This window comes from Amycolatopsis sp. NPDC104587 (genome assembly GCF_055583645.1).
Genome location: NZ_JBVJNO010000001.1, coordinates 31,883 through 112,818 on the forward strand (window position 1 = coordinate 31,883; position 80,936 = coordinate 112,818).

An 80,936-nucleotide genomic window follows, 5' to 3' on the forward strand; every position below is an offset into this window, starting at 1 on the left:
CGCCCCCCCTCGCGACCGTCGCACACCGCCCCGCCCCCCCCCCCCCCCCCCTCCCCTTCCGCGCCGCCCCCCCCCCCCCCCCCCCCCCCCCCCCCCACGACGGGTGGGGCTCAGCCGGCGAGCTTGACGCCGATGTCGCGCAGGCCCTCGAGGTCGTGCACGTCACCGGCCAGTGCGGGCACCCGGGCCAGCGCCACCTCGGGGTGGGCCCGGGTGAACCGCGCGAGCAGGCGTTCCTCGCGCGCGGCCAGGTCGACGCGGTCCGCGTGCAGCCGCAGCACGGCCTCGGCCAGGGGCGCGCCCTGCAGGGAGTCCGCCGCCGTGCGTGCTTCGGACCCCGAAAGAGAAGCCAGCACCGGGTGCGTCCGGTTCGCGATCAGCCCGGCCAGCGGCATCGACTCCGCCGAGAGCCGCTCGACGAAGTAGGACGCCTCGCGCAGCGCGTCCGGCTCCGGCGCGGCCACGACGAGGAACGACGTCCCGGACGAGCGCAGCAGCTCCGCCGTCTTGCGCGCACGCTCGCGGAAACCGCCGAACATGCTGTCGAAGGCCTGCATGAACGCCGACGCGTCGGTCAGCAGCTGGCCGCCGATGATCGTCGACACGGCCTTGGCGAACATCGAGAACCCGGCGTTGACGACCTTGCGCAGGCCCCAGCCGCCGGCCTTCGCCGGGCCCGTCAGCAGACGGATCATCCGACCGTCCAACGCGGACGAAAGCCGGGTCGGCGCGTCAAGGAAGTCCAAAGCGGACCGGCTCGGCGGGGTGTCGACGATGATCAGGTCCCAGTCGCCGGTGGCCGCGAGCTGGCCCAGCTTCTCCATCGCCATGTACTCCTGCGTGCCGGAGAACGACGTGGAAATGGTCTGGTAGAAGGGGTTCTGCAGCAGCTGCTCGGCGCGTTCCGGGCCGGCGTGCACGCGCACCATGTCGTCGAACGTGCGGCGCATGTCGAGCATCATCGCCCACAGCTCGCCCTTGGGCTCGAACCCTTCGACCTGCACCTGCTTCGGGTGGTTGCCGAGCTCGCGCAGCCCGAGCGCCTGCGCCAGGCGCCGCGCGGGGTCGATGGTGAGCACGACGGTCTGGCGGCCGCGCTCGGCCGCGCGCAACGCGAGCGCCGCCGCGGTGGTCGTCTTGCCGACGCCGCCGGAGCCGCAGCAGACGATCACGCGGCTCTTCTCGTCGTCGAGCAGCGCGTCGATGTCGACGGTGGTCACAACCGCACCCCCTGGTCGGTCAGGGCCTCGGCCAGCTCGTAGAGGGCCGCGACGTCCACGCCGTCGGTGAGGTCCGGCAGCTCGAGCGTCGGCAGGTCGGCCTCGGCCAGCTGCTCGCGCGCCCGCTGCTCGGCGGCGACCCGCACGGCGTGCTCGACGGTCTCCTCGACCAGCGCTTCCAGTGTTTCGTCCGGCAGCTTCAGGCCGGCCGACGCCAGCCCGGTGCGGACGCGGGAAGCGTCGACGCGCCCGTCCGCGGCAGCGGTCACCGACCGGGCGGGCAGCCGCGGCGGCCGGACCCGGTTGACGAGCACCGCGCCGGGGCGCAGGTCGGCGCCGTCCAGCTCGGCGACGGCTTCGACGGTCTCGCGGACCGGCATCTCCTCGAGCAGCGTCGCGAGGTGGATCACGGTCTCGCCGGAGTGCAGCAGCCGCACCACGCCCTCGGCCTGGCCGCGGATCGGGCCGGTCTTCGCGAGGTCGGTCAGGGCCTTGGTGACGTCGAGGAACTTGACGACCCGGCCGGTCGGCGGCGAGTCGACGACGACGGCGTCGTAGGTGTGCCGCCCGTCGGACTCGGTCCGGCCGACGCACTCCTTGACCTTCCCGGTGAGCAGGACGTCCCGCAGGCCCGGTGCGAGCGTGGTTGCGAACTCGATCGCGCCCATCCGCCGCAGCGTCCGGCCGGCGAAGCCCAGGTTGTAGAACATCTCGAAGTACTCGAGCAGCGCGGCTTCGACGTCGATGTGCAGCGCGCGCAGCTCGCCCCCGCCGGGGACGGAGGCGATGCGCTGCTCGGCGTAGGGCAGCGGCTCGGTGTCGAAGAGCTGGGCGATGCCCTGGCGGCCCTCGACCTCGATGAGCAGGACGCGCCGGCCTTCGCGGGCGAGCGCGAGCCCGAGCGCCGCGGCGAGCGTCGTCTTGCCGGTCCCGCCCTTGCCGGTGACGAAGTGCAGCCGGGCGCGGGCAAGCTCGTCGGTCCAGCCGGCATGGGAAGTGGTCACTTCCTCACCCTAAACCGGTGTTCAGCTGGCCAGCAGCATGACGCTGACCGCAGTGGCCACCGCCGCGACGAGCACCCAGGTGACGATCCCGGGCAGCACGGTGAGCGCGAGCACACCGAGGACGACCAGCAGGGTGAACGTGATCACGCCGCCGAGGACGACCTGGCCGGAGCTCTGCGTCCGGTCGCGCACCTTCGCCATCACGACGAGCACCAGCGGCAGCCCGGCCGAGGCCAGGAGCGCCGTCGCGATCACGCGCCACGTTTCCACGCACCCACGCTAGCGGGGAGCCGGTGACAAACGCCCCAATGTGGCCTTGGTTGCGTTGAACGCACCGAAGGCCGCCTTGGGTGCGTTGAACGCACCGAAGGCCACATTGGGGCGCTCGGGTCCGGCGTGAGATGAACCACACTCCGGCGCGTCGCGGGGGCCCGATCCGGCGGCCGTCCCCGGCGCTCTTGCCCGCTTGGTTACGCTCCCGGTTCATGAGCGCCACCAAGTGGGAGTACTCGACGGTCCCTCTGCTGATCCACGCGACGAAGCAGATCCTCGACCAGTGGGGCGAGGACGGCTGGGAGCTGGTCACCGTCCTGCCGAACCCGACGGGCGAGCAGCACGTCGCGTACCTCAAGCGTCCGAAGGGCTGATCCGCGTGAGCTGGAGCGAACGGCTGAAGGAGCTCGGCATCGAGCTGCCCGGCGTGGCGGCCCCGCTGGCCGCGTACGTGCCCGCCGTGCAGAGCGGCAAGCACGTGTACACCTCCGGCCAGCTGCCCTTCGTCGACGGCGTGCTCGCCGCGACCGGCAAGGTCGGCGCGGAGATCAGCCCCGAAGAGGCGAAGGGCCACGCCCGCACCTCGGCGCTCAACGCGCTCGCGGCCGTGCACGCTCTGGTCGGCATTGACAACGTCACGCGGATCGTCAAGGTTGTCGGCTTCGTGGCTTCCGCGGACGGCTTCACCGGCCAGCCCGCGGTCGTCAACGGCGCGTCCGAGCTGCTCGGCGAGGTCTTCGGCGACGCGGGTGTCCACGCCCGCTCGGCCGTCGGCGTCGCGGAGCTGCCCATCGGGTCGCCGGTGGAGGTCGAACTGATCGTGGAGGTGCAGTGATGGATCCGGACATCGAGCAGTCCACCCACGAGCTGCTGCTCCGGCTGGCCGGGCGGCTGCCCGACCAGCTGCTGTGGCGGTTCCGGGACTGGCTCGGCGAGGGTGCGATGGGCACGCTCGCCCGGACCCTGCCGAGGTCTTTGCTTAAGCACAGGATCGACCTCGACCAAACGGAGTACCGCCTGCTCGTGGCCGGTCTCATCCCGCACGGCGCCGACTGGCACCAGGTCAGTTCGACGCTGGGGGTAGACGACGTCACCGAGAACAGGTACACATTCACGTCGAGTGCGCCCGAATGGGTTAACTCGGTCGACTCCGTGTCCGTGTTGATCCACGCAACGTTGCGCGGACGCCCGGACGTGGGGGAAGTGCGGCAGAGCTGGCGACACGTCGGTGTTGTCGGTCAGGGAACGGCCAAGCGCGTCCTGCTGATCACCGCGCTGACGGGGTTGCCGAGGTTGACCGGCGAACTGCAGCGGGTGCTGCGGGTGCTGGGTGACGAAGAGCCCAGCGTCGAGGTCATCCCGCCGCGTTTCGACCTGCCGGGATACCACCGGGCCGCGCTGGCCGACTCAGAGCTGGTCTGCGTGGGCGCGGTCGCCGGAAACCGGCTAGTAGCCGCTTAACGCTCGCTCCGCCAGCGAGCTGGGAGGGAGCAAGGCAATGGTGGAGGTCCACGACGGCCCGCCCATGGACGGGTTCTCGGTGCCCCTGCGCCTGCACAACCTGTTGCTGGCCTTGGCGGGCCGGATCGACGACAGCGCGCTCACCGAAGCGCGTGAGCTGATCGCCCGCGCGCACATCGACGAGGCGGTCGAGCTGACCACCGGCACGCTCATCGCGGGCCGGATCCCGGTCAGCTCCGCCGAACAGCGCGAGCTCGCGCTGGTGCTCGAGATGAGCCGGTCGGACGCGACGCTGGCGAACGACCTGCTGGTCGACGAGGCCGAGCAGGTCAGCACGCACCGGTTCAGCGGCGAGAACTCCCCGGAGTTCGGCATCGCCGAGGCGCTCGACCGCACCCTGCAGGTGCTGCCGGACGTCCGCTCGGTGCACGCGGTGTGGCGCAACACCCCGGCCGGCAGCGTGCCGGGCGCGCTCCCGCAGCGCGTGGTGCTCGTCGAGCTGGGGCCGGAGGGCAACCCGCCCGCCGTCGCCTTCCGCGTCGACACCGCCCTGCGCCGCGCCGGGATCCACTCGGTCGTCGAGGTCAGCGGTCCCGGGGTCGCGCACTCCGAGTACCACCAGGCGGCTTCGGCCGCTTCTTCGCCGGCCTGGGTGACCGGAGCCACGACGTCGGCTTCGTCGCCGTACCGGCCGGAGCCGGCCAAGGTCTCGGCCCCGGTGACGCCGGAACCGGTCGCGGAGTCGGGCAGCAGGCACAGCATGCGGTCCAGCGCGACCACGACGGCGCCGGCCGAGCCGGTCGCCCCGGTGGTGCCGATCGTGTCGCCGCCGTCCGCGCCCGAGCCGCCCCGCCAGTCGCGGTCGGAACGGGCCGAGACACGCGCGGAGCGCACCGCCGACCTCACCCCGGCCGAAGTCGCGCAGCTGCGGCAGGCGCTGGCCGAGGACCCGGAGAAGGGCCGCGAGATCGCCGCGGGCAAGCCGTCGATGCACGAGGTCGTCGAGCTGCCCGCGCTGGACCTGGACGACCCGAGCCTGAGCGAGCGCGACCGGGCCCTGCTGCGTGAGCTGCACGCGGAGCTGGCCGAGCGCGAGCGGGCCGAGGCGGCGAAGATGCGGCTCAACGGCGCGTCCCGCTCCGGCGGTGACCAGCGCGGCTGGACCGCCCCCTGAGGTTTGCGGCACAAAGCCGCACTTTCACGTGAAAGTGCGGCTTTTGCTGTGTCCGGGAGGCCACAACTGCGCGACGGAACGTCGGGGTCCGGAGGTATGTTGCCCGGGTGGAGCAGCCAACGGAGTTCGTCTTCGACATCCCCGTCGGCGCGGGGGTAGCGACCCGCGCCAACGCCGACGGCCCGCCGGCCGTCCCCAAGGACGCGGCCACCGTGATCCTGGTCCGGGACGGCGCCGACGGTGTCGAGATCTTCCTGCAGCACCGGGTCAAGGGCATGCCGTTCGCGGGCGGGATGACCGTCTTCCCGGGCGGCGGGGTCGACAAGCGCGACGCCGACGCGTCGGTCGCGTGGGCCGGCCCGGAGCCGTCGTGGTGGGCGTCCCGGTTCAGCTGTGACGACGCGCTCGCGCGGGCGCTCACGTGCGCGGCGGTGCGCGAGACGTTCGAGGAGTCCGGCGTGCTGCTCGCCGGCAGCGCGGACGCCGTGCTGACCGACGTCACGCCGTACACGGCCGCGCGCCAGGCGCTGGAGACGCGGGAGGTGTCGCTGGCCGGCTTCCTCGCCGACGCCGGGCTGACGCTGCGCGCGGACCTCCTGCGCCCGTGGGCGCACTGGATCACCCCCGAGGCCGAGCCGCGCCGCTACGACACCCGCTTCTACGTCGCGAAGCTGCCGGAAGGCCAGCAAGCCGACGGCGCGACGTCGGAGGCGTCCAGCTCCGGCTGGCAGCGTCCCGAAGACGCGATCGCGGACGCGCGCGAGGGCCGCCGGATGCTGATGCCGCCGACTTGGCTGACGCTGAGCGAGCTGGCCGAGTTCGCCACGGCCGACGACGTCCTGAACGCGCAGCGCGAGATCGTCCGGATCGCGCCGACGCTGATCCGCGAGAACGACCACGTCCGAGTCGTGCTGGAGCCCCGATGAACGCCCCTGCGTACGGCGTGCTGCGCCCGGTGTCCGGGACGGCGTCGGTGCTGCTGGAGAACAACCCGTCGTCGATGACGCTCGAAGGCACCAACAGCTGGGTGCTGCGGGCGACGCCGGACACCCCGGCCGTCGTGGTCGACCCGGGCTACCGCGACCTCGAGCACCTCGAGCTGCTGGCCGCCGTCGGCGCGGTCGAACTGGTGCTGCTCACGCACTTCCACCCCGACCACGCCGAGGGCGCGCCGTGGTTCGCCGAGCGGGTCGGCGCGCCGGTGCGGGCCTTCGACCCGGCGCTCTGCATCGACGCGAAGTCCTTTGTGGACGGCGACGTCATCTCGGCCGGCGGGCTCTCGATCCGCGTGCTGCACACCCCAGGGCACACCGACGACTCCGTGTCGCTGGTGCTCGACGGCCAGGTGCTCACCGGCGACACCATCCTCGGCCGCGGCACCACGGTGCTGCACGACCTCGGTGACTACCTGCGCTCGCTGCGCAAGCTGATCGAGCTGCCCGCGGGCACCCTCGGCCTGCCCGGCCACGGTCCGGAGCTGCCCGATCTGCCCGCTACCGCCCGCGAGTACCTCGCCCACCGGGAACAGCGGCTCGACCAGGTGCGTTCGGCCTTGGGGAAGCTCGGTGCGGACGCCACGCCGCGCCAGGTCGTCGAAGTCGTGTACGCCGACGTCGACCGGGCGCTGTGGGCGCCCGCCGAACTGAGCGTGCAGGCGCAGCTGGACTACTTGCGGTCGGAGGACCAGGGATGAGCAACGTCGAGGTCGAGTTCTACTGGCGGCCGGGGTGCGGCTTCTGCGCCGCGCTGGACCGGCCGATGTCCAAGAGCGGCTTCACCATCCGAAAGATCAACATCTGGGAGGAGCCGGACGCCGCCGCGCGCGTGCGCGAGGTCGCGAACGGCAACGAGACCGTGCCGACGGTGATCGTCGGGTCGACCGCCCTGGTCAACCCGACGTTCGCCGAGGTCGAGGCGGCGGTCAAGGCCGCGTCGGCCTGATCGCCTCCCACGTCGGGCTGGGCCGCTTTCCGTGCAGGAAGGCGGCCCAGACTGCGCGGAGCCCAGTTTCCGCTTCGAGGCCGTTCGGCGCGCCTTCGAGCATCGGCGCGTCCCAGACGTCGTGGGTGCCGAAGAGGAACGGCAGGTCGATGCAGTGGCACGCCCCGAAGGGGTTGCCCGGCGCCTGCCAGTCGAAGCGGTAGACGAAGGCGTCGAGCTTCCCGGCCAGCCGATCGCTGGTGAAGAAGGCGTTCGCGGCGTCGACCGTTTCCTGCGGCGCTTCGGGTGCGAACGCACGCAGCTCGTCCTTCGTGTGGCTGATCAGCGCCGGGCCCTTCGGTGCGGCTTCGACGAGGTCCCGCGCGACGAGGTCGTCGTCCGCGACGAGCTGGAACGGCGGCACGATCGAGCCGGGCACGGCGGTCTTGGCCGCGACGGCCAGCTGGGCTTCGAGCAGCCTTTCGACGCTCGCCGTGCGAAGGTCTTCGCCGAGTTCTTCATTAAGTAGCAACGCATTCTGATTGGCATCATCCCAAGTGGACGGTGGCATGCCGACCGGCGTGCTCTGCAGGGCGATCCGCTTGACGAGTCCCCGAGCGCGCGGCGCCGACCACAGGGTGAGCGTCGACTGCGCCCCCGCCGACTGCCCGCCGAGGGTGACGTCGGCCGGGTCGCCGCCGAACGCGCCGATGTTGTCGCGGACCCATTCGAGCGCGGCGAGCTGGTCGGCGATGCCGAGGTTGGGCGGAACCCCGTCCAGGGCGAGGAAACCGAGGGCGCCGAGCCGGTAGTTGAGCGTCACGACCACGACGTCGGCCTCGCGGGCCAGGCGCGTGCCGGTGTACCAGACCTGGCCGCCCGAGCCGCTGGAGAACCCGCCGCCGTGGATCCACACCAGCACCGGGCGGCTCCCGGTGGCCGACGGCGTGAAGACGTTGAGCGACAGGCAGTCCTCGCTCTGCGGCAGCGGCATCGGCCCGAGGGCGTGCTCGAGCCGTGACGGCGGCTGCGGCGCGGCGGGTCCGGCTTCCAGCGCGTCACGGACGCCGGTCCACGGCTTCGGCGGCTGGGGTGGTTCGAAGCGTTCCGCTGTGGCGTAGGGGATTCCCCAGAACGCACCTTCGGCGCCGCGAACCCGGCCGGCGGTGGTTTCGACGATCATCATGCCTCCTCGAAGTACACGGCGGCGCCTTCGACGTCCTCGGCGCGGACGAAGAACCCGGTCCCGCGGGTGGTCGTCGGGACGTGCTCCTCGACCAGCTTCCGCGCTTCGGCCAGATCCGCAACCACGACTCCGTGGGCGGCGAAGTACGGCAGCTCGCGCGGCTGCTCGCCGGGGAAGGAGCGGTCGAGGTCGCTCACGCCGACGATGTCGACAAGTCGCTGCCCGGCGGTGATCACGGCGTAGCGCTGCTGGTAGTCGCCGACTTCGTCGTCCGGCACCACTAGGACGATCCCGGCGACGCCGCGGGCGCCGTTGGGGTGGTCGAGGTACCGCGGCTGGTGGACGTACTCGGGCGTCAGGTGCTCGGCGGTGTGGAGGATGCCTTCCGGGGTCCGGTCGCGTCTGATGTGGACACTGCGGAAGCGTGCGGTGCGCGTGCCTTCGGGGAGTTCGACGTCGCGCTGCAGCTTCAGCACGCCCGAGCTCGAGAGGCCGGCTTCGCGTAGCCGGCGTTCGGCCTCTTCGGAATCGTCGACGCCGAAGGAGCAGCCGTGGAGGCCGGCACCGCGGGCGTCGAGGATCGGCAGGACGTGCCACGGGTCGCCGGCGGCTTCGTCGACGATGCCGATGAGCTCGAGGAAGGACTCGCCGAAGTAGGCGCACCGGTTGGCCGTGCAGCTCGGCACCGGTTCGGTGTTGTCGGTGGCGGCGGCGAAGTGCCGGGACGGCGGGCTGAGCGTGAAGCCGAGTTGTTCGTAGCGCCGCCAGGCCTGGTCGTAGCCGCGGGTCAGGAAGACCGTGTGGTCGATGTTCATGGCCTTCAGCGTGGGCCGAGCCGGCCTTTTCTTCCGCTCATCGATCACTTGTGCCCGGAATCCGACACGTTTTACGTTGTCCTGGTGGAATCCGGCCTGCTCGACGACCTGGACCGCCGCCTGGCGCACGCGCTGCAGCTGGACGGCCGGGCGTCGTTCAGCACGATCGCGTCGGTGCTGGGCGTCTCCGACCAGACGGTGGCGCGGCGCTACCGGAAGCTGCGCTCGGCCGGCGTGCTGCGGGTGGTCGGCGTCCCGGAAGCGGCGCCGCTGGGGCAGGTGCACTGGCTGGTGCGGCTCCGGTGCGTCCCGGACGCGGCGGCGGCGATCGCGGCGGCGCTCGCCCGGCGGTCCGACACCCAGTGGGTGAGCCTGATGTCCGGCGGCACCGAGATCGTGTGTTTCGTCCGGGCGCCGCTGCGCGAGCAGACCGACGGCCTGCTGCTCGGCCGGCTGCCCCGGACGCCGCGAGTGGTGTCGATGACGGCGTACCGGCTGCTGCGCCGGTTCGCGGGTGGCCCGGCGGGGTGGTCGGGCCGGTCGAGTGCGTTGTCGGCGGAGCAGGTCGCGCTGCTTCGCCGTCCGGCTCCGGAGGGTTCTTACCGGTCCGAGCCGGGGGACCCGGAGTTGCTGGCGGCTTTGGCGCACGATGGCCGTGTCGACATGTCGGCTTTAGCGGTGGTGTCGGGCCGGTCGGAGTCGACGGTCCGCCGTCGCCTGGAGGCACTGCGGTCGTCGGGCGCGCTGTACTTCGACGTCGAGGTGGACGCGGCCCTGCTCGGCTTTCCCCTGACCGCGACCCTGTGGCTGACGGTGGCGCCCTCGGCGCTGGAGTCCGCGGGCCGGGCGCTGGCGTCGCACCCGCAGGTGGCTTTTGCGGCCGCGACCACGGGCCCGGCGAACCTGGTGGCGAACGTCGGCTGTCGCGACGACGCGGCGCTGTACGCGTACCTGGCCGACGACCTGGGTGGCCTGCCCGGCGTCCGGCAGGTGGAGACGGCGCCGATGATCCGCACGTTGAAGCGCTTCGGGACCGTGACGCCGGTGTAGCGGGATCGGGTGCGCGGGCGACTCACTGCCTGTGGACGACGAGCGCGCGATCGACTTCATCCTCAACGGCGAACAGCACCACTTGAGCCGCGCCGAGGTGCTGAGCGCGGCGGCGAGGGGCGGCCCCGAGCCGATCCGCAAGCACTGGGTCTCCGTCGGCGACCGCCAGTGGCCGCCGAGGCAGCTCTTCGAACGCGCGCTCGGGGTGTCGCGGACGGAGTTCATCTCGCACACCGCGATCCGCCAGCTGCGCCGGCTCGGGTTCCCGACCAGCCCGCTGCCGCAGGAGCCGGACGTCCGCATGGAACAGCGCCTGGAGGGAGCGCAGCTCGGGAATGTCGGCAGCGTGAACTGCGGCATGACCGACGACCTGCTTCAGTCCGCGCTGCTGGTGCGGCAGCACACCGGCCGGATCAACGACCTCATCCACGCGGCGACGATCGTCCGGGCACTGCCGAAGATCCTCGAACCGGGCGAGCGCATCGTCCGCCGGCCGTCGCTGGCCTCGGGGAACGACCCGGACCGCCCGTTCGACCTCGAGACCGACCGCCGCGTGGCCGAGTTCAAAACGGCCCGGTGGAAGGGCGCCGAAACCATGCGCAAACGCTTGCTCGTCGCCGACCTGGTGGGTCTGGTCCTCGATCGCCGGGAGCTGCGAGCCGAGCTGTACGTGTTCGGCCGCCTGCCCCTCGAGTTCCTGCGGACCAGCACGTCGACGGTCGAGTGGATGCTCGGCCGCTCCGCACCGAACCTCCGCGACGCCTACCAACAGCGCTTCGGAAGTGCGGCGCTGACCGTGCGCGAGTTCACCGCCGGCCCGGCTTCGGACGTCCGCCTCCGGGACCTCACCGAGATCATCGGCTGAGCATCGGCATCAGGTAGTAGGTCAGCTCCACCTCCCCGGCCTCGGCCGCCCGCAGGACGCACGCGCGCATCCCCGGCTGGATCGACAACGTCACGCGCTCGCCGTCGAAGGCCTGCAGGGCGTCGAGCAGGTACTTCGCCTGGAAGGACGGTGACGTCCGGCCGCCCTCGACGTCCGCCTTCAGCGTCTCCTCCGCCTCGCCCGTGTCCTGGCGCGCGCTCGCCAGGCGGACCTGGGTGTCGCCGACTTCGAGGGTCAGCACCCGGCGGTCCTCGGCGTACACCCCGACGCGGCGGACCGCCGCCGCCAGGGCGTCCGCGTCCAGGGAGACCGTCGTGTCGACCGCGCCCGAGGGGATCGAGTCCTCGGACAGGAAACCGGCGTCGAGCACGGCGGTGCCGACCAGCCCGCCCGGCCAGCTCAAGCCGAACCGCCCGGGGCCCAGGTGCAGCCCGACGACCCCGGTGGCCTGGCGCGCGGCCTCCGTGAGCAGCGCGGCGGGCACCAGGACGTCCAGCTCGCTCGGGCTCCGCAGCGGCAGCCGGGCGACCGCCATCCGGTACCGGTCGGAGGCGGTGAGGGTCAGCCTGCCGGCGTCCGCCTGCAGCCGGACGCCGGTGAACAGCGGGAGCGGGTCGTCCTTCGCGGCGGTGCCCGCGACGATCCGCAGCGCCGAGGCGAAGGCGGATCCGTCCACTTCGGACACAAGCGGCGGTTCTCGCTGCGGGAGGTCGTCCTCGGTGGTGAGGAGGGGCAACGCGAACCGGGCGTTGTCGAGCCGCAGCGCCAGACGGCTGCCTTCGACGACCAGGCGCACGTGGTCGGTGTCGAGCATCTTCAGCGTCTCGGCCAGCGGCGCCGCGGGGACGACGACCGAGCCGTCGGTGTGCGTGGCGGCCGGGCAGTCGAACCGGACGGCGAGATCCGGATCGGTCCCGGCCACGGTCAGCCCGGCCGCGTCCGCCCGCACCCGCAGCCCGGCGCGGGCGGGCAACAGGCGCGAGGCAGCCGAGACGGCCGCCGAGAGGCGGTGGGCAGGCGCGGTGACGTCCATGCCCCGAAGCTAGCGGCGGGCACCGACAAAAACCGCGCACAGTGCCGCTGACCTGCACAAATGCGGTTTGGGGGAACGGTTGATCGGCGCTGGGAGTGGATCCGGGGCAGACCGCAGCGGCCTACCGGCCCGCGCCGACCAACGCGGCTTCGTCGACCGCAGCACCCTGATCCACCGGCCGCACCGTCCCGCGCAGCGCCCACACCACACCGGCCAGCACCAGCCCGGCCAGGCTCGCGCCCAGGAACGCCGCCGCCGGACCCGCGTGCTCGACGACGTACCCGCTCACCGACTGGCCGATCGCCAGCCCGAACGTCACCGCCGTCAGGACCCAGCCGAACGCCTCCGCGGCCGTCCCCTTCGGGGCGACCAGCTCGATCGCCGCCGAATGGGTCGTCGACTGCGGGGTGATCAACGCGCCCGCCAGCAGCATCATCACCGCGAGACCCCAGAGCGACGACGGCCACGCGAGCAGGGCCACCAATGCGCCGAACGCGCCCAGCAGCACCGGCAGGCGCAGGCCCAGCCGGCGCGGCCACGGCCGCAGGCTGTACGCCACGCCGAACGCCACCGAGCTCAGCGACCACGCCGACAGCAGCAGCCCGCCGACCGACGCGTGCCCGGCTTCCGTCGCCGACGCCGGGACCGCGACCTCGACGAACCCGATCACCACACCGAACCCGAGCGCGGCCAGCGCCAGCGTCCGCATGCCCGGGCTCGCCAGCGCGCCCAGCATCGACGCCCGCGAGCCGGCCGCCGGACCCCAGGCCCGGACCGCCGGGCTCAGCGCGAACAGCACCGCGCCGGTGAACTGCAGGGCCACGCCCAGCACCAGGCCGGTGCCCGCCCACGGCGCCATGACCAGCAGGCCGGCCAGGCCGGGCCCCAGGATGAAGAACACCTCCATGCTGATCGCCTCGTACGAGAACGCCGCGTTGCGCGGGCCGCCCGGGGGCAGCAGGCGGGTCCACAGCGCCCGCGACGCCGAGCCGACCATCGGTTCCGATAGGCCGGTGAGCGCGCCGAGCGTGACCAGCACGGCCGTCGGCGCGTGCGACTCGATCGCCGTCACCAGCGCGGTCATCGACAGCGCCAGGGTGACCGCGACGACGAGCAGTGGCCGCGTCGGGCCGAAGCGGTCGATCAGCCGGCCCTGGATCACCGCGCCGACCGACACCCCGACGAGTGAACCGGCCGAGACGAGCCCGGCGGCGGCGAAGGAACCGGTCTCGCGCTGGACGTAGAGCAGCGCCGAGATGCCGATCATGGCGATCGGCAGCCGGGCGAGCACGGACGCGACAGCGGGCCGCCGGGCCGCGCGGGTCGTCAGCGCGCTGCGGTAGTCGGCCAGGGAGGTACGACCTTCGGAGTGGGACACGCGGACAAGTATGCCGCAGAGTGGTACGCAAGTACCAGTTATTTGACGGTCAGGTGCGTCACCGGCAAACTGGAAGTGGATCACGCGAGGTCTCGATCAGGTAACACTCGCGATATTCTCCGTGAACCCGTGCAACAAAACGGCCCCCACGGCGTCCTTGAGAGTGAATGGCCTTGAATTCGTGGGTATGGGCCGTGATGGTTGAACAACAGCACAGAACCCAGCTCCCTCCGGCATATGGGTCGGGGCCTGGTCCGGAGGGCGGGGAGCGCGGATCGTCGGGGGATGGCCCGCGCGACAAACGAAGAGCCGGTGCGCCACGTCGGGGGTGGCGCCCGGCTCTTTGTTTTGGGTGCACACCAAGTAAGGCCCCTCGCCCGGACGGGTGGGGGGCCTTACTTGATGAAAGAACTCAGCGAGCCCGGCGGGCGAGCCGCTCCGGGTCCAGGATCAGCACGCTCTTGCCTTCGAGCCGCAGCCAGCCACGGTGCGCGAAGTCGGCGAGCGCCTTGTTGACGGTCTCGCGCGAGGCGCCGACGTACTGGGCGATCTCTTCCTGCGTCAGGTCGTGCGTGACCCGCAGCAGGCCCGCCTCCTGGCTGCCGAACCGCTGCGCGAGCTGCAGCAGCGCCCGCGCCACGCGGCCCGGGACGTCGGTGAAGATCAGCTCCGCGACCATGTTGTTCGTCCGGCGCAGGCGGCGCGCGACCACGCGCAGCAGCTGCTCGGCGATCTCCGGGCGGGTCGAGATCCACTGCCGCAGGGCCGGGCGGTCCATGGTGACCGCGCGGACCTCGGTGACCGTGGTCGCGCTCGACGTCCGGGGGCCGGGGTCGAAGATGGACAGCTCGCCGAACATGTCGGACGGGCCGAAGATGCCCAGCAGGTTCTCGCGGCCGTCCGGGGACTTGCGGCCGATCTTCACCTTGCCGGACTGGATGATGTACAGCTTGTCGCCGGGCTCACCCTCGTTGAAGATGACATGGCCGCGGGGGAACTCCACGGATTCCAAGGTCTGGGCCAGCGCCTCCGCCGCTGCCGGCTCCACACCCTGGAAAATGCCCGCACGGGCCAGGGTTTCGTCCACCTCGGGTGCCTCCTCGTCGAGAAACGATCACGCTCGGCGTCGGTCGCAGAGCGTGACGCCAATCACTTGCGCGTCAGTCTAGGGCGTACGACCGAGATCGCCTGCCGGACGCGCGCGACCGCCAGATGATCTCGTTCGAACGTGGAGCCTAACTCCGCACGCGACGCGCGCGTAGCCTGGCTGCCCGTCCGCCCAGCCTACGCAGCCGGAACAGCTCCAGCGCGCGGCCGATGCCGTGCCCGTAGAGCGCCCTGACCTCGTTGGGCTGCGCCTGCTCGAGGAACTCTTCGACCTCGTTCTCCTGCACCGCGACGTGCTTGAGCCGGCTTTCGACGCGCTCCATGAACAGCGCGAAGAACATGATCACCAAGGGGACCAGGATGACGAACCAGACGGTCATGACCGGACCCCGAAACACTCGATGAAAAGCATCTTCTCCAGATCCTCGCTCATGGCGGCCGTGAACTGCGCCGAGTCCGCTCTGGCGTGTCGTGACGTCCACCGGTGCACTGACCGGCTCGTCCGACGGCGCCCGTAGGCTATCGGGGTGCCACCTGCCACCACGAACGCCCCCCAAGAGGGCGCTGGTGAAAGCCGGTTAGCTCTGGTGAGACGCGCCAGGCGGATGAAGCGTTGCCTCGACGACGTGTATCCCGACGCCCACTGCGAGCTCGACTTCACCACGCCACTGGAACTGCTGGTCGCGGTCGTGCTGTCCGCGCAGACCACCGACGTGCGGGTGAACCTCGTCACGCCGGCGCTGTTCCAGCGCTACAGGACCGCCGCCGACTACGCGGGCGCCGACCGCACCGAGCTGGAGGAGTACCTCCGGAGCACAGGCTTCTACCGGGCCAAGGCGAACTCCGTGATGGGGCTCGGCGCGGCGCTGGTCGAACGATTCGGCGGCGAGGTGCCCGCGAAGCTGACCGACCTCGTCACGCTGCCCGGCGTCGGCCGCAAGACCGCCAACGTCGTGCTCGGGAACGCCTTCGACGTCCCGGGCATCACCGTCGACACCCACTTCGGCCGGCTGGTCCGGCGCTGGGGCTGGACGGCGGAGGACGACCCGGTCAAGGTCGAGCACGCGGTCGGCGAGCTGATCCCCCGCAAGGAGTGGACGATGCTCTCCCACCGGGTGATCTTTCACGGCCGCCGCGTCTGCCACGCCAAGAAGCCCGCCTGCGGCGCCTGCCCGCTGGCGCGGGACTGCCCGTCGTACGGCACCGGCCCGACCGGGTTCGAGGAAGCCGCGAAACTGGTCAAGGGTGTCGAAAAGGACCACATCCTGGCGCTGGCGGCGCCCCGGTGACAACCGTCACCAAATGGGCGCTGGCCGCCGCCGTGGTGGCGGTGGCGCTGATCGTCGCGCTGCTGCCCCGCGGGGGTGACGACTCCGCCGCGAAACCGGCGGCCGACCTCGCTCCCGCGCGGTCGGCGGCGGCGCTCCAGCCGTGCCCGGCGCCCGGGCCCGCCCAGCCGGTGAAGCAGCTCGACGGCGTCAAGGCGGACTGCCTGGGCGACGGCGCGAGCGTCGACGTCGGGCGTGCGCTGGCCGGGGCTCCGGTGCTGGTCAACGTGTGGGCGTCGTGGTGTCAGCCGTGCCGGACCGAGCTGCCCGTGCTCCAGGACTACGCGAAGCAGCCCGGCGCGGTGCGCGTGCTCGGCGTCCAGGTGCAGAGCCCGGCGGAGGACGGGTTGAACCTCCTGGCGAAGCTGGGCGTGCACCTACCGTCGGTGTTCGACGGGGACGGGCCGGCCGGGCCGGTCCGCGCGGCTCTGAAGGTGCCGCCGCGGCTTCCGGTGTCCTACCTGGTCACCGCGGCCGGCGAGGTGCGGTTCATCGCGAACCCGCCGACGTTCGGGAACACTGACCAGGTGCGCGCGGCAGTCGAGGGGGCATCGTGATCGGACCACTGGTCGAGCCGGAGTCGGTGCCCGAGTGGCTCCGGCCGCTCGTGAAGGTGAGCGCCGAAGTCGATTCGAAGACGTTCACGCGGTTCAGCCCGCCCGAAGACGCCTACCCGCGCCCGGCGGCCGTGCTCATCCTCTTCGGCGAACGCGAAGCCGACGGCGAGCCTGACGTCCTCCTGCAACGCCGCGCCGACACGCTGGGCTCGCACGCCGGCCAGGTCGCCTTCCCCGGCGGCGGCGCCGAGGACGGTGACGGCGGGCCCGTCGGCACCGCGCTGCGCGAGGCCGAGGAAGAAACCGGGGTCGTCCCGGCCGGCGTCCGCCCGGTCGCGGTGCTGCCCGAGCTGTTCGTCCCGGTGTCCGGGTTCGCCGTGACGCCGGTGCTGGCGCACTGGGCGGAGCCGTCGCCGGTGCACGCGGTCGACCCGGCCGAGACGGCGTCCGTCGCGCGCGTCGCCCTCGCCGACCTGGTCGACCCGGCGAACCGGTTCATGATCCAGAAGGCCGGGATGCCGTGGAAGGGGCCGGCCTTCGAGGTCGGCGGCCTGTTCGTCTGGGGGTTCACCGCCGGGTTGCTGTCCGTCCTCCTCGGCCTGGGAGGCTGGGAGCGCGAATGGGACTCCGGCGACGTCCGGGATCTCGACGAGGCGCTGGCGGCGTTCCAGGCGCGATTGCAAGGCGGGGAGTGACGAAGTGAACTGGGTCGATGTGCTGGTGCTGCTGCTGGCCGTGCTGGCGGCGGTGTCCGGCGCATACCAGGGCGTGATCGTCGCGCTGCCGTCGCTGGTCGGCGTGGTGCTCGGCGCCATCGCCGGGATCAAGCTCGCGCCGGTGGTCGTCTCGTTCTTCGACGACCCGGTGTGGAAGGTCGCCTTCGCGGTCGCGACCGTGGTGTTCCTGGTCGCGTTCGGCGAGGCGATCGGCGTCTACGTCGGCCGCAAGCTGCGGCAGAAGATCAAGCCGGACAAGCTCTCCGGCATCGACAAGACCCTCGGCGCGATCGTGCAGGCCGTGGTCGTCTTCGTGGTCGCGTGGCTGATCGCGACCCCGCTGACCACCGTGTCCGGCCTGCCCGGGCTGGCCAAGGCGATCAACAACTCGGTGGTGCTCGGCAAGGTCAACGACACCATGCCGGAGGCCGCCCAGGGGTTCCCGAGCCAGCTGCGCAAGCTGCTCGACGCGTCCGGCTTCCCGTCCATCATGGACCCGTTCGAGAAGGCCCCGACGGCGGATACGTCCCCGCCCGACCCGGCCCTGCAGACCAGCGCGACCGTCCAGCAGCTGCACGGCAGCGTGGTCAAGATCCGCGGCAGCGCCAGCTCGTGCTCCCGCTCGCTGGAGGGCAGCGGGTTCGTGATCGCGCCGCAGCGGGTGATGACGAACGCGCACGTCGTGGCGGGCACCGACACCGTCGGCATCGAGACGACGCAGGGTGACTACCCGGCGCGCGTCGTCTACTTCGACCCCGAGGTCGACATCGCCGTGCTCGCAGTGCCGCGGCTGCGGGCCCCGGCGCTGCAGTTCGCGGCCGAAACGGCCCGGGCGAGCGACAGCGCCATCGTGCTCGGCTACCCGCTCGACGGCCCCTACCGCGCGACGCCGGCCCGCGTGCGCGGCCGGATCAACCTGCGCGGCCCGGACATCTACGAGGCGAACACCGTGCAGCGGGACGTCTTCACGGTCCGAGCGGAGATCCGCAGCGGCAACTCGGGCGGCCCGATGGTGACCCCGGACGGCCAGGTCATCGGCGTCGTCTTCGGGGCGGCGGTCGAGGACCCCGAAACCGGGTTCACGCTGACGGCCGAGCAGGTGCGGGCCGAGGTCGACGCGGCGCCGTCGCAGACGACGAACGTCTCCACCGGTTCCTGCGCCGCCTAACGCCCGTACCGCAGCGCGAGGCCGTCCAGCAGGGCCCGCATCCCGGACTCGAAGACGTCGTCGAGGACGAGGTCGTACCCGGTCTCGCCCAGCTCGGTCAGCATCTTCGCGAAGACCGGGTGGCCGTCGACCATGGTGACCATCGCCGGCGCCTGGTGGTCCATCCACTGCTCCTCGGAGAGCCCGGATGCGGCCTGCGCGTGCTGCTCGCGCTCGAGGTGGATCGCCAGGCCCTGGATCTGGCTGAAGAACAGGACGTGCAGGTCGCACAGCGTCGCCGCGTCGACGTCGAACTCGGACAGCGCGGCGAGCGCCCACTCGGCGTGCGTCGCGAGGCCGCGCAGCGGCAGCGGCCGCGTGAGCGGCGCGAGCTGGGCCAGCCACGGGTGCCGCCGGTAGAGCGACCAGAGCGTCCGGCCGCCGAGCGTCAGCCGTTCGCGCCAGCCGCCGGACGGAATCGCGGGGTAGCCGCGCTCGCCGTACGCCGCGTCGGCCATCAGCAGCACGAGCTGGTCCTTGCCTCTCACGTACCGGTACGGCGCCATGGCCGCGACGCCGAGCCGGGCGGCGACCGCGCGCATCGACAGCGTGGCCAGGCCTTCCGCGTCGGCGATGTCGATCGCCGTGCGGACGATCCGGTCGCGCGTCAGCCCCCGGTGACCGCCCCCGCGGCGGTCCCGCTCGGCGACCACCGTGCCGGACCGCGGCTCCGCGCGCACCACGCCTTCCTGGCCGAGCAGGGCCAACGCCTTGGCCGCGGTCGCCGGCGCGACGCCGTGGTCGGCCGCGAGCCGCCGGGTCGAGGGCACCCGCGCGCCCGGCGGGAGCTCTCCGCGCGTGATGCGGCCACGCAGGTCGTCGGCGATGGCGGTGTACTTCACTGCGTCTCCTGACCTAGTACAGCTGGTTATCTGTGCTAGTACAGATCTGGCCTTCGAGCTGCGTTAACTCCAGTGTGGCGCAGGCAAGCGTACGACTCTGGAGGATAGATGCGAAACGTGCTGATCTCGGGGGCCGGCGTCGCCGGCCTGACCACGGCCTGGTTCCTGGCGCGCCAGGGCTTCGCCGTGACGGTCGTGGAGCGCGCGCCCGGTCCGCGGCGCGGCGGCCAGGCGATCGACGTGCGCGGGGTCGCGCTCGACGTCGTCGGCCGGATGGGCCTCGGCGACCGGCTGCGCGCCCGGCGGACGCGGATGCGCGGGATGTCCGTGGTGGACGGCGACGGCCAGGAGCTGTTCCGCTCGGAGGAGTTCACCCACAGCAGCGGGCGCCTCGACAGCGACGACTTCGAGGTGCTCCGCGACGACGTCGTCGACATCCTGCGCGAGGCGACCGACGTCGAGTACGTCTTCGGCGACTCGATCACGGCGTTGACCGAGGAGCCGCACGGCGTGCGCGTCGAGTTCGAGCACGCCGGCTTCCGGACGTTCGACCTACCCGGTGCGGGACAACACCGAGCTGCGCGTGACCCTCGGTTTCGGGTCGGACCCGCTGCCCCGGCTGGACGTCGAGAGCCAGAAACGGCTCGTCACCGAGCGGCTGGGGGGCGTCGGCTGGGAGGTGCCGAAGCTGCTGGAGGCGATGGCCGGAGCGGACGTCTTCTACTTCGACGCCATGGCGCAGATCCACCTGGACCGCTGGTCGGCGGGCCGGGTCGCGCTGGTCGGCGACGCTGGCTACTGCGCGTCGGCGCTGTCCGGCCAGGGCACGAGCCTCGCGCTGGTCGGCGCGTACGTCCTCGCACAGGAGCTGGGCCGCGCGGAGCACGAAGAAGCCTTCGCGGCTTACGAGCGTCGGATGCGGCCGTTCGTCGCGCTCAACCAGGCGCTGGCGACGGAAAACCCGACCGGTGGCCCGGCGGAGGAGTCCGTGGCGCAGGCGAAGAACGCCATCACGCTCGGCTGAGGAAGTCCGCCAGGGCCGTCGACGTGCGGTCCGGGACCTCGAGGTGGGGGAAGTGCCCGACGCCCGGCCAGACTTCCGGCTCGGCGTGCGGGCCCGCCCAGCGGACCGACGACGTCGCCGTCTCGGGCAGGATGCAGGTGTCGTCGGCGCCGTGCAGCTGCAGGGTCGGCGCCGTGATCCGGGTGGCGACGGCGTCGGTGAAGCGGCGGCCCTCCCCGCGGAACTGGGCGCGGAACGCCCAGCGGTAGTACTCGAGGGCGCTGTGCGCGACCCCGGGCACGAGCATCGCCTGCCGGAAGGCCCCGACGCTCTCGGAGAAATCCGAAGTGGACTGCCACTCGCGGCCGGCCCAGCCGGCGAAGAGGTCCTCGACGGCCTGGGCGTCGTTCTTCACCAGCCACTTCTCCGGCGCCATCGGCACCTGGAAGCGGAAGAGGTGCCCGGCCGCGCGGCCCTGGCCACCCCACGGGCGGGCCGCGCCGGACCGCAGGGCGAGCGGGTGGGCCGCGCCGATCGCCGTCACCGACGAGACGAGCCGCGGGTGCAGCGAGGCGACGGTCCAGGCGAGCATGCCGCCCCACGCGTGCCCGACGAGGTGTGCGCGGCGCGCGCCGAGGGACTTGACCAGCCCGCCGACGTCGCCGGCGAGCGTCCACGCGTCGTAACCGCGGGGCGGCTTGTCCGAGTCGCCGTACCCGCGCAGGTCGACGGCGACCGCGCGGAACCCGGCGTCGGCCAGGGCCCGCAGCTGGTGGCGCCAGGTCCACCAGAACTCGGCGAAGCCGTGCAGCAGCACCACGACCGGGCCGTCCCCGAGCTCGGCGACGTGCAGCCGGATGCCGTTCGCGGACACGTCGCGGTGCGCCCACGGGCCGTCGAGCCGGACGGTCGACGGATCGGGGGACGCGGGCAACGAACTCAGTCGCGCGTGGTGGTCAAGTCGGCGTCGGGCGCCTTCTGCGGCTTGAGCGCGGCGGCGGTCTCCTTGACGCTGGCGATGGTCCGCTCCGGCGCCTTGAACTTCTTCACCTTGCGGTAGCCCAGGAACCCGGCCGCGCCCGCGACCAGCAGCATCAGGACGAACACGATCCCGAAGGCGATCCAGCGGTAGCGCAGCCACTGGGCCAGCCCCTCGGCCGCGAAGAAGAACAGGAAGAAGGTGCTGTACAGGAAGACCGTCAGCGCGATCAGGAAGTAGACGGCGCCCTTGAGGCCCTTCTTCACCTCGCCGACCAGCTCGGACTTCGCGAGCTCCATCTCGGCCCTGACCAGGGTCGAGATGTGCTGGGTCGCGTCGCCGACGAGCCTGCCGATCGACTGGTCGCCGGGGATGTCGGAGTCGGAGGACAGCGGGAGGTAAGGCACGGCCCCCACGCCGTCGGGGCCGATGCGTTCGTGCTTGGGGCTGCTCACCGGGTCATCGTGCCATGACGCCCTGGAGCGGGCGCGGCGGAGTCCGCGAGTGTCGGCGATCAATCTGCCCGGGCGTGCACCCGGCTGCGCCGCACGAGCAGCGCGGCCGCGAGCAGGGAGGCGATCCCGGACGCGATCAGCACCGCGGCCTTGGCCAGTTCGCCCGCCTCGACCGGCAGCGCCAGGTCGGCGATCAGCAGGCTGACGGTGAACCCGACCCCGCCGAGCACGGACAGCGCGCCCAGGTCGCGCCAGCCCATCCCGTGCGGCTTTTCGGCGAGCTTGAGGCGCACCGCGAGCAGGCTCGCGCCGAGGATCCCGACGACCTTGCCGACCAGCAGCCCGGCGAGCACCGCGAGCGGCAACGCCGTCGTGAACACTTCGCCGAGCGCGTCACCGCTGACCGAGATCCCGGCCGCGAACAGCGCGAAGACCGGCACGGCCACCGCGGCCGACCACGGCTGCAGCCGGTGCTCGAGCCGCAACGCGGGCGCTTCGGCCTCGCCTTCGTCGGGGCGGACGCGGGTGAGCAGGCCCAGCGCGACCCCGGCGATCGTCGCGTGGACGCCCGCCGAGTGCACCGCGACCCAGGTGACGAGCGCGAGCGGCACGTACAGCCACGGCGTCCGGACGCGGCGGTGCTGCAGGTAGGCGTACAGCGCGAGAGCCACCACGGCGACGGCCACCGCGACGAGGTCGAAACCGGTCGTGAAGACCACGGCGATGACGATGATCGCGCCGAGGTCGTCGACGACGGCCAGCGACAGCAGGAAGACCCGCGCGCTCGAGGGCAGGTTCGACGCGGTCAGCGCGAGCACGCCGAGCGCGAACGCGATGTCCGTGGCGACCGGGATCGCCCAGGCCCGGTCGATGCCCGGCGTGCCCCAGCCGACGCTCAGCGCGACGAGAGCGGGCACGACCATGCCGCCGACCGCGGCCACGACCGGCAGGATCGCCTGCTTGAACCGCGACAGCTCGCCGACGACGAGCTCGCGCTTGAGCTCCAGGCCGGCGACGAAGAAGAAGAGGGCGAGCAGGCCGTCCTTGGCCCAGTCACCGATGGTCAGGTTCAGGTGCAGGAACTCCGGGCCGAGCCGGAAGTCGCGCAGCGCGTGGTAGCTGTCGCGCAGCGGGGAGTTGGCCCAGACGAGGGCGACGGCGGTCGCGGCGAGCAGGATGAGGCCGCCGGTGGTTTCGGTGCGCAGGTAACGCGCGAACTCGCTCAACGGACGGGACACGGCAGCTCCTGGGGTCGCTGATCACTGTTGCCGACCAGGCTTCCCGGCGCACCTTGGCGAAATTTTAACGTCTCTTTGTCACGGACCGTTATGGCCACCGCCACATCGGGTGCCGGTGGTGGGTCACACGGTGTGCTCATAGCATGCCAAGCGACAACGAAGTCCGAGACAAAGGAAGACAGAGTTGTGAGCACCTCCACCGAGGTCCAGCAGGACACGAGGTTCTTCGGGCACCCACGAGGGCTGGCGAACCTCTTCGGCGTCGAGATGTGGGAGCGCTTCTCCTACTACGGGATGCTCGGCATCCTGCCGATCTACCTGTACTACAAGGTCGAACAGGGCGGCCTGGGCCTGGCGCAGGAGTCCGCGCTCGGCATCGTCGGCGCGTACGGCGGCCTGGTGTACCTGTCCGCCGTCATCGGCGCCTGGGTCGCCGACCGGCTGCTCGGCTCCGAACGGACGCTGTTCTACAGCGCCGTGCTGATCATGATCGGCCACATCAGCCTGGCGCTGCTGCCGGGCCTGACCGGGATCGGCGTCGGTCTCGTGTGCGTCGCGGTCGGCAGTGGCGGGCTGAAGTCCAACGCGACGGCGATCGTCGGCACGCTCTACGCCGAAGGTGACGAGCGCCGCGACGCCGGCTTCACGATCTTCTACATGGGTGTCAACCTCGGCGGTTTTGTCGGGCCGCTGCTGACCGGGCTCGCGCAGTCGGAGGTCGGCTTCCACCTCGGCTTCGGCCTCGCCGCGATCGGCATGGCGCTCGGCCTCGGCCAGTACACGCTCGGCCGCAAGAACCTCGGCGACAAGGCCAGGGAGATCCCGAACCCGCTGCCGTCGTCGCAGCGCCTGCTGGCCGTCGGCGCCGCCGTCCTGCTGGTCGCCGCGATCCTGGTGCTGGTCATGACCGGCGTCGTGAACCCGGGCAACCTCGCCGATGTCGTCGTCATCGTGGTCGGCGTGATCTCGGTGATCTACTTCCTCGTCATCCTGACCAGCCGCAAGATCACCTCGGACGAGCGCAGCCGGGTCTTCTCGTTCATCCCGATGTTCATCGCCAGCGCGGTGTTCTTCTCGCTGTACCAGCAGCAGTTCACGGTCGTCGCGGCCTACACCGACCAGCGGCTGAACCGGAACCTGTTCGGCTGGGAGCTGCCGGTGCCCTGGGTCAACTCGATCAACCCGGTGTTCATCATCGTGTTCGCGCCCCTGCTGGCGGCGCTGTGGACGAAGCTCGGCGAGCGCCAGCCATCGACGCCGATGAAGTTCGTGCTCGGCACGGTGCTGATGGGCGCGGCGTTCCTGCTCTTCCTGCCGATGGTGGGCAGCGGCAAGAACGCGAGCCCGATGCTCGCGCTGGTCGGCATCCTGTTCGTCTTCACGATCGCGGAGCTGTGCCTGTCGCCGGTCGGGCTGTCACTGTCGACGAAGCTCGCGCCGGCGGCGTTCCGGACGCAGATGGTGGCGCTGAACTTCCTGTCGATCTCGTTCGGCACCGCGATGTCCGGCAAGCTCGCCGAGTACTACTCCGTCGACGACGAGGCGCCGTACTTCAGCACGGTCGGCGGCGTCGCGATCGGTGTCGGCATCCTGCTGTTCCTGGGCATCCCGTTCATCCGCAAGCTGATGAAGGGCGTGCACTAGCCCACGGTGACACCGAAGATCACCCCGACGAAGTAGGTCACCACCATCGTGAGGGCGCCGACCCCGACGTTGCGCAGGATCGCGCGCCCCACGTGCGCGTCGCCGAGCCTCGCGCTGACCCATCCGGTCAGCGTGAGGCCGACGACGACCGCGGCCGCGCACGCCCACACCCGCAGGGAGACGCCGGCCCAGGCGATGGACAGGATCGGCAGCAGCGCGCCGACGGAGAACGCGATCAGCGACGCCCACGCCGCCTGCCACGGGCTCGTCAGGTTGTCCGGGTTGATGCCGAGCTCGGCCTCCGCGTGCGCATGGAGGGCGTCCTTTTCGGTCAGTTCGCGGGCGACCTGGCTCGCCAGATCGGGCGAAAGGCCCTTTTCTTCGTAAATCCCGGCGAGCTCGCGCTCCTCGGCCTCCGGCATCGTCTTCAGTTCCTGCTTTTCCAGCCGGAGCAGCGCCTGCTCGGTGTCGCGCTGGGTGCTCACGGACACGTATTCCCCGCCGGCCATGGAAAAGGCCCCGGCGACGAGCCCGGCGATGCCGGCGGTGAGGATCGTGGTGCTCTCGGTGGTCGCGCCGGCGACCCCGACGACGATCCCGGCGACCGACACGATCCCGTCGTTCGCCCCGAGCACCCCGGCCCGCAACCAGTTCAACTTCCCGCCCAGGTCTTCGTGCGGCTCGTGGGCGTGCTGCACGGCGGTGTCGGTGTCGGTCACGGAAACCAGTGAAACACGAACGAAGAATCGTGGCGAGACCTCCGATTTGGGTCAGGTTCGCCTAAATAACGCGTGCCTTGCCTAACTCGGTCCTGTGTGGACTCAGCGGTTCTGGGTCATCATGGCGGTATGGACGAGCAAGTGTGGCAGCCACTGGTGACGGTCGAGGGCCTGCCGCTCCACGGCGGCGAAGGCCGGTTCCGTCTGCTGGAGACGTCGTCGAGCGGCCTGGCGTACCTGATCCATTACCCGGCTGGCGTGGCATCCCCACCCCACGCGCACGACCACGACTCGATCGTCTACGTCCTGTCCGGCAAACTCCGCGGCGCGGTGGACGGCGTGGAGGCGGTGCTGGAGCCGGGGGATTCGGTGCTGCACCCCCGCGGGGTGGACCACCACGTGGAGGCGCTGACGGACGCCATGTGGGTGGAGTTCAAGTCACCGCTGCCGGGCCGCCCGCCGATCGCCTGAGCGCCCCAAGGCCACATTGGTTGCGTTCAACGCACCGAAGGCCACATTGGTTGCGTTCAACGCACCGAAGGCCACATTGGGGCGCTCGGGCATCCCGGAAAAGCGAAACGCCCGGCCCCGCGGAACGCGGAACCGGGCGCTTCTACCAGTAAAGCCTCAGGCGTCCAGCTCGGCGAGGGCCTGCTTGGCCTTCTCGAGCTCGGCCTCCAGCGCGGCGACCTTCGCGGCCTGCGCTTCGCGGGCCTGGTTGATCACCTCGTCGATCGGGCCGGACAGGTCGGAGTGCAGCTCCTTCGCCGCGCGCGACACCGCGGCGGCGGGGATCTCCAGGCCCTTCGCGACCCACTTCGAGCCGTTCTTCAGCTCGGCCTGCCACTCGCCGTCGGCCGTGCCGGTGACGGTCAGGATCAGCTCGACCGTGCGGGTCTTCTTCGCCGTCGACGCGGTCGCCGCACCCTTCGGGCGGCCGCGCTTGGGCTTGGGGGCCTCCTCGGCGGCGGGCTCGGCCGGGGCCGAGTCCTCCGGAGAAGAGGTGGACGCGGACTCGGTGACGGTCGTCGCCTCGTCAGTGGCAACGGCGGGCGCCTCAGGGGTAGCCGAAGCCGTTTCCTCGTCGTGCGTCAGGACATCCACGGTCATCGTCGTGTCGTCTCCTTGCCCGGGAAGGGGGTGTGGTTCGCGGCACAGTGTAGAACATGCGTTCGACGCGCGCCGCGCGGGGTGTCATGACAGAGCCCTCCCGGACGAAGCCGGAAGGGCTCTGACACGAAGACGCTAGCTCACTCCTCGGACTTGCCCGACTGCAGGCCCGACGAGATCAGGTCCATCACCGACGAGTCGGCCAGCGTGGTGACGTCGCCGACCTGCCGGTTCTCCGCGACGTCGCGCAGGAGCCGGCGCATGATCTTGCCCGAGCGCGTCTTCGGCAGCTCCGGCACGACCATGATCTGCCGCGGCTTCGCGATCGGCCCGATCTCCTTCGCGACGTGGTTGCGCAGCGCCTGGATGGCCTCTTCGCCACCGTCGACGGCGTTGCCGCGGAGGATGACGAACGCGACGATGCCCTGCCCGGTCGTCGGGTCGGTCGCGCCGACGACCGCGGCCTCGGCCACCGTCGGGTGCGAGACCAGCGCCGACTCGACCTCGGTCGTCGAGATGCGGTGGCCGGACACGTTCATGACGTCGTCGACGCGGCCGAGCAGCCAGATGTCGCCGTCGTTGTCGTACTTCGCGCCGTCACCGGCGAAGTAGAAGCCCTGGTCCTGGAAGCGCGACCAGTAGGTGTCGCGGAAGCGCTCTTCGTCGCCCCAGATGCCGCGCAGCATCGACGGCCACGGCTGGTCGAGCACCAGGTACCCGCCACCGCCGGGCCCGACCTCGGTGCCGGTGTCGTCGACGACCTTCGCCGAGATGCCCGGCAGCGCCTTCTGCGCCGAGCCCGGCTTGGTCGAGGTGACGCCGGGCAGCGGCGAGATCATGATCGCGCCGGTTTCGGTCTGCCACCACGTGTCGACGATCGGCGCCCGGCCCGCGCCGATGTTCTCGCGGTACCAGATCCACGCCTCGGGGTTGATCGGCTCGCCGACCGAGCCCAGCACCCGCAGCGACGACAGGTCGTACTTCTCCGGGATTTCCGCGCCCCACTTCATGAACGTGCGGATCAGCGTCGGCGCGGTGTAGTAGATGGAGACCTTGTGCTTCTGGATGATCTCCCAGTGCCGGCCCTCGTGCGGGGTGTTCGGCGTGCCTTCGTAGACGACCTGCGTGACGCGGTTCGCGAGCGGGCCGTAGACGATGTAGCTGTGGCCGGTGATCCAGCCGATGTCGGCGGTGCACCAGTAGACGTCTTCGCCGGCCTTGTGGTCGAAGACGTTGTGGTGCGTGTACGCCGTCTGCGTCAGGTAACCGCCCGACGTGTGGAGAATGCCCTTCGGCTTCCCGGTCGTCCCGGACGTGTAGAGGATGAACAGCGGGTGCTCGCTGTCGAAGGCCTCGGGAGTGTGCTCTTCGGACTGTCCGTCGACGAGCTCGTGCCACCAGAGGTCACGGCCGTCGGTCCACGGGACGTCACCCTCGAGCTGGTCTCCGGTGCGCCGCACGACGATGACCTTCTCGACGCTTTCGGCGCCTTCGAGCGCTTCGTCGACGTTCGCCTTCATCGGCGCGGCCTTGCCGCGGCGGAACTGGCCGTCGGAGGTGATCACGACCTTCGCGGCGGCGTCGTCGACGCGGGCGCGCAGCGCGGTCGGGGAGAAGCCGCCGAAGACGACGCTGTGCAGCGCGCCGATCCGGGCGCACGCGAGCATCGCGAAGATGGCCTCGGGGACCATCTGCAGCTGGATCGCCACGACGTCGCCGGCGGTGACGCCCAGCGACAGCAGGGCGTTGGCGGCCCGGGAGACCTCGGTCTTCAGCTCGGCGTAGGTGATGTCCCGGGTGTCACCCGGCTCGCCGACCCAGTGGATCGCGACCTGCTCGCCGTGGCCGGACTCGACGTGCCGGTCGACGCAGTTGTACGCGACGTTCAGCTTGCCGCCGACGAACCACTTCGCGAACGGCGCATTGGTCCAGTCCAGTACCGTGGTCCACTTCGTGTCCCACGTCAGCCGCTCCGCCTGCTTGGCCCAGAAGGCTTCACGATCGGCGTCCGCCTCGGCGTAGAGGTCGGCCTTCGCGTTGGCCTGGCCAGCGAATTCGTCGCTGGGCGGGAAGGTGCGGCTCTCGGTGAGCAGGTTGTCCAGGGCTGGGGACTGCTCGGTCATGGTTGCAAGGCCTCCTGTAGTGCGCCGAAACGACGGCTAGCGGCACGCTAGCGACGTTAGTCCGCCTTGTAAAAGGTTGCACCCACGTAGCACCGCCGTTTCACCGAGGCAGGCGAGTCCCGGTGACTAAGCGTTCGTTCAGCCGCGCCTTCGCCGCCGGCCACTCCGGCGCCAGCATCGAATAGGTGACGGTGTCGCGCGAAGACCCGTCCGGCCGGATCCGGTGCGCACGCAGAATGCCTTCGCGAAGCGCGCCAAGCCGTTCGATGGCGCGTTGCGAGCGCAGGTTGCGGACGTCGGTCTCCCAGGAAACCCGTTGCGCGTCAAGGGTTTCGAACGCGTGCGTGAGCAACAGCAGCTTCGACTCGGTGTTCAGCCCGGTGCGCTGCCAGTCCGCGCCGATCCAGGTGTGCCCGATCGAGAGGATCCGGTGCGGCTCGACGACCTGGTAGTACGACGTCGTCCCGGCGACCCGCCCGGAGGTGACGTCGATCTGCGCGAACGCCCGGCGCGCGGGGTCGGCGAGCGCCTGCTCGACCATCCGCTCCGCCGCCGGAAGATCCCCCGGCTGCCGGATGCTCAGCCACGCCCAGATGCCCGGGTCGGCGCCCGCTTCGAGCAGGCCCTTGGCGTGCTCGCGCGCCAGCGGTTCGAGGCGGACGTGCTCGCCGGCCAGGGTGGGTTGTCCGTTCCAGTCGCTCACGTGATCATCGTAGGTTCGCCATTGGCTTTCCCTGATAGCCAATTTCCGAGCATCTCCAGGGGCCACTTCGGCGTTGCCTAAACTCGGCTGAACCACGACGAAGGGGCGAGTTCGATGGCCGAAGAGCGGGAAGAGCTGAGCTGGGAGCTGTTCGGCACGGCGAGCCGTGAACTGGCTCACACCATCGCCGACGACGGCTTCGCGCCGGACCTCGTCCTGTCCATCGCCCGCGGCGGCCTCTTCGTCGCCGGCGCGCTCGGGTACGCGCTCGACGTCAAGAACCTCCACGTGATGAACGTCGAGTTCTACACCGGCGTCGACCAGCGCCTCGACCTGCCGGTGATGCTGCCGCCGGTGCCCAACGTCGTCGACCTCACGAGCAAGAAGGTGCTGATCGCCGACGACGTCGCCGACACCGGCGCCACGCTCAAGCTGGTCCGCGACTTCTGCCTCGACCACGTCGCCGAGGTCCGCTCGGCCGTCGTCTACGAGAAGCCGCACTCGACGGTCAAGTGCGAGTACGTCTGGCGGTACACCGACAAGTGGATCAACTTCCCGTGGTCGGTGCTGCCGCCCGTGGTCAAGCGCGAAGGACAGGTTCTCGACGCATGAACGACCCGCTGAAGCCCCTGCTCGACCTCGAAGGCGTCGCGGCGGCGGCGAAGTCCGCGCAGGACGCCGTGTTCGCGGTGCACCGCCTCCCGGCCAACCTCCGCGGCGGCGCGGCGACGGCGGCGGAAGCCTCGGTGCGGGCGGCGCGCGCGTCCGCCGGGATCGAGGGCGCGAACCCGGAACTGCCCGCCGACGGCGCGGTCGGCGACCCGGTCCTGGCCGGCGCGCTGCGGGTTGCGGAGACGCTGGAGACGCTGCTGCCGACGTGGCGGCGCGCGCCGATGCAGGCCCTGGCGCGGCTGCACGTGCTCGCCGCGGCGGACCTCGTCAGCGACCCGGATGCCTTGGGGCGCCCGCATTCCGGCGGTGGCCGCCTGGAGCTGCTGGCCCAGCTGGTGACCGGCGCGACGTCGGTGCCGGGCCCGGTCCTGACGGCGGTCGTGCACGGGGAACTGTTGGCGCTCAAGCCTTTCGGCAGCGCGGACGGCGTGGTCGCCCGCGGGGCGGCCCGGCTGACGATGGTCGCGACGGGGCTCGACCCGAAAGCGCTGAGCGTTCCCGAGGTCGCCTTTTTCCGCCGGGTGCCGCGGTATCTCGAGACCGCGGAAGGGTTCGCGAGCGGGACGCCCGAAGGCGTCCGCGCGTGGCTGCTGTTCTGTTGCGAAGCGTTCGAATCGGGCGCGCGCGAAGCGAAGAGCATCTCCGACGCGGCGTCCTGACCGCTTCCACTCGCGGCGCGAAGCCCGCGCCGCGAGTCCTCGCCGTCCGCGTCAGCCGGCGCGCACGTGCACCAGGTCGAGCGCCTTGCGGACGTGCCCGCCGGAGACGTGCAGCGCCTTCGCCGCGCTCTTGACGTCCTCCCCGGAGAGCAGGTGCACCAGCGCCACCTTGAGGTCGCCCCCGGCCTCGGTCAGCGCGTCCGAGCACTCCGCCATCGTCATGCCGGTGGCTTCCTGCAGGATCCGGATGGTCCGGCCGCGCAGCTTCGCGTTCGTCGCCCGCATGCTGACCATCAGGTTGGAGTAGGTCCGGCCCAGCTTGATCATCGTCGCCGTGGAGAACGACGTGAGGATCATCTTCTGCGCCGTGCCCGCCTTCATCCGGGTCGAGCCGGCGATCGCCTCCGGGCCGGTATCGACGGCGATGAGCACGTCGACCCCCGCCGGCTTGGCGGCCTTCGGGTTGCCCGACACCAGGCCGGTGTGGGCGCCCTGGCGCTGGGCCGCCAGCAGCGCGCCCAAGACGTACGGCGTCCTGCCCGACGCCGTCAGCCCCAGCACGAAGTCGCCCGGCTGGACCATGGCCGCCATCTCGGCGGCGCCGGCCCCGTCGTCGTCCTCCGCGTTTTCGACGGCTTGGCGCAGCGCGCGCTCGCCGCCTGCGTGGTGCGCGATGAACCAGTCCGCCGGCACGTTGAACGTCGGCACCAGCTCGGCCGCGTCCAACGTCGCCAGACGACCGGACGTCCCCGCGCCGACGTAGTGCACCCGGCCGCCGGCCCGCAGGGCGTCGACCGCGTAGTCCACCGCGCGCGCCACCTGGGGCAGCACGGCGGCGACGGCGCCGGCGACCGTGCGGTCCTCGGCGTTGATCGCGCCCAGGATCCCCGCGGTGGACATCAGGTCGATGTCCGTGGTGCGGGGGTTGCGGGTCTCGGTCGGCGAATCGACGTGCACCGCCTGCGTGGGGACGGTCATCATGCGCCTCACATCTTCGATGGTCATTACTTGCCGGTTTCCCGCGGCCGGCGGCGGCCGTCCGGCCGGACGCCCAGGCGGTGCGAGCCGACCGCGTCCCGGGTGGCGTCCAGGGCGCTGACCGACGCGTCCATGTGCCGCTGCGCGACGCCGATGAACAGGCAGTCGATGACGGTGAGCTGGGCGATGCGGCTCGCCGTCGCTCCCGAACGGAACGTGGTTTCCCGGGCGGCCGTGGTCAAAACGTAGTCGGCGACCTCGGTGATCGGGGACCGCGGGAAGTTCGTCACGGCGATGGTGACCGCGCCGTGCTCCCGGGCCACCCGCAGCGCCTCGACGGTGTCGGTGGTCGCGCCGGTGTGCGAGACGCCGATCGCGACGTCACCGGGGCTCAGCACCGCGGCCGAGGTGAGCATGATGTGGGTGTCCGACCACGCGAAGCACACGCGGCCGATGCGGTGCAGCTTCTGCTGCAGGTCCGCGGCGACGAACGCGCTGGCGCCCACGCCGTAGACGTCGGCGCGACCGGCGCTCGCGACAACCTCGATCACCCGCTGCAGCGTGGCGACGTCGAGCTGGTCGGCCGTCTCCTCGACCGCACGCGCGTCGGCGAAGCTGACCTTGCCGATCACGGCGGCCAGGTCGTCCTCCGGGCCGATCTCGCCGCCGAGGTTGCGCGTGGTGCGCGCCTCGGTGCGGGCGGTGTCCGCGGCCAGTGCGATGCGCAGCTGCGGGTACCCGCCGACGCCGACCGCCTTGCAGAAGCGCGTCACCGTCGTCTCACTCGTGTTGGCGGCCAGGGCCACCTCGGTGATGCTGCGTCTCGCGACCTGCGCGGGATCTTCCAGCACCACCTTGGCCACGCGCTGCTCGGCGCGGGCCAGGCCGGGGAGCAGGGACCGGATCCGCACCAGCGGGCTGGCGTCGGCGTCCCGGGCGGTCGGCTGGACCGCCACGGCTTCGGACGGTGCCGTGCCGACTACGGATTCGGTATCACTCACCGTCGGAAAGTTACTAACCGTTGGCATCTGCGACAAGGCTACCCACACCCTTCGGTCTTATCGCAACCCGTCCGTGTCTGCGGATCTGGATTTGCGATTAATCACTGACCAGAAAGTCGCCAACCAGGTCGGTCTTGTTAACGAGGTCAAGCTAACGACTTGGCAACTTAGTGTCGCGATGCAAACGGCTCTGGAACGGTGTCGTGCGGGGAAAAGTCGACAGCAAGCGACCCGGTCGTCACCGAGCGCTCAACTGCCAACCCTCAGCGACAAAAACCGAGGGGTTCCGTTCACCGTCGAGGAGTGATCGGCCGCTCTCGGTGACTTTCACACCGTCGACCGAAACTCCGCGCCCGGTGTAGTTCGGGTCGGTGCTGTAACGCCACCGGAGGCCCACTGAGCTGCCCTGCGGCAGCATGCCGCTCGCCTTCCACCAGGCACGGTGCCCGTGTCCGGAGAGCGACGTCACATCTCCGGAGGGTGCACCCGGCCCCGATACCGATAGCGTGATCGGTTGCCAGTTCACCCCGTCGGTGGTCGCCTGCAGCTGTAATGGATCAGTAACTCCCTCGGTGTCCACGAAAGCGTAGAAAGACACCCGCGCTTGATCACTTTGGGTAGTAAAAGGGCGAGTACTCAGCGTTGCGACGGCGGCGTTACCCAGCGTGCTCGTCCAGGCGTCCTTCCCGACGGCCGGTTTCACCGCCATCGCCCTGGCCAGCGACGTCGCCCACACCTGGCGGGCGGTGTTGATCGAGCCCCAGTTCCGCGTCGGGTGGACGCGGTTGGTGAGCAGGATCGCGAACGAGCGCGACTCCGGGTCGATGACCAGCGTCGTTCCGGTGAACCCGGTGTGGCCCGCGGTGACCGGCGAGGCCAGCGCGCCCATGTACCAGGGCTGGTCGAGCTCGAAGCCGAGGCCGTGCGAGTCGTCCGGGAACTGCTGGTTGTAGTTCGTCAGCATCTGCCGGACGGTCTGCTCGCCCAGGATCCGGTGACCGCGGTAGCTGCCGCCGTTGAGGATCGTCTGGGCCAGCGTCGCCATGTCGCCCGCGGTGCTGAACACCCCGGCGTGCCCGGCGACCCCGCCGAGCGACCACGCGTTCTCGTCGTGGACGCTGCCGCGCACCATCCCGCGCGGCGGGTTCGCCTCGAACTCTGTCGCGGCGATCCGGTTCAGCTTCGACGCGGGTGGGTTGTACCCCGTGTCGACCATGCCCAGCGGCGCGGTGATCCGGTCGTGGACGACCTTGTCCAGGGACTGCCCGGTCAGCTTCTCGACGATGAAGCCGAGCGTGAGGAGGTTGATGTCGGAGTAGAGGTAGGTCGTGCCCGGCTTGTTCTTCAGTGGGCTGTCGAGCACCGCCTGGCGGCGCGACGGGATGTCGGGGTAGCCGGCCCACAGCGACGGGATCGGGTCGGCGTCGAACCCGGAGACGTGCGTGAGCAGCATCTTGATCGTGATGGCGGCCTTGTCGCCGGTCGCGAACTCCGGGAAGAAGCGGCTCACCGGGGTGTCGATCGTGAGCTGCCCGCGTTCGACCAGCTGCAGGACGGCGATCGAGGTGAACAGCTTCGAGATCGAAGCCATGTCGAAGATGGTGTCGTTGCGCATCGGGACCTGCTGGGCAGGCGGCAGCTCGGTGCCCGCCGCGTCGGCGTACCGCAGCGCGCCGCCGACGGCGTACCGGTCGACGACCACACCGTCGTGGGCCAGCAGGCCGACCGCGCCGGAGAAGTGCGGGTGCCCGGTGGTGTCCGGCTTCGTCCAGCTCGCCAGGAAGTCCTCGGCCGCCTTGATCGGCGCCGGGTCGAGGTTCACCTCTTTCGGCTTGGCGTCGCGCAGGGTCGTCCACGCCGGGGCGAACCCCTGCTGCGGCCGGTCGAAGCGGCCCGCGTCGTCGTGCCTGGTGATGGCGCCGGCTCCTGAATTCAACACAGTCAACGTGGTCAGCGCGACCAGCACTCCGGTGGCCGCGGCGATGACCTTCCTAGCACGCACGAGCGCCCCCTCAGCGGTAGAGCAGGTAGTGGCGACGTTTCCGGTCGAACTCGGCGAGCTCGGCGCGCCAGGCCCCGGTGACCTCGTCGACGCCCGCGCCGGCGTCGACCATCGTCCGGAGCCGGTCGGACCCGGAGAGCTTGTCGATGTAGTTGTCGGGCCGCCAGGCGAAGACGTCCGGGTGCAGGGCCTTCGCCGTGACGAGCATGGCGACCGCGGTCCGGACCGCGTCGAAGGCCCGCGGGTCGGCGACGCTCACCTGCACGCCTCCGCAGGTCTGGTTGACGAACTTGCTGAACGTCGGCACGAAGTAGATCTCGCGGAACTTCGCGCCCGGCAGCGCGAGGTCCTCGAGCTTCTCGCGCCACCGCCAGTCGAGCCCGGGCGCGCCGATGATCTCGAACGGCCGGGTGGTGCCGCGGCCTTCGGAGAACACGGTGCCTTCGAACATGCCGGTGCCCGGGTAGACGAGCGCCGTGTCCGGGGTCGGCATGTTCGGGCTCGGCAGCACCCAGTTGAGCCCGGTCTGCGCGAACTGCGTGTCCCGCTGCCAGCCGCGCACCTGGACGACGTCGAGGCGATCGAGCTTCACGCCTTCGCCGGGGAGGAACTCTTCGGCGAAGAAGCGCGCGAGCTCACCGACGGTCATGCCGTGCTGCTGGGCGATCGGCTTCTTGCCGATGCCGGAGGAGAACTTCGGGTCGAGCACCGGGCCGGCCAGGCGGCCGCCGATCGGGTTCGGCCGGTCGAGCACGACAAAAGCGGCCTTGACCTGGGCGGCGGCCACCATCGCGGTGTAGAGCGACCAGATGTAGGTGTAGAAGCGCGCGCCGACGTCGGCGATGTCGAAGACGACCGTGTCGACGCCCGCCTTGGTGAACAGCGAGGCGAGCTTCGCCGCGTCGACGCCGTACGCGTCGTACACCGGCACGCCCGTGCGCGGGTCCGTGTAGTCACCTTCGGAGCCGCCGGCCTGCGCGCTGCCGCGGAAGCCGTGCTCGGGCCCGAAGGCCGCGACCGGTTTGACGCCGGCCGCGACCATCGAGTCGACGATGTGGTCGCCGTTCAGCAGGACGCCGGTCGGGTTCGAGAGGACGCCGAGCTTGCGGCCCTTGAGCGTCCGCCAGCCCTGCGCGGCCAGTTGTTCCGCGCCCGTGAGGACGCGACCCGGCCGGTTTTCGGGCTCGGCTCCGGCGACCGCGGAACCGCCTGCAAGAGCCGGGACCGCGAGCGCGCCCGCGCCGAGGAAGTGGCGCCGGTTCAGGTTCACCAGGTCAGCCCGTGGCCGAAGGGGTACTTGACGGTCTGCAGGTCGGCGCCCGCCGGGATGTCGACCGGCAGCTTCCCGACCGGCTTCGTCTCGCCGAGGACGACCTTGGCCAGCGCTTCCAGCGTCGGGCCGATGTAGCCGTAGGTCGCCAGCCACGTCTGGACGGCGCTCGGGTAACCGGCGTCGTACGGGATCTGCGCGGCCACGGCGACGACCGGCTTGCCGGTGGCCTGCAGCGCGTTCAGGAGCTTGGTCTGCAGCGGGAAGCCGCCGATGTTGTTGGTCAGCACGACGACCAGGTCGGTGTTCTTGGCGTTCGCGACGGCCTGGGCGATCTGGGCGTCCGTCGGCGCCTGACCGGTCTGGTACGCCGTCGCGGCCGTGCCGTGTGCGGTCAGCTTCTGCGCGAGCGTCGTCGTGGTGGAGACGCCCCAGCCGGTGACGAGCGCGGTGGCGGGCTTCTGCTTCAGCGGCAGGACACCGGCGTCGTTCGCGATCGCCGTGATGCCGCGGTCGGCGATGTCCTGGGCCGTCTTGAGGTTCGCCGGCGTGCCGACGGTCCTCATCACGCGGTTCGGGTCGACGAACGGCGAGAAGAGGATGCCGCTCTTGAACTTGAGCTTCAGCACGCGCAGCACGCTCTGGTCGATCCGCTGCATCGGGATCTCGCCCGACTTCACGGCGGCGAGCACCGAGTTGATGGCGACGTCGAGGTGCACGGGCATGAGCAGCTGGTCGACCCCGGCCTTGAGCGCGAGCACCGGGATTTCGGCGTCACTGTGCATCTCGCGGACACCCTGCATCTCGAGGGAGTCGGTGATGACAACACCGTTGTAACCGAGCTCGTTGCGCAGCTTCCCGGTGACGATCGGCTTCGACAGCGTCGCCGGCTCCAGCGACGGGTCGAGGCTGGGGAACTGGATGTGCGCGGTCATGATCGAGGGGACGCCGGCCTTGATGGCGGCCTTGAACGGCGGCACGTCGATGTCGCGCCATTCCTGTTCGGTCCGGTCGATCCGGGGCAGGCCGGTGTGGCTGTCGGTCGCGGCGTCGCCGTGGCCGGGGAAGTGCTTCGAGGTCGCGGCGACGGACTTCTGGAAGCCCTTCAGCTCGGCGGAGACGAAGTCGCTCGCCAGCCCGGGCTGCCCGGCGAAGGACCGGACGCCGATGACGGGGTTCGCCGGGTTGGAGTTGACGTCGGCGTCGGGCGCGAAGTCCTGGTTGATGCCGACGGCCCGCAGCTCCTGGCCGAGGATGGTGGCGGCCTTCGTCGCCCGTGCCGTGTCCCGCCCGGCGGAGATGGCCATGGAGTTCGGGAACTCGGTGGCCGGCGCGCCCATCCGGGTCACCGTGCCGCCCTCCTGGTCGGCGCCGACCTGCAGCGGGATGTGCGCCCCGCTCGTGATGGCGGCTTTCTGGAGGCCGTTCGAAAGTTTCGACACCTGGACCGGGTCATCGAAGTTGTCGCGGGTGTCGTTGTTGAAGTAGATGACCCCGCCGAGGTGGTACTTCTGGACGACCTGGGCCGGGGTGTCGACGCCGAAGTCCGTCTGGTTCTTCGGGTTCACCTCGTCGGCCGTCTTGCCGTTCACCCACGTGACGAACAGCTGCCCGACCTTCTGCTCGAGCGACAGCCCCCGCAGCGCCTGCGTCGCGGCGGCGTCCGCCTGCGCTTCGGCGCTCACGCTCGGCGCGCTCGCGGCGGTCGCGACACCCACACCGGTGAGGGCGAGCACCCCCGCGACGGGCAGGGCGAGCGCATGGAACCTCCGATTTCGGGTCGTCACGACCAGCCTCCCAGAAAGTTGCGGGCGCCCGGCGGACGTGAGAAGTCCACTCGGAAGCGCCAGTATCGGGAAGCTACTCACCGAATCCGTCGATGTCCATCGGCCGACCGCACGAACGGTCCAGTCGTACCCGGATCGGTAGGAAATTCGCCGTTCGCAACATGCGGAGGCGGCCGAACGGCGGTGTTCGCGAGGCGGCCGTTCGCCGAGACACCTTTACACAGAGACGAGGCGGCGCCCGTGGCCTAGGGCCGACGGGCGCCGCCTGCAGCGCGAACTTCTCGGGCGACCAAGCGTGCAACTCTGGTCGTACCTACATGGACTCGGCGTGTGGCGTCCCACTACGCAGTCCCTAGACGACGAGCCTCCCGCGGCGCGCTGCGCGTGGGTACCCGGAGTCCGCGCACGGAGATTTGCCGGGGTGGAACAGGCTTCTCTTCTACCTGCTCCCTGGCCGACCAAACGTCCGCACCTACTTTCTACGCCGTGAGCCCGGTCACTTCAAGTGCGCGGATGGGTGCACCGGTACAGAGGCTGGATCGGGTGACACGGGCACCCTGCGCGACGGACAATTCGGGGCTGGGCCGGGAGAAAGCGGAGGCCGTACGGCCGTGTGGGTGTCGGGGTCCCGTCATCGGGACCGACGGCGACGGCTGAGGCCGTACCAGGTCGCCCCGGCGGCCACCGCGCCGACACCGAGGGCGACCATCCCCGCCGACCGCGTCGGGATCCGGCTGCGCAGCGACATGGGCCGGTCGAAGGCGAGCACCGGCCAGCCGCGGTCGAGGGCCTCGCGCCGCAGGAGTTTGTCCGGGTTGACGGCGTGGGGGTGCCCGACGACCTCGAGCAGCGGGATGTCGGTGCTCGAGTCGGTGTAGGCGAAGCACTCGGCGAGGTCGTAGCCGTAGGTCGCGGCGAGCTGCTTCGCGGCGACGGCCTTGTTGGCGCCGTAGCAATAGAAGTCGACCTGGCCGGAATAGCGGCCGTCGACGATCTGCATCCGGGTGGCGACGCTGCGGGTCGCGCCGAGCATTTCCGCGACCGGCGCGACGACTTCCTCGCCGGTCGCCGACAGCACGATGACGTCGTGGCCGTCTTCGCGGTGCCGGGCGATCAGCTCCGCCGCTTCGACGTACACGAGCGGGTCGACGACGTCGTGCAGGGTTTCGCGGACGATGGCCGAAACCTGCGCGACGTCCCAGCCGGCGCACAGCGCGGAAACCTCGGCGCGCAGCCGCTCGGTCTTGTTCTCGTCGGCGCCGGCGAGGGAAAAGACCAGCTGCGCGTAGGCGCTGCGCAACGCCGCGCGACGGTTGATCAGTCCCTCTCTGAGCAATGGTTTGCTGAACGCCAGCGCGCTCGACGAGGCGATGATCGTCTTGTCCAGGTCGAAGAACGCGGCCACCGCGTGCTCCGGGCCCGGGTTCCGGATGCGCGACGGCGCGCTGCTCGGTTCGGCCACGTGCCCAGGATAAGAGCTTGATCGCGGCACGTCCCGTTGATCCACCACAGGCGCGCCGCGGCGGGCGGAAAATCCATGACAGGAAGGGACTTCCGGCGCGCCGTGCCGTTACCGAACTGTGTGCCTCGTCCGGCGCGCGAACCGGCGCCCGGCGGAGTTACAGTGAGGGAGCCCGGTGTCCAACCGGGCCGGTTCAGTCCGACCCCCCGGGGCTGAACCCTCGGTGGCCCCCGTCCCTCCCCCCTGGCGGGGGCCACCCTCTTAACCTTCCGCTTGCCTTCGCCGTTTCCCTTGGCACGGCTTGATCGCGCGGTTCGGGCGGGCATCGAGATGCTCGGCGCGGCGATCATCCCACGGCCCACCGACAGAACCGGCCCGCGAGCGGTTCCCCGGGCGGCAGTTGTCCACAACACCCCGGTTGTCCACAGCTGGCCCCTCGACCCGTTGTGCCGCCGCACCCCCGACCGCGACGGTGGAAGCCGGGCCACCCACGGCCCGCACCGACGACGGGGAGAACGCATGACGGGGGAACGACCGCTGGTGGTCGCCGCGGACGAGACCGTGCTCGACGAGATCCTGCGCGTGGCCGCGGTCGCGGGCTGCGAGCTCGACCGGGCACCGGACCTGACGGCGGCCCGGAGCCACTGGGCCCGCGCGCCGCTGGTGGTGCTCGACGAGGAAACCGCGCGGCTGCCACCCACGCTGCCACGGCGTCGCGGCATCGTCCTGGTCTGCAAGGGCAGCCCGGGGCCGAAGACGTGGAAACACGCGTTCGAGGTCGGCGTCGAGCGCGTGATCTCGTTGCCGGACGAGGAGACGGAGCTGGCGGGCGCGTTCGCCGACGTCGTCGAAACCCCGGCCGAGCAGGCCGGCCTGGTCCTGGCGGTGGTCGGCGGCCGCGGCGGCGCGGGCGCGTCGGTCTTCGCGACAGCACTGGCCTTGGCGGCCGACTGCGACCCGGGCGGCGCCCTGCTGGTCGACTGCGACCCCCTGGGTGGCGGTCTGGATCTTTTGCTGGGCTTGGAAAAGTCCCCCGGCCCCCGCTGGTCGGAGGTGAAGCTGACCGGCCGAGTCTCGGTGACATCACTGGCAGCGGCCCTCCCGAAACAGCGCCACCGCGGCGGCAGCCTCCCGGTCCTGGCGTGCGGCACCGAGGGCGAAGGCCCGGAGGCGAAGTCGCTGTCGGCGGTCCTGGCGGCAGGTCGCCGCGCGGGCCGCACGGTGGTGTGCGACCTCCCGAGAACGTTGACGGAGGCGGCGGCGAGCGCGGTGAGCACGGCCGACCTGGTGGTCCTCCTGGCCCCGATCGAGTTCCGCGCCTCCGCGGCGGCCAAGCAGGTCCTGCACGGCCTGTCAAAACTGACGGCCCGAGTCGGGATAGTCGCATGTGGACGGTCCAGGACAGGAGTATCCCCAACTCGCGCGGCAGGCATCCTCGGACCGCCTTTGCTGGCCTCGATGCTCCCGGAGCGAGGCTTGGCGATGGCCCTGGAGCGAGGCGAGTTCCCGACCAAACCCTCAGGCCCGCTGGCGGCAGCAGCAGCAAGGGTCCTGTCATTAGCCCACCGCGAAGCCCAGGCGGCGGCCTGATGAGAACGGCGAAGGATCTCCGCGGCCCGGTGCCCCCAACCAGAGTGAGCGACCTGTTGCTCCCAACCCTCCTGACCCTCGCCGGCCGCGGCCCGGTAAGCGCGGAGAGCTTCCTGCGGTCGCTGCCACCCCAGGCCACCCCATCTCGCCCGTCGCCGGGCACTCGCGTGATTGCCCCTCTCGCCGAGCCTCTCGACGATCCGCGCCCGTCGTCCGGAACCCGCGTGACGGCGCGCCTCGCCGAAGGTCCCTGCGATCCGAGCCCGCCCTCGGGTACTCGCGTGACCGCCAGCCTCACCGAAGCTCTCCACCATCCGAGCCCAGTCACCAGGCACCCGCGCGACAGCCGCCGACCGAGCCCCGAACCAGCACCAACCAGCCCCCAGGCGGTGAACCCATGACCACCGACTTCGTCGACCGAGTCCGCAACCGCCTCGCCGGCGACCGCCGCCAGGCCGACCCCGTCGCCGTCGCGACCGCAGTCCGGGCCGAAGCCGGCGGCGCCCTCGGCCACGACGCCGTGCTCGACGCCGCCCGCCAAGCCCGCGACGAGTTCATCGGCGCTGGCCCCCTCGCCCCGCTCCTCGACGACCCGTCGACCACCGACGTGCTCGTCACCGGCCCGAACGAGGTCTGGACAGACGGCCCAGAAGGCCTCACCCGCACCGGCATCACCTTCAACGGCGAAGAGTCCGTCCGCCGCCTGGCCCAGCGCCTCGCCCTCACCGCGGGCCGCCGGCTCGACGACGCACAGCCCTATGTGGACGGCTGGCTCCCCGGATCCGGCCCCCACGGCCGGATCCGCATCCACGCGGTCCTCCCGCCGATCGCCACGAACGGCACCTGCCTGTCCCTCCGCGTCCTCCGCCCGGCAACCCACGACCTCACCACCCTCCGCGAGCTCGGTGCCTTCGACGCGGCTGGCGCCCAGATCCTCGACACCGTCGTCGCGCGGCGGATGGCGTTCCTGGTCACCGGCGGCACCGGCGCGGGCAAGACGACACTCCTGGCCGCGCTGCTCGGCGCGGTCGACCCCGCCGAGCGCATCGTCTGCGTCGAGGACGCCGGCGAGCTGCAGCCCGCGCACCCGCAGTTCGTCAGCCTCGTCGCTCGACCGGCCAATGTGGAGGGTGCGGGCGCGGTCGGCCTGCCCGAGCTCGTGCGCCAGGCGCTGCGCATGCGCCCGGACAGGTTAGTGGTCGGCGAGGTCCGCGGCGCCGAGGTCGGAGCTCTGCTCACCGCGCTCAACACCGGCCACGACGGCGGCGCCTGCACCGTCCACGCCAACTCGCCGGCCGAAGTGCCCGCCCGCATCGAGGCGCTGGCCGCGCTCGGCGGTCTCGGCCGCGAAGCCGTCCACAGCCAGCTCGTCGCCGCGATCCGGGTCGTCCTCCACATGAGACGCGAGCCGGGCGGCCGACGGCGTCTCGCCGAAGTCGGGGTGCTCCGCGCCGAACACGGCCGCGCCCGCGTCGTGCCGGTGTGGCGCGCGGGGCGCTGGACCGTCGATCGCCACCTGTTCGTCACGACGGGAGCGCTCACGTGCTGACCCTCCTGATCGTGCGTTTTTTCGTGCTGGTGAACATCTTCCCGCGCCGGCGAAGGAGGCCACGATGATCACCGCGTGGCTCCCGCTGTGCGTCGGCGCGGCCCTGGCGTGCTGGCCCGCGGCCCCGACCCGGCTCCAAGCGGCGGTCGAGAAACCGGCGACGATCCGGATCCCCGACGTCTGGGGTGTCGTCCGGTGGCTGCTTCCCGCCGCGCTTGCCGGCCTGCTCGCGGGAGTCGGCGGCGCGCTGGCCGCAGTCGTGCTCACGCTGGCGTGGCGTCAGGAGTGGCAGTCCCACCGCCGCGGCGCCGCGGAGCTCGCGATGGCCGCGCACACCGCGACGGCGTTGCGCACGATGGTGGCCGAGCTCCGATCCGGCGCCCACCCGGTGACAGCGGCGGAAGCGGCCGCGGAAGCCGTCCCGGCCGTGGCCGGCGACCTTCGCGCCCTCGCGACGGCGGCCCGGCTCGACGGCGAGCTGCGCGCACCGGCCCTTCCGGAGCTCGCCGCCGCCTGGACGCTGGGCAAGCGCTACGGCCTGCCGATGGCCGACGTCCTCGACTCGGCCCGCCGCGACGCCGAAGCCGGCCTGGCCTTCGCTCGCCGGATGCGAGCGAAACTGGCCGGACCCCGCGCGAACGCGGCCGTGCTCACCGGGCTCCCGGTCCTGTGCGTGCTGCTCGGGCAGGTCATGGGCGCGGCGCCGCTGTCGGTCCTGGCCGGGAGCACGCCGGGCCAGCTGCTGCTGGTCGTTGGCAGTGTTCTGCTCTGGGCGGGGACGGCCTGGTGCCGCGCCCTCACCGGACGGGTGCGGATCCGATGAACGCGGCGGCATTCGTTCTCTTCGGCGGCGCCCTCCTCATCTGGCCAGCCGACGCGGCCGTCGCGCGGCGCTTCGACTGGCTGGCCGGTGGGAAGCAGCAACCCGCCCGCAAATGGCACCCGGCGATACCGGACATCGCGACAGCGCTGGGCGGCGTCTCAACGGCCTTGCTGATCGGCGGCCTGACCGGAGTGATCGCGGGCGCCGCCATCACGGCCACCGGGTGGTGGGCGATCCGCAGAACCCGCCGTCCGCGCGCCCCGACGATCGACATCGCGGTGAAACTGCGGCTGGCCGGAACGCTCGACCTCCTCGCGGCCTGCCTGCGAGCCGGCCTGCCGGTCTCCTCGGCACTCGACGCGGTGTCCGGCACGACGCCTACCGAGGCGGGCGCGGCCCTGCGTTCGACGGCCGGGCTACTCGCCCTCGGTTCCACGCCCGACGAGGCCTGGGCGCCGGTGCGGGAGGTCCCGGGCCTCGCGGAGCTGGCGGCGGCAGCGATCCGGACGTCCCGCTCGGGCGCCGCGTTCGCCACCGCGGCCGCCGACCTCGCGACCCGCTTCCGCGACGAGCTGGACACCGGCGCGGAGGAACGAGCCGAGCGCGCGGGAGTAGCCCTCGCGCTGCCGGTCGGCCTCTGTTTCTTACCGGCCTTCTTCTGCCTGGGCGTGCTGCCGGTCGTCCTGGGCCTCGCCGGACGTCTCGGCCCGCTCTTCTGACCCACGCACGAACAACGAAGGGAATCCCATGCGCGCGTTCCACCACAGCCCCGGCTCCGACGACGGCTCCACGACGGTCGAGTACGCGATCGTCACGGTCGCCGTCGCGGCGTTCGCCGCTGTCCTCTACACCTTGCTCACCGGTGACTCGGTGGTGTCGTGGCTGACGAGCCTGGTCATGAAGGCACTGACGGTGCCCTCGTGAGCCGCCGCGACGAAGGCTCGGTGACGGTCGAGGCAGCGCTCGGCCTGGCGGGTCTGACCGTGGTCGCGGTGCTGCTCTTAGCCGGCCTGACGGTCCTGACGGGTCAGCTGCGCTGCACGGACGCGGCCCGCGAAGCAGCGCGCCTGCTGGCAAGAGGCCAGCCCGCCGAAGCGGCATCGGCGGTCCACACGATCGCCCCACCGGGCGCGAACCTGGACATCCACCAGACAGGCGACGCAATAACGGTAAGGGTGACAGCCCAGCCGGCCGGCGGCCTGCTCCCGGCCATCCACCTGGACGCAACTGCCTACGCGATGGCCGAGCCGGGAACGGGGGCCACCGATGCAACAGGCTGACCGACGGCCGCGGCGTGCCGAGCAGGGCCAGTCTCCAGACGACCACGACGACAGTGGAGTGGCCACGATCTGGACAGCCATGGCGGTGGCAGCGCTGACCGGCATCGCGGTCCTGGGCTGCTGGCTGGGCGCGGCGGTCCTCGCACGCCATAGGGCAGAAACAGCAGCGGACCTCGGCGCCCTCGCGGCGGCCTCACACGCGTCGGAGGGACCCATCAGGGCGTGCGAGCGAGCCCGGTGGATCGCGGACCGGATGGAAGTAGCCCTCCTGACCTGCCGATGGCAACGCCTCGACGCCCTGGTCGAAGTCCAGGCCCCGAGCTTCGCCTTGGCGGGCTTACCGGGCCCATCCGCCCGCGCCCGAGCCGGCCCCACCGGCCGCGCGCCGTGACCATCGCGCCGGTGCCAGCCCCACCAGCGGCGCGCCGTGGCCATTGCGCCCCGCGCTGGCCCACCGGCCGCTCGCCGTGAGGCCCCGCGCTGGCCTCACGGGCGGCTCGCCGTGACCATCGCGCCTCGTGCCCGCGCTGGCCTGACCGGCGGCGCGTCGTGACCATCGCGCCCCGCGCTGGCCCCACCGGCCGCGCGCCGTGACCATCGCGCCCCGCGCCCGCCTCGGCCTCACCGGCCGCTCGCCCTGACCATCGTGGCCCGGGCCCGCACCCTCGGCCAGCCCGGCCGTCCACCCGCCCCCGGGCCGGGCCGCCCGCCGCGTCCCTTCACAACCGCGCTAGCGGCTGGCCATCTCCCGCGGTCGGGCCCTGTTCGCCTGCCGGATCCACCCCGCGACCACCAGCTACCCGGCCCCCGGAGCCTCGACGCCCCACTCACCGGGACCCCCGCCCACCGGACGCCGACCGGTCGGTATGCGGCGATGACCGGCTGATCCGCCGGACCCGGCGATGAGCGGCGGATGGTCACGGGCAGCGGTCGCCAGTGCACGGCGAGCGGTCGAAAAAGCTGCCCACCTGGGCCGATAGGCGGTACCGCTGCCCCCGCGGGCTCCTTCTCCGACGTGGGCTCCCCGCGACGAACGGTCCGTGTGCGGTCGCCGCTCACCGTCGATCTGCGCCGCCGGGTTCGGTCCGGCGGTTCGGGCTACTGGGCGTTCATCGCCCAGTAACCACCGGTTGTCGCGCGGGGGTTCCGGGCAATGTGCAACTTGCCGTTAAGTGAGATGTGCGACACCACGACAGCGTTTAGCTCCGGGGTCGCGGAGAACCGGAACCTAAGGCAGGAAGACAATGTTGGACGCGAATTGGCCGGACAGCTGGCGGGGCGCCTTCCGCATCGAACTGCGCGCGGAGGCGATCGGACTCGCCTGGCGTGGCTGGCCGGTGCTCCCGGGCGCCAACCCCGCTCCGCTCACCGACGGCGACGACCTCACCTGGCGCCGTCCGGTCCCGGCCAGTGACGCCTGGCGCGAGCAGATCGGCACCCACGCCCACGAGGTCGCCACCTGGTTCTCCGACCGCACCCACAGCCTCCTCGTCGCCACCGGCACCGTCCTCGACGCCATCGAGGTCGACGACGAGCTCGGCAAGCGCGCCTGCCGCCTGCTCCGCACCCTCGGTCACCCGGCGCCGATCATCGCGCTGCCGAACGGCCGCTGGCTCTTCCTCACCACCGTCGCCGACCGCGTGCCGGCCGAGCTGGCCGCCGAGGCCACGATCCAGTGGCACGGCAAGGACAGCTGGATCCCGCTGCCGCCGTCGCCGTTCCAGCACGGCGTTGTGCACTGGCGCGTCAAGCCCGAGGTCTGCGGCTGGCAGCTGCCGGACGCCGCCGAGGTGCAGGACGTCCTCGTCCGAGCCCTGGCCGGCGCCGACGCCGCGCAGCTGGTCCCCATGACTGCGGCCTGACCCACCCCGAACCACCGCCATCGGCCGGTCCCAGCCCGGCCGCGGCGGAGCAGGACACAACTCCATGAACCACCAAGTGGCCGTTCTAGGCACCGTGTAGACGCAACGCCCCGAGCACGGTGTCCAGGACTGCCACCGCACCCGCCTTGTCCAGCGGATCGTTGCCGTTCCCGCACTTCGGCGACTGGACGCAGGACGGGCAACCCGTCGGGCACTCGCAGGAGACGATCGCCTCCCGCGTTGCGGCCAGCCACGGGACAATCGCGGCATAACCGCGTTCGGCAAATCCCGCACCCCCGGGATGGCCGTCATGCACGAACACCGTCGCCTCCCCGGTGTCTTCGTGCCACGCGGTGCTCACCCCGCCGATGTCCCACCGGTCGCACGTAGCGAACAGCGGTAGCAGGCCGATCGCCGCGTGCTCGGCGGCATGCAGGGCACCGGGGACCCGTGCCGGAACCAATCCGGCACCCCCCGGTGTCCTGCCACCCTCGCGAGTGGGCCCCCGACCGCTCGCCAGGGTTTCCTCCCCGGTCCCCACCGGCCCCGCAGATTCGGTCCCCACCCGATGGCCCCCGGTCCCCGCCTCGCCATCGGCTGAAGACGCGAGCAGCTCCGCCGAGACCGTGTACCAGACCGCCCGCGTGCGCAGGCTCTGCTCCGGCAGATCCAACGCGGTGTGGTCCAGCACCTCTCCGGACGGCCGCCGCCGCAGGTAGCCGACCACCTGCGATGTCACGGCCACCTCGCCGAGGCAGACGCTCACCCCGCCGAAGTCCTGCTTCTCGGCAGTGCTCAGCACCGCGATGTCCACGATCTCGCGTGGAGTTGTCGTCCAGTCGGGGTTCTCCGAGTGCACCATCGCCAGCCCGGTCTCCAGGTCCAGCTCGTCGACGACGTACGACGACCCCTGGTGCAGGTAGACGGCCCCCGGATGCACGGCGAAGCACGCCGAACCCGGGTCGACCGTGCCGAGCATCCGGCCGGAGTCCGACTCGACGACCGCGATCTGCTCACCGCCGGTGCCGCGGATGCCGACCTCGGCGTGCGGCCGATCCCGCGACGTCCAGTACCACCCGCTCGACCGGCGCCGGAGCAGCTTCTGCTCAGCCAGCTCGGTCAGCACCTCCTGGGCCGCCGCGCCGCCGAACATCTCCAGCTCGGGAACGGTCAACGGCAGCTCGGCGACGGCGCACGCGAGCTGCGGCGCCAGCACGTACGGGTTCGCCGGGTCGAGCACCGCCGTCTCCACCGGCCGGTCGAGCAGCGCCGCCGGGTGGTGCACCAGATAGGTGTCGAGCGGGTCGTCCCGCGCCACAAAAACCACCAGCGCCGAGTCGCCCGAACGGCCGGCCCGCCCGGCCTGCTGCCAGAACGACGCGAGCGTGCCCGGGTAACCGGCGAGCACCACCGCGTCCAGCCCCGCGATGTCGACGCCGAGCTCCAGCGCGTTGGTCGTCGCGACGCCCAGAAGCCGTCCCGACAACAACGCCGACTCAAGTGCCCGGCGCTCTTCAGGAAGATAGCCGGACCGGTATGCCGCAACGGTTTCCGACAATCGAGGGTCCACTTCGGACAGTATGCGACGCGCGCCCAGTGCGGCCAGCTCCGCGCCCCGCCGCGACCGGATGAACGCCAGCGAGCGGGCGCCCTCGACCACGAGGTCGGCGAGGATCCGCGACGTCTCCGCGCCCGCCGAGCGCCGGACCGGCGCGCCGTTCTCGCCGGTGAGCTCCTCCAACAGCGGCGGCTCCCACAACACGACGGTCCGGGCACCGCGCGGCGACGCGTCTTCCGTCACCGCCTCACACGAAACCCCAGTGAGCCGCGAAGCGAACGAAGCAGGCGAAGCCGTCGTCGCCGAGGCGAGCACGAACACCGGCGACGCGCCATAGTGCTCGGCTACGCGCCGAAGCCGGCGAAGCAGCAGTGCGACATGAGAGCCGAAGACACCGCGATAGCTGTGGCACTCGTCGACGACCACGCAGCTGAGCCGCCGGAAGAACTGCGCCCACCGCCCGTGCTGCGAAAGAATCCCGCGGTGCAGCATGTCCGGGTTGGTGAACACCCAGTTCGCGTGCGCCCGCACCCAGTCGCGCTCCACCATCGGCGTGTCCCCGTCGAACGACGCGGCCCGGACTCCCGGAACGTCCAAAGAGGACACGGACCGCAGCTGGTCGGCGCCCAGCGCCTTCGTCGGGGACAGGTACAGCGCGTTCGCCTTCTCGCCCGCGGCGAGCCGGGACAGCACCGGCAGCTGGTAGGCCAGCGACTTGCCCGACGCCGTGCCGGTCGAAACCACGACGTGACGACCTTCGTACGCGTGCGAAGCGGCTTCGGCCTGGTGCGCCCAAGGCGCCGAAACGCCGCAGTCACGCAGCGCAGTCACCACGGCCGGATCGGCCCACGACGGCCACTCTGCGTAGCGCGCGTTCCGGCCCGGCAGGTCGGCCACGTGCGTGACCGGGTTCTCGCGCGCCGGGATGCCGGCGGTCACCCGCCCCAGCAGCCGCCGCCCCCGTGAGTCGTCCACCAGCCGAGCTTGGCACAGGGGTCCGACAGTTCTCGCATCTCGGAGCGATCCCCAGCTACGCCAACGGATCGGCGATCGAGTGATCGATCAAGTGAGGAGCCTCACAAGGTAACGGAATGTACCGTCACCGGGACGGCGTGAAGACGCTGGTTGCGATACCAATACACTCCCGCAATCCACACCCTCTGTGGTGAGCGTCATGTGAGACGTGCGTTGCTGCCCGGCTAGCGTGTCGCTCCGTACAGGGTCCATGCCAGCGTCGGCCGTGTCGAACCCTCGGCCTGCCGTCGACGCCGGCGCACGCGACGTCTCCTGGAGGACGAATGTCACGGCAGTTCCTTGCGGAGGGCGGGTCCATCACGCTCTCCGGAAGTGGCTACACGATTGTCGGTGTAGTCGCCGTGGTCGCGCTTGCCGCACTCGTCATCGGCTACGTCCTGCTCAAGGAGGTGCTGGCCGCAGGCCAGGGCACCGCCAAGATGCAGGACATCGCCAAGGCGGTGCAGGAAGGCGCGGCTGCATACCTCAAGCGCCAGCGGAACACTCTCGCCATCTTCGGCGCGATCGTGTTCCTCTTGCTCTTCGCACTTCCCGCCGACGACTGGAACGAGAAGATCGGCCGGTCGCTCTTCTTCCTGGTCGGCGCCGGGTTCTCGTTCGCGATCGGCTACCTCGGCATGTGGCTGGCGACGCAGGCGAACCTGCGCGTGGCCGCCGCGTCGCGCGAGGAAGGCGGCCGTGAGATCGCCATGCGCGTGGCGTTCCGCACCGGTGGTGTGGTCGGCATGATCACCGTCGGTCTCGGCCTCTTCGGTGCCGCGGTCGTCGTGCTGGTCTACACCGGCCAGGCGCCCAAGGTGCTGGAGGGCTTCGGTTTCGGCGCCGCGCTGATCGCGATGTTCATGCGTGTCGGCGGCGGCATCTTCACCAAGGCCGCGGACGTCGGCGCCGACCTCGTCGGCAAGGTCGAGCAGGGCATCCCGGAGGACGACCCCCGCAACGCCGCGACCATCGCGGACAACGTGGGTGACAACGTCGGTGACTGCGCCGGCATGGCCGCGGACCTCTTCGAGTCCTACGCCGTCATGCTCGTCGCCGCGCTGATTCTGGGCAGCACCGCCTTCGGCGTGCACGGCCTGATCTTCCCGCTGATCGTGCCGGCCATCGGCGTCATCACCGCGGTCATCGGTGTCTACATCACGAAGGCGCGCGCGGGTGAGGGTGGCCTCGTCACGATCAACCGCTCCTTCTACATCTCCGCGGTCATCTCCGCGGTGCTGTCGGCGATCGCGGCGTTCGTGTACCTGCCGAGCAGCTTCTCCGACTTCGGCGCGGGCTTCGAGAACTCGGGCAACCCGGCGGTCATCGCGACCGTCGCGGTGATCATCGGCATCGTGCTCGCCGCGGTCATCCTGAAGCTGACCGGGTACTACACCGGCACGGAGTACAAGCCGGTCAAGGACGTCGCGCAGACGTCGGAGACCGGTGGCGCGACCGTCATCCTGTCCGGCATCTCGGTCGGTTTCGAGTCCGCCGTCTACACCGCTCTCGTGATCGGCGCGGCCGTGTTCGGTGCGTACCTGCTCGGCGGCGGCGTCGCGCTGTTCGCCGTGGCGCTGGCCGGCACCGGCCTGCTGACCACCGTCGGCGTCATCGTCGCGATGGACACCTTCGGCCCGGTTTCGGACAACGCGCAGGGCATCGCCGAGATGTCGGGCGACGTCGACGAGAAGGCCGCGCAGATCCTCACCGAGCTGGACGCGGTCGGCAACACCACCAAGGCCATCACCAAGGGCATCGCGATCGCCACGGCGGTCCTCGCGGCGACGGCGCTGTTCGGCTCCTACTCCGACGCGATCACGAAGACGCTGACGGGCATGGGCAACGGCGTGGTCACCGGCATGGACGCGGCCAAGTCGTTCGTCAACACGATCGTCAGCCCGAACACGCTGGTCGGCGTGATCGTCGGTGCGGCCGTGGTCTTCATGTTCTCCGGTCTCGCGGTCAACGCGGTGTCCCGGGCCGCCGGCGCGGTCGTCTACGAAGTGCGCCGCCAGTTCCGCGACATCCCGGGGATCATGGAGGGCACCACCCGTCCCGAGTACGGCAAGGTCGTCGACATCGTCACGCGCGACTCGCTGCGTGAGCTGACGACGCCGGGTCTGCTGGCGGTCTTCGCCCCGATCGCGGTCGGCTTCGGCCTGGGCACCGGCGCGCTCGCCGGCTACCTGGCCGGCGCGATCGCCTGCGGCACCCTGATGGCGATCTTCCTCGCCAACTCCGGTGGCGCGTGGGACAACGCGAAGAAGCTGGTCGAGGACGGCAACCACGGCGGAAAGGGCTCGTCCGCGCACGAGGCCACCATCATCGGTGACACCGTCGGTGACCCGTTCAAGGACACCGCCGGCCCGGCGATCAACCCGCTGATCAAGGTGATGAACCTGGTCTCCGTGCTGATCGCGCCGGCCGTCGTGCAGTTCTCGATCGGCCCGGACGAGAACGCCGCGGTGCGCATCATCATCTCGCTGGTCGCGGTCGCCGTCATCGTCGCGGCGATCGTCGTTTCGAAGCGCCGGGGAACGGTCCTTTCCGACACCCCGACGGAGATCAAGGCCTGACGGCCTGAAGCAGCACCCGGGCCCGGCACGCAGCGTCGCGTGCCGGGCCTGTGCTGTGTCAGGTCATCCCACACTGGCCCGGCGACTTGCGAAGCGGCACCGAGTCGGTACCGTCGGGCCGTCCGGGACGTCGTCGAGCAGGAGGTGTGCAGGTGCGGCCGCGGTCAACCGTCTTCGCCGCTCTGACCACGACGATCACGATCGGCCTCGCCGGCTGCGGGCAGCAAGCCACGCAGACGCCGGCGCGGGACCAGGGTTCGTCGGTGACGACCGTGGTGCCGCAGGCCGATCCCGCGGCGAGATGGGCGGACGGCTACTGCGGCGCGGTGACCCACCTGGTCCGCGCGCTGGCGGAACTCCCCACCGTCGACCCGAGCACGCCGCAGCAGGCGTCTCGGACGTCCAGTGACCTGCTCTCCTCGGTGGTCGGCGGGCTCGACCGGAGCCTCGCCGGGCTGAACGCGCTCGGCGCGCCGCCGGTGCCGTCCTCGGACGGCGGCCGCAAGGACGTCATCGCGCAGCTCGCCGAGATCCGGGCGCAGGCCGAGGCCGCGCGCCGGCGCATCGACGCCGTCCGTGGTGACGCGGGCGCGACGAAGGACGCTCTGGGCGAGGCCAGGGTCACGCTGGACCGCATCGACGCGCTCGACTACCTCCGGGGCCTCAAGGGCGTCCCCGTCCTCGCAGCGGCCGAACAGCGCGCGGAGAGCTGCCGCCTGCTCGATCAACCACCTCGGTGAAGATCGGCGTGACCCTCGCCACGAATCGAACTTGTGTTCTAGTATGTCCCGGTGGATCGGACGATCTCGCTCTTCTCCGCTGAGGCCAGCGGGCCGGGTCTGGGTGACCTGGCCGGGCTGTTGTGCTGCCACGGCCAGATCACCGGCTTCGGGCGCACCGCCGCGCGGCTTTCAGTGGTCGTCGAGGAGCCGTGGCGGGCGCACATCCTCGCCCGTGAACTCCGTCAGCGCGGTGCGGACGCGCAGGTCTCGAAGGCCGACTGCGGCAGCCCGCAGGTCCGGACGTCGTTCCGGGTCGACCTGCTCCCGCTCGCGCTGAGCTGGCTGCGTGAGGGCTGCGCGGGCCCGGCGGAGGACGACTCGGGCAAGGCGGTGCCGGCCGGTTTCCGGCTGAGCGGGGCGATGCTGCGGATGTGGGCGCTGGCCGGTGGCCGGCCGGGCACGCAGGGGTATCTCCTGGCCGTCGACCCGCTGGCGCCCGGCATGCACGAGCGGCTGGTCGAGGCGCTGACGCCGTTGGGCGTCCTGGCGAAGCTGACCGGCCCGAAGGCCGAGGTCCCGGCCGTGAAGGTCACCGGGAAACGCAGGTTGGAGGCACTGCTGGAACTCATCGGGGAGCCGCCGCCGGGCGCCGAAGCGGCGTGGCCCGGCGCGGCGCCGCAGCCGGTCTCGCACCCGGAAGCCGTGACGAGCACGGCTTGACCGGGTGCGAGAGCCGAGTCAGGGCCGGGGCAGCGTGCAGCCGGCCTGGGTGAGCGCGATTTCGTTGGCCGCGGTCAGGCAGGCGGGGATGCCGTAGGTCTCCTGGCCGTAGTTCGTCTTGTAGTGCACGGTGACGTTGCCGGCCTGGTCGACCTCACACGGGTTGTTCTCCGTGCAGCGCTGGCCGTCCTCGTTGCCGGTGTTGTTCACGCCGACGACCTTGCCGCCGGAGACGATCGGCGAGCCCGACGTGCCGCCGATGGTCTGGCAGGCCGAGGTGTAGCGGATGGAGTCCTTCCAGGTCCAGCTGCCTTCCTTGAGCCGGTAGACGAAGCCGTCGATGTTGCAGGAGTAGATGCGCTTCCAGTAACCGGAGACGACGTCGATGGCGGCGCCGGCGGTGGGGTGCGCGTTGGACAGCTCCAGCGGCGAGATCCCGTAGCTGGACTTGATTTGCGCGTAGGTGGTGGTGAGCTGGTAGAGCGACACGTCGGTGTCGGTCATCGTCCCGTAGACGATCTTCTTCGCCCGGAGCGTGGCCGTGTTGCCGCCACTCGCGTTGAGCAGCGTGAACGTCCGGCTGGACGTCCGGTTGGTGATGACCTGGCCGGGGCCGGGGAAGCCGGTCTCGAGGCAGTGCCCGTTGGACATGACGAGCGCGGGTGCGGTGTCCGGCGTCGCGGCCGGTTTGACCACCGAACCCGAGCAGTTGGACAGCGCCACGGTGCCGGCGAAGTTCGCCGCGGCGGCGCTCGCCGGAGTGACTCCTAGTAATACTGTGGCGGTCACGGCGGTGAGCAGGGCGCCGAGGAGGCGTCGGGTCATGGCGGATCCTTTCGGCTGGACGGGGAAACCAGTGAAGCGTTGACCTCCCCGTGCCCACCACCGTCGAACGGAGGGTATCCGGACGGTCACGCGCTAGGCTGCGCGGGACGTGGCCGAAATCACGTGCCCGGTGTAGAGAGGAAACATCGCCGAGGTCAGCGGCGATGCGGTGGACACAGGCTCAGCGGCGTGTTGGGCCACCTCCGCGCCGTCCGGGCCGGAAGAGCGTGCACACTGGCAGGTCGAAGACGCGGGCCCGATGCCCCCGGGGCAGGGCCTGGTCCCGATCGCGGGACGAGATGAGCGGAGAGCAGGACAGCGTGGCAGGAGCACGGACCAAGAAGAACGGAGCCGGGGCGGACAACGGCGCCGGGCACCGGCGGCTCGTTATCGTCGAGTCGCCGACCAAGGCCCGCAAGATCGCCCCCTACCTCGGCGGCGGGTACGTCGTCGAGTCCTCCGTCGGGCACATCCGCGACCTGCCGCGTGGTGCCGCCGACGTGCCCGCCCAGTACAAGGGCGAGTCCTGGGCACGCCTCGGCGTCGACGTCGACAACGACTTCAAGGCCCTCTACGTCGTGACCCCGGACAAGAAGTCCAAGGTCACCGAGCTCAAGAGCCTGCTCAAGGACGTCGACGAGCTCTACCTCGCGACGGACCCCGACCGCGAGGGCGAGGCCATCGCGTGGCACCTGCTCGAGACGCTCAAGCCGAAGGTCCCGGTCCGCCGGATGGTCTTCCACGAGGTCACCGAGCAGGCCATCCGCGCGGCCGCCGACTCGACGCGTGAGCTGGACGCCGACCTCGTCGACGCCCAGGAGACCCGCCGCATCCTCGACCGCCTGTACGGCTACGAGGTCTCGCCGGTGCTGTGGAAGAAGGTCATGCCGAAGCTTTCGGCGGGCCGCGTGCAGTCCGTGGCGACCCGGATCGTGGTCGAGCGGGAGCGCGAGCGGATGCGCTTCACCTCGGCGTCGTACTGGGACGTCTCGGCGACGATGGACGCCGGCGAAGAGGCCTCGCCGCGCACTTTCGGGGCGCGCCTGGTCGCCGTCGACGGCGCTCGCCTGGCCACCGGCCGCGACTTCGGCTCGGACGGGCAGCTCAAGGCGTCGAACAACGAGATCCGCGTGCTGGCCGAGGCCGACGCGCGGCGCCTCGCCGAGGGGCTCAAGCAGCGTGACTTCAAGGTCTCGAGCGTCGAAGAGAAGCCGTACACGCGGAAGCCGTACGCGCCCTTCATGACCTCGACGCTGCAGCAGGAGGCGGGCCGCAAGATGCGGTTCACCTCGGAGCGCACGATGCGGATCGCGCAGAAGCTGTACGAGAACGGTTACATCACCTATATGCGTACCGACTCCACGACGCTGTCGGAGTCGGCGATCTCGGCGGCGCGCAGCCAGGCCACGCAGCTGTACGGCAAGGAGTACGTCTCGCCGTCGCCGCGCCAGTACACGCGCAAGGTCAAGAACGCGCAGGAGGCGCACGAGGCGATCCGGCCGTCGGGCGAGGTCTTCCGCACGCCGGGCCAGGTCGCGAGCGAGCTGGACACCGACGAGTACCGCCTCTACGAGATGATCTGGCAGCGCACGATCGCGTCGCAGATGGCGGACGCCAAGGGCACCACGATGTCCGTGCGCATCGTCGGCAACGCGGCTTCGGGCGAAGAGTGCACCTTCGCCGCTTCGGGCCGCACGATCACCTTCGCGGGCTTCCTGAAGGCGTACGTCGAGGCCGTCGACACCGAGACCGGTGGCGAAGCGGACGACAAGCAGAGCCGCCTGCCGGTGCTCGAGAAGGACCAGGACCTCACCGCCACCGAGCTGAACCCGGACGGCCACACGACGTCGCCGCCGGCGCGCTACTCGGAGCCGAGCCTGGTCAGCAAGCTGGAAGAGCTGGGCATCGGGCGTCCGTCGACGTACGCGTCGATCATCAAGACCATCCAGGACCGCGGCTACGTCTGGAAGAAGGGCTCCGCGCTCGTTCCGTCGTGGGTCGCGTTCGCCGTGATCGGCCTGATGGAACGGCACTTCGAGCGGCTCGTCGACTACGACTTCACCGCCGGCATGGAAGACGAGCTCGACCGCATCGCGGCCGGCAACGAGCAGCGCGCGCAGTGGCTGTCGAAGTTCTACTTCGGCGGCGACATGGGTGTCGACGGCTCGATCGGCCGCCTGGGCGGGCTGAAGAAGCTCGTCGAAGGCAGTGTCGAGGACATCGACGCGCGGGAGATCAACTCGATCCCGCTGTTCAGCGACGCCGACGGCCACACCGTCGTCGTCCGGGTCGGGCGCTACGGGCCGTACCTCGAGCGTGAGGTCGACGGCGAGTCGCAGCGCGCGAACCTGCCCGAGGACCTGCCGCCGGACGAGCTCTCGCAGGAGATCGCGGAGAAGCTGTTCGCGACCCCGCAAGAGGGCCGCACGCTGGGCAACGACCCGGTGAGCGGGCACCCGATCGTCGCGAAGGAAGGCCGTTTCGGGCCGTACGTGACCGAGGTGCTGCCGGAGATCGAGATCCCCGAGGACGCCACGGCCGCCCAGAAGAAGGCCGCCAAGGCGAAGGCGCCGAAGCCGCGTACGGGTTCGCTGTTCAAGTCGATGGACATCGAGACGATCACGCTCGAGGACGCGCTGAAGCTGCTTTCGCTGCCGCGGGTCGTCGGCAAGGACCCGGAGTCCGGTGACGAGATCACCGCGCAGAACGGGCGCTACGGGCCGTACCTGAAGAAGGGCACGGACTCGCGCTCGCTCTCGACCGAGGACCAGCTGTTCTCGATCACCGTCGAGGAGGCGCTGAAGATCTACGCGGAGCCGAAGCAGCGTGGGCGGTCCGCGACGGCGAAGCCGCCGCTCAAGGAGCTCGGCGAGGACCCGGTGTCGAAGAAGCCGATGGTGGTCAAGGACGGCCGGTTCGGCCCGTACGTGACCGACGGCGAGTACAACGCCACCTTGCGCAAGGGTGACGACATCGACGAGCTGACCGCGGAGCGCGCGTCCGAGCTGCTGGCGGAGAAGCGGGCGAAGGGACCGGCTCCGAAGCGGAAGGCGCCGGCGCGCAAGCCGGCTTCGACGACGGCGAAGACGGTCAAGGCGGGCACGAGCAAGACTTCGAAGGCCGCGGCCGCGAAGTCGACCACTACGAAGCGTTCGACGGCGACGAAGACGAAGTAGCCACCGCACTCGCTCACGAAGGCCTCCTCATCGGCTGATGGGGAGGCCTTCGTGGTCTCCGGCCACACTTTCGGGTGACACTTCGAACGAATGTTCGGGAAATTGTCGGTGGTCCCGGGTTCCATGAACGCGTGACCACAACACCACGCACCGTGCACACGGTGACCAGCAAGATCCTGAAGCCCGTCCGAGCGGCCGCCGCGGCGTCGTCGTCGGCTGCCGACCTGTTCGACGCGCTGCCTGGCTTCGCCGGCAGTGGCGGCGTCTGCGGCGTGGCTGTCGCGATGTCCGAGGCGCCGTGGACGTCGGCGTTCTTCGACGACCGGAAGCGGTTCGGCGTCGCCGGGGAGGGACTGCGGCTGTCCGGGCCGTCGTCGGGTTCGGTCCCGGAGCTCCTCGGCCTGGCGTTCACGCGGCTGCTGCCCTGTTCGCCGGCGCCGGGCGAGGGGCTGTGGCTGGACGCCGACGAGCGCGGCGTGCTCGAGCCCGGGCAGGAGTGCCTGATCCTCGACCTGATGGACGACCTGCGGCGGCCGAGGCGCGGCACGGTCCAGATCGACGTCGCCCTCGGCGCCGCGGAGGGCCCGCGGCGGCCGTGGGAGATGCTGGCGTTCGTCGACGACGACCGCGGCCGGCACCTCGCGGTGCTCGGCAGACGCGAGGGTGGCCACCGCCGGTTCTGGTGGCTGCCCGGCAGCGTGGAGCGGCTCGCGGAGTTCGTCGAGGGGCGGGTGCCGGAGCATGCCTGAGCCGCTCGGCGACCGCTCACCGAACGACCTCACCCTGTCGAACATATGTGCGAGAAATTGTCGGTGCCAGGGTGTTCAATCTAGGGGTGAACAACTCAGTCGCCGTCTTCGACGTCATCGACGAGGTCATCGCACCGCTGTCGGCCGAGGTGCCGGAGCGGCCCTCGGTGATGGAGTTCTACGACCCCGAGTTCGAGATCCCGCCGGTGCTGGCGGAGACCGGACCGCTGCCGGGCCGTCGTTCTTCGCCGTCCTCGAGCCTCGCCGACGAGGTGGAGCAGTACACGCGGTTCGTCGCCGGGATGTCCGCGATCGGCCTCGCGCCGGGCGGCGAGGTCACGGCGGAGGCCGTCGGGCTGTACCGCGCGTTGCGGGGCGGCTTCATCCGCGGCGTGGTGACCGGCGTCTTCCCGGCCCGCGACGAGCCGTGGGAGGTCCGGTTCTTCGGCGACGAGGACTACACCACGGTCCTGCACAAGCTGGGCAACCGCGCGCGGCTGCGGTCGGGTTTCCTCAGCGAGCTGCCGGGCTGGGTGTTCGACGGCCTGCCCGACCGGCCGCCGGGCCCGGGTGGGCTCGTCCGCATCGAGACCGACGAGGGCGGCCTGATCCCGCGCGGCTGCGAGCGGGCGGTCGCGCAGATCCGCGAGTGCGCGGCCCGTCCCCGCCTGGGCACGGTGCTGGTCGACCTCGCGGTGCGTGACGCGATCTTGGCCGAGTACCCGCACGGCGCGTTCGGCCTGGTCGACAACGACCTCGGCCGCTACCAGTTCAGCGCGGCGGTGGGCCGCACCGGCCGCTGGACGGTGACGTGGGGTCCAGCCTCGCGAAGCACGGCGGAGCAGTGGATCGTCGAGGCGGTGCAGAGCCATGCCTGAGCAGGAGGCGGCCGAGCCGGCGGTGCTGGGCCTCACGGTGCGTGACGCGATCCTCGCGGCGGCGGAGCTGATCAGCGACGTGCCGATACCGCGTGGCCCGGCGGCGGCGGCCGGTCCGGGCGAGGCTGGGAGGCGACCGGGAGAGGAGGTGCGAAGCCATGGTTGAGCGCACGGCGGCCCGGGAGCTGCTGGAGCTGGCGGCCGGGCCGGTGCTGGCGGCGATGCCGGACCGCGAGCCGGTGGACCGGCTGTACAACCCGGAGGTGAGCGACCACGACATCCTGGTCCACGGCCCGGTCTCGGACGACCCGGCGGACCTGATCGCCGAGATCGAGCGGCACACGGCGTGGGCCGCGTGGATCGAGGGCACCCCGTTCGGCGAGGCGGGCGAGCTCAACGAGCTCGGCTTCGAGGTGGTGTCGCTGATGCTGCGCGGTTCGGTCCGGGCGGCGCTGTGCGGCGTGTTCGACGAAGGCCCGGAGACGGCGGACATCCGGTGCTACGCCGACGGTGAGCGCGCGTTCATGCTGGGCTCGCTGCCCGGCCGCACGGCGATCCACCTGGCCGACTTCGAGGAGCTGCCGGAGATGCTGGTGGCCGAGCTGCCGGACGCGCCGTTCGGCAGCTCACCCCGCCCGATCTGGCTCACGGTCGACAAGGACGGCCTGGTCCACGACGGCCAGGAAGAAGGCCTGGGCGCGATGCGCGAGCTGCTGGCCCGCCCCCGCTCGGGCACGGCGGTCCTGGACATGCTGGCGTTCGGCGGCCTGTGCGCGGAGTTCCCCGACCACGGCTTCGTCCTGATCGACACGGACCTGGGCCGCTTCGCCCTGGCGGCCCTCGACCGCGGCGACGGCCGCCGCCAGCTGGTCCTGAGCCCCTTCAGCCGCACCATGCTCCGCGACTGGTGCCGCAAGATGATCGACCTAGGCCAAGAGGAGGTGCAGGAGTAGCGCGCGGCGCCTGGCCGCTCGGCGACGCGGCAGGCGCGGCGGATGGGTCGGCGGCCGCGCGGCGGATGTCGGCCGACCGGCGGTGGTCCGGCACGTGCCGGGTTCGGCGCGCGCACTCCGCTCGGTGTCTGCGCCGCCGCAGAGGCAGCCGGGGTCGCGCCCGGCGACCAGAGTCGCCGCCGCCGGGCCACGCCGCTCCGCCTCCGCCGATGCGCGGCCGCGCTGGCCCGCGCCGATCTGCCTCCGCCGTGCTGCCACCGCCGATGCGCCGCCGCGTGGTCTCCGCCGCCGCGCTGGCCCGCGCCGATCCGCCGATGCCGCTGCCTCCGCCATCGCGCTGCCCCCACCGCTGCGGGCTTCGCAACCGTCGCCGTCACCCAACGTTCTCGAACCGAACTCCAACCACCCCCATGACCACCCCGAGCACCACCCGGCAAACTGGCCACTGGCCATCCCGTCGGCCAGCCCCGCCGGCAAGCCGATGTGATCGGACTCACTACAATCCGTCACCATTGGCGGTCGACCGAGTCACCGGCAGGCTGGACACTGCAGGGGGTTCGGGCACAGGCTTGCGCTGCGTGACCGACCCTCCATTGCAGACAGAGCCATTGGGCGGATGCGTTATCCGCCATCGTCGCTACCCTGGAAAGGCGAGGACATTCAGTAGTGAGGTGGTCACCATGAGCGCGAACGGTGAGGCTCCCTTCTTCAATGCCCCCGAGCTCACTCAGCGCGACGGCACTCTGTCCGAAGCACCAGGCGAGACGTTCGCGGACCCGGTCTCCGGACTAGTCACCGCGGCACCCGAGCCCCGCCCCGCGATGGCGAACGGGCACGAGCCCGCCGCCATCCAGGTGGCCGGGCCGGTGCAACACGACGAGGAGGCCGTGCGCCGGATGGTCGAGGAGGCCCTCCGCGAGGAGGAAGCCAAGGCTCCGGCGGCGATCCCGCCCGCGGGCACCACGAGCACGGCCGGCGAAGGTGCCGGCTCGCCGCCCGGGGTGCTGCCGCGGCAGCGCAACCGGCGCCGGACCTGGCCGACGCGGGCGCCGCAGATCCCGCGGCCCGCTCGGCAGCAGGCGCCGGCCGACGACGACTTCGACGAAGACCTCGAGGTCGTGCCGGTCAAGCGGCGCAAGCTGCCGAAGATGCCCGCCATGTCGATGCCGGCCTTCAACCGGCCGTCGTCGAGTGCGGCGGGCGTGATCCTGGCGGTCGCGTTGCTGATCGTGTTCGGTTTTGTCGCGATCGAGATGGTCTCCAGCCTGGTCAGCAGCGTGACCGGACTGTTCGACTAGCGTTCCTCCGCTGTTCCCCACCCCACCGGCACCACGGGGGCGTCCGCGCGGCAAGGGCCGATCGGGCTACCCTGGCTTCACGGTCGGGCTACCTCACGAGGGCGTCCGGCATGGCCGTGACTAGTGGGGTGGGCGTATCAGCGAGGGCGTGCGATCGGTACCCGGGGCCGGCCCGGGTGGGTCGTCGGGCGCCGAGGCGTCCACGATCAACCGGGTCCGGCGGGTACTGGCGATCAAACCGTTCCGGCGCCTCTGGGGCGTCACGTACCTGTGCAGCGTGGCCGACTGGCTGAACATCCTCGCCCTGACCGGCCTGGCCACGAAGCTGACGAACAACTACTTCGCCCAGAACTTCGCGTTTGTCGGCGTGGTGCTCACCGGTCTCGCCCCGGGCCTGCTGTTCGCGCCGGTCGGCGGGCTGCTCGCGGACCGGTTCGACCGTCGCAAGGTCATGGTCGTCGCCGACCTGCTGCGGTGCGGGTTCCTGCTGTCCATCGCCTTCGTGAGCGCGCCGTGGTGGCTGCTCGTTGGCAACTTCCTGGTCGGCAGCGCGGCGAGCATGTGGATCCCCTCGAAAGAGGCCGCGGTCCCCAACCTGCTCCGCCGCCCCGACCAGGTCGAGACGGCGAACCAGCTCGGCATGGTGATGACCTACGGCCTGGCCGTCGTCACCGCGGCCGGCGCGAACGCGATCCTCACCGGCATCAACACGAACTTCCTCCACGTTCCCGGCGAGGACACCAGCCTCCGCATCGCGAAGCTGGTCGTCATCATCACCGCCCTGCTCTACCTGGCCAGCGCGATCCTCATCGCCACCCGGATCCCCGAGCTTTCGCTGCGCAACGTCCACTCGCTGCCGGAACGGAAGGTCAAGCCGGCCGACGAGGAAAAGCTCGGCATCGGCACGATGATCGCCGACGGCTTCCGGTTCATCCGCACCACGCCGCTCGTGCGCGGGCTGCTGGTCGGCGCGTTCGGCGCGTTCGCCGCCGGCGGCGCCGTGATCGGCTCGGCCAAGCCGTACTCCTCGAGCCTGCTGGCCGGCGACTCGGCGTTCAGCCTCCTCGTGCTGGCCGTCTTCGTCGGCCTCGCCTCCGGGATGGCGTTCGCGCCCAAGCTCTCCCGGCGGCTCCCGCACGACCGGCTGTTCGGCGTCTCCATCATCGCGGCCGGGCTCTCGCTCGCCCTGGTGGCGCTGTCGCCGCACCTGTCGATCTCGCTCGTCACCGTCGTCCTGGTCGGCTTCTGGGCAGGGACGGCGTTCCTCACCGGTGTCACGATCATCGGCTCCCGCGTCGAAGACGCCATCCGCGGCCGGATCAACGCGATCTACCAGCTGATGATGAAGCTCGTGCTGTTCGGCACCACGGTCACCGTCCCGGTGCTGGTCGGTGTCGTGGCGAAGCGCACCATCAACGTCTGGGGCAGCCCGGTCACGATCGACGGCACCCGGCCGATCATGCTCGCCGGCGCCGCGATCGCGCTGATCGCCGGCTTCTTCGCCTACCGGCAGATGGACGACAAGCGCACCGAGCCGATCCTGTCCGACCTGCGCAACGCGCTGCGCCGCACGCCGAGGCGCGTCAACGGCTTCCTGATCGCCGTCGAGGGCACCACCGCGATCAACACCGCGATCCAGGCCGTCAACCTCGCCGACTGGATGCGCGGTGGCACGCGCCCGGTCGTCGTCGCCGCGGATCCGGCGCTGGACGACAAACGGCTGACGGCGCTGGTTTCCGGCGCTTCGCTGACCGGGGCGCGCGCGCAGGCGCTGGCCGCCGCGGCGGTGCGGGCCGACATCGTCGAGCGGCACGTCCAGCCGGCGCTCGACGCCGGTTCGGTGGTCGTCATGGAGCGGTTCGTCGACTCGCCGCTGGCGCACCTGTCCGCCGTCGCCGGGCTCGACAGCGACGAGCTCGAAGGCCTCGCCGACTGGGCGACCGGGCGGCTGCGCCCGGACCTGACCGTCCTGCTCGACTCCGCGCCGCCCGGGGCGCCGCGCGACAAGGCGGCCACGATGAACGACCAGTGGCGCGTCCAGCACCTGCTCAGCGAGATGGCCGCGGCCGACCCGGATCGCTACGTCGTGATCGACGCCGACGGCACCGATGCCGAGGTGGCCGAGCGCATCCGCACCGCGCTGCGCGCCGTCTTCGTCGGCCGGCTCGCCGCGCTGGCGCCGACGGCGGACCAGCCGTCGACCCTTCCGCTGGACTTCGAGGACACCCTGCCCGTCGAGACCGCGAAAGAGCCTCGCGTGGAGGCGAAGTGACGACGACCGAACGCATCGGCGTCTGGAACCACGTGGTCGGCCAGGAAGCCGCGGTCGAAACCCTGACGGCGGCCGCGTCCGCCGCGGCGAAGATCGTCGCCGGGGAACCGGCGCCGCCCGGCGCGATGACCCACGCCTGGCTGATCACCGGCCCGGCCGGGTCCGGCCGCTCGGTGGCCGCGCGGACGTTCGCCGCGGGCCTGCAGTGCAGCACCGGCACTGGCTGTGACGCCTGCCCCGGCTGCCACACGACGATGGCGGGCACCCACGCCGACGTCCGGCTCGTGGTGCCGGAAGGCCTGTCGATCTCGGTCGCCGAGATGCGCGCGCTGGTCCAGGCCGCCGCGCGCCGGCCGACCACCGGCAAGTGGCAGGTCGTGATCATCGAGGACGCCGACAGGCTCACCGAGGGCGCGTCGAACGCCTTGCTGAAGGCCGTCGAGGAGCCGCCGGACCGCACGGTGTTCCTGCTGTGCGCGCCGTCGGACCACCCCGAGGACGTCTCGGTGACGATCCGTTCGCGCTGCCGCCTGGTGACGCTGCGGACGCCGCCGCCCGAGGCGATCGCGGACGTGCTCGTGCGCCGTGACCACGTCGACCCGGAACGCGCGCAGTGGGCCGCTTCCGTGTGCGGCGGCCACGTCGGCCGCGCGCGGCGGCTCGCGACCGACGAAGCCGCGCGTCAGCGGCGGGCGACCGTGCTGCGGATCCCGCTGGGCCTGCGCCGGCCCGGTGACGTCTTCACGTGCGCCGACCAGCTGATCAGCGCGGCCGAGGCCGACGCCGGTGAGGCGAGCAAGGGCCGGGACGAGGACGAGCGCAACGAGCTGCGCACGGCGATGGGCGGCGACGGCGTCGGCAAGGGTGTCGCCGGCGCCAAGCGCGCCGCCGAAGCCGCGGTGAAGCAGCTGGAGAAGAAGCAGAAGTCCCGCGCCACGCGCACCCAGCGCGACACGCTGGACCTGTCCCTGATCGACCTCGCCGCGTTCTACCGCGACGTCCTCGTGACGGCGACCCGCTCGGGCGCGACGCTCAACCACCCCGACCACGCCGACCAGATCGCCGAAGCGGCGTCGTCGTGGACGCTGGAGTCGACGCTGCGCCGCCTCGAAGCCGTGCTGGAGTGCCGCGAGGCGATCGACCTGAACGTGAAGCCGCGCATCGCCGTCGAAGCGATGGTGACGACGCTTCGCCAGGGCTAAGAGAAACCCGCCAAGAGCCGAAGCTCCTGGCGGGTTCCTTCACTGTCCCCGGGGCGGCTCGAAGGTCACTCGCGCGGGCGCGGTGACGGCTTGAACGGCTTCTCCTGGACCGCGACGGCCAGCGGCCGCCGGCGTGCGCCCGGCATCGCGGCCACCATCACGACGCCCAGCAGCAGCATCGCGGTGCCCGTCCAGAACAGCGGCACGGTGTCGTACGCGCCACCGGTGTAGGCGAGGTGCTTCACCGGGCCCTTCGGCGCTTCGCCGCCCGCGGGCGGAGTCGACGTCGTCCCGCAGACGACGCCGTCGGTCGGCGCGTAGGCCCGCGCGACCTGCTCGCCGAGCGAAAGCTGGGCCAGCGAGGACGGCAGGTTCTTCGCCTGGTCGTCCGGCAGCAGGCTCTTGAGCTTCGTCGTCGGCAGCAGCTGCAGGTCGAACAGCCGCGCCGACGCGCCCAGCTGGAAACCCTTGAACGGCGTGGTCATCGCCGCGGACTTCTGGTCGAGCCCGGCGATGCTCAGCCGCAGCACGCCGAGGTCGAGCACGGTGCCCGCGGTGTTGCCGACCTGCTGGACACCCTTGGTGAGCGTCGAGACGAGCCCGCCGACCACCGGGATGTCGTTGAGCTGCCCGAACTGGTCGCTCAGCCCGGCCAGCGGCAGCCCGATCGGGATGTCCTTGGTCGGGTGCGCGGCATCCAGCGTGTACAGCGTCTTCCCGGCCGCCTCGATGGTCAGCACCGGCGCGGTGTACTCCACTTTGGACGTCTTCGCGTCACCGGTGGAGGTCACCTTCAGCGTCGGCTGGCTGGCCACCTTGATGCTCAGCGCGAGCGGGGTGCCCTTGAGGATCTCGATGTCCGCGGCCTGCAGCGTCGAGGTCGACTGCACGGCCTTGTTCTTCGAGCCGGGCATGTCGACGAGCTTCACCTGCGACCGCGACGACAGCGTGTTCGGCAGGCTCAGCAGCGAGCCGTTGCCGTTCGCCGCGGTCTGGCCGCCGCCCTGCAGCAGGCCGCCAAGGCTCTGCAGGCCCTTGGTCAGGTCGAACCCGCTGGCCAGCGTGTTCGGGTCGAGCTTCGGCTTCAGCGCGTCCAGCCCGAGGTTCGGCATCGACGGGATGACGTTCAGCAGCGACAGGCTCGCCACCGACGTGCTGGCGTCGGCGATGGTGTCGACGCACGGGCCGAGCGTCGGGCTCCACCGCGCGTGCGCGCTCCCGTTGAGCAGGCCCACGTTGAGCAGCGGGTTCGGCGGCGCGTTGAGCCCGCCGCTGATCGGCTGCGGGTTGTCCGGCAGGGCGGTCTGCACGACGCTGCCGGGCGTCTGCGGCGCGTTCCCGCCCACTGAGAGCCCGAACGGCGACGCCTGCGCGATGGCCTTCTCGTAGCTCAGGAAGGCGTCGGAGTTCGCCGAGGCGCTGGAGAGGCCCATCCCGGCCTCGAGCGCCGACTGCTTCGGCAGGGTGTCGCCGAAGCCGGGCAGGATCGTTTTCGTCGGCACGGCGTTGGGGAGCAGCCGGATGATGCCGAGCGCGGTCCCGGCGTCCCCGACGGCCTGCCCGAGCGGCTGCGGCCCGATCGGCGCCGAAATGGGCGCCTGCCCCGGGTTCGCCGGCTGCGGGATCGGCGTCGTCGGATAGGTCGGGTCGGCGTTCGCCGGCGCCGCGCTGAGCAGGAGCAACGCCGCGGCCGCCGGCAGGGCCACCGAACGGGGCAGTCTTCGCCGCATGTGCCAGAGCCTCCAGATAGGTCGATCGGGGGATGAGACCGACGTCATAGGGCCCTAACGACAGTCCCCCCGGAAAGTGACGCTGACAGCCTCCGCTACACTTGACCTCGTCGCCAGCGCGAGCCGGAGACATGCCGCCTTAGCTCAGTCGGCCAGAGCGATTCACTCGTAATGAATAGGTCAGGGGTTCGATTCCCCTAGGCGGCTCAGCCAATGCTCGGCCCCTGCCCATCGAGGGCAGGGGCCGTTTTCGGCTTCGCGTGTCTTGTGGGGCTTCGCCCACACCCCGTCCGGAGGGCTCCGCCCCCGGCCCCCTGTCGTGGTCGCCTTGCCGTGGAATTTGTTTTGGGGAACCACCCTTGCGGGTCAAGTTTTGGATGGCGAAGGCCCCCGGCTTGTGGCCGGGGGCCTTCGCAAGGGGCTTGCTTCTACTTGGGCGGTGTCACCTTCAAGACCGTGGCCTTGGCGTCGCCTCGGGGGGTGCGGTAGGTGATCTCGTCGCCCGCCTTGCGGCCTACCAGGGCCAGCCCCAGGGGGCTGTCCGAAGTGATCGCGTCCGCGTCTTCGCCCGGGACCGTCACCACCTGGAACGTCTCTTCGTCGCCGTCGGAAAACCTGAGGGTCACCGTGGTGCCGTCGGGGAGCTGGGCGTTGCCGTAGCCGCCGTGTTCCATCTTTGCCGCGAGATCCGCGATCTGGCGGTCGAGCCGGGCCGCCGCCTCCGCGCGGTCGATCACGTCCGCCTGGTCCGCCGCGTCGCCGGTGCGCTCCTGCTCGCCGGGTTGCGGCGCGAGCGCTGCGCGTTGAGCGCGCAAGTTCGCGATTTCCTTCTCCAGCTGGCCGCGTGCGGCCGGGCTGAGCCCCTTGTCCCCTGAGATCACCATGCCGCGCATTGTCCGCTGCGAGGACCGGGGTGGCCAATCCGGTTTTTCACCCGGAAGCCGCTCGCAGGACGTCTGCCCTAGGATTCGGGGCTGCCGTCCAGGAAGAAGGTAACGAGAATCACCGTGAGCGCAGTCCCCGGTCGCAGCGACCGGCTCTCTCCCAACCAGCTGGCCAAGCAGGAGCAGATCGTCGAGGCCGCCCGTGTCGTGCTCGCGCGCGACGGGCTCGCGGGGTGCACCGTGCGCGCCATCGCCGACGCCGGGCCGCTCACCAAGAGCGCGATCCACTACTACTTCGCCGACATCGACGTCCTCATCGACCGCGCGATGGCCGCGCACATCACCGCCTTCGCCGCGGGCCTGCGCGAGGTCGCCGTGAAGCACGACGAGCCCCGCGAGCGCCTCTTCGCCGTCCTCGAGGAGTACCTGCGCGTCTTCGCCGCGAACCCGAACGCCGCGTTCCTCTGGTTCGAGTACTGGATCGCGGCCGGGCGCGCGCAGCACCCGCAGGCCATCGACGTGATGCTGACGTCGCTCACCGAACTGCTCGCCGAGCTCCTCGCCCCGCTGGACGTCGACGATCCGCGGGCGCGCGCCCGGGCGCTGCTGTCGTACCTGCTCGGCACGGTCGTCCAGCAGCGGGTGCGGCCGCGGCCGTTCGCCACGCTGCGTGCCGACATCGAGGCGCTCTGCTTCGCCAACTACGGCTAGCAACGCCCTATAGATCCGTAGACGTACGGATTGCGCACTACGTCCGGCTCCGGCCACTCTCGGAGAACCCCCGAGAGCAGGAGACGTGATGCGCTCACGAACGTGCCTGGCGGTGGCCGCGGCCGCCCTCTTGATGCTCACGACCGGCGGCCAGGCGGTCGCGCAGCCCGAAGGCCCGCAGGTGTACGAGGTGACCGGCACCGGCACGGCCCAGCTGCGCACCGAGGTCGCCCGGACCGGCGCCGACATCCTCGACAGCACGGACGGCACGACCACGGTCATCGCCAACCCGGGCGAGGCCGCTCGGCTGCGTGCGCTCGGCTTCGACGTCAAGGCGCTCGGCAAGGTCAACCGGCCGCAGGGCACCGAGACCGTCGAGGACTTTCCGGCCGGCTACACCGGTTACCACACCTACGCCGAGACGCAGACCGAGCTGCAGAAGGCCGTCGCGAACTACCCGTCGCTGACGAAGCTGGGCAGCGCGGGCAACTCGTACGAGGGCCGGGCGTTGTCGCTGATCAAGATCTCCGACAACGCCGCCACCGACGAGAACGAGCCCGAGGTCCTCTTCACCTGCAACCAGCACGCGCGCGAGCACCTCACCACCGAGATGTGCCTGCGCATCGTGCAGCGGCTGACCAGCGGATACGCGACGGATCCCGCGATCAAGCGGCTCGTCGACAGCACCGAGATCTGGGTGATCCCGAGCGTCAACCCGGACGGCTCCGAGTACGACATCTCCGGCGGCACCTTCCACAGTTGGCGCAAGAACCGCCAGGGCCCGGGCACCGACACCAACCGCAACTGGGGTTACAAGTGGGGCTGCTGCGGGGGCTCGTCGGGCTCGACGTCCAGCGAGACCTACCGCGGCACGGCGGCGTTCTCCGCGCCCGAGGCCCGCGCCGTCTCGAACTGGGTGAACTCCCGCGTGGTCGGCGGCGCTCAGCAGATCAAGACGCACATCGACTTCCACACCTACTCCGAGCTGGTGCTCTGGCCGTTCGGCTACACCTACGACCGGATCGCGCCCGGGCTCACCGCCGCCGAGGCGACGAAGTTCGAGAACCTCGGCAAGCAGATGGCGGCGACCAACGGCTACACGCCGCAGCAGTCCAGCGACCTCTACATCACCGACGGCAGCGTCAACGACTGGATGTGGGCGACGCACAAGATCTGGAGCTTCACCTTCGAGATGTACCCGAAGGGCAGCAACCCGGGCTTCTACCCGCGGGACACCCAGATCGTCCCGCAGACCACGCGCAACGACAAAGCGGTCGATATTTTGATCAACGCGGCGATCGCGGGCTGACGTCACGGCGCGGTCTAGGGTTCGGGCATGCCTCTGTTCTCGTTCGAAGGGCTCCGCCCGCAGGTTCACCCGGACGCCTGGATCGCGCCCACCGCCACCCTCATCGGCGACGTCGTCGTGGAGAAGGACGCCTCGGTCTGGTACGGCGCCGTGCTGCGCGCCGACTTCGGCAAGATCATCGTCCGCGAGGGCGCCAACATCCAGGACAACTCGGTCGTGCACGTCAACGTCGGCAAGGTGTGCGAGATCGGCAAGAACGCCACCGTCGGCCACCAGTGCCTGGTGCACGACTGCACGGTCGGCGAGCAGGCCCTGATCGGGAACGGCTCCACGGTCCTGGACGACGCGAAGATCGGCGAGCGGACGCTGGTCGCGGCCGGCGCCACCGTGACGCCCGGCACCGAGGTGCCGTCCGAGGTTGTCGCGATGGGCAGCCCGGCCAAGAAGTTCGTGCCGCTCACCGACTCGGCGCGGCTGTGGGTGGAGCACAACGCGCCCGTTTACCAGGACCTGGCGAAACGGCACAAGGCCGGCGTCGAAGCGCTGGATTGACTCTCCAGTAGCTGGAGACTCTAGCTTCGGGGCATGGCTCCGAAGAAGCTCACCCACCAGGTCACCCTGGAACTGTCCGCGGGCAACGCCCCGGTCGTCGACCTCGGCAAGATGCTGGGGCAGACCGGGGTCAACCTCGTCGGGATCAAGAAGGCCTACGACGCGGCGACGGCCGGTCAGCGCGGCGACATCGTGCCGGTGGTCGTCTCGGTGTTCGAGGACCGTTCGTTCGCGCTGCGGCTCAAGACGCCGCCGACGTCGTTCCTCATCAAGAAGGCGCTGGGGGACAAGGGTTCCGCGCGGCCGGGGCACGAGGTCGCCGGCAAGATCACGACGGCGCAGCTGCGCGAGATCGCCGAACGCAAGCTGCCGGACCTGAACACCGGTGACGTCGAGATGGCGATGCGCACGATCGCGGGCACGGCCCGGTCGATGGGTGTCGTGGTCGTCGACTGAGATGCGCAAGCACGCGGTGACCCCGCCGTTCCACGCGCTGGACCCCGGGCTCGGGGTCGCGGAACGGTTGCTGCGCCAGGGAAATCCGCAGCTGAGCGGCATCGTCGCGCAGCTGCCCGACGAACACGCGGGTGAAACGCTGTGCGACCTGCGCCCGCCCGTTCTGCGACCGGACCTCCGGCTGCACCGGCAAGTGGTGTGCCGAACACCGACGGGCCTCGCGCGCCGTGGACTAAGCTCTACCGCGCAGCAGCGACTGGCGCCATCGAGGTGGAGCACCACCGGGAAGCGACGACGGCCGGCACCGCGCGCCTGGGTGAAGGCCACTCCAGAGCTGGAGTACGCCATGACACATCGGCCCGAACTGAACGCGCTCGCGACCGCCGACCCCGCCATCGCCGGGCTCGTCGAAGAAGAAGCGAAGCGGCAGCACGACAAGATCCGCCTGATCGCGTCGGAGAACTACGTCTCGCAGGCCGTGCTCGAGGCCACCGGGACCGTCCTCACGAACAAGTACTCCGAGGGCTACGCGGGCAAGCGGTACTACGAAGGCCAGCAGTTCATCGACCAGGTCGAGCTGCTCGCCATCGAGCGCGCGAAGGCCGTCTTCGGCGCGGACCACGCGAACGTCCAGCCGTACTCCGGGTCGCCGGCCAACCTGGCCGTGTACCTCGCTTTTGCGCAGCCCGGCGACACCGTGCTCGGCATGGCGCTGCCGGACGGCGGGCACCTCACGCACGGCTGGAGCGTCTCCGCGACCGGCAAGTGGTTCACCCCGGTGCGCTACGGCGTCGCGAAGGAGACCGGCCGCGTCGACCTCGACCAGGTGCGTGACCTCGCGCTTCAGCACCGGCCGAAGCTGATCTTCGCCGGCGGCACGGCCATCCCGCGCACGATCGACTTCCCGGCCTTCGCGGAGATCGCGCGCGAGGTGGACGCGGTGCTCGTCGCCGACATCGCGCACATCGCAGGCCTGGTCGCGGGCGGCGCGCACCCGTCGCCGGTCGGGCACGCCCAGGTGATCACGACGACGACGCACAAGACCCTCCGCGGCCCGCGTGGCGCGATGATCCTTTCGGATTCCGAGCACGCGAAGGCCGTCGACAAGGCGGTGTTCCCGGGTCTGCAGGGCGGCCCGCACAACCACACGACCGCGGCGATCGCCGTTGCGCTCGGCGAAGCGCAACGCCCGGACTTCAGCGACTACGCGCACACGATCGTCGCCAACGCGAAAGCGCTGGCCGACGCGCTGCTCGCGCGCGGCTACGACCTCGTGTCCGGCGGCACGGACAACCACCTGCTGCTGATCGACCTGACGAACAAGGCGGTCGCGGGCAAGCCGGCCGCGCAGGCGCTGGACCGCGCGGGCATCGAGCTGAACTACAACACGGTGCCGTTCGACCCGCGTAAGCCGTTCGACCCGTCCGGCATCCGGCTCGGCACGTCCGCGATCACGACCCGCGGTCTCCTCCCGGAGCACCAGGTCCAGGTCGCGGAGTGGATCGACCGCACGGTCACCGCCGCGGCCGCTTCCGAAGAGGCAGCGCTGGACACGATCGCCGCGGAGATCCGCGAGTTCCTGGCGCCGTTCCCGATCCCGGGCTACTCGGCCTGACGCTCGTCCCCGAAGGCGGAGCTTTCACGTGAAAGCTCCGCCTTCGGCGTGTCCGGGGCCGGGAGACCGGGCTCACAGAAAACTTGGTTGCATCATACAAGCTTCCGCGGAATACTTGGCCGAGGCAAGTAGTTGAGAGGTACAAGCAACTACGACGAAGGCTGAGGGAGACCACCATGAGCGACACCACCACGGCGGAAGGAGCAGCCGCTACGAAAGGCCGACTGTCCCACCGCCAGATCCTGACCATCCTGTCCGGGCTGATGCTCGGCATGTTCCTCGCCGCGCTCGACCAGACGATCGTGTCGTCGTCGATGCGCACCATCGCCGACGAGCTGCACGGCCTGTCGCTGCAGGCCTGGGCCACCACGGCGTACCTGATCACCGCGACGCTCTCGACGCCGCTGTACGGCAAGCTGTCCGACCTCTACGGCCGCAAACCCATGTACCTGACAGCGATTTCGCTGTTCCTGGTCGGTTCGCTCGCCAGTGGCATGGCGACGTCGATGTACGAGCTCGCCGCGTTCCGCGCCTTCCAGGGCCTCGGCGCCGGTGGCCTGATGTCGCTGGCGCTGGCGATCATCACCGACATCACCGCGCCGCGTGAGCGCGGCAAGTACCAGGGCTACTTCATGGCGGTGTTCGGCATCTCGAGCGTCGCGGGCCCGGTCGTCGGCGGCTTCTTCGCCGGTATCGACTCCTTCGCCGGCATCACCGGCTGGCGCTGGGTGTTCCTGGTCAACGTCCCGATCGCGCTCGCCGCGCTGGTCGTCGTCAGCAAGGTGCTGAACCTCCCGCACACCCGCGTGAACCAGAAGGTCGACTACTGGGGCGCCGTCGCGCTGGCCACCGGCCTGGTGCCGCTGCTGATCGTCGCCGAGCAGGGCCGCGAGTGGGGCTGGGGCTCGGCCGGTTCGGTCGCGATGTACGTGATCGGCGCGCTGGGTGTGGCCGCCTTCGTCTGGATCGAACGCCGGATGGGCGACGCCGCCCTGCTGCCGCTGCGGCTGTTCAAGCGGCCCGTGTTCCGGATGGCCACGCTGGTCACCGTCGTGCAGGGCGCCGGGATGTTCGGCGCGATGATGTCGCTGCCGCTCTACCTGCAGATCGTCAAGGGCGCGACGCCGACCCAGGCCGGCCTGCAGATGCTGCCGCTGACGCTCGGCATCATGATCGCCAGCCTGACCAGCGGCCGGATCATCTCGGCCACCGGCCGGTACAAGATGTTCGCCGTGGCGGGCATCGGCCTGATGGCGGCGGCGCTGTTCGCGCTGTCGACGATCACCGTCGACACCTCGCTGAGCCTGGTCATGGTGATCGCCTTCGTGATCGGCCTCGGCCTCGGCGCCTCGATGCAGACGCTGGTGCTGGCCGCGACCAACGACGTCCGGCCGCAGGACATCGGCGTCGCGACCTCGGCGGCGACGTTCTTCCGGCAGATCGGCGGCACGGCGGGCACCGCGGTGTTCCTCTCGATCCTGTTCGGCACGGTCGGTGACAAGATCGCCGGCGCCGTCCGCTCGGCGATCGCGACGCCGGCCTACGCCGCGGCGCTGGCCCAGCACCCGGAGTTCGCGCAGCAGATGAAGAACGGCCTGGACGTCAACGACACGTCGTTCCTGTCCACGCTCGACCCGACGCTCGCCCGGCCGATCCTGCAGGGCTTCGCCGAGTCGATGAGCACGGTGTTCCTGGTCGGCGGGATCGTGCTGACCGTCGGGTTCGCCCTGGTGTGGTTCCTCAAGGAGAAGCCGCTCTCGGACAAGTCCGCGATGGAGCAGCGCGCGGAGGCCGAAGAGGCCCCGGCCGCGCTGGCCCTGGCGCACTGACCCGCTGAAACACGAAGAGGCCCCTCGGATCCGAGGGGCCTCTTTCGCGTGAAATCAGTGGGCGGCTTCGCCGTTGGCCGCTTCCTTGGCCAGCCGGTCGGTCTCCCGCTCGTACGACCGGGCGATCTCCGCCTCGGCCTCGGTGCGGCCGACCCAGCTCGAGCCTTCGACGCTCTTGCCGGGCTCGAGGTCCTTGTAGACCTCGAAGAAGTGCTGGATCTCCAGCCGGTGGAACTCGTTCATGTGGTGGATGTCGCGCAGGTGCTCCAGGCGCGGGTCGGCGCTCGGGATGGCGATGACCTTGTCGTCCGGGCCCTTCTCGTCGGTCATCCGGAACATGCCGATCGCGCGGCAGCGGATCAGGCAGCCCGGGAAGGTGGGCTCCTGGACGAGCACCATCACGTCCAGCGGGTCGCCGTCCTGGCCGAGGGTGTCGTCGATGAAGCCGTAGTCGGCCGGGTACTGCGTGGCCGTGAACAGGGTCCGGTCCAGCTTGATGCGGCCGGTCTTGTGGTCGACCTCGTACTTGTTGCGCTCCCCTTTGGGGATTTCGATCGTGACGTCGAACTCCACGGCGTCCTCGCTGCTTCTTCGTAGATCCGGGCACACCGCACGTCGCGGGCGGCAACCTCAATGACTGTCTTGACGTCTCCTAGTGTGGACTACGCCGTGGCGCGGGGTCGCATCGATGTCGGCCACGCGGCATGTGAGCTTGGCCCCTTCCGGGGCAGGTGAGAAGGAGTGGTGGGTGCCGGAAAACGACCAGCCGATGTGGCCTTCGTCGGACGAAGACCGCTCGTCGTCCGGCGCGCGGAAGACCACCCCGATGTCCCTGCCCGACCCGCCCGAGGCGACCGGGGGCCAGGCCGGCGTGCCCAAGGTCACAGGCAGTGAGGCCCCGAAGGGCTCGTGGTTCGCGCCGAACGTGCCGCCCGAGCCGATCCCGGGCCTGAACGTCCCGGCCGAGGAGCCCCTGCCGCCGCCGGCCCCGGCGAAGCAGGACCTCGCCGACCGCCTCGGCAGCCGCGAGCCGAAGCAGCCCCCGGCCGAGGTGGGCACGCAGTTCATCGAGGTGACGAAGCCGAAGTCGGCCGAAGCGGCGCCGGTCGGCGAGAGCACCCAGTTCATCGAGGTGGAGAAGCCGGCGCCGGTGGTGCCGGTCGAGCGCAACGTCTGGCCCGGTGAGCAGCAGGAACGCCGCGAGGAGCCGCAGCAGTGGCGGGAGGAGCTGCAGGTCTGGCGGGAGGAGCAGCAACGCCGCGAAGAGCAGCTGAAGCGCGGTGAAGGGCAACGTCGCGAGGAGCCGCAGCAACAGCGCGCTGACGCACCGCAGCAGCGCCCGGACCCAGCTCAGCAGCAGCGTCCCGAAGCGTCACAGCAGCGGTCCGACGCGACTCAGCAGCTGCGCCCGGACGCGGCCCAGCAGCACCAGTCCCAGCAGGCCGACGCGCCCTGGGCCCAGCGCATCGAACTGCGCGAGAACCGCACGGTCGACCGCCCGGCCGAGCCCGGCGACCACCGTCCCGGCCTGCCGCCCGAACCGCCGCGCGGGGTCGTGCCCTCGGCGTCGGTGGGCTCGCTCGCCCGGCCGCAGCGGATCGAGCCGGACGGGCAGCGGTTCGACGCCGAGGCGACGGTCGGGATCGAACGGCCCACCCAGTTCCCTGCCGCCTTCCAGCAGCAGCCCCAGCCGCGCAGCGAGCCGCCGCGGCCGGAGCCGCCGTCCGAACCCGCCGCCGCCGAAGAACCGCCGAAGAAGCGGCGCAAGGGCAAGATCATCGCGCTCGTCGTGGTCGTCCTGCTGGTCCTGGCCGGCGGCGGCGTCGCCGCGGCGATGCCGAAGGTGTCGAACCGGCTGGGCCTGCCGTGGGCGCCGAACGCGCCGAAGGGGGACAGCCCGGAGCCGGTCGCGGCGACGCGCCAGCTGCAAGGCCCCGAGACAGCCGGGCAGGCGCCGACCGCGAACGGCGTCAAGTCCGCGCTGGCCGCCGCGGCCGGCAACGGCGCGCTCGGCCAGCTCACCGGCAGCGTGATGGACCCGGTGAGCGGCTCGGTGCTGTGGGACCGCAGCTCGTCGACGCCGGTGACGCCCGCGTCGACGACGAAGGTGCTCACCTCGGCCGCCGCGCTGCTCTCGCTCGACCACAACCTGCGGCTGTCGACCAAGATCGTGCAGGGCGCCGACCCGGGCACGGTGATCCTGGTCGGCGGCGGCGACACGACCCTGACCAACCTGCCGCTGGGCACCGAGTCGCCGCTGTACCCGGGCGCCGCGCACGTCGACGACCTCGTCGCGCAGGTCAAGAAGGCCGTGCCGGGGGTGAAGAAGGTGCAGGTCGACCTCAGCCTCTTCAAGGGCCCGACCACCGCGCCGGGCTGGGAAGCCGGGGACGCGCCGTCGACGTACGCGACGCAGATGTCGCCGGTGATGGCCGACGGCGGCCGGATCGGCCCCAAGGACAACAACTCGCAGCGCGTGGCCAACGCGGGCAGCGCGCTCGCCTCGTCGATCGCGTCCAAGCTCGGCGCCTCGGCCGGCGGCCAGGCGACCGCGCCGCAGGGCGCGAAGGTGGTCGGCGAGGTCAAGTCGGCCCCGCTGACCGAGCTGGTCTCCGACCTGATGGTGCTGTCCGACGACGTCCTCGCCGAGGCGATCGCCCGTCAGGTGGCGCTCGCGAACGGCGAGGAAGCCAGCTACGCCGGTGGCGCCGCGGCGACCGCCAAGGTGCTGAAGGAGCACGGCTTCGACGTCTCGGGCGTCCAGCTGTCCGACGGCAGCGGCATCTCGTCGCTGAACCGGATCCCGGCGCGGCTGCTCACCCAGCTGCTCGGGTCCGCGGCCGCCCCGGAGGGCAAGGACCCGAACACCGGGAAGCTGCGTGCGGTGCTGGCCGGCCTCCCGGTGGCCGGCGGCTCGGGCACCCTCGCCGACAAGCGGTTCGACACCCCGGCGTCGCAGGCCGGGCGCGGCTGGGTGCGGGCGAAGACCGGCACGCTCACCGGCGTCAACACCCTCGCCGGGCTGGTCCTCGACCAGGACGGCCGGGTGCTGGTGTTCGCGTTCATGTCGAACGACTCGGACACCGAACCCGGGCGGGACGCCATCGACGCGCTCGCGACGAGCCTGCGCAAGTGCGGGTGCGCCTGATCCGGCACCTCTCCGTGTGCGAAGCGTGCGGAAGTCGTGGCCGGAAACCCGCCCGGGGCAGGTAGCGTCGGAAGGGTGAGTCAGGAAACCGAGACCCGGCCGATGGTCGACTGGTCGCTCGCCGCGCAGACCGGCGCGCTGCTCGTGCGCGGCGGCCCGCAGGTCCCCCGCGAAGAGGCCGAAGCGGCCGTCACCGACCTGCGCGAGCTGACCATGGAAGCCGAGGGGCACGTCCGGCAGCTGACGAGTCTCGGGCTCGACCTGCCGCTGCTGCCCGGTGAGGTCGTCGACCGTCCCGGCTGGGTCCGGTCGGCCGCGGCCGGCCTGGACGCGTTGACCGGGCGCGCGCTGCCGCAGCAGGGCGGGCCGTTCGGGCCGATCCTGGCCGGCGGCGCCGGGGTGCAGACCGGGCTGGTGCTCGCCTTCCTCGCCAGCCGCGTGCTCGGCCAGTACGACCCCTTCGGTGGCCCTGAACGACAGGGTCAGCTGCTGCTCGTCGCGCCGAACGTCGTCGCGGCGGAACGCGCGATGGACGTCCCCGGCCACGACTTCCGGCTCTGGGTCTGCCTGCACGAGTGCACCCACCGGCTCCAGTTCACCGCGGTCACCTGGCTGCGCGACTACTTCGCCGACGAGGTCGAGCGCCTCGTCTCCGGGCTCGCCGGCGGCGGCTCCGACAGCCTCGCCGACCTGGTCGGCCGGCTGCCCGAGGCGATCAAGCAGGGGCCGAAGCTGAACCTCGCCGAGCTGCTCCAGTCGCCGAAGGAACGCGCGGTGTTCGACCGGCTGCTGGCGCTCTCGACGTTGCTGGAGGGCCACGCCGACTACGTGATGGACGCCGTCGGCCCGCAGGTCGTGCCGAGCGTCGACACGATCCGCGCGCGCTTCACCGCCCGGCGCAAGGGCGGCGGTGTCTTCGACCGGCTGCTGCGCGCGTTGCTCGGCGTCGACGCGAAGATCCGTCAGTACGAAGAAGGCGCGAAGTTCACGAAGCACGTTGTGGACGCTGTCGGCATGGAGGGCTTCAACGCCGTCTGGCGGTCGCCGAACACCCTGCCGTCGCGCGCCGAGATCGCGGATCCGGCGGCGTGGGTCCGGCGCCTGCACGGATGACCGGGCCGGCGGTCGCGGCCGTCCGCCGGGCCGTCCGGGAGTTCCTGGAGAGCGTCGAAGCGCCGGCCGAGCTGTGCGTCGCCGTGTCCGGCGGCGCTGATTCCCTCGCGCTGGCCGAGGCGACGGCGTACGTCGGGCGTCACCGCGGTCACCGGGTCCGCGCGCTGGTCGTCGACCACGGCCTGCAGGACGGCTCGGCGAAGATCGCGCGCGACGCCGCTGCCGCCGCGAAGTCCCTGGGCGCCGACGAAGCCGAGGTGCGCCGCGTCGACGTCGACGGTCCCGGCGGCCCCGAAGCCGCCGCCCGCAAGGCTCGCTACCGCGCGCTGGCCGGGCACGACCTCGTGCTGCTCGGCCACACCCTCGACGACCAGGCCGAAACCGTCCTGCTCGGGCTCGGCCGCGGCTCCGGCCCCCGCAGCGTCGCCGGGATGCGGCCGCACGACCCGCCGTGGGGCCGCCCGCTGCTCGCGGTGCCGCGGGCGACCACCCGGGCCGCGTGCGCCGAGCTCGGCGTCGAGCCCTGGGACGACCCGCACAACACCGAGCCGCGCTTCACCCGGGTCCGGTTGCGCACCGAAGTCCTGCCGTTGCTGGAAGACGTCCTCAACGGCGGGGTGGCCGCCGCGCTCGCCCGCACCGCCGCGCAGCTGCGTGAGGACAGTGAGGCGCTGGACACATCGGCGGAGCTGATCTTCACCCGTGCGGGCGGCGTCGAAGGTCTGGACGTCGCCGTGCTCGCGGCCGAGCCCGCGGCCCTCCGGCGGCGGGTTCTCCGCAGGTGGCTGCTGGCATCGGGGGTGCGCGAGCTCACCGACGCGCACCTGCGCGCGGTCGACGCGCTCGTCGCCCGGTGGCGTGGTCAGGGCGGTGTCTGGTTGCCGGGCAACTTGGAAGCGCGCCGGGCGCATGGCAGGCTCTGCGTCATCTCCCAACCCACCACCCGAGGGGACTGACCCGTGTACGAGGGCGAAATCGCCTCCGTGCTCGTCACCGAGCAGCAGATCCAGGACAAGATCACGGAGCTGTCGGCGCAGATCGCCGCCGACTATCCGGCCAACGGGCAGGGTGAACTCCTGCTGGTGGGTGTCCTGAAGGGCGCGGTCATGTTCATGACCGACTTCGCCCGCGCGCTGCCGCTGCCGACGCAGCTGGAATTCATGGCCGTCTCCTCCTACGGCTCGGCGACGTCGTCGTCCGGTGTCGTCCGCATCCTGAAGGACCTCGACCGCGACATCGCGGGCCGGGACGTGCTGATCGTCGAGGACATCGTCGACTCCGGCCTGACGCTCTCGTGGCTGCTGAAGAACCTGGCCAGCCGCAACCCCGCGTCGCTCGAGGTCGTCTCGCTGCTGCGCAAGCCGGAGGCGGTCAAGGTGGACGTCCCGGTGAAGTACATCGGCTTCGACATCCCCAACGAGTTCGTCGTCGGCTACGGCCTGGACTACGCCGAGCGCTACCGGGACCTTCCGTACATCGGGACGCTGGACCCGAAGGTCTACACGTCCTAGTTCACCGACCGTTCACCGCAACTACCGGATCCGCGGAACCCCGGTGACGAAGTTTGCGTCATAGGCTCTGATCACGTGCGTTAACCTATGCGAAGACCATTCGTGCCCGCGGTGACCGGGTCGGGGGAACGGGAGAGAGCTCAGATGGGGAACAGCAGCGCTGCCGATGCGAACGCCTTCAAGGCCGCGGCCGCGGCGGGTCAGGTCGGAATCGACCCCGACGCCGCGCAGACCGTGCTGAACAAGATCCGCACCGGCAAGGACGCGGTCGAGGCGCTGCTCGCGGGTGCGGGCGCCCTCGCCCAGCCGCCGAAGCTCGGGGACAACCCGGTCGGCAACGCGATGGCCGCCAAGTTCGTCCAGCGCGCCGACGGGGGGAACGACTCCTACGCCTCGGCGTTGCAGAACCTGCTCGACCAGTACTCGGCCGCCGAGGAGGGCATCGTCACGGCGATGTCGCGCTACCACGAGATCGACAACGCCGCGGCCGACCCGTTCCGCAACGCCTGAGCCCAGAGGGGATTTCGCAGTCATGGCTCCGAACCACAGCGACCAGCCGGCGTCCACTACTCCGGGCCCTACTGATCAGGGCTCGCTCGTCCCGCTCGGCGACAACGCGGCGTCGCAGAACATCGTCGACAACGCCCGCGGCAGCGCCGGCGGCTTCGACATGGGCAGCGACCGCGCGATCGCGAACCCGCCGAACTGGAACGCGCAGGCGAGCCAGCAGCTGTACAACGGCGCGGTCAACAACAACGACCCCGGCACGGCCGAGGCGACCGGGCAGGCCTGGTCGCACCACGGCAGCGAGCTGAAGGCGGCCTCCGACCACCTGTACAACGCGATCTCCGAGCTGGGCAACGCCTGGGTCGGCCGCGGCGCCGCGGGCGCGCAGGGCGCGCTGGTGGCCATCGCCAACTCGGGCTCGCAGGCCTCCGACGCCGCGCACACGATGTCCGACCGGCTCGCCCGGCAGGCCGCGGCGGCCGCCGAGGTCAAGAAGATGCCGGCGCCGAAGGAGTACGACCCCAAGCAGTCGATGGCGGCCGCGCTGGCGGGCGGCCCAGCGGCGCTGATCGCCGACCAGAAGGCCCAGGCGGACGCGGCCAACGACGTCAAGGCGCAGCAGGTCGCGTTCTTCAACGCCTACACCAAGTCGATGAGCGAGGTCGACGGCTCGACCCCGAGCTTCGGCCCGGAGTCGCTCGGCATGAAGCCGACGGGCTCGCACAACTCCATCTCGTTCAACTCGGTCGGCTCCGTCGGCAGCATGGGCTCGGTGCAGGGCCTGCCCGGCGCGGGCGGCGCGGTCTTCGCCGCCAACGGCACGGGCTTCGGCGGCCACGGCGGCGCGTTCGACGCGCAGCACGCGGGCCTCACGCCGAACGCGACCCACGGCGGTGGCGCGCCCGGCTTCGGCCAGGACGCGGCGCTGCTCGGCAGTGACGCGCCCGGCGGCCCGGGCTCCGGCACCGGCGCTGGCACTTCCACCGGCACGGGCCACGTCGCCCCGGGTGGTGGCGGCGCGCAGTCCGGCAACCCGCTCAGCAAGATCGGCATGGGGCTCGGCATCGGCGGCGCGGCCGGCGGTCTCGGCGCGCTGGCTTCCCGTGCGCTCGGCAAGGGCAACCGGTCCGGCTCGAAGTCCGAGAACGAGACGTCGCTGGCGTCGGCCGACGGCCAGGGCCAGAGCGCCGCTTCGGCGCAGGCGCCGCAGCAGGGTCTCGTCTCGTCCGCGGGCACCATCGGCGGGCAGACGCCGCCGCCGATGAACCCGGGCGGGATGGGCGGCGGCATGGCGCCGCACGGCGCCCAGGGCGAGCAGGACGAGGAGCACACGCACGCGTCGTTCCTCATCGAGGCGGACCCGGACGAGGCCTTCGGCGCGAACCAGGCGACCCCGCCGCCGGTCATCGGCGCGTGGTCCGGGGACGACGAAGACCGCTGATCCTTCTCGGGGGGGGGGGGGGGGGGGGGGGGGGGGGGGGGTGTGGTGGGGGGGGGGGGGGGGGGGGTGGCGAGGGGCTGTACCTTCCTTGCGAGCGGGGGTTCCTTTAGTGGGGGCT

77 protein-coding genes, 1 tRNA gene and 1 pseudogene are annotated in these 80,936 nt (G+C 71.2%); 51 read left to right on the top strand and 28 right to left on the bottom strand.

Going from position 1 to position 80,936, the window contains the following annotated elements; genetic code table 11:
- Positions 1-110: 110 nt before the first annotated feature.
- The 3 genes from bagB to ACZ61C_RS00185 are packed head-to-tail and all read right to left on the bottom strand — an operon-like array spanning position 111 to position 2,494.
- On the bottom strand, positions 111-1,220 hold the full coding sequence (gene bagB / locus ACZ61C_RS00175) for an ATPase BagB (protein ID WP_465301173.1): 1,110 nt from the start codon (positions 1,218-1,220) through the stop codon (positions 111-113).
- Positions 1,217-2,224 carry an ATPase BagA gene (gene bagA, locus ACZ61C_RS00180; protein ID WP_465301175.1) on the bottom strand — a complete coding sequence of 336 codons (1,008 nt, stop codon included), beginning with the start codon at positions 2,222-2,224 and terminating at the stop codon, positions 1,217-1,219. Before bagA ends, bagB begins: the two co-directional genes overlap by 4 nt.
- A gap of 21 nt (positions 2,225-2,245) precedes the next feature.
- Positions 2,246-2,494 carry a hypothetical protein gene (locus ACZ61C_RS00185; protein ID WP_465301177.1) on the bottom strand — a complete coding sequence of 83 codons (249 nt, stop codon included), beginning with the start codon at positions 2,492-2,494 and terminating at the stop codon, positions 2,246-2,248.
- 215 nt (positions 2,495-2,709) lie between these two features.
- On the opposite strand from ACZ61C_RS00185, the gene ACZ61C_RS00190 reads away from it, so the two are divergent.
- The 7 genes from ACZ61C_RS00190 to ACZ61C_RS00220 all read left to right on the top strand — a co-directional run bounded on the left by ACZ61C_RS00190 (position 2,710) and on the right by ACZ61C_RS00220 (position 7,073).
- Complete coding sequence (locus ACZ61C_RS00190; protein WP_020642049.1) at positions 2,710-2,871, top strand: DUF4177 domain-containing protein; 162 nt, start codon at positions 2,710-2,712, stop codon at positions 2,869-2,871.
- Positions 2,872-2,876: 5 nt separating this feature from the next.
- Positions 2,877-3,332 (top strand): RidA family protein, encoded by a 456-nt coding sequence (locus tag ACZ61C_RS00195; RefSeq protein ID WP_465301179.1) that lies wholly within the window; start codon positions 2,877-2,879, stop codon positions 3,330-3,332.
- A complete protein-coding gene (locus ACZ61C_RS00200) occupies positions 3,332-3,958 on the top strand; it encodes a hypothetical protein (RefSeq protein WP_285457668.1) in 627 nt (208 codons plus the stop codon). The genes ACZ61C_RS00195 and ACZ61C_RS00200 overlap by 1 nt, the downstream gene beginning before the upstream one ends.
- A gap of 37 nt (positions 3,959-3,995) precedes the next feature.
- A complete protein-coding gene (locus ACZ61C_RS00205; RefSeq protein WP_465301182.1) occupies positions 3,996-5,132 on the top strand; it encodes a hypothetical protein in 1,137 nt (378 codons plus the stop codon).
- Between the two features lie 107 nt (positions 5,133-5,239).
- Entirely contained in the window at positions 5,240-6,058 is an 819-nt protein-coding gene (locus ACZ61C_RS00210) for an NUDIX hydrolase (protein WP_465301184.1), read from the top strand.
- Positions 6,055-6,825, top strand: coding sequence for an MBL fold metallo-hydrolase (locus ACZ61C_RS00215; protein WP_465301186.1), 771 nt, complete (start codon positions 6,055-6,057; stop codon positions 6,823-6,825). The genes ACZ61C_RS00210 and ACZ61C_RS00215 overlap by 4 nt, the downstream gene beginning before the upstream one ends.
- Entirely contained in the window at positions 6,822-7,073 is a 252-nt protein-coding gene (locus ACZ61C_RS00220; protein ID WP_465301188.1) for a glutaredoxin family protein, read from the top strand. Before ACZ61C_RS00215 ends, ACZ61C_RS00220 begins: the two co-directional genes overlap by 4 nt.
- Here ACZ61C_RS00220 and ACZ61C_RS00225 read toward each other — a convergent pair.
- Entirely contained in the window at positions 7,054-8,235 is a 1,182-nt protein-coding gene (locus ACZ61C_RS00225; protein WP_465301190.1) for a carboxylesterase family protein, read from the bottom strand. The two genes, ACZ61C_RS00220 and ACZ61C_RS00225, sit on opposite strands and share 20 nt — an antisense overlap.
- Positions 8,235-9,053: a VOC family protein gene (locus ACZ61C_RS00230; protein WP_465301192.1), complete on the bottom strand. Its 819-nt coding sequence runs from the start codon at positions 9,051-9,053 to the stop codon at positions 8,235-8,237. The genes ACZ61C_RS00225 and ACZ61C_RS00230 overlap by 1 nt, the downstream gene beginning before the upstream one ends.
- Before the next feature lie 84 nt (positions 9,054-9,137).
- Here ACZ61C_RS00230 and ACZ61C_RS00235 point away from each other — a divergent pair, with 84 nt between their 5' ends.
- Positions 9,138-10,103, top strand: a complete 966-nt coding sequence (locus ACZ61C_RS00235; protein ID WP_465301194.1) for an Lrp/AsnC family transcriptional regulator — start codon at positions 9,138-9,140, stop codon at positions 10,101-10,103.
- Positions 10,104-10,134: 31 nt separating this feature from the next.
- On the top strand, positions 10,135-10,968 hold the full coding sequence (locus ACZ61C_RS00240; RefSeq protein WP_465301196.1) for a hypothetical protein: 834 nt from the start codon (positions 10,135-10,137) through the stop codon (positions 10,966-10,968).
- Here the strand turns inward: ACZ61C_RS00240 and dnaN are convergent.
- The 4 genes from dnaN to ACZ61C_RS00260 form a co-directional block, all read right to left on the bottom strand.
- Positions 10,958-12,022: a DNA polymerase III subunit beta gene (gene dnaN, locus ACZ61C_RS00245; RefSeq protein ID WP_465301198.1), complete on the bottom strand. Its 1,065-nt coding sequence runs from the start codon at positions 12,020-12,022 to the stop codon at positions 10,958-10,960. The two genes, ACZ61C_RS00240 and dnaN, sit on opposite strands and share 11 nt — an antisense overlap.
- 121 nt (positions 12,023-12,143) lie before the next feature.
- On the bottom strand, positions 12,144-13,400 hold the full coding sequence (locus ACZ61C_RS00250) for an MFS transporter (protein ID WP_465301200.1): 1,257 nt from the start codon (positions 13,398-13,400) through the stop codon (positions 12,144-12,146).
- Between the two features lie 412 nt (positions 13,401-13,812).
- On the bottom strand, positions 13,813-14,487 hold the full coding sequence (locus ACZ61C_RS00255; protein WP_003081747.1) for a Crp/Fnr family transcriptional regulator: 675 nt from the start codon (positions 14,485-14,487) through the stop codon (positions 13,813-13,815).
- 148 nt (positions 14,488-14,635) lie between these two features.
- Positions 14,636-14,887 (bottom strand): hypothetical protein, encoded by a 252-nt coding sequence (locus ACZ61C_RS00260; RefSeq protein WP_013230551.1) that lies wholly within the window; start codon positions 14,885-14,887, stop codon positions 14,636-14,638.
- 225 nt (positions 14,888-15,112) lie between these two features.
- On the opposite strand from ACZ61C_RS00260, the gene nth reads away from it, so the two are divergent.
- The 4 genes from nth to ACZ61C_RS00280 are packed head-to-tail and all read left to right on the top strand — an operon-like array spanning position 15,113 to position 18,276.
- Complete coding sequence (nth, locus tag ACZ61C_RS00265; protein ID WP_465302708.1) at positions 15,113-15,796, top strand: endonuclease III; 684 nt, start codon at positions 15,113-15,115, stop codon at positions 15,794-15,796.
- Positions 15,793-16,392, top strand: coding sequence for a TlpA family protein disulfide reductase (locus ACZ61C_RS00270; RefSeq protein ID WP_465301202.1), 600 nt, complete (start codon positions 15,793-15,795; stop codon positions 16,390-16,392). Before nth ends, ACZ61C_RS00270 begins: the two co-directional genes overlap by 4 nt.
- Complete coding sequence (locus tag ACZ61C_RS00275; protein ID WP_465301204.1) at positions 16,389-17,087, top strand: NUDIX hydrolase; 699 nt, start codon at positions 16,389-16,391, stop codon at positions 17,085-17,087. The genes ACZ61C_RS00270 and ACZ61C_RS00275 overlap by 4 nt, the downstream gene beginning before the upstream one ends.
- A gap of 4 nt (positions 17,088-17,091) precedes the next feature.
- Positions 17,092-18,276 carry a MarP family serine protease gene (locus ACZ61C_RS00280; RefSeq protein ID WP_465301206.1) on the top strand — a complete coding sequence of 395 codons (1,185 nt, stop codon included), beginning with the start codon at positions 17,092-17,094 and terminating at the stop codon, positions 18,274-18,276.
- On the opposite strand, the gene ACZ61C_RS00285 is transcribed toward ACZ61C_RS00280, so the two are convergent.
- On the bottom strand, positions 18,273-19,157 hold the full coding sequence (locus tag ACZ61C_RS00285) for a GntR family transcriptional regulator (protein WP_465301208.1): 885 nt from the start codon (positions 19,155-19,157) through the stop codon (positions 18,273-18,275). The genes ACZ61C_RS00280 and ACZ61C_RS00285 overlap by 4 nt on opposite strands.
- A 108-nt stretch (positions 19,158-19,265) precedes the next feature.
- Between ACZ61C_RS00285 and ACZ61C_RS00290 the strand changes: the two are divergent.
- Both ACZ61C_RS00290 and ACZ61C_RS00295 read left to right on the top strand, forming a co-directional pair.
- Positions 19,266-19,454 (top strand): annotated as a pseudogene (locus ACZ61C_RS00290) (FAD-dependent oxidoreductase); the annotation flags it as partial.
- Positions 19,455-19,716: 262 nt separating this feature from the next.
- A complete protein-coding gene (locus ACZ61C_RS00295) occupies positions 19,717-20,181 on the top strand; it encodes an FAD-dependent monooxygenase (RefSeq protein ID WP_465301210.1) in 465 nt (154 codons plus the stop codon).
- On the opposite strand, the gene ACZ61C_RS00300 is transcribed toward ACZ61C_RS00295, so the two are convergent.
- From ACZ61C_RS00300 to nhaA, 3 genes are read right to left on the bottom strand one after another with little or no spacing between them, the layout of a single operon-like run.
- A complete protein-coding gene (locus ACZ61C_RS00300; RefSeq protein ID WP_465301212.1) occupies positions 20,168-21,094 on the bottom strand; it encodes an alpha/beta fold hydrolase in 927 nt (308 codons plus the stop codon). The two genes, ACZ61C_RS00295 and ACZ61C_RS00300, sit on opposite strands and share 14 nt — an antisense overlap.
- Positions 21,095-21,099: 5 nt before the next feature.
- Positions 21,100-21,594 (bottom strand): phage holin family protein, encoded by a 495-nt coding sequence (locus ACZ61C_RS00305; protein ID WP_465301214.1) that lies wholly within the window; start codon positions 21,592-21,594, stop codon positions 21,100-21,102.
- 59 nt (positions 21,595-21,653) lie between these two features.
- Positions 21,654-22,832 carry a Na+/H+ antiporter NhaA gene (gene nhaA / locus ACZ61C_RS00310; RefSeq protein WP_465301216.1) on the bottom strand — a complete coding sequence of 393 codons (1,179 nt, stop codon included), beginning with the start codon at positions 22,830-22,832 and terminating at the stop codon, positions 21,654-21,656.
- Between the two features lie 186 nt (positions 22,833-23,018).
- On the opposite strand from nhaA, the gene ACZ61C_RS00315 reads away from it, so the two are divergent.
- Positions 23,019-24,476 (top strand): peptide MFS transporter, encoded by a 1,458-nt coding sequence (locus ACZ61C_RS00315; protein ID WP_465301218.1) that lies wholly within the window; start codon positions 23,019-23,021, stop codon positions 24,474-24,476.
- Here the strand turns inward: ACZ61C_RS00315 and ACZ61C_RS00320 are convergent.
- A complete protein-coding gene (locus ACZ61C_RS00320; RefSeq protein ID WP_465301220.1) occupies positions 24,473-25,195 on the bottom strand; it encodes a VIT1/CCC1 transporter family protein in 723 nt (240 codons plus the stop codon). The genes ACZ61C_RS00315 and ACZ61C_RS00320 overlap by 4 nt on opposite strands.
- Positions 25,196-25,324: 129 nt before the next feature.
- On the opposite strand from ACZ61C_RS00320, the gene ACZ61C_RS00325 reads away from it, so the two are divergent.
- Positions 25,325-25,666 (top strand): cupin domain-containing protein, encoded by a 342-nt coding sequence (locus ACZ61C_RS00325; protein ID WP_465301222.1) that lies wholly within the window; start codon positions 25,325-25,327, stop codon positions 25,664-25,666.
- A 156-nt stretch (positions 25,667-25,822) separates the two neighbouring features.
- On the opposite strand, the gene ACZ61C_RS00330 is transcribed toward ACZ61C_RS00325, so the two are convergent.
- From ACZ61C_RS00330 to ACZ61C_RS00340, 3 genes are all read right to left on the bottom strand, one after another.
- A complete protein-coding gene (locus ACZ61C_RS00330; protein ID WP_465301224.1) occupies positions 25,823-26,305 on the bottom strand; it encodes a DUF6319 family protein in 483 nt (160 codons plus the stop codon).
- 140 nt (positions 26,306-26,445) lie between these two features.
- Complete coding sequence (acs, locus tag ACZ61C_RS00335; RefSeq protein WP_465301226.1) at positions 26,446-28,428, bottom strand: acetate--CoA ligase; 1,983 nt, start codon at positions 28,426-28,428, stop codon at positions 26,446-26,448.
- Positions 28,429-28,528: 100 nt separating this feature from the next.
- Complete coding sequence (locus tag ACZ61C_RS00340; RefSeq protein WP_465301228.1) at positions 28,529-29,131, bottom strand: GNAT family N-acetyltransferase; 603 nt, start codon at positions 29,129-29,131, stop codon at positions 28,529-28,531.
- A gap of 114 nt (positions 29,132-29,245) precedes the next feature.
- Between ACZ61C_RS00340 and ACZ61C_RS00345 the strand changes: the two genes are divergently transcribed.
- A complete protein-coding gene (locus ACZ61C_RS00345) occupies positions 29,246-29,743 on the top strand; it encodes a phosphoribosyltransferase (RefSeq protein ID WP_465301230.1) in 498 nt (165 codons plus the stop codon).
- Positions 29,740-30,462 carry a Fic family protein gene (locus ACZ61C_RS00350; protein ID WP_465301232.1) on the top strand — a complete coding sequence of 241 codons (723 nt, stop codon included), beginning with the start codon at positions 29,740-29,742 and terminating at the stop codon, positions 30,460-30,462. The genes ACZ61C_RS00345 and ACZ61C_RS00350 overlap by 4 nt, the downstream gene beginning before the upstream one ends.
- A 51-nt stretch (positions 30,463-30,513) precedes the next feature.
- Here ACZ61C_RS00350 and ACZ61C_RS00355 read toward each other — a convergent pair whose 3' ends face one another.
- From ACZ61C_RS00355 to ACZ61C_RS00380, 6 genes are all read right to left on the bottom strand, one after another.
- Positions 30,514-31,443, bottom strand: coding sequence for an N-acetylmuramic acid 6-phosphate etherase (locus tag ACZ61C_RS00355; RefSeq protein ID WP_465301234.1), 930 nt, complete (start codon positions 31,441-31,443; stop codon positions 30,514-30,516).
- A 23-nt stretch (positions 31,444-31,466) separates the two neighbouring features.
- Entirely contained in the window at positions 31,467-32,441 is a 975-nt protein-coding gene (locus tag ACZ61C_RS00360; RefSeq protein ID WP_465301236.1) for a MurR/RpiR family transcriptional regulator, read from the bottom strand.
- Positions 32,442-32,679: 238 nt separating this feature from the next.
- Positions 32,680-34,407, bottom strand: a complete 1,728-nt coding sequence (locus ACZ61C_RS00365; RefSeq protein ID WP_465302710.1) for a serine hydrolase domain-containing protein — start codon at positions 34,405-34,407, stop codon at positions 32,680-32,682.
- 46 nt (positions 34,408-34,453) lie between these two features.
- Positions 34,454-35,713: an exo-beta-N-acetylmuramidase NamZ family protein gene (locus ACZ61C_RS00370; RefSeq protein ID WP_465301238.1), complete on the bottom strand. Its 1,260-nt coding sequence runs from the start codon at positions 35,711-35,713 to the stop codon at positions 34,454-34,456.
- Positions 35,710-37,449: a glycoside hydrolase family 3 protein gene (locus tag ACZ61C_RS00375; RefSeq protein WP_465302712.1), complete on the bottom strand. Its 1,740-nt coding sequence runs from the start codon at positions 37,447-37,449 to the stop codon at positions 35,710-35,712. Before ACZ61C_RS00375 ends, ACZ61C_RS00370 begins: the two co-directional genes overlap by 4 nt.
- A gap of 682 nt (positions 37,450-38,131) precedes the next feature.
- The gene (locus ACZ61C_RS00380; RefSeq protein ID WP_465301240.1) at positions 38,132-38,962 is read right to left on the bottom strand and encodes an HAD family hydrolase; all 831 of its coding nucleotides are present in this window, start codon (positions 38,960-38,962) and stop codon (positions 38,132-38,134) included.
- 519 nt (positions 38,963-39,481) lie between these two features.
- Here ACZ61C_RS00380 and ssd point away from each other — a divergent pair.
- The 8 genes from ssd to ACZ61C_RS00420 all read left to right on the top strand — a co-directional run bounded on the left by ssd (position 39,482) and on the right by ACZ61C_RS00420 (position 46,066).
- Positions 39,482-40,552 carry a septum site-determining protein Ssd gene (gene ssd / locus ACZ61C_RS00385; RefSeq protein ID WP_465301242.1) on the top strand — a complete coding sequence of 357 codons (1,071 nt, stop codon included), beginning with the start codon at positions 39,482-39,484 and terminating at the stop codon, positions 40,550-40,552.
- A 397-nt stretch (positions 40,553-40,949) separates the two neighbouring features.
- A complete protein-coding gene (locus ACZ61C_RS00390) occupies positions 40,950-42,101 on the top strand; it encodes a TadA family conjugal transfer-associated ATPase (RefSeq protein WP_465301244.1) in 1,152 nt (383 codons plus the stop codon).
- A 64-nt stretch (positions 42,102-42,165) separates the two neighbouring features.
- Entirely contained in the window at positions 42,166-42,924 is a 759-nt protein-coding gene (locus tag ACZ61C_RS00395; protein ID WP_465301246.1) for a type II secretion system F family protein, read from the top strand.
- Complete coding sequence (locus tag ACZ61C_RS00400) at positions 42,921-43,643, top strand: type II secretion system F family protein (RefSeq protein ID WP_465301248.1); 723 nt, start codon at positions 42,921-42,923, stop codon at positions 43,641-43,643. Before ACZ61C_RS00395 ends, ACZ61C_RS00400 begins: the two co-directional genes overlap by 4 nt.
- A 28-nt stretch (positions 43,644-43,671) precedes the next feature.
- A complete protein-coding gene (locus tag ACZ61C_RS00405) occupies positions 43,672-43,848 on the top strand; it encodes a DUF4244 domain-containing protein (protein ID WP_465301250.1) in 177 nt (58 codons plus the stop codon).
- A 20-nt stretch (positions 43,849-43,868) separates the two neighbouring features.
- The gene (locus ACZ61C_RS00410) at positions 43,869-44,204 is read left to right on the top strand and encodes a TadE family type IV pilus minor pilin (protein WP_465302714.1); all 336 of its coding nucleotides are present in this window, start codon (positions 43,869-43,871) and stop codon (positions 44,202-44,204) included.
- Complete coding sequence (locus ACZ61C_RS00415; protein WP_465301252.1) at positions 44,191-44,595, top strand: Rv3654c family TadE-like protein; 405 nt, start codon at positions 44,191-44,193, stop codon at positions 44,593-44,595. The genes ACZ61C_RS00410 and ACZ61C_RS00415 overlap by 14 nt, the downstream gene beginning before the upstream one ends.
- A gap of 853 nt (positions 44,596-45,448) precedes the next feature.
- Positions 45,449-46,066 (top strand): bifunctional DNA primase/polymerase, encoded by a 618-nt coding sequence (locus tag ACZ61C_RS00420; RefSeq protein ID WP_465301254.1) that lies wholly within the window; start codon positions 45,449-45,451, stop codon positions 46,064-46,066.
- 85 nt (positions 46,067-46,151) lie between these two features.
- Here ACZ61C_RS00420 and ACZ61C_RS00425 read toward each other — a convergent pair whose 3' ends face one another.
- Entirely contained in the window at positions 46,152-48,563 is a 2,412-nt protein-coding gene (locus ACZ61C_RS00425) for a DEAD/DEAH box helicase (protein WP_465302716.1), read from the bottom strand.
- Positions 48,564-48,922: 359 nt separating this feature from the next.
- On the opposite strand from ACZ61C_RS00425, the gene ACZ61C_RS00430 reads away from it, so the two are divergent.
- The 3 genes from ACZ61C_RS00430 to ACZ61C_RS00440 all read left to right on the top strand — a co-directional run bounded on the left by ACZ61C_RS00430 (position 48,923) and on the right by ACZ61C_RS00440 (position 52,659).
- Complete coding sequence (locus ACZ61C_RS00430) at positions 48,923-51,217, top strand: sodium-translocating pyrophosphatase (protein WP_465301256.1); 2,295 nt, start codon at positions 48,923-48,925, stop codon at positions 51,215-51,217.
- Positions 51,218-51,369: 152 nt separating this feature from the next.
- On the top strand, positions 51,370-51,957 hold the full coding sequence (locus ACZ61C_RS00435; protein WP_465301257.1) for a hypothetical protein: 588 nt from the start codon (positions 51,370-51,372) through the stop codon (positions 51,955-51,957).
- A 51-nt stretch (positions 51,958-52,008) separates the two neighbouring features.
- A complete protein-coding gene (locus ACZ61C_RS00440) occupies positions 52,009-52,659 on the top strand; it encodes a hypothetical protein (protein ID WP_465301259.1) in 651 nt (216 codons plus the stop codon).
- 18 nt (positions 52,660-52,677) lie between these two features.
- On the opposite strand, the gene ACZ61C_RS00445 is transcribed toward ACZ61C_RS00440, so the two are convergent.
- Positions 52,678-53,484 carry a S1 family peptidase gene (locus ACZ61C_RS00445; RefSeq protein ID WP_465301261.1) on the bottom strand — a complete coding sequence of 269 codons (807 nt, stop codon included), beginning with the start codon at positions 53,482-53,484 and terminating at the stop codon, positions 52,678-52,680.
- A gap of 320 nt (positions 53,485-53,804) precedes the next feature.
- On the opposite strand from ACZ61C_RS00445, the gene topA reads away from it, so the two are divergent.
- The 8 genes from topA (at position 53,805) to ACZ61C_RS00485 (ending at position 64,012) form a co-directional block, all read left to right on the top strand.
- Entirely contained in the window at positions 53,805-56,660 is a 2,856-nt protein-coding gene (gene topA, locus ACZ61C_RS00450; protein ID WP_465301263.1) for a type I DNA topoisomerase, read from the top strand.
- Between the two features lie 161 nt (positions 56,661-56,821).
- Entirely contained in the window at positions 56,822-57,409 is a 588-nt protein-coding gene (locus ACZ61C_RS00455; protein WP_465301265.1) for a hypothetical protein, read from the top strand.
- Positions 57,410-57,495: 86 nt separating this feature from the next.
- Positions 57,496-58,287 (top strand): ESX secretion-associated protein EspG, encoded by a 792-nt coding sequence (locus ACZ61C_RS00460; protein WP_465301267.1) that lies wholly within the window; start codon positions 57,496-57,498, stop codon positions 58,285-58,287.
- On the top strand, positions 58,280-58,453 hold the full coding sequence (locus tag ACZ61C_RS00465; protein ID WP_465301269.1) for a hypothetical protein: 174 nt from the start codon (positions 58,280-58,282) through the stop codon (positions 58,451-58,453). The genes ACZ61C_RS00460 and ACZ61C_RS00465 overlap by 8 nt, the downstream gene beginning before the upstream one ends.
- Complete coding sequence (locus ACZ61C_RS00470; protein ID WP_465301271.1) at positions 58,446-59,240, top strand: hypothetical protein; 795 nt, start codon at positions 58,446-58,448, stop codon at positions 59,238-59,240. The genes ACZ61C_RS00465 and ACZ61C_RS00470 overlap by 8 nt, the downstream gene beginning before the upstream one ends.
- A 680-nt stretch (positions 59,241-59,920) precedes the next feature.
- Positions 59,921-60,538, top strand: coding sequence for a hypothetical protein (locus ACZ61C_RS00475; protein WP_465301273.1), 618 nt, complete (start codon positions 59,921-59,923; stop codon positions 60,536-60,538).
- A 148-nt stretch (positions 60,539-60,686) separates the two neighbouring features.
- Positions 60,687-62,810 carry a bifunctional MFS transporter/dTMP kinase gene (locus ACZ61C_RS00480; protein ID WP_465301275.1) on the top strand — a complete coding sequence of 708 codons (2,124 nt, stop codon included), beginning with the start codon at positions 60,687-60,689 and terminating at the stop codon, positions 62,808-62,810.
- On the top strand, positions 62,807-64,012 hold the full coding sequence (locus ACZ61C_RS00485) for a DNA polymerase III subunit delta' (RefSeq protein ID WP_465301277.1): 1,206 nt from the start codon (positions 62,807-62,809) through the stop codon (positions 64,010-64,012). Before ACZ61C_RS00480 ends, ACZ61C_RS00485 begins: the two co-directional genes overlap by 4 nt.
- 65 nt (positions 64,013-64,077) lie before the next feature.
- Here ACZ61C_RS00485 and ACZ61C_RS00490 read toward each other — a convergent pair whose 3' ends face one another.
- Positions 64,078-65,742, bottom strand: a complete 1,665-nt coding sequence (locus ACZ61C_RS00490; RefSeq protein ID WP_465301279.1) for a hypothetical protein — start codon at positions 65,740-65,742, stop codon at positions 64,078-64,080.
- 133 nt (positions 65,743-65,875) lie between these two features.
- Between ACZ61C_RS00490 and ACZ61C_RS00495 the strand changes: the two genes are divergently transcribed.
- Positions 65,876-65,949 (top strand) — tRNA-Thr (locus ACZ61C_RS00495).
- A gap of 221 nt (positions 65,950-66,170) precedes the next feature.
- On the opposite strand, the gene ACZ61C_RS00500 is transcribed toward ACZ61C_RS00495, so the two are convergent.
- Positions 66,171-66,626 (bottom strand): GreA/GreB family elongation factor, encoded by a 456-nt coding sequence (locus ACZ61C_RS00500; RefSeq protein WP_465301281.1) that lies wholly within the window; start codon positions 66,624-66,626, stop codon positions 66,171-66,173.
- Between the two features lie 123 nt (positions 66,627-66,749).
- On the opposite strand from ACZ61C_RS00500, the gene ACZ61C_RS00505 reads away from it, so the two are divergent.
- The 6 genes from ACZ61C_RS00505 (at position 66,750) to ACZ61C_RS00530 (ending at position 73,098) form a co-directional block, all read left to right on the top strand.
- Positions 66,750-67,337, top strand: a complete 588-nt coding sequence (locus tag ACZ61C_RS00505; RefSeq protein ID WP_465301283.1) for a TetR/AcrR family transcriptional regulator — start codon at positions 66,750-66,752, stop codon at positions 67,335-67,337.
- 106 nt (positions 67,338-67,443) lie between these two features.
- Positions 67,444-68,646, top strand: coding sequence for a M14 family metallopeptidase (locus ACZ61C_RS00510; protein WP_465302718.1), 1,203 nt, complete (start codon positions 67,444-67,446; stop codon positions 68,644-68,646).
- 27 nt (positions 68,647-68,673) lie between these two features.
- Entirely contained in the window at positions 68,674-69,198 is a 525-nt protein-coding gene (locus ACZ61C_RS00515) for a gamma carbonic anhydrase family protein (RefSeq protein ID WP_465301285.1), read from the top strand.
- A gap of 33 nt (positions 69,199-69,231) precedes the next feature.
- Complete coding sequence (locus tag ACZ61C_RS00520) at positions 69,232-69,654, top strand: uL11 family ribosomal protein (RefSeq protein WP_465301287.1); 423 nt, start codon at positions 69,232-69,234, stop codon at positions 69,652-69,654.
- 346 nt (positions 69,655-70,000) lie between these two features.
- Positions 70,001-71,269 carry a serine hydroxymethyltransferase gene (locus tag ACZ61C_RS00525; RefSeq protein WP_465301289.1) on the top strand — a complete coding sequence of 423 codons (1,269 nt, stop codon included), beginning with the start codon at positions 70,001-70,003 and terminating at the stop codon, positions 71,267-71,269.
- A gap of 176 nt (positions 71,270-71,445) precedes the next feature.
- Positions 71,446-73,098, top strand: coding sequence for an MDR family MFS transporter (locus ACZ61C_RS00530; RefSeq protein ID WP_465301291.1), 1,653 nt, complete (start codon positions 71,446-71,448; stop codon positions 73,096-73,098).
- 54 nt (positions 73,099-73,152) lie between these two features.
- Here ACZ61C_RS00530 and ACZ61C_RS00535 read toward each other — a convergent pair whose 3' ends face one another.
- Positions 73,153-73,671: an inorganic diphosphatase gene (locus tag ACZ61C_RS00535; protein WP_465301293.1), complete on the bottom strand. Its 519-nt coding sequence runs from the start codon at positions 73,669-73,671 to the stop codon at positions 73,153-73,155.
- 175 nt (positions 73,672-73,846) lie between these two features.
- Between ACZ61C_RS00535 and dacB the strand changes: the two genes are divergently transcribed.
- The 6 genes from dacB to ACZ61C_RS00565 all read left to right on the top strand — a co-directional run bounded on the left by dacB (position 73,847) and on the right by ACZ61C_RS00565 (position 80,818).
- Positions 73,847-76,246: a D-alanyl-D-alanine carboxypeptidase/D-alanyl-D-alanine endopeptidase gene (gene dacB, locus ACZ61C_RS00540; protein WP_465301295.1), complete on the top strand. Its 2,400-nt coding sequence runs from the start codon at positions 73,847-73,849 to the stop codon at positions 76,244-76,246.
- A gap of 102 nt (positions 76,247-76,348) precedes the next feature.
- Positions 76,349-77,359: a zinc-dependent metalloprotease gene (locus ACZ61C_RS00545; protein WP_465302720.1), complete on the top strand. Its 1,011-nt coding sequence runs from the start codon at positions 76,349-76,351 to the stop codon at positions 77,357-77,359.
- Positions 77,356-78,315 carry a tRNA lysidine(34) synthetase TilS gene (gene tilS, locus ACZ61C_RS00550; RefSeq protein WP_465301297.1) on the top strand — a complete coding sequence of 320 codons (960 nt, stop codon included), beginning with the start codon at positions 77,356-77,358 and terminating at the stop codon, positions 78,313-78,315. The genes ACZ61C_RS00545 and tilS overlap by 4 nt, the downstream gene beginning before the upstream one ends.
- Positions 78,316-78,318: 3 nt before the next feature.
- Positions 78,319-78,870 (top strand): hypoxanthine phosphoribosyltransferase, encoded by a 552-nt coding sequence (hpt, locus tag ACZ61C_RS00555; protein WP_257918091.1) that lies wholly within the window; start codon positions 78,319-78,321, stop codon positions 78,868-78,870.
- 144 nt (positions 78,871-79,014) lie between these two features.
- Positions 79,015-79,380: a hypothetical protein gene (locus ACZ61C_RS00560; RefSeq protein ID WP_465301299.1), complete on the top strand. Its 366-nt coding sequence runs from the start codon at positions 79,015-79,017 to the stop codon at positions 79,378-79,380.
- A gap of 22 nt (positions 79,381-79,402) precedes the next feature.
- Complete coding sequence (locus ACZ61C_RS00565) at positions 79,403-80,818, top strand: hypothetical protein (RefSeq protein ID WP_465301301.1); 1,416 nt, start codon at positions 79,403-79,405, stop codon at positions 80,816-80,818.
- Positions 80,819-80,936: the final 118 nt, after the last annotated feature.

What these genes read in the sequence shown, in the direction of transcription:
- ACZ61C_RS00190 (WP_020642049.1), top strand. Translation starts at nt 2,710, where the DNA reads ATGAGCGCCACCAAGTGGGAGTACTCGACGGTCCCTCTGCTGATCCAC.
- ACZ61C_RS00200 (WP_285457668.1), top strand. Translation starts at nt 3,332, where the DNA reads ATGGATCCGGACATCGAGCAGTCCACCCACGAGCTGCTGCTCCGGCTG.
- ACZ61C_RS00205 (WP_465301182.1), top strand. Translation starts at nt 3,996, where the DNA reads ATGGTGGAGGTCCACGACGGCCCGCCCATGGACGGGTTCTCGGTGCCC.
- ACZ61C_RS00215 (WP_465301186.1), top strand. Translation starts at nt 6,055, where the DNA reads ATGAACGCCCCTGCGTACGGCGTGCTGCGCCCGGTGTCCGGGACGGCG.
- ACZ61C_RS00220 (WP_465301188.1), top strand. Translation starts at nt 6,822, where the DNA reads ATGAGCAACGTCGAGGTCGAGTTCTACTGGCGGCCGGGGTGCGGCTTC.
- ACZ61C_RS00225 (WP_465301190.1), bottom strand. Translation starts at nt 8,235, where the DNA reads ATGATCGTCGAAACCACCGCCGGCCGGGTTCGCGGCGCCGAAGGTGCG.
- ACZ61C_RS00230 (WP_465301192.1), bottom strand. Translation starts at nt 9,053, where the DNA reads ATGAACATCGACCACACGGTCTTCCTGACCCGCGGCTACGACCAGGCC.
- dnaN (WP_465301198.1), bottom strand. Translation starts at nt 12,022, where the DNA reads ATGGACGTCACCGCGCCTGCCCACCGCCTCTCGGCGGCCGTCTCGGCT.
- ACZ61C_RS00260 (WP_013230551.1), bottom strand. Translation starts at nt 14,887, where the DNA reads ATGACCGTCTGGTTCGTCATCCTGGTCCCCTTGGTGATCATGTTCTTC.
- nth (WP_465302708.1), top strand. Translation starts at nt 15,113, where the DNA reads ATGAAGCGTTGCCTCGACGACGTGTATCCCGACGCCCACTGCGAGCTC.
- ACZ61C_RS00325 (WP_465301222.1), top strand. Translation starts at nt 25,325, where the DNA reads ATGGACGAGCAAGTGTGGCAGCCACTGGTGACGGTCGAGGGCCTGCCG.
- ACZ61C_RS00330 (WP_465301224.1), bottom strand. Translation starts at nt 26,305, where the DNA reads ATGACCGTGGATGTCCTGACGCACGACGAGGAAACGGCTTCGGCTACC.
- acs (WP_465301226.1), bottom strand. Translation starts at nt 28,428, where the DNA reads ATGACCGAGCAGTCCCCAGCCCTGGACAACCTGCTCACCGAGAGCCGC.
- ACZ61C_RS00345 (WP_465301230.1), top strand. Translation starts at nt 29,246, where the DNA reads ATGGCCGAAGAGCGGGAAGAGCTGAGCTGGGAGCTGTTCGGCACGGCG.
- ACZ61C_RS00350 (WP_465301232.1), top strand. Translation starts at nt 29,740, where the DNA reads ATGAACGACCCGCTGAAGCCCCTGCTCGACCTCGAAGGCGTCGCGGCG.
- ACZ61C_RS00355 (WP_465301234.1), bottom strand. Translation starts at nt 31,443, where the DNA reads ATGATGACCGTCCCCACGCAGGCGGTGCACGTCGATTCGCCGACCGAG.
- ssd (WP_465301242.1), top strand. Translation starts at nt 39,482, where the DNA reads ATGACGGGGGAACGACCGCTGGTGGTCGCCGCGGACGAGACCGTGCTC.
- ACZ61C_RS00390 (WP_465301244.1), top strand. Translation starts at nt 40,950, where the DNA reads ATGACCACCGACTTCGTCGACCGAGTCCGCAACCGCCTCGCCGGCGAC.
- ACZ61C_RS00395 (WP_465301246.1), top strand. Translation starts at nt 42,166, where the DNA reads ATGATCACCGCGTGGCTCCCGCTGTGCGTCGGCGCGGCCCTGGCGTGC.
- ACZ61C_RS00400 (WP_465301248.1), top strand. Translation starts at nt 42,921, where the DNA reads ATGAACGCGGCGGCATTCGTTCTCTTCGGCGGCGCCCTCCTCATCTGG.
- ACZ61C_RS00405 (WP_465301250.1), top strand. Translation starts at nt 43,672, where the DNA reads ATGCGCGCGTTCCACCACAGCCCCGGCTCCGACGACGGCTCCACGACG.
- ACZ61C_RS00415 (WP_465301252.1), top strand. Translation starts at nt 44,191, where the DNA reads ATGCAACAGGCTGACCGACGGCCGCGGCGTGCCGAGCAGGGCCAGTCT.
- ACZ61C_RS00420 (WP_465301254.1), top strand. Translation starts at nt 45,449, where the DNA reads ATGTTGGACGCGAATTGGCCGGACAGCTGGCGGGGCGCCTTCCGCATC.
- ACZ61C_RS00430 (WP_465301256.1), top strand. Translation starts at nt 48,923, where the DNA reads ATGTCACGGCAGTTCCTTGCGGAGGGCGGGTCCATCACGCTCTCCGGA.
- ACZ61C_RS00445 (WP_465301261.1), bottom strand. Translation starts at nt 53,484, where the DNA reads ATGACCCGACGCCTCCTCGGCGCCCTGCTCACCGCCGTGACCGCCACA.
- ACZ61C_RS00465 (WP_465301269.1), top strand. Translation starts at nt 58,280, where the DNA reads ATGCCTGAGCAGGAGGCGGCCGAGCCGGCGGTGCTGGGCCTCACGGTG.
- ACZ61C_RS00470 (WP_465301271.1), top strand. Translation starts at nt 58,446, where the DNA reads ATGGTTGAGCGCACGGCGGCCCGGGAGCTGCTGGAGCTGGCGGCCGGG.
- ACZ61C_RS00475 (WP_465301273.1), top strand. Translation starts at nt 59,921, where the DNA reads ATGAGCGCGAACGGTGAGGCTCCCTTCTTCAATGCCCCCGAGCTCACT.
- ACZ61C_RS00490 (WP_465301279.1), bottom strand. Translation starts at nt 65,742, where the DNA reads ATGCGGCGAAGACTGCCCCGTTCGGTGGCCCTGCCGGCGGCCGCGGCG.
- ACZ61C_RS00500 (WP_465301281.1), bottom strand. Translation starts at nt 66,626, where the DNA reads ATGGTGATCTCAGGGGACAAGGGGCTCAGCCCGGCCGCACGCGGCCAG.
- ACZ61C_RS00515 (WP_465301285.1), top strand. Translation starts at nt 68,674, where the DNA reads ATGCCTCTGTTCTCGTTCGAAGGGCTCCGCCCGCAGGTTCACCCGGAC.
- ACZ61C_RS00520 (WP_465301287.1), top strand. Translation starts at nt 69,232, where the DNA reads ATGGCTCCGAAGAAGCTCACCCACCAGGTCACCCTGGAACTGTCCGCG.
- ACZ61C_RS00525 (WP_465301289.1), top strand. Translation starts at nt 70,001, where the DNA reads ATGACACATCGGCCCGAACTGAACGCGCTCGCGACCGCCGACCCCGCC.
- ACZ61C_RS00530 (WP_465301291.1), top strand. Translation starts at nt 71,446, where the DNA reads ATGAGCGACACCACCACGGCGGAAGGAGCAGCCGCTACGAAAGGCCGA.
- ACZ61C_RS00545 (WP_465302720.1), top strand. Translation starts at nt 76,349, where the DNA reads ATGGTCGACTGGTCGCTCGCCGCGCAGACCGGCGCGCTGCTCGTGCGC.
- tilS (WP_465301297.1), top strand. Translation starts at nt 77,356, where the DNA reads ATGACCGGGCCGGCGGTCGCGGCCGTCCGCCGGGCCGTCCGGGAGTTC.
- ACZ61C_RS00560 (WP_465301299.1), top strand. Translation starts at nt 79,015, where the DNA reads ATGGGGAACAGCAGCGCTGCCGATGCGAACGCCTTCAAGGCCGCGGCC.
- ACZ61C_RS00565 (WP_465301301.1), top strand. Translation starts at nt 79,403, where the DNA reads ATGGCTCCGAACCACAGCGACCAGCCGGCGTCCACTACTCCGGGCCCT.